Annotated in this window: 101 protein-coding genes and 1 tRNA gene (1 of these 102 running past the window's edge); 66 read left to right on the top strand and 36 right to left on the bottom strand. The window is 71.9% G+C overall.

Annotated elements, in window-relative coordinates:
• Positions 1-79: the 5' end (the start) of an MFS transporter gene (locus ABZ267_RS30420; RefSeq protein ID WP_356753084.1), read on the bottom strand. It extends 1,361 nt beyond the left edge of the window; only the first 79 of its 1,440 coding nucleotides appear in the window; it begins with the start codon at positions 77-79; its stop codon lies beyond the left edge, outside the window.
• A gap of 124 nt (positions 80-203) precedes the next feature.
• On the bottom strand, positions 204-965 hold the full coding sequence (locus ABZ267_RS30415; RefSeq protein ID WP_356753082.1) for a glucose 1-dehydrogenase: 762 nt from the start codon (positions 963-965) through the stop codon (positions 204-206).
• A gap of 133 nt (positions 966-1,098) precedes the next feature.
• Here ABZ267_RS30415 and ABZ267_RS30410 point away from each other — a divergent pair, with 133 nt between their 5' ends.
• The 9 genes from ABZ267_RS30410 to ABZ267_RS30370 all read left to right on the top strand — a co-directional run bounded on the left by ABZ267_RS30410 (position 1,099) and on the right by ABZ267_RS30370 (position 10,896).
• The gene (locus ABZ267_RS30410) at positions 1,099-1,716 is read left to right on the top strand and encodes a TetR/AcrR family transcriptional regulator (protein ID WP_356753080.1); all 618 of its coding nucleotides are present in this window, start codon (positions 1,099-1,101) and stop codon (positions 1,714-1,716) included.
• A 99-nt stretch (positions 1,717-1,815) separates the two neighbouring features.
• Positions 1,816-2,649 carry a M55 family metallopeptidase gene (locus ABZ267_RS30405; protein WP_356753078.1) on the top strand — a complete coding sequence of 278 codons (834 nt, stop codon included), beginning with the start codon at positions 1,816-1,818 and terminating at the stop codon, positions 2,647-2,649.
• Positions 2,642-3,985 carry a M20/M25/M40 family metallo-hydrolase gene (locus tag ABZ267_RS30400; RefSeq protein ID WP_356753076.1) on the top strand — a complete coding sequence of 448 codons (1,344 nt, stop codon included), beginning with the start codon at positions 2,642-2,644 and terminating at the stop codon, positions 3,983-3,985. Before ABZ267_RS30405 ends, ABZ267_RS30400 begins: the two co-directional genes overlap by 8 nt.
• 52 nt (positions 3,986-4,037) lie before the next feature.
• Positions 4,038-6,053 (top strand): prolyl oligopeptidase family serine peptidase, encoded by a 2,016-nt coding sequence (locus tag ABZ267_RS30395; protein WP_356753074.1) that lies wholly within the window; start codon positions 4,038-4,040, stop codon positions 6,051-6,053.
• Positions 6,050-7,024 carry an LD-carboxypeptidase gene (locus ABZ267_RS30390; RefSeq protein ID WP_356753072.1) on the top strand — a complete coding sequence of 325 codons (975 nt, stop codon included), beginning with the start codon at positions 6,050-6,052 and terminating at the stop codon, positions 7,022-7,024. The genes ABZ267_RS30395 and ABZ267_RS30390 overlap by 4 nt, the downstream gene beginning before the upstream one ends.
• Positions 7,025-7,151: 127 nt before the next feature.
• On the top strand, positions 7,152-8,942 hold the full coding sequence (locus tag ABZ267_RS30385) for a CocE/NonD family hydrolase (protein WP_356753070.1): 1,791 nt from the start codon (positions 7,152-7,154) through the stop codon (positions 8,940-8,942).
• Positions 8,943-9,050: 108 nt separating this feature from the next.
• Positions 9,051-9,290: a LapA family protein gene (locus ABZ267_RS30380; RefSeq protein ID WP_356753068.1), complete on the top strand. Its 240-nt coding sequence runs from the start codon at positions 9,051-9,053 to the stop codon at positions 9,288-9,290.
• Between the two features lie 95 nt (positions 9,291-9,385).
• Positions 9,386-9,967 carry a GNAT family protein gene (locus tag ABZ267_RS30375; RefSeq protein ID WP_356753066.1) on the top strand — a complete coding sequence of 194 codons (582 nt, stop codon included), beginning with the start codon at positions 9,386-9,388 and terminating at the stop codon, positions 9,965-9,967.
• A 32-nt stretch (positions 9,968-9,999) separates the two neighbouring features.
• Positions 10,000-10,896 carry an arginase family protein gene (locus ABZ267_RS30370; protein ID WP_356753064.1) on the top strand — a complete coding sequence of 299 codons (897 nt, stop codon included), beginning with the start codon at positions 10,000-10,002 and terminating at the stop codon, positions 10,894-10,896.
• A 23-nt stretch (positions 10,897-10,919) separates the two neighbouring features.
• Here the strand turns inward: ABZ267_RS30370 and ABZ267_RS30365 are convergent, their stop codons facing one another.
• Positions 10,920-11,273 carry a VOC family protein gene (locus ABZ267_RS30365; protein WP_356753062.1) on the bottom strand — a complete coding sequence of 118 codons (354 nt, stop codon included), beginning with the start codon at positions 11,271-11,273 and terminating at the stop codon, positions 10,920-10,922.
• Positions 11,274-11,558: 285 nt separating this feature from the next.
• Here ABZ267_RS30365 and ABZ267_RS30360 point away from each other — a divergent pair, with 285 nt between their 5' ends.
• Positions 11,559-11,876 (top strand): GNAT family N-acetyltransferase, encoded by a 318-nt coding sequence (locus ABZ267_RS30360; protein WP_356753171.1) that lies wholly within the window; start codon positions 11,559-11,561, stop codon positions 11,874-11,876.
• A 79-nt stretch (positions 11,877-11,955) separates the two neighbouring features.
• Here the strand turns inward: ABZ267_RS30360 and ABZ267_RS30355 are convergent, their stop codons facing one another.
• A complete protein-coding gene (locus ABZ267_RS30355; protein WP_356753169.1) occupies positions 11,956-12,765 on the bottom strand; it encodes a class I SAM-dependent methyltransferase in 810 nt (269 codons plus the stop codon).
• Positions 12,766-12,887: 122 nt separating this feature from the next.
• Positions 12,888-14,393, bottom strand: coding sequence for a phosphatase PAP2 family protein (locus ABZ267_RS30350; RefSeq protein WP_356753060.1), 1,506 nt, complete (start codon positions 14,391-14,393; stop codon positions 12,888-12,890).
• A 198-nt stretch (positions 14,394-14,591) separates the two neighbouring features.
• On the opposite strand from ABZ267_RS30350, the gene ABZ267_RS30345 reads away from it, so the two are divergent.
• Complete coding sequence (locus tag ABZ267_RS30345) at positions 14,592-15,797, top strand: aminotransferase class I/II-fold pyridoxal phosphate-dependent enzyme (RefSeq protein WP_356753058.1); 1,206 nt, start codon at positions 14,592-14,594, stop codon at positions 15,795-15,797.
• 66 nt (positions 15,798-15,863) lie between these two features.
• On the opposite strand, the gene ABZ267_RS30340 is transcribed toward ABZ267_RS30345, so the two are convergent.
• Complete coding sequence (locus ABZ267_RS30340; protein ID WP_356753056.1) at positions 15,864-16,514, bottom strand: DedA family protein; 651 nt, start codon at positions 16,512-16,514, stop codon at positions 15,864-15,866.
• Positions 16,511-17,293: an MBL fold metallo-hydrolase gene (locus tag ABZ267_RS30335; protein WP_356899735.1), complete on the bottom strand. Its 783-nt coding sequence runs from the start codon at positions 17,291-17,293 to the stop codon at positions 16,511-16,513. The genes ABZ267_RS30340 and ABZ267_RS30335 overlap by 4 nt, the downstream gene beginning before the upstream one ends.
• A 483-nt stretch (positions 17,294-17,776) precedes the next feature.
• Here ABZ267_RS30335 and ABZ267_RS30330 point away from each other — a divergent pair, with 483 nt between their 5' ends.
• Positions 17,777-19,954 carry a phage holin family protein gene (locus ABZ267_RS30330; RefSeq protein WP_356753167.1) on the top strand — a complete coding sequence of 726 codons (2,178 nt, stop codon included), beginning with the start codon at positions 17,777-17,779 and terminating at the stop codon, positions 19,952-19,954.
• A gap of 58 nt (positions 19,955-20,012) precedes the next feature.
• Here ABZ267_RS30330 and ABZ267_RS30325 read toward each other — a convergent pair whose 3' ends face one another.
• The 3 genes from ABZ267_RS30325 to ABZ267_RS30315 form a co-directional block, all read right to left on the bottom strand.
• The gene (locus ABZ267_RS30325; protein WP_356753052.1) at positions 20,013-21,062 is read right to left on the bottom strand and encodes a LacI family DNA-binding transcriptional regulator; all 1,050 of its coding nucleotides are present in this window, start codon (positions 21,060-21,062) and stop codon (positions 20,013-20,015) included.
• 33 nt (positions 21,063-21,095) lie between these two features.
• On the bottom strand, positions 21,096-21,701 hold the full coding sequence (locus ABZ267_RS30320) for a DUF305 domain-containing protein (protein WP_356753050.1): 606 nt from the start codon (positions 21,699-21,701) through the stop codon (positions 21,096-21,098).
• 100 nt (positions 21,702-21,801) lie between these two features.
• A complete protein-coding gene (locus ABZ267_RS30315; protein ID WP_356753048.1) occupies positions 21,802-22,740 on the bottom strand; it encodes a DUF1996 domain-containing protein in 939 nt (312 codons plus the stop codon).
• A gap of 318 nt (positions 22,741-23,058) precedes the next feature.
• Between ABZ267_RS30315 and ligA the strand changes: the two genes are divergently transcribed.
• The 4 genes from ligA to secD all read left to right on the top strand — a co-directional run bounded on the left by ligA (position 23,059) and on the right by secD (position 29,643).
• Positions 23,059-25,374, top strand: a complete 2,316-nt coding sequence (ligA, locus tag ABZ267_RS30310; protein WP_356753046.1) for an NAD-dependent DNA ligase LigA — start codon at positions 23,059-23,061, stop codon at positions 25,372-25,374.
• Between the two features lie 503 nt (positions 25,375-25,877).
• Positions 25,878-26,618: a rod shape-determining protein gene (locus ABZ267_RS30305; protein ID WP_356753165.1), complete on the top strand. Its 741-nt coding sequence runs from the start codon at positions 25,878-25,880 to the stop codon at positions 26,616-26,618.
• Between the two features lie 71 nt (positions 26,619-26,689).
• On the top strand, positions 26,690-27,298 hold the full coding sequence (locus ABZ267_RS30300) for a hypothetical protein (protein WP_356753044.1): 609 nt from the start codon (positions 26,690-26,692) through the stop codon (positions 27,296-27,298).
• 35 nt (positions 27,299-27,333) lie between these two features.
• Positions 27,334-29,643 (top strand): protein translocase subunit SecD, encoded by a 2,310-nt coding sequence (gene secD, locus ABZ267_RS30295; RefSeq protein ID WP_356753042.1) that lies wholly within the window; start codon positions 27,334-27,336, stop codon positions 29,641-29,643.
• Positions 29,644-29,706: 63 nt separating this feature from the next.
• On the opposite strand, the gene ABZ267_RS30290 is transcribed toward secD, so the two are convergent.
• Positions 29,707-30,510, bottom strand: coding sequence for a helix-turn-helix transcriptional regulator (locus ABZ267_RS30290; RefSeq protein ID WP_356753040.1), 804 nt, complete (start codon positions 30,508-30,510; stop codon positions 29,707-29,709).
• Positions 30,511-30,574: 64 nt separating this feature from the next.
• On the opposite strand from ABZ267_RS30290, the gene ABZ267_RS30285 reads away from it, so the two are divergent.
• Entirely contained in the window at positions 30,575-30,880 is a 306-nt protein-coding gene (locus ABZ267_RS30285; RefSeq protein WP_356753038.1) for a 4a-hydroxytetrahydrobiopterin dehydratase, read from the top strand.
• 51 nt (positions 30,881-30,931) lie between these two features.
• Here the strand turns inward: ABZ267_RS30285 and ABZ267_RS30280 are convergent, their stop codons facing one another.
• Positions 30,932-31,894 (bottom strand): LysR family transcriptional regulator, encoded by a 963-nt coding sequence (locus tag ABZ267_RS30280; protein ID WP_356753036.1) that lies wholly within the window; start codon positions 31,892-31,894, stop codon positions 30,932-30,934.
• Between the two features lie 214 nt (positions 31,895-32,108).
• Between ABZ267_RS30280 and ABZ267_RS30275 the strand changes: the two genes are divergently transcribed.
• The gene (locus tag ABZ267_RS30275; protein ID WP_356753034.1) at positions 32,109-33,041 is read left to right on the top strand and encodes a class I SAM-dependent methyltransferase; all 933 of its coding nucleotides are present in this window, start codon (positions 32,109-32,111) and stop codon (positions 33,039-33,041) included.
• A 19-nt stretch (positions 33,042-33,060) separates the two neighbouring features.
• Here the strand turns inward: ABZ267_RS30275 and ABZ267_RS30270 are convergent, their stop codons facing one another.
• The 4 genes from ABZ267_RS30270 to ABZ267_RS30255 all read right to left on the bottom strand — a co-directional run bounded on the left by ABZ267_RS30270 (position 33,061) and on the right by ABZ267_RS30255 (position 37,524).
• Positions 33,061-33,531 carry an RICIN domain-containing protein gene (locus ABZ267_RS30270; protein ID WP_356753032.1) on the bottom strand — a complete coding sequence of 157 codons (471 nt, stop codon included), beginning with the start codon at positions 33,529-33,531 and terminating at the stop codon, positions 33,061-33,063.
• Between the two features lie 90 nt (positions 33,532-33,621).
• On the bottom strand, positions 33,622-34,458 hold the full coding sequence (locus ABZ267_RS30265; protein ID WP_356753030.1) for an aldo/keto reductase: 837 nt from the start codon (positions 34,456-34,458) through the stop codon (positions 33,622-33,624).
• A 99-nt stretch (positions 34,459-34,557) separates the two neighbouring features.
• Positions 34,558-36,357: an AMP-dependent synthetase/ligase gene (locus ABZ267_RS30260; protein ID WP_356753028.1), complete on the bottom strand. Its 1,800-nt coding sequence runs from the start codon at positions 36,355-36,357 to the stop codon at positions 34,558-34,560.
• A gap of 285 nt (positions 36,358-36,642) precedes the next feature.
• Entirely contained in the window at positions 36,643-37,524 is an 882-nt protein-coding gene (locus tag ABZ267_RS30255) for a LysR substrate-binding domain-containing protein (protein WP_356753026.1), read from the bottom strand.
• Positions 37,525-37,672: 148 nt separating this feature from the next.
• Here ABZ267_RS30255 and ABZ267_RS30250 point away from each other — a divergent pair, with 148 nt between their 5' ends.
• Both ABZ267_RS30250 and ABZ267_RS30245 read left to right on the top strand, forming a co-directional pair.
• Positions 37,673-38,719, top strand: a complete 1,047-nt coding sequence (locus ABZ267_RS30250; protein ID WP_356753024.1) for a bile acid:sodium symporter family protein — start codon at positions 37,673-37,675, stop codon at positions 38,717-38,719.
• 31 nt (positions 38,720-38,750) lie between these two features.
• A complete protein-coding gene (locus ABZ267_RS30245; protein ID WP_356753022.1) occupies positions 38,751-38,966 on the top strand; it encodes a DNA-binding protein in 216 nt (71 codons plus the stop codon).
• A gap of 73 nt (positions 38,967-39,039) precedes the next feature.
• On the opposite strand, the gene fdhD is transcribed toward ABZ267_RS30245, so the two are convergent.
• Positions 39,040-39,882, bottom strand: coding sequence for a formate dehydrogenase accessory sulfurtransferase FdhD (fdhD, locus tag ABZ267_RS30240; protein WP_356753020.1), 843 nt, complete (start codon positions 39,880-39,882; stop codon positions 39,040-39,042).
• Between the two features lie 307 nt (positions 39,883-40,189).
• On the opposite strand from fdhD, the gene ABZ267_RS30235 reads away from it, so the two are divergent.
• The 16 genes from ABZ267_RS30235 to ABZ267_RS30160 all read left to right on the top strand — a co-directional run bounded on the left by ABZ267_RS30235 (position 40,190) and on the right by ABZ267_RS30160 (position 61,520).
• On the top strand, positions 40,190-41,149 hold the full coding sequence (locus tag ABZ267_RS30235) for a beta-ketoacyl-ACP synthase III (protein ID WP_356753018.1): 960 nt from the start codon (positions 40,190-40,192) through the stop codon (positions 41,147-41,149).
• A gap of 158 nt (positions 41,150-41,307) precedes the next feature.
• A complete protein-coding gene (locus tag ABZ267_RS30230; RefSeq protein ID WP_109162706.1) occupies positions 41,308-42,489 on the top strand; it encodes an ROK family transcriptional regulator in 1,182 nt (393 codons plus the stop codon).
• A 295-nt stretch (positions 42,490-42,784) separates the two neighbouring features.
• Entirely contained in the window at positions 42,785-44,308 is a 1,524-nt protein-coding gene (locus ABZ267_RS30225; protein WP_356753016.1) for a sugar ABC transporter ATP-binding protein, read from the top strand.
• On the top strand, positions 44,305-45,360 hold the full coding sequence (locus ABZ267_RS30220) for an ABC transporter permease (protein WP_356753014.1): 1,056 nt from the start codon (positions 44,305-44,307) through the stop codon (positions 45,358-45,360). Before ABZ267_RS30225 ends, ABZ267_RS30220 begins: the two co-directional genes overlap by 4 nt.
• Before the next feature lie 62 nt (positions 45,361-45,422).
• Positions 45,423-46,460, top strand: a complete 1,038-nt coding sequence (locus tag ABZ267_RS30215; RefSeq protein ID WP_356753012.1) for a substrate-binding domain-containing protein — start codon at positions 45,423-45,425, stop codon at positions 46,458-46,460.
• A gap of 167 nt (positions 46,461-46,627) precedes the next feature.
• Positions 46,628-47,785 (top strand): Gfo/Idh/MocA family oxidoreductase, encoded by a 1,158-nt coding sequence (locus tag ABZ267_RS30210; RefSeq protein ID WP_356753163.1) that lies wholly within the window; start codon positions 46,628-46,630, stop codon positions 47,783-47,785.
• A gap of 14 nt (positions 47,786-47,799) precedes the next feature.
• Complete coding sequence (locus ABZ267_RS30205; protein WP_356753011.1) at positions 47,800-48,804, top strand: sugar phosphate isomerase/epimerase family protein; 1,005 nt, start codon at positions 47,800-47,802, stop codon at positions 48,802-48,804.
• Between the two features lie 278 nt (positions 48,805-49,082).
• Positions 49,083-52,802: a ThuA domain-containing protein gene (locus ABZ267_RS30200; RefSeq protein ID WP_356753009.1), complete on the top strand. Its 3,720-nt coding sequence runs from the start codon at positions 49,083-49,085 to the stop codon at positions 52,800-52,802.
• A 92-nt stretch (positions 52,803-52,894) separates the two neighbouring features.
• A complete protein-coding gene (locus ABZ267_RS30195; RefSeq protein ID WP_356753007.1) occupies positions 52,895-54,067 on the top strand; it encodes an inositol-3-phosphate synthase in 1,173 nt (390 codons plus the stop codon).
• Positions 54,068-54,225: 158 nt separating this feature from the next.
• The gene (locus ABZ267_RS30190; RefSeq protein ID WP_356753005.1) at positions 54,226-55,344 is read left to right on the top strand and encodes an SCO3242 family prenyltransferase; all 1,119 of its coding nucleotides are present in this window, start codon (positions 54,226-54,228) and stop codon (positions 55,342-55,344) included.
• Positions 55,341-56,216, top strand: coding sequence for a sugar phosphate isomerase/epimerase family protein (locus tag ABZ267_RS30185; RefSeq protein WP_356753003.1), 876 nt, complete (start codon positions 55,341-55,343; stop codon positions 56,214-56,216). The genes ABZ267_RS30190 and ABZ267_RS30185 overlap by 4 nt, the downstream gene beginning before the upstream one ends.
• A complete protein-coding gene (locus ABZ267_RS30180; protein ID WP_356753001.1) occupies positions 56,210-56,908 on the top strand; it encodes an EboA domain-containing protein in 699 nt (232 codons plus the stop codon). The genes ABZ267_RS30185 and ABZ267_RS30180 overlap by 7 nt, the downstream gene beginning before the upstream one ends.
• On the top strand, positions 56,908-57,756 hold the full coding sequence (locus ABZ267_RS30175) for a TatD family hydrolase (RefSeq protein WP_128844916.1): 849 nt from the start codon (positions 56,908-56,910) through the stop codon (positions 57,754-57,756). The genes ABZ267_RS30180 and ABZ267_RS30175 overlap by 1 nt, the downstream gene beginning before the upstream one ends.
• 4 nt (positions 57,757-57,760) lie before the next feature.
• A complete protein-coding gene (gene eboE, locus ABZ267_RS30170) occupies positions 57,761-58,936 on the top strand; it encodes a metabolite traffic protein EboE (RefSeq protein WP_356752999.1) in 1,176 nt (391 codons plus the stop codon).
• Positions 58,933-60,348: a nucleotide pyrophosphatase/phosphodiesterase family protein gene (locus ABZ267_RS30165; protein WP_356752997.1), complete on the top strand. Its 1,416-nt coding sequence runs from the start codon at positions 58,933-58,935 to the stop codon at positions 60,346-60,348. The genes eboE and ABZ267_RS30165 overlap by 4 nt, the downstream gene beginning before the upstream one ends.
• A gap of 65 nt (positions 60,349-60,413) precedes the next feature.
• Positions 60,414-61,520 carry a sugar phosphate isomerase/epimerase gene (locus tag ABZ267_RS30160; RefSeq protein ID WP_356752995.1) on the top strand — a complete coding sequence of 369 codons (1,107 nt, stop codon included), beginning with the start codon at positions 60,414-60,416 and terminating at the stop codon, positions 61,518-61,520.
• 29 nt (positions 61,521-61,549) lie between these two features.
• On the opposite strand, the gene ABZ267_RS30155 is transcribed toward ABZ267_RS30160, so the two are convergent.
• The gene (locus ABZ267_RS30155; protein ID WP_356752993.1) at positions 61,550-62,848 is read right to left on the bottom strand and encodes a DUF2254 domain-containing protein; all 1,299 of its coding nucleotides are present in this window, start codon (positions 62,846-62,848) and stop codon (positions 61,550-61,552) included.
• A gap of 175 nt (positions 62,849-63,023) precedes the next feature.
• On the opposite strand from ABZ267_RS30155, the gene ABZ267_RS30150 reads away from it, so the two are divergent.
• From ABZ267_RS30150 to rbsD, 7 genes are all read left to right on the top strand, one after another.
• A tRNA-Leu gene (locus ABZ267_RS30150) sits at positions 63,024-63,108 on the top strand.
• 280 nt (positions 63,109-63,388) lie between these two features.
• On the top strand, positions 63,389-64,744 hold the full coding sequence (locus tag ABZ267_RS30145) for an HNH endonuclease (protein WP_356752991.1): 1,356 nt from the start codon (positions 63,389-63,391) through the stop codon (positions 64,742-64,744).
• Positions 64,745-64,959: 215 nt separating this feature from the next.
• On the top strand, positions 64,960-65,976 hold the full coding sequence (locus ABZ267_RS30140) for a LacI family DNA-binding transcriptional regulator (protein ID WP_356752989.1): 1,017 nt from the start codon (positions 64,960-64,962) through the stop codon (positions 65,974-65,976).
• Between the two features lie 56 nt (positions 65,977-66,032).
• Positions 66,033-67,610 carry a sugar ABC transporter ATP-binding protein gene (locus ABZ267_RS30135; protein ID WP_356753161.1) on the top strand — a complete coding sequence of 526 codons (1,578 nt, stop codon included), beginning with the start codon at positions 66,033-66,035 and terminating at the stop codon, positions 67,608-67,610.
• The gene (locus ABZ267_RS30130; protein ID WP_356752987.1) at positions 67,600-69,555 is read left to right on the top strand and encodes a substrate-binding domain-containing protein; all 1,956 of its coding nucleotides are present in this window, start codon (positions 67,600-67,602) and stop codon (positions 69,553-69,555) included. The genes ABZ267_RS30135 and ABZ267_RS30130 overlap by 11 nt, the downstream gene beginning before the upstream one ends.
• A 46-nt stretch (positions 69,556-69,601) precedes the next feature.
• Positions 69,602-70,531: a ribokinase gene (locus ABZ267_RS30125; protein WP_356752985.1), complete on the top strand. Its 930-nt coding sequence runs from the start codon at positions 69,602-69,604 to the stop codon at positions 70,529-70,531.
• Complete coding sequence (gene rbsD / locus ABZ267_RS30120; RefSeq protein ID WP_356363826.1) at positions 70,528-70,917, top strand: D-ribose pyranase; 390 nt, start codon at positions 70,528-70,530, stop codon at positions 70,915-70,917. Before ABZ267_RS30125 ends, rbsD begins: the two co-directional genes overlap by 4 nt.
• A gap of 40 nt (positions 70,918-70,957) precedes the next feature.
• Here the strand turns inward: rbsD and ABZ267_RS30115 are convergent, their stop codons facing one another.
• From ABZ267_RS30115 to ABZ267_RS30090, 6 genes are all read right to left on the bottom strand, one after another.
• On the bottom strand, positions 70,958-71,752 hold the full coding sequence (locus tag ABZ267_RS30115; RefSeq protein ID WP_356752983.1) for an N-formylglutamate amidohydrolase: 795 nt from the start codon (positions 71,750-71,752) through the stop codon (positions 70,958-70,960).
• Between the two features lie 53 nt (positions 71,753-71,805).
• Positions 71,806-72,795 carry a sphingomyelin phosphodiesterase gene (gene sph / locus ABZ267_RS30110; RefSeq protein ID WP_356752981.1) on the bottom strand — a complete coding sequence of 330 codons (990 nt, stop codon included), beginning with the start codon at positions 72,793-72,795 and terminating at the stop codon, positions 71,806-71,808.
• 142 nt (positions 72,796-72,937) lie between these two features.
• A complete protein-coding gene (locus tag ABZ267_RS30105; RefSeq protein WP_356752979.1) occupies positions 72,938-73,531 on the bottom strand; it encodes a class F sortase in 594 nt (197 codons plus the stop codon).
• A gap of 88 nt (positions 73,532-73,619) precedes the next feature.
• A complete protein-coding gene (locus tag ABZ267_RS30100; protein WP_356752977.1) occupies positions 73,620-74,057 on the bottom strand; it encodes a hypothetical protein in 438 nt (145 codons plus the stop codon).
• Between the two features lie 103 nt (positions 74,058-74,160).
• Positions 74,161-76,107, bottom strand: a complete 1,947-nt coding sequence (locus ABZ267_RS30095) for a HAMP domain-containing sensor histidine kinase (RefSeq protein WP_356752975.1) — start codon at positions 76,105-76,107, stop codon at positions 74,161-74,163.
• Positions 76,100-76,813 carry a response regulator transcription factor gene (locus ABZ267_RS30090; protein WP_356752973.1) on the bottom strand — a complete coding sequence of 238 codons (714 nt, stop codon included), beginning with the start codon at positions 76,811-76,813 and terminating at the stop codon, positions 76,100-76,102. The genes ABZ267_RS30095 and ABZ267_RS30090 overlap by 8 nt, the downstream gene beginning before the upstream one ends.
• A gap of 124 nt (positions 76,814-76,937) precedes the next feature.
• Between ABZ267_RS30090 and ABZ267_RS30085 the strand changes: the two genes are divergently transcribed.
• The 9 genes from ABZ267_RS30085 to ABZ267_RS30045 all read left to right on the top strand — a co-directional run bounded on the left by ABZ267_RS30085 (position 76,938) and on the right by ABZ267_RS30045 (position 90,184).
• Entirely contained in the window at positions 76,938-78,017 is a 1,080-nt protein-coding gene (locus ABZ267_RS30085; RefSeq protein WP_356752971.1) for a hypothetical protein, read from the top strand.
• 60 nt (positions 78,018-78,077) lie between these two features.
• Positions 78,078-79,823 (top strand): hypothetical protein, encoded by a 1,746-nt coding sequence (locus ABZ267_RS30080; RefSeq protein WP_356752969.1) that lies wholly within the window; start codon positions 78,078-78,080, stop codon positions 79,821-79,823.
• A 207-nt stretch (positions 79,824-80,030) separates the two neighbouring features.
• A complete protein-coding gene (locus tag ABZ267_RS30075; RefSeq protein WP_356752967.1) occupies positions 80,031-81,332 on the top strand; it encodes a cytochrome P450 in 1,302 nt (433 codons plus the stop codon).
• Positions 81,329-82,573 carry a cytochrome P450 gene (locus ABZ267_RS30070; protein ID WP_356752965.1) on the top strand — a complete coding sequence of 415 codons (1,245 nt, stop codon included), beginning with the start codon at positions 81,329-81,331 and terminating at the stop codon, positions 82,571-82,573. The genes ABZ267_RS30075 and ABZ267_RS30070 overlap by 4 nt, the downstream gene beginning before the upstream one ends.
• A 317-nt stretch (positions 82,574-82,890) precedes the next feature.
• On the top strand, positions 82,891-84,393 hold the full coding sequence (locus ABZ267_RS30065; RefSeq protein WP_356752963.1) for an aldehyde dehydrogenase family protein: 1,503 nt from the start codon (positions 82,891-82,893) through the stop codon (positions 84,391-84,393).
• A gap of 98 nt (positions 84,394-84,491) precedes the next feature.
• Positions 84,492-86,111, top strand: a complete 1,620-nt coding sequence (locus ABZ267_RS30060; RefSeq protein ID WP_356752961.1) for a GMC oxidoreductase — start codon at positions 84,492-84,494, stop codon at positions 86,109-86,111.
• Entirely contained in the window at positions 86,108-87,223 is a 1,116-nt protein-coding gene (locus ABZ267_RS30055) for a glycine betaine/L-proline ABC transporter ATP-binding protein (protein ID WP_356752959.1), read from the top strand. The genes ABZ267_RS30060 and ABZ267_RS30055 overlap by 4 nt, the downstream gene beginning before the upstream one ends.
• Positions 87,223-89,208 carry an ABC transporter permease subunit gene (locus tag ABZ267_RS30050; RefSeq protein ID WP_356752957.1) on the top strand — a complete coding sequence of 662 codons (1,986 nt, stop codon included), beginning with the start codon at positions 87,223-87,225 and terminating at the stop codon, positions 89,206-89,208. Before ABZ267_RS30055 ends, ABZ267_RS30050 begins: the two co-directional genes overlap by 1 nt.
• A 1-nt stretch (position 89,209) precedes the next feature.
• Positions 89,210-90,184 carry an ABC transporter substrate-binding protein gene (locus tag ABZ267_RS30045; RefSeq protein ID WP_356752955.1) on the top strand — a complete coding sequence of 325 codons (975 nt, stop codon included), beginning with the start codon at positions 89,210-89,212 and terminating at the stop codon, positions 90,182-90,184.
• Between the two features lie 122 nt (positions 90,185-90,306).
• Here ABZ267_RS30045 and ABZ267_RS30040 read toward each other — a convergent pair whose 3' ends face one another.
• The 3 genes from ABZ267_RS30040 to ABZ267_RS30030 all read right to left on the bottom strand — a co-directional run bounded on the left by ABZ267_RS30040 (position 90,307) and on the right by ABZ267_RS30030 (position 93,619).
• On the bottom strand, positions 90,307-91,074 hold the full coding sequence (locus tag ABZ267_RS30040; RefSeq protein ID WP_356752953.1) for a hypothetical protein: 768 nt from the start codon (positions 91,072-91,074) through the stop codon (positions 90,307-90,309).
• A 243-nt stretch (positions 91,075-91,317) separates the two neighbouring features.
• Positions 91,318-92,685, bottom strand: a complete 1,368-nt coding sequence (locus ABZ267_RS30035; RefSeq protein WP_356752951.1) for a cytochrome P450 — start codon at positions 92,683-92,685, stop codon at positions 91,318-91,320.
• Positions 92,686-92,800: 115 nt separating this feature from the next.
• Positions 92,801-93,619, bottom strand: coding sequence for a LuxR C-terminal-related transcriptional regulator (locus ABZ267_RS30030; RefSeq protein ID WP_356752949.1), 819 nt, complete (start codon positions 93,617-93,619; stop codon positions 92,801-92,803).
• 286 nt (positions 93,620-93,905) lie between these two features.
• Between ABZ267_RS30030 and ABZ267_RS30025 the strand changes: the two genes are divergently transcribed.
• The 5 genes from ABZ267_RS30025 to ABZ267_RS30005 all read left to right on the top strand — a co-directional run bounded on the left by ABZ267_RS30025 (position 93,906) and on the right by ABZ267_RS30005 (position 97,569).
• Positions 93,906-94,421 carry a hypothetical protein gene (locus ABZ267_RS30025; protein ID WP_356752947.1) on the top strand — a complete coding sequence of 172 codons (516 nt, stop codon included), beginning with the start codon at positions 93,906-93,908 and terminating at the stop codon, positions 94,419-94,421.
• Between the two features lie 60 nt (positions 94,422-94,481).
• Positions 94,482-95,735: a serine hydrolase domain-containing protein gene (locus ABZ267_RS30020; RefSeq protein WP_356752945.1), complete on the top strand. Its 1,254-nt coding sequence runs from the start codon at positions 94,482-94,484 to the stop codon at positions 95,733-95,735.
• A gap of 161 nt (positions 95,736-95,896) precedes the next feature.
• On the top strand, positions 95,897-96,130 hold the full coding sequence (locus tag ABZ267_RS30015) for a DUF2945 domain-containing protein (RefSeq protein WP_356752943.1): 234 nt from the start codon (positions 95,897-95,899) through the stop codon (positions 96,128-96,130).
• Between the two features lie 129 nt (positions 96,131-96,259).
• A complete protein-coding gene (locus ABZ267_RS30010) occupies positions 96,260-97,192 on the top strand; it encodes an SDR family oxidoreductase (RefSeq protein ID WP_356752941.1) in 933 nt (310 codons plus the stop codon).
• Between the two features lie 161 nt (positions 97,193-97,353).
• Positions 97,354-97,569 (top strand): DUF6243 family protein, encoded by a 216-nt coding sequence (locus ABZ267_RS30005; RefSeq protein ID WP_356752939.1) that lies wholly within the window; start codon positions 97,354-97,356, stop codon positions 97,567-97,569.
• A 108-nt stretch (positions 97,570-97,677) separates the two neighbouring features.
• Here the strand turns inward: ABZ267_RS30005 and ABZ267_RS30000 are convergent, their stop codons facing one another.
• The 4 genes from ABZ267_RS30000 to xylB form a co-directional block, all read right to left on the bottom strand.
• On the bottom strand, positions 97,678-99,231 hold the full coding sequence (locus ABZ267_RS30000) for a TrkA C-terminal domain-containing protein (RefSeq protein WP_356752937.1): 1,554 nt from the start codon (positions 99,229-99,231) through the stop codon (positions 97,678-97,680).
• A gap of 107 nt (positions 99,232-99,338) precedes the next feature.
• Positions 99,339-100,175: a hypothetical protein gene (locus ABZ267_RS29995; RefSeq protein WP_356752935.1), complete on the bottom strand. Its 837-nt coding sequence runs from the start codon at positions 100,173-100,175 to the stop codon at positions 99,339-99,341.
• On the bottom strand, positions 100,175-101,455 hold the full coding sequence (locus tag ABZ267_RS29990) for a VWA domain-containing protein (protein ID WP_356752933.1): 1,281 nt from the start codon (positions 101,453-101,455) through the stop codon (positions 100,175-100,177). Before ABZ267_RS29990 ends, ABZ267_RS29995 begins: the two co-directional genes overlap by 1 nt.
• Positions 101,456-101,525: 70 nt before the next feature.
• Complete coding sequence (xylB, locus tag ABZ267_RS29985; protein WP_356752931.1) at positions 101,526-103,007, bottom strand: xylulokinase; 1,482 nt, start codon at positions 103,005-103,007, stop codon at positions 101,526-101,528.
• 216 nt (positions 103,008-103,223) lie between these two features.
• Between xylB and xylA the strand changes: the two genes are divergently transcribed.
• Positions 103,224-104,390 carry a xylose isomerase gene (gene xylA, locus ABZ267_RS29980; protein ID WP_356752929.1) on the top strand — a complete coding sequence of 389 codons (1,167 nt, stop codon included), beginning with the start codon at positions 103,224-103,226 and terminating at the stop codon, positions 104,388-104,390.
• Between the two features lie 49 nt (positions 104,391-104,439).
• Here xylA and ABZ267_RS29975 read toward each other — a convergent pair whose 3' ends face one another.
• From ABZ267_RS29975 to ABZ267_RS29960, 4 genes are all read right to left on the bottom strand, one after another.
• Positions 104,440-105,687: an ROK family protein gene (locus tag ABZ267_RS29975; RefSeq protein ID WP_356752927.1), complete on the bottom strand. Its 1,248-nt coding sequence runs from the start codon at positions 105,685-105,687 to the stop codon at positions 104,440-104,442.
• Positions 105,688-105,781: 94 nt separating this feature from the next.
• Entirely contained in the window at positions 105,782-106,438 is a 657-nt protein-coding gene (locus tag ABZ267_RS29970; protein ID WP_356752925.1) for a DUF305 domain-containing protein, read from the bottom strand.
• Positions 106,435-107,073: a DUF3105 domain-containing protein gene (locus ABZ267_RS29965; RefSeq protein WP_356752923.1), complete on the bottom strand. Its 639-nt coding sequence runs from the start codon at positions 107,071-107,073 to the stop codon at positions 106,435-106,437. The genes ABZ267_RS29970 and ABZ267_RS29965 overlap by 4 nt, the downstream gene beginning before the upstream one ends.
• A 136-nt stretch (positions 107,074-107,209) precedes the next feature.
• Positions 107,210-107,644, bottom strand: a complete 435-nt coding sequence (locus tag ABZ267_RS29960) for a hypothetical protein (RefSeq protein ID WP_356752921.1) — start codon at positions 107,642-107,644, stop codon at positions 107,210-107,212.
• Positions 107,645-107,802: 158 nt separating this feature from the next.
• Between ABZ267_RS29960 and ABZ267_RS29955 the strand changes: the two genes are divergently transcribed.
• From ABZ267_RS29955 to ABZ267_RS29945, 3 genes are all read left to right on the top strand, one after another.
• Positions 107,803-108,081 carry a hypothetical protein gene (locus ABZ267_RS29955; protein WP_356752919.1) on the top strand — a complete coding sequence of 93 codons (279 nt, stop codon included), beginning with the start codon at positions 107,803-107,805 and terminating at the stop codon, positions 108,079-108,081.
• Positions 108,082-108,173: 92 nt separating this feature from the next.
• On the top strand, positions 108,174-108,479 hold the full coding sequence (locus ABZ267_RS29950) for a hypothetical protein (protein ID WP_356752917.1): 306 nt from the start codon (positions 108,174-108,176) through the stop codon (positions 108,477-108,479).
• The gene (locus ABZ267_RS29945) at positions 108,476-108,982 is read left to right on the top strand and encodes a MarR family transcriptional regulator (protein ID WP_356752915.1); all 507 of its coding nucleotides are present in this window, start codon (positions 108,476-108,478) and stop codon (positions 108,980-108,982) included. The genes ABZ267_RS29950 and ABZ267_RS29945 overlap by 4 nt, the downstream gene beginning before the upstream one ends.
• A gap of 72 nt (positions 108,983-109,054) precedes the next feature.
• On the opposite strand, the gene ABZ267_RS29940 is transcribed toward ABZ267_RS29945, so the two are convergent.
• Complete coding sequence (locus ABZ267_RS29940) at positions 109,055-109,822, bottom strand: IclR family transcriptional regulator (RefSeq protein ID WP_356752913.1); 768 nt, start codon at positions 109,820-109,822, stop codon at positions 109,055-109,057.
• Positions 109,823-110,388: 566 nt separating this feature from the next.
• On the opposite strand from ABZ267_RS29940, the gene ABZ267_RS29935 reads away from it, so the two are divergent.
• From ABZ267_RS29935 to ABZ267_RS29915, 5 genes are all read left to right on the top strand, one after another.
• A complete protein-coding gene (locus ABZ267_RS29935) occupies positions 110,389-112,062 on the top strand; it encodes an ATP-binding protein (protein WP_356752911.1) in 1,674 nt (557 codons plus the stop codon).
• Positions 112,059-112,466, top strand: coding sequence for a roadblock/LC7 domain-containing protein (locus ABZ267_RS29930; RefSeq protein ID WP_006128841.1), 408 nt, complete (start codon positions 112,059-112,061; stop codon positions 112,464-112,466). Before ABZ267_RS29935 ends, ABZ267_RS29930 begins: the two co-directional genes overlap by 4 nt.
• The gene (locus ABZ267_RS29925) at positions 112,463-112,834 is read left to right on the top strand and encodes a DUF742 domain-containing protein (RefSeq protein ID WP_356752910.1); all 372 of its coding nucleotides are present in this window, start codon (positions 112,463-112,465) and stop codon (positions 112,832-112,834) included. The genes ABZ267_RS29930 and ABZ267_RS29925 overlap by 4 nt, the downstream gene beginning before the upstream one ends.
• Complete coding sequence (locus ABZ267_RS29920) at positions 112,815-113,429, top strand: ATP/GTP-binding protein (protein ID WP_003964952.1); 615 nt, start codon at positions 112,815-112,817, stop codon at positions 113,427-113,429. The genes ABZ267_RS29925 and ABZ267_RS29920 overlap by 20 nt, the downstream gene beginning before the upstream one ends.
• Positions 113,430-113,672: 243 nt before the next feature.
• A complete protein-coding gene (locus tag ABZ267_RS29915; RefSeq protein ID WP_356899734.1) occupies positions 113,673-115,238 on the top strand; it encodes a cytochrome P450 in 1,566 nt (521 codons plus the stop codon).
• The last annotated feature ends 105 nt before the right edge of the window (positions 115,239-115,343 follow it).

Raw genomic sequence — 115,343 nt, 5'->3', positions numbered from 1 at the left:
ACGCCCCTGGCGAACGGCCCGGTGCGGGACCGGGCGGAACCGTGCCGGCGGCGGAGTGGGAATCGTCTGCGACGGACATCGAACGCCTTGCTCTGAGCGGGACGGCATGGTGACCGGCCCGGGGGCCGGATGGGCAAGGCCGTTTCCGGTCCGCCAGGAACGGCGGACCGGAAACGGCCTCACCCGCGGAGCAGCCGCACGGCTCAGGCGCTCGCTCCACCGTCGGTCACCAGGTCGTGGCCGACGACGAAGCTGGAGTCGTCCGAGGCCAGCCAGAGCACGGAGGCGACGATCTCGTCGGTCCTGGCGAGGCGACCGAGCGGGATGGTGCCGTTCAGCCTGGCCGCACGCTCGGCCTCGCTCTCGCCGGGCAGGAAGGTCATCGGGGTGTCGGAGGCGCCGGGACTGACCGCGTTGATACGGATGCCGTCCTTGATGTGGTCGAGCGCGGCGGCCCGGGTGAGGGCCGACACGGCGGCCTTGGAGGCCGCGTACGCACCGGTGCCGGGGTAGCGGAGGTGGTGGCCGATGTTGGAGGCGGCGTTCACGATGGCGCCGCCGCCGTGCTCGCGCATGTGCTGGATCTCGTACTTCATGGTCAGCATGACGCCGGTGAGGTTGACCGCGAGCTGGGTCTGCCACTGCTGCTCGTCGATGTCGCCGGCGGGGCCGAGCGCGGCGAAGATGCCGGCGTTGTTGTGAGCGATGTGCAGACCGCCGTGGCGGGCGACCGCCACGTCGACCATCGCGCGTACGGAGTCGGCTTCGGACACGTCGACCACGACAGCGCTCGCGGTGCCACCTTCCCGCTCGATCAGCTCGACGGTGTGCGCGGCGTTCTCGGCATGGAGATCGGCGACGACGACCGTGGCGCCGCGCTCGGCGAAGGCGCGGGCGCTGCGGCGGCCGATGCCGGAGCCGGCTCCGGTGACGAGCGCGACCTTGCCGTGGAACGTTGCGGACATGCGAAGTCTCCTGACGCTGAAGGGCGGACGGGGGCACGTATATTTTTGTGCCGCTCGATACATAAATCGTGCACGCCCGTTCGCGGCACGTCAAGAGATATATTTGTCGCACGACACAGAAAGGCGGCCGAGCATGGCAGGCAGAGGCAGACCACGCGCCTTCGACCGCGACGAAGCCCTGCGCAAGGCGCTCGGGGTGTTCTGGGAACGCGGCTACCAGGCCACCTCGATGAGCGATCTGACCGCCGCCATGGGCATCAACTCGCCCAGCGTCTACGCGGCCTACGGATCCAAGGAAGAGCTGTTCAAGGAGGCCGTCACCCTCTACACGGCGACCGAGGGCCGGTACACCCGCCGTGCTCTCGACGAGGAGCCCACCGCCCGCGCGGCCCTGGCCGCGATGCTTCAGGACAACGCCGCCGCCTACGCCGACCCGGCCACCCCGGCAGGCTGCCTCACGGTGCTGGCCGCGCCCATCCCGGTACGGGAGAACTCCTCGGTCGCCGCACACCTGGCCCGCATGCGCGCGGAGGTCCGGGAGCTGATCCGCCTGCGGGTGGAGAGGGGTGTCAAGGACGGTGACGTACGGTCCGACGCGGACGCGGCCGCCATCGCGCACTTCTACAGCGCCGTGCTCAACGGCCTGTCCATCCAGTCCCGCGACGGCGTGCCGCTCCCGGGACTCCAGCAGGCGGTGGCCGGTGCCATGGCCGCCTGGGACAGCCTGGCCGCCACCGACGACCGGCCATGAGCCGACTAGAGCCCACTGGAGGGACCTTCGACGGACCCGACCTCACGTGAGCGGCCCCTCCCTGGCCCCGGCCGCTCGCGGGGCGTACGGTGTGGCGGCATGAAGATCCTCATCAGCGCCGACATGGAGGGCGCCACCGGCGTGACCTGGCCGGCCGATGTGCTGCCGGGCACCCCGCAGTGGGAGCGCTGCCGGCCGATGTTCACCTCCGACGTGAACGCGGCCGTCCTCGGCTTCTACGACGGCGGCGCCGACGAGGTCCTCATCAACGAGGCCCACTGGTCGATGCGGAACCTGCTCCTGGAGCAGCTGGACGACCGGGTGCAGATGCTGACCGGCCGCCACAAGTCGCTCTCCATGGTGGAGGGCATCCAGCACGGTGACGTGGACGCGGTCGCCTTCGTCGGCTACCACACCGGAGCCGGTACGGAAGGCGTCCTCGCCCACACCTACCTCGCCAACTCCATCACCGGCGTCTGGCTCAACGACGTCCGCGCGAGCGAGGGTCTGCTCAACGCGCAGGTGGCCGCCGAGTACGGCGTGCCCGTCGTCCTCGTCACCGGCGACGACCTGACCTGCGTGGACGCCGAGGGATACGCGCCGGACGCCCGCAAGGTGGCCGTCAAGGACTACGTGTCGCGGTACGCGGCCGTCTGCCGCACCCCGGCCCGTACCGCCGCCGACATCCGCGCCGCCGCGCGGGAGGCCACCGCGCTCGCCGGGCGTAAGGCGCCCGTCACCGGTAAGGCGTACGCCGTGGAGCTGGAGTTCGACGCCGAGCATCTGGCCGCGGCCGCGACCGTGGTGCCCGGCGTGGCGCCGAACGGTGAGAGGCGCGTCGCCTACACCAGCGCGACGATGTACGAAGGTATTCGCACGTTCAAGGCGGTGACGACGATCGTGTCGGCCGCCGTGGAGGAACAATATGGCTGAGGCCACCGACCCGCTCGGACCCGTGGACCGGCAGGCGCTCGACGAGGTGGTGACCTTCACCTCCGAGCTGATCCGGATCGACACCACCAACCGGGGCGGCGGCGACTGCCAGGAGCGCCCGGCCGCCGAGTACGTCGCCGAGCGTCTCGCCGGGGCCGGGATCGAGCCGGTCCTCCTGGAACGCACGCCCGGCCGGACCAACGTCGTCGCCCGCATTCCCGGCACCGACCCGGCCGCCGACGCGCTGCTCGTCCACGGTCACCTGGACGTGGTGCCCGCCGAGCCCGCCGACTGGACCGTGCACCCGTTCTCCGGCGAGGTCCGGGACGGTGTGGTGTGGGGGCGCGGGGCCGTCGACATGAAGAACATGGACGCGATGATCCTCGCCACCGTACGCGGATGGGCCCGGGAAGGGTTCCGGCCGCCGCGCGACATCGTCATCGCCTACACCGCCGACGAGGAGGACAGCGCCGCCGACGGCTCCGGCTTCCTCGCCGATCAGCACCCGGAGCTCTTCGAGGGCTGCACGGAAGGCATCAGCGAGTCCGGCGCGTTCACCTTCCACGCCGACCAGGGGCTCTCCCTCTACCCGATCGCGGCGGGCGAGCGCGGCACCGGCTGGCTGAAGCTCAGCGCCGAAGGCCGGGCCGGACACGGCTCCAAGGTCAACCGGGAGAACGCGGTGACCGCCGTCGCCGCCGCCGTCGCCCGGATCGGTGAGCACGAGTGGCCCATCCGCCTCACCCCGACCGTCCGCGCCGCCATCACCGAGATCGCCGCGCTGCACGGCATCTCCGTCGACCTGGACGATCCCGGCTTCGACGTCCCGCAGCTCCTCGCCAAGCTCGGCCCGGCCGCCACGCTCGTGCAGAACACCATCCGCAACAGCACCAACCCGACGATGCTGGGCGCCGGTTACAAGGTCAACGTCATCCCGGGCCACGCCATCGCCTTCATCGACGGACGTTTCGTCCCCGGCGGCGAAGAGGAGTTCCACGAGACCCTGGACCACCTCACCGGCCCTCTCGTCTCCTGGGAGTTCTACCACCGCGAGCAGTCCCTCCAGGCCTCGGTCGACTCACCGACGTACGCCAAGCTCCGCGCCGCTGTCGAGAAGTTCGACCCGGGCGCGCACACCGTGCCGTACTGCATGTCGGGCGGAACCGACGCCAAGCAGTTCGCCAAGCTCGGCATCACCGGCTACGGCTTCTCACCGCTCAAGCTGCCGCCGGGGATCGACTACCAGGCGCTCTTCCACGGCGTCGACGAGCGCGTCCCCGTCGACGCCCTCCACTTCGGCGTCCGCGTCCTCGATCACTATCTGCGCACCGCCTGACCAGCACTGTCCGACCGGTATCGTTCGACCGGACCCTGGGGGGACCTTTACCGTGAACACCGTGCCCGAAGCGCCGTACGGCTCCTGGCCGTCACCGATCGACGCGGCGCTGGCCGCCTCGCACGACGGACGGCCCGACCACCTCTCCACCGTCGGCGACGAGGTGTGGTGGACCGAGCCGCGCCCGGCCGAAGGCGGCCGCCGCGCCTTGGTGCGGCGCCGCGCGGACGGCACCACCGAGCCCGTGCTGCCGGCCCCGTGGAACCCGCGCAGTCGGGTGATCGAGTACGGCGGACAGCCCTGGGCCGGCGTGGCGCGCGCGGAGGGCGGGCCGCTCGTCGTGTTCGTGCACTTCGCGGACCAGCGCCTGTACGCGTACGCTCCCGACGGCCCGGACGCGCCATGGCCGCTGACTCCGCTCTCGGACGTCGGCGGCGGACTGTGCTGGGTGGATCCGCAGGTGCGTCCGGACCAGGGTGAGCAGGGCGAAGTGTGGTGTGTGCTGGAGGAGTTCACCGGCCCCGGACCCACCGACGTACGCCGGGTGCTCGCCGCCGTACCGCTGGACGGCTCGGCCGCCGAGGACCGCGCAGCCGTACGCGAACTCTCCGACGGGCAGCACCGGTTCGTCACCGGACCCCGGGTCTCGCACGACGGACGGCGGGCCGCCTGGATCGCCTGGGACCATCCGCGGATGCCGTGGGACGGCACGGTGGTGATGCTCGCGGAGATCACGGAGAGCGGTGAATTCACCGGCGTACGGCCTCTGGTGGGCGATGTCGACGAGTCGGTCTGCCAGATCGAGTGGGACCGCGACGGGAGCCTCCTCTTCGTCTCCGACCTGGCCGACTGGTGGGAGCTCCAGCGCGTCCGGCCCGACGCCGTGGCCGGAGGCGCGGTCCCCAGCAGCCGTCTTCTGCCGCCCAGGGGCGAGGAGTTCGGCGGGCCGCTGTGGAAGATCGGGCTGCGCTGGTTCCATCCGCTGGAGAACGGGCTGATCGCCGTCCTGCACGGCCGGGGCTCGCAGCGGCTCGGCATCCTCGACCCGGAGACCGGCGAACTGGCCGACGTGCCGGGCCACTGGACCACCTGGGCCGACACGCTCGCCGTGCACGGCAGCCGGGTCGTCGGCGTCGCGGCGAGTCCGCGCACCGGCCATGAGGTCGTGGAGCTGGACACGGCGACCGGCCGCACCCGCGTCATCGGCTCCGCCCATCAGGACGCCGTCGACCCGGCCTACCTGCCCGAACCGCAGGACCGGACGTTCACCGGCTCCGACGGCCGCGAGATCCACGCCCACATCTACCCGCCGCACCACCCCGAACGCACCGCGCCCGAAGGCGAACTGCCTCCGTACCTCGTGGCGGCGCACGGCGGACCCACCGGCCACGCGCCGCTCGTCCTGGACCTGGAGATCGCCTACTTCACCTCGCGCGGCATCGGCGTCGCCGTCGTGAACTACGGCGGCTCCACCGGCTACGGCCGCCGCTACCGCGAACGGCTCCGCGAACAGTGGGGCGTCGTCGATGTGGCGGACTGCGCGGCCGTGGCCGACGCGCTGGTCGCCGAAGGCGCGGCCGACCCTCGCCGGCTGGCGGTCCGTGGCGGCAGCGCGGGCGGCTGGACGGCGACCGCCTCGCTCACCACGACCGACCGCTACGCCTGCGGCACCATCCTCTACCCGGTCCTGGACCTGGAGGGCTGGTCGACGGAGGGCACGCACGACTTCGAGTCGCAGTACCTGGAGTCGCTGATCGGCCCGGCCGCCGAGGTGCCCGAGCGCTACCGCGAACGCGCGCCGATCAACGGCACCGACCGGCTCACCGCACCGTTCCTGCTGCTCCAGGGGCTGGACGATCTGGTCTGCCCGCCCGCCCAGTGCGACCGGTTCCTGGCCGCCGTCGCGGGACGCGGTGTGCCGCACGCGTACATCGCGTTCGCGGGGGAGGGGCACGGGTTCCGGCGGGCGGAGACCCTGATCCGGGCGCTGGAGGCCGAACTCTCCCTCTACGTACAGACGTTCGGTTTCGACCGCGGCGACGTGGAGCCGCTGGAGCTGAAGACGTGACCAAGGGTCCTTCCCGGCCGGCCCCGCCGGCTCCTCTGGCCCGGCCGTCCCGGCTGCGCGCCGGGGCCCGGGTCGCCGTCGTCGCGCCCAGCGGTCCTGTCCCGGCCGACCGGCTGGAGGCGGGGCTCGGAGTGCTGCGTAACTGGGGGCTCGAACCTGTCGTGGCGCCTCATGTCCTCGACGTACACCCGGAGTTGGACTATCTGGCCGGGACGGACGCGGACCGGGCGGCGGACCTTCAGGCGGCCTGGTGCGATCCGTCGGTGGACGCGGTGTTCTGCGCGCGCGGCGGGTACGGCGCGCACCGGATGGTGGACCGGCTCGACTGGCCGGCGATCCGGGCGGCCGGGCCCAAGGTCTTCGTCGGCTACAGCGACATCACCGCGCTGCACGAGGCGTTCGCGGTGCGGGCGGGATGCGCCACGCTGCACGGCCCGATGGTGGCCACCGAGACGTTCCTCGACGACGCGCCGACCCGTGAGCACCTGCGCGCCACGCTCTTCGAGCCGGAGACGGTCCTGACCCTCGGCCTGGACACGGCCGCCGCCCTCGTCCCCGGACAGGCCCGGGGCATCCTGTACGGCGGCTGCCTCAGCCTCCTCGCCTCCGCCGCCGGCACCCCGCACGCCCGGACCGGCGCGCGAGGCGGACTCCTGGTCATCGAGGACACCGGCGAGGAGCCGTACCGGCTCGACGGCATCCTCACCCGGCTGCTGCGCACCGGCGCTCTGGAAGGCGTGGCCGGAGTGGTCTGCGGCTCCTGGCAGGAGTGCGGACCGTACGAGAAGGTCCGCGCGGTGCTGGCCGACCGGCTCGGTCCGCTGGAGATACCCGTGATCGAGGAGCTGGGGTTCGGCCACGGCCCGACCGCGCTGACGGTCCCGCTGGGAGTGCCGGCGGTGGTCAACGCCCCTGCGGACGGCAGCCGTTGCACGCTGACCGTCGAAGTCCCCGCGCTCCTCCCGGCCTGACCGCGCGCCGGTCCGTTTCTGCCTGAACATCCGTCAACAACCGCTGTCCTGAGCGTTGACACGGCTATGACACGTGTCACACCATGAGCGCGGCCCAGTACTTACCGGTCGGTAAGGTGTCCTCGGTGTGGAGGTCTTCGTGTCAGGTGCTGTTTCCAGCTCGCGCTACTCGCTCGTCGCGGTGGCGGCGGCTGCCCTCGCCGCCCCCCTCGTCCTCTCCGGCCCGGCCCACGCCGAGCCCGCCGCGTACACCGTCACTCCGCTGAAGTTCACCGTCCAGGCGGGCGGCCGCTCCTGCGTGGTCGACGCCGACCTCTACCGTCCCGCAGGCGTCGACGCGGACCGTCCGGCCCCTGCCGTCCTCGCCACCAACGGCTTCGGCGGCTCCAAGTCCGACGGGTCGACCGACGCCATCGGCAAGGCCGTCGCCGCCCGGGGCTATGTCGGCCTCGTCTACTCCGGCCTCGGCTTCGGCAGGTCCGGCTGCCTGATCACCCTGGACGACCCCGCCATCGACGGAAGGGCCGCGAGCGGCCTCCTCGACTTCCTCGGCGGCATCAGGGCCGCCGACGACGGCACCCGCGCGGACTACGTGGTCCGCGACGGCGAGGGCGACCCGCGCGTCGGCATGATCGGCGGTTCCTACGGCGGCGCCATCCAGCTGGCCACCGCCTCCACCGACCCCCGTGTCGACGCCCTCGTCCCGCTCATCACCTGGAACGACCTCGCCTACGCGCTCGCACCGAACAACACCGGAGCGCACACCGGCGTCACCTCCGACACGCCAGGCGTCTTCAAGTGGCAGTGGACCAACGGCTTCTACCTGATCGGCGAAGGCCAGCCGCTCCTCAACCCGAGCCTCGACCCCTCCCGCTTCAACCGGCTCGACTGCCTGCACTTCGCCGCCCAGGCCTGCGAGACCATCCGCCTCCTCAACTCCGGCCGCTTCCCGGCCGACCGGACCCGCGCGATGCTCGACTACGCCCGCAGCGTCTCGCCCGTCTCCTACCTCGACCGGGTCAAGGCCCCGACCCTGATCATCCAGGGCCAGGCCGACAGCCTCTTCAACCTGAACGAGGCCACCGCCACGTACAAGACGCTCAAGGCGCAAGGCACCACGGCCAAGATGATCTGGCAGTCGTGGGGCCACAGCGGCGGCCAGGTGCCGGGCGAACTCGACCTGAGCGAAGGCAATCTGGAGACCAGTTACGTGGGCCGACGGGTGCTCGCCTGGTTCGACCGATACCTCCAGAAGAAGACGGACACCGACACCGGACCCGAGTTCTCCTACTACCGCTCCTGGCAGGACGGTTACGGCACGGCGGCCCAACTGCCGGCCCTCTCCCAGCAGATGTACCTCTCCGGCGACGGCAAGCTCGTCGACAACCGCTCCAAGGTGGTCCGCGGCAGCCGCCAGTACACCAACTGGCCCGTGCCGACGAGTCATTCGGAGAGCTCGATCGCTCCGCTGATCGGACTGCCCGACCCGAAACCGTACGACACCAAGGGCACCTACCTCGGCTGGCGCAGCGCCCCGCTCACCGCACCGCTCGATGTGGTCGGCGCGCCGAAGGCCACGCTGAAGGTCGTCTCACCGAAGGCGGAGCGGGTCCAGAACAGCGGCGACGCCTCCGACAAGCTCGTCCTCTTCGCCAAGGTGTACGACGTCGCGCCCGACGGAACCCGGACCCTGGTGAACCGCCTCGTCTCGCCGGTCCGCGTCCCCGATGTCACCCGGCCGTTCACGGTGGAGCTGCCCGGCATCGTCCATCGGTACGAGAAGGGGCACCGGCTCGAGTTCGTGATCGCCGCCAGCGACACCGCGTACTTCGGCAACCGCGGCATCAAGCCCGTCACCGTGGTCAGCGCTCCGGAGGACACCGGCGTACTGGAGCTCCCGGTGGTCCCGGCCGGCTGACCGCCGCCCGTCCCGCTTTCACCCGAACGGCCGAACATCACCGCCCTCCGGGCCCGGCGACGCTCCATGCTGGGGAAATCCGGGGGGCGGCAGCGGAAGGACCGGACCATGAGTCCCAAGGATGTGACGAGCGACGGCAGGCGCGGATCCGGCCTGTGGACCCCGGGGCGCATCGCCGTCGCGGTGCTGGTCGTCCTGGTCATCGTGTTCATCTGCGTGAACACCCAGAAGGTCACCATCCGGGTGCTGATCCCCGAAGTGACCATGCCGCTCTGGCTCGCCCTGCTCGCGATGTTCCTCATCGGGCTGGTCTGCGGCGGCTACCTGTTCCGCCGGAAGGGCAAGTGAGGCCGAGGGCTCATGGGGCCGGGGCGTACGACGGGCACCGGGAGGCAGGCGGGCCCCTCCGTGCCCGGCGTCCGTACCCGTCGTACGCTGGGGCGATGCCCGATCCGAACGGTCACCGGAGCCCGACCGGCCCGTATCTCGCCGAAGGCCCGCGAACGGCGCTGCGCCGCTTCACCGAGGCCGACGCGGACGAGTTCACGGCCCGCGCCCGGGAGAGCCGCACCCTCCACCGGCCCTGGCTCTTCCCGCCGGAGCGGCCCGACACCTACGCCGCGTACACGGCGACCCTCGCCCGCGACCCGGCTCGCGAAGGCTTCCTGATCGTCGAGCGCGGCGGTGACAGGGGCGGCGCGGACGGGGCCATCGCCGGGTTCATCAACATCAACAACATCGTCCTCGGCGGCTTCCGCTGCGGCTCCCTCGGCTACGGGGCCTTCGCCCACGCGGCCGGGCGCGGCCTGATGGGCGAAGCGCTCGAGCTCGTCATGGAGCTGGCCTTCGGACCGCTCGGCCTGCACCGCCTGGAGGCCAACATCCAGCCCGGCAACGCGGCCTCCATCGCCCTGGTCCGGCGGGCCGGATTCCGGCTGGAGGGGTTCTCGCCGGACTTCCTTTACATCGACGGCGCCTGGCGCGACCACGAACGCTGGGCGATCACCGCGCCGGCCCCCGCTTGAGGCGGCCCGGAACGGCGGCGAGGATGGACCCTATGAGAACGATCGTGGTCCTCGACGCCCCCTCCAACCTGGGCCTCAGGCCCCCCGCACCCGGCACCGTCCCCGGCTGCTACAAGCTGGCGGGCGCGCTGCGGGAGCAGCGGATCGTGCAGCGGATCGGCGCGCTGGAAGGCGGAGTGGTGGTGCCGCCGCGCTACGACCGAGGCGACTGGCGGGCGGGCGACGGGGTCTTCAACGCCGCCGCCATCGCCCGCTACACCCGCACCCTCGCCGACCGCATCGAAGGACACGTACGGTCCGGAGAGTTCGCCCTGGTCCTCGGCGGCGACTGCTCCATCCAGCTCGGCGCCGCCCTCGCTCTGCGCCGCCTCGGCCGGTACGGGCTCGCCGCCGTCGACGGGTCCGCCGACTTCCGGCACGTGGGCAACAGCGACCATGTCGGCGCCGCGGGCGGGGAGGAGCTGGCCATCGCCACGGGTCGCGGCCAGGCGGACCTCAGCGACCTCGAAGGGCTCCGGCCCTACCTCAAGGACGAGGACGTCCGCCTCTTCGGCATGCGCGACGAGGACGAGGACCAGGCCGAGCTGGCCGCGCTGAAGATCCCCAACGCGACCGTCGGCCAGATCCGGGAGTGGGGCGCCGCCGAGCTCGCGCGGGCCACGGTGGAGAGCCTGGAGACGCCCGTACTGGACGGCTACTGGGTCCACCTGGATGCCGACGTCCTCGATCCGAGCGTCATGTCCGCCGTCGACAGCCCCGACGACGGCGGTTTGATGCCGGACGAACTCGCTTCGCTGCTGCGGACGTTGGTCTCCTCGCCGCGCTGCGTCGGGCTCAACGTCACCATCTACGACCCGGACCTCGACCCGGACGGCACCGCCGGCGCTCTGCTCGCCGACCTCGTCGTCGGGGCTCTCGCGCCGGTCTGACGCGGCTGCCCCGGCCGGACCGGTCAGACGGTGACGTTCCGGTCCACGTACTCGAAGATCGAGCCGTCCGGGTGCAGCGCGATCAGGTTGCGGCCCGCCGGGGTCGGCACCGGCCCCGCGACGATCCGCGCACCCGCCCGGGCCAGCGCCGCCTCGGCCTCGTCGACATCCTTCACGGCGATGGTCGCGCCCACCTTGCGCAGCACCTCCAGCTCCGACTCGGGCCCGCTCATCAGCAGGAAGCAGCCGATCGCGGCGACCGACACGCCACCACGCTCGAAGCGCTGGGCCGGAGTGCCCGTCAGCTCCTGGTAGAAGGCGACCGCGGCCTCCAGGTCGTCGACACAGATACGCAGCGTGGTTCCGAGGATCTCCATGCGTACGAGGGTAGTTGGCGTCCGCATCGCGCGTGATCGATTCCGCTCCGGTCCGGTCCGCCGGCATGCGGCTGCCGGTCTGCGGGCGCGGTGCGAGGGTCACGCCATGGAACGGCGTACGCCCGTTGACGTGACCGTCCGGCCCTACCGGCCCGAGGACCGGCACACCATCGCCCGGATCCACGACACCGCGCACCTGGACGAACTGCGCGGTACGGTCGGCGTGGAGGCCCTCCTCACGCCGGCGGAGACGCATGAGGAGGAGCGGCTCTTCGACGGCGGGCTCTGGGTGGCCGAGGCGCGGGACGGCACGGGCCCGGAGCCGGAGGTGGTCGGCTTCGCCGTTTCGCGGACGCCGAACCGACCTGGCTGTACGTCGATCCCGGCCGCTACCGTCAGGGTGTCGGCCGGGTCCTGCTGCGCCATGCGCTGGCGGCCGACGACTCCGCCGCGATCGAGTGCACGGTTCCGGCCGGGAACGACCACGCCCGCGCCCTGTACGACAGCGCGGGCTTCGTGGTCGTCGGGACGAAGACCGGGAAGCCCGCCGGGAACGAACGTTTCGCGGCGACCGGCCACGCCATGGAGTGGCACCGGCCCTGATGCCCTGTACGTGACCGGTCTCGGCCCGGTCGGCCCCGGCGGCCGGCCCCAGCCCCGAGGCCGCGACGAGCCTCGCACGTCACCCCCGGCAGAGCACCTCGCCGTGCGGGACCATGAACCAGCCGTCGGACTCCTCGCCCCAGCCGCGCCACGCCGCCGCGATGGCCGTCAGCTGTTCGGTGCTCGCCTGGCCGCCCCGTACCGCCAGTTCGGCGTAGACCGAGTCCGTCGTACGGTCCGCCCACAGCCCGCTCCACCAGGCTCGGGTCTCCGGCGTGGCGAAGCACCAGGCGGCGGCGGTCGGCGTGATGTCGGCGAAGCCGGCCTGCCGCGCCCAGGAGAGCAGCATCCGACCGGCGTCCGGTTCGCCGCCGTTGGCGCGGGCCACCCGTCGGTAGACCTCCTGCCACTCCGTCAGCCCCGGGGTCTTTGGGTACCAGGCCATCGCCGCGTAGTCGCTGTCGCGCGCCGCGACCACGCCGCCGGGACGGCAGACGCGCCGCATCTCGCGCAGGGCCTGGACCGGGTCGCCCACATGCTGGAGCACCTGGTGGGCGTGGACGACGTCGAAGGAGTCGTCCGGAAAGTCCAGTGCGTGGACATCGGCGACCGCGAACTCGACGTTCTCCAGGCCGCGTTCGGCCGCCAACGCTGCCGCCTGCTCCAGGATTCCGGTCCCGGTGTCGACCGCCGTCACCCGGCCTGGTGCGACCAGGGCCGCCAGATCGGCGGTGATGGTGCCGGGCCCGCAGCCGACGTCCAACACCGCCATGCCGGGCCGGAGTTCACCGATCAGATAGCCCGCCGAGTTGGCGGCGGTCCGCCAACGGTGCGAGCGCAGCACCGACTCGTGGTGGCCGTGGGTGTAGACGGCGGTCTCTTTCGGCACGACAGCGTCCGGCATGGCGGCGTCCTCTCTCGGTACGGCGGTTGCGCGCTGCGGCCACCGTACGTCGCCATGCCGGATGGTGAGATGGGCGTCTTGATATGTGGACCCGACGCTGGTGGTCGCTACACCGACATCGGGCAGTAGACCGTCAGCGCCTCCGGCAGCTTGTCGATCAGCAACTCGGTTCCGGAGTGGGCCACTTCACCGTCGTACGCGTACGGAGTCCCCGGGGCCAGCCCGGCCAGCCGCACGCGGCGCCGCCGCACCGCGGCGTGGGCGGGAGAGCGGGTCAGAGGGCCGGCCACCGCCGCCGCCAGCAGACGCAGCGCCGGGCCGCGGCCACCGTGCACCACCCGGACGTCCAGCAGTCCGTCCGCCAGGTTGTGGCGCCGGCCGGGCGCCGGGCCGACCCGCTGGAAGAGGCCGTTGCCGACGAACAGCAGCCACAACGGGCGCCTGCGGCCCTGGAGTTCGGCCTCCAAAGGGCCCCGGTCGCGCAGGACGTGGAAGGCGGCGAGCACTCCGGCGGGCCAGCCGCCGATCCGGGACGACCAGTGCTCCCGGGTCCGTACGAGCTCCGGATACACGCCCAGGCTGAAGGCGTTGAGGAAGTAGCCGTCGGCCCCGTCCGGTCCGTTCGGGCCGGGACGGAACCTGCCGAGGTCGACCCGTATGGCGTCGCCCGCCGTGAGCGCGGCCGCCGCCTCCTGGACCGTCTCGATGCCCAGGTCGTAGGCGAAGTGGTTGAGCGTCCCGCCGGGGAAGACGGCCAGCGGCAAGCCGTGCGTCGCCGCGACGGAGGCCGCCAGGTTCACCGTACCGTCGCCGCCGCAGACACCCAGCGCCTTGCCGCGGCCCGCCGCCTTCTCCATGGCGGTGGACAGGTCGGCGGGCGCGCACGCGACCACCTCGGCGAGCGGCAGCGCCTGGTGCACCAGCGACGCGGTCGCGGTGGCCGTGCCGGACGCCTCGTTCACCACCACCACGAGCCCTTTTCCGCGGGGCAGCGCGGGTGCCTCACCGGGCGGCCGGCCGGGCGCAGGCAGCTGACCCCGGGTCGGGACGACCCCGCGCAGGGCGAACGCGGCTCCTACGCCGAGCGCGGCCCCGGCCAGCACATCGCTCGGATAGTGGACGCCGGTGTAGACGCGGGAGGCGGCCACCGCCGCCGCGACAGGAGCGACGACCGCGCCCCAGCCCTTCGACTCCAGAGCGACACCGGTGGCGAAGGCCGCGGCCGAGGCCGCGTGGCCGGAAGGGAAGGAGGTGGTCACCGGCTGCCGCTTCAGCTGCCGCATGACCGGCACCTGATCGAGTATCGGCCGCTGCCGCCGGACCGCGCCCTTGCCGACGGTGTTGATCGCCGCCGAGGCCACGGCCAGCGACGCCACCCCCCGCAGCGCGGCCCGGCGGGACCGGGCGCTGGAGCCGAGGGCCGCGATACCGACGGCCGTCCCGAACCAGAGCAGCCCGTGGTTGGCGCTCCGGCTCAGCTGGGGCAGGAGAGGATCGGCGCCGGGCCAGTGGCGGTCCGCGACGCTGTGGAAGACGGCGAGATCCCGTCCTTGCAGCCAGCCACGCCACCGTTTGGTGACGGAGGAGGTGTTCGAGAGGCTCGATGACGACATGGGCGACATGGCTCAGCGAATACCCGGCCGCTCGCCGCTGAACCAGCAGGCGCGCTGAGAGCCTCACCACGCGACGTCCACGACCGGCACAACGGCCCAGGCTCGCCCGGCTGCGCAATCGAGCGGGCGGCCCGGCCCGAACCTCCGTATAAAGGGCCCAGAGAGCGCCCCGGAGCCGTAGAAGCGGAGGAGGCCAAAATGCACGAGGACCACGGGCCCGTCCGCTACGGCCCGCCCGCCCCCGACCCCGGCCTCCCCGTCCTCCCCGAGCTGGCCGCCGTCCTCACCGCTGCCGCGGACCGCACCCGTCCCGAGCCGCCCGGCGGCGGCCGCGCCCTGCGCGAGGCGGCCGGCGGCTACTGGGACCGGCGCGGGCTCCATGGCGGCCCGGAGAACATCGTGGCCGCCCCCGGCGACCAGCCGCTCCTCCTCGCGCTGATCGCCGCGCACGGCGGCGACGTCCTCATGCCGCGCCCCTGTCCGGCCACCTGGATGCCGCAGGCCCGGCTGCTCGGCCGGCCCGCCTACCAGGTGCCGACGCCCGCCGAGTGCGGCGGCATCCCGGACCCGTACGCCCTGCTGGAGACCGTGCGCCGGGTACGGGCCGAGGGCGGCCGGCCGAAGCTGCTGGTGCTCTCCGTCGCCGACGACCCCACCGCCACCGTCGCCCCGCCCGAGCTGGTGCGGGAGGCCTGCGAGGCGGCGGTCGGCGAGGGCATGCACATCATCAGCGACGAGACCTGGCGCGACACCGTGCACCGGCCCCGCGACACCGTCCTGCTCAGCCCCGCCGAGATGTGCCCCGACGACGTCACCGTCATCAGCGACCTCTGCGGCGCCCTCACTCCGGCCGCCTGGCCGGTCGCCGTCGCCCGCTTCCCGGCGACCGGGCGCGGAGCCGTGCGCCGCGCCCGTACGCTCGACGTCCTGACCGCGCTCGGCGCTCTGGTGGCCGGTCCGCTCGCGCCCGCCGCCGCCCACGCCCTCGCCGAGCCGGAGGCCGTACGGGAGCGGATCCGGCAGGCTGCGGGGCTCCAGGCGCAGGTGGCCGCCGCCGCCCACCGCGTGGTCCTCGCCTCCGGCGCCCTGGCCCGGCCTCCACAGGCGGGCCGCCACCTCTACGCGGACCTCGGCCCGCTCCGGCCCCGGCTGGCGGGCCTCGGCGTCACGGACTCCATGGAGCTGGAGGAATACCTCACCGACCGGCTCGGCGCTCCGACCCCGGGCGGCCACCGCTTCGGCGACGAACTGGGCGCGCTGCGGGTACGCCTCGGGACCGGGGCGCTGCTGGGTGCGACGGCGGAGGAGCAGCGGGAGTCGCTGACGGCGGCGGATCCGCTGGAGCTGCCGCATGTGGAGCAAGCGCTGAGCCGGTTCGCCACGGCCTTCGGCGAGCTGCGGTGAGGCGGATCACCCAGACCGAACGCCGGCGAGCTGCGGTGAGACGCGCCTGACGAGGAGACGGCGACCTCACCCCGTCGCGTCCTGCGTCCCGTGGCCGAACCGTGCGCGCAGCCTCCGCCACACGGCCGGAGCGCCGCTGATCACCACGGTCAGCGCCACCGCCGCCACCACGCCCTGCCACGGCTCCGGGAAGAGCGAACCGCCCAGGATCCCGATCAGCTGGTAGGTCGCCGCCCACGCCAGACACGCCGGCACATCGCCGCGCGCGAACGTCTTGAGCGGCATCTTGCCCAGCAGGCAGGCCAGCATCACCGGGATCCGGCCCGCCGGCACCAGCCGGGACAGGACCAGTACCGTCCCGCCGTGCTCCTCCAGCTTCTCCTGCGCCTGCGCCAGCCGCTCCGGCGCGGCCCGGCGCGTCAGTGCCGCCAGCCACTTCGAACCGTGCTCCGAGCGCACGCCCCGCTGCCCGAGCCAGTACAGACAGACATCGCCCAGGAACGCCGCCGCCGACGCCACCCCGAAGACCAGGAGCAGCGAGAACGGCGACGACTGGTGGAACGCCACCACCGCTGCCGAACTCACCAGCGCCCCGGTCGGAATCACCGGCACCAGCGACCCCAGCGCCACCAGAAGGAACAGCGTCGGATAGCCCACGGCCTGCTGGGTCGACTCGGTGGGCAGCGCACCCACCACCGACTGGACCTCCGGGATCACCGGCGGGCCTCCGGCCGGACGCGCTCGCCGTGGGACAGCAGGTGCACCGCCACCTCGGGCGCCCGGATGCCGGCCTGCCGGACGAACTCGTCACCCGGCCCGTGGAACTCGTGCGGCCGCACGCCGTCGAGCCCGATCGGCCAGTACGTGCCGAAGTGCACCGGCACCGCTGAGCGCGGCTCCAGCAGCCTCAGCGCCTCGGCGGCGCGGGACGGGTCCAGATGGCCGTGCCCGAGGTACGGGCCCCAGCCGCCGACCGGCAGCAGCGCCACATCCACCGCGCCCACCGCCTCCGCCATCTCGTCGTAGAGCCCGGTGTCGCCGGCGAAGTACGTACGGGCCTCGCCCTCGACCACGTAACCGAGCGCCGGCACCTTGTGCGGCCCGACCGGCAGCCGTCGTCCGTCGTGGAGCGCCGGCACCGCCCGCACCCGCACCTCGCGGATCCGTACCTCGTCGCCCGCCCGCACCTCGGTGACCACCAGCCGCCGCCTCCGAAGCAGCATCCGCAGACCGGGCACGGCCGCGACCGCGCCGCTCGGCACGATCAGCCGGGTGCCGGGGACCAGCCGGGACAGCGACGGCAGGTGCAGATGGTCGGAGTGCAGATGCGAGACCAGCACCGCCTCGGCCAGCGCGGCCTGCGGCGGCGGCACCTCGCCACGGCGGCGGCGCAGATGCGCGAAGCGCCGTACGAAGAGGGGGTCGGTCAGCACCCGTACCCCGGAGTCCTCGATCGTGCAGGTGGCATGACCCCACCAGGTGATCTCCACCGGCACGTCCCGCCTCCTCGCTCGGCCGTCGCTCGGCCTTCCGTGACCCGCTGCCCCGGAGCGGCCCGCCCACACCCGTACGAAGAGCGCCGCCACCACGAGCCTAGGGGGTGTCTGGCCGATAAGGCCGGGCTCGCGGGGCCTGGCACCGCACCTCGCGGCGTTGTCGTCGGTCACCAACGCTCCTTCCCCGAGCTCTCAGCTCCGTTCGAGCAGGGGAGACCCCATCCGACTCCCTCCTCCGCCTTGCGATGCACGGCACCGGACCCCGCTCCCTGATCCGGCCTGATCGGCCAGACACCCCCAGCGCCCCCGGCGCCTTCCCACGACCACCCCCTGACCGGGCCCGACGCTGTGAAAAGCTGGGAGCGGGCTCCTGACCGACGGGTCCGCAGCGGAGAAGGCGTGAGGTGGACCGGCGTGGACGAGCGAAGACGGCGTACGCCGGAGCGGCGGACGGCGCGATGGCGTACGACCGGCGGCGCGCTGATGCGGGTCGTCGCGGTCTGGGCGGTCTCCACCCTCACCATGCTCGCGCTCGCCGGCCTCCTGCCCGACTTCCAGCTCCAGTCCGACGACGGCGACACCATCACCCGTACCGCCTTCACGGCGGCCTGGGGTGCCGGAGCGTTCGGACTGCTCTCCGCGCTGGTGTGGCCCGTCCTGGTCAGGGCCCTGCTCATCGTGCCCGCGCTCGTCATGGGCGCGCTGGTCTTCTTCCTCAACGGCTCGCTGCTGCTGATCGCGGTGCGGCTGATCCCGGACGGGCGCGGTGAGGCCGCACCGGAGACCGCTGTCCTCGTCGCCGCCGTGATGTCCGCCGTCGCCTCCGCCACCTCCACCGCACTGGCCGTCCGCGACGACGAGGCCTACCGCCGCAGGCTCTCCCGCCTCGCCGACCGGCGCCGCCGGCGCGGCTCACCGAACACCGTCGGACCCGACCGCGACGGACCGCCCGGCACCGTCTTCCTCCAGCTCGACGGCGTCGGCCACGACGTCCTGGTGCAGGCCGCCGCCGGCGGACTCATGCCGACCGTCGCCGGCTGGCTCGCCGACTCCTCCGGCCACCGCCTCACCCCGTGGCGTACCGACTGGTCCAGCCAGACCGGCGCCAGCCAACTCGCCATCCTGCACGGCTCCAACCACGACATCCCCGCCTTCCGCTGGTACGAGAAGGAGACCGGCACCGTCATGGTCTCCAGCCGCCCCGCCAGCGCCTTGGAGATGCAGCGCCGCGCCATCGCCCGCACCCGGGACGGCGGCCTGCTCACCATCGACGGCGCGAGCCGCGGCAACCTCTTCAGCGGCGGCGCCGGACAGCTCGCCCTGGTCCTCTCCATGGCCGCCCGGCGTGGCAAGGGCCGGCGCTCCCGCTCCGGGTACTTCGCCTACTTCTCCGACCCGGCCAACGCCGTCCGTACCGCCCTCTCCTTCGCCGCCGAGGTCGGCCGCGAGATCGGCCAGTCGACCCGGGCCCGCGCCCGCAAGGACACTCCACGGGTCAAGCGCGGCGGCCTCTACCCTTTCATCCGGGCCTTCGCCACCGTCGTCGAACGCGATGTCGTCGTCTCCGCCGTCCTCGGCGACATGTTCGCCGGCCGCACCGCCGTCTATGCCGACCTGGTCGCCTACGACGAGGTGGCCCACCACTCCGGACCGCACAGCCGGGACGCCGAGAAGGTCCTGCAGCGCCTCGACCGCTCGCTCGCGCTGATCGCCAAGATCGCCGACCACACTCCGCGTACGTACCGGATCGTGCTCCTCTCCGACCACGGCCAGAGCCCCGGCGAGACGTTCGCCGGACGGTACGGGCTGACGCTCAAGGACCTCGTACGGGCCGGCTGCGGCCTCCCGGTACCGCGCCGGGCCCGCGGCACGCACAGCGCCTCCGAGGCGCGCGACGCGGTCCGGATCGCTCTGCACCGCCCGCCCGTCGAGGTCGAACCGGAGGCGGAGCACGCCGCCAAGCACTCCGAACCGATCGTGCTGGCCTCCGGCAACCTCGGCCTGATCTCCTTCCCCGACATCGAGGGCCGCGCATCCCGCGAACAGATCGACCGCCGCAACCCGGCGCTGCTCTCCACGCTCGCCAACCATCCGGGGATCGGCTTCCTCCTCGTACACAGCGAGGAACACGGCTCCGTGGTGCTCGGGCCGGGCGGAACCGAGGTCCCGGTCGCCGAACTGGCCGACGGCGAGGGCCCGCTCGCGGTCTTCTCCACCGGCGCGGCGGCCGCCGTACGGCGCACCGACACCTTCCCGCACGTCGCCGACATCATGGTCAACTCGATGTACGACCCCGAGACCGGCACCGTGCACGCCTTCGAGGAGCAGATCGGCTCGCACGGCGGCCTCGGCGGCGAGCAGTCCCGGCCGTTCCTGCTGTGGCCGCGCGGGATGACGGACCCGCTCGACATCGTGGCCGCCGAGGCGGCGGACGGCGCGCCGGCACCACCGGGCGGCGGGCTGGTGGGCGCGGAGGCGGTGCACCGGGTGCTGAACCGCTGGCTGGTGGAGTTCTCCGGCCCGCAGGTGCCGGTGCGGACGGAGGGCTTCACGGGAGCGGCGCGGGTGGACGAGCCGTTGTCAGGCGAGGGAGCGCTCGTGAGGCCGGAGGCGCGGACTCCGGTGCTCCGTGAGATCCCGCTGCCGGAGACACCGGGCTGAGCGCCTCTCTGCTGAGCGATTCGCGGCTCAGCACTCCCGGCTACGCAGCGTTCCCGGCTCAGGCCGACTGCCGTCGTACGAGCGTCGGCGGGAAGACGACGGAGGGCGACGGGCCGCCGGGGCCGCCGATCTGCTTCAGCAGCAGCCGGGCCATCTCCGCCGCCATCTCCTCCACCGGCTGCCGCACGGTGGTCAGCGGCGGATCGCACGCGGCCGCCGCGCTGCTGTCGTCGAAACCGACCACGGCCACATCGGACGGCACATCGCGGCCGGCCCGCTGCAGCACCGGCAGCGCGCCGAGCGCCATCAGGTCCGAGGCGATGAACACCCCGTCCAGACCGGGCTGTTCCGCCAGCAGCCGGCGCATCGCCGCCGCGCCGCCCAGGTGCGTGAAGTCACCTTCGGCGCAGGCCACGTCCTCGATGCCGTGCGCGGCGAGCGCCTCCAGGAAGCCGGCCAGCCGGACCTGGCCCGCGGGCCGGTCCTGCGGCCCGGAGATGGTCCCGATACGGCGCCGCCCCAGCGCGGCCAGATGGTCGGCCGCGAGCCGCGCCCCGGCCTGCTGGTCGACCTCCACATAGGCCAGCGACGACGGCTGCGGCGGGCGGCCCGCGAGCACGGCCGGCAGCCTGGTCTCCTGGAGCAGACCGGGCAGCGGGTCGTCCGCGTGCGAGGTGACCAGGACGACGCCGTCGACGTGTCCGTGGCGCAGATAGGAGAGCAACTGGGTACGGGAGGTCTCGTCGTCGGCCAGCATCAGCACCATCTGGATGCCCGCCGGACGCAGCACCTCCAGGAGCCCGCTGACGACCCGGCCGAAGTAGGGGTCGGAGAACATCCGGCCGGCGAACGGCTCGGAGACCGGCCGCCGTTCACGCTCCGAGATCACCAGCGCCACCGAGTCGGTACGCCGGGTCACCAGCGAGCGCGCGGCCCGGTTGGGCACGTACCCGGTCGTCGCCACCGCCTCCTCGACCACGGTGCGCAGGGCGGGGTCCACCGTGGTGGCTCCGTTGATCACCCGTGACACGGTGGCCCGTGAGACACCGGCCACGGCCGCCACGTCCTCCAAGGTCGGGCGTACGGGCGGCTCCACTTCGGCTGTCATGCAGCCCTTTATACCCGCAGCCCAGGACACCGGTCAGCCGAGGGCCCGTCCTGCTCCCGGGAGCCCTTCCAGCTCGGCGAGCGCCGCCTCGCGTGCCGTGACCAGGACGGCGGCCAGCCGCTTGGCATCCGCTCGGGCGCCCGCGGTGATCTCGGACCGCGACACCTGTGCGGAGTGGCGCAGGTGGTCGCGGATCCGGGCCAGGAAGAGCCGGTCGAACGCGGCTCCCTCGGCCGCCTTCGCCGCTGCGAGGTCCTGTTCGGTCACCATGCCGGGCATGGCGTGGCCCGCGTGCACATCGGTGTCGGGAAGGCCCATCCGGGCCAGCAGGGGCCGCAGCCGGCCGAGTTCGGCTTCCTGGCCGCCGCGCAGCCGGCTCGCGAAGGCGCGGACCCGGGGCTCGGTGGCCCGGTCGGCGGCGAGGGTGAGGAGGGCCACGGCCTTCTCGTTCATCGGGGTCATGAGCTGGACCCAGGCGGCGTCGGTGGGGGTGGCTTTCTGTACGACGGAGGCGGAGGGAGAGGGAGCGGGAGCGGCTGTGGGCTCCGTCGTGGAGGAGCAGCCGGTCGCGGCGGTCAGCGCCAGCAGGGCCGGGAGGGTCAGTGCGACGAGCGACCTGGCCGGGGTGGAGCGGCTCATGAGGTGTCCTGGACCGGGTGGGGGTGCCGCCCCGGAGCCTGGGCCCCGGGGCGGACACCGGTGGACGGGTGGGTGGGTGGATGGGTGAGGTCGGGTCGGGTCAGGGAGTGCCGTCGAAGCCGCACTTCACGATGGCGTTGATGCAGTCACGTACGCGCTGCGCCAGCTCCTCCTCCGGCCATACGTTGAAGAAGTCGCCGTGCATCGTGTATCCGGGGCCCGACGCCAGCCGGAAGCGGGCCGGGTCGCCGCTGACCGGATAGCGCAGCACCTGCCGGAGCTTGGGCACCGGAACCGGGTGGGTCGAGGGGCAGCCGCCGGCCACGGGGTAGGCCATGTGGCTCTTGTGGTCGGCCGAGTCGAGGTCCGTGCCGTTCCAGCACTGCGGGAAGTCCAGGTAGGACTCCAGCATCGTGCCGGCCGGACAGTTCACGAAGTTCTGCGAAGGGTTGACGTGACCGGCGTGCAGGCAGGACCAGCGGGCGATGGTGTTGTCCTGCGGCCCGGCCGCCTTCGCGTTGCCCGCCACGATGCGCAGGCCCTTGGGGAAGGGCTGGATCTGTCGGATGACGTCGTCGCGGACGCCTTCGCCGAGGTAGTAGAAGGTGGTCCCGGTCGGCTCCACCTCCCGGTCGCCGTCGTACAGGGTGGGCACCCAGTACGAGGAGAGGTCGGTGTCGGGGGAGCAGGTGGTGCGGCCCTTCTCCAGCGACGCCAGGTCCGAGTTCCCGTTGGTGGTGTCGTTGCCGAAGAAGCTGTGCATGTGGGAGGCGCCCGGCAGACCCGGGAAGACGATCGGGTCGTCGGGGGCCCGGTGGGTGTACGGGCACTCCGCCAGGAACTCGGCCACCCGCACCACGTCGGCGGCGGCCTCGGGCGCGAACTCGGCGGCGGCGCGGTCGCCCGCGGCGTTGCCGATGTTGGCCTGGACGAGGGAGAGGGTGAGGGCCGCGGCGGCGAGCCCGGCGACTCTGTAGCGCCAGGACCGAGGGGAGCGTTGGCGGCGGTGTTCGCTTCTGGGTCGGTTTCGGAAGAGCACGGCACTCCTGTTCGGAAGTGGGGGGAGATTCCTTGGCTGTGCGAGAGAGCGCTCTCTGCTTGGAACGTAAGAGTGCCGCCTGTACATGTCAAGAGAATGCGCCATTACTGCAACAAGCGTGTGTGCGACGGAATTTGAAGGATGGAGAGATGGAGGTGTGATGGGAGAGCGCTCTCCTTTGTGACCTTTGGAGTCTCCGGTTCCGCGCCGTGCCGGGGAGACCGGCCACGGTGAGCGAGTGACGGGTGGGGCGTCGGTGGCGGGGTCCGGGTGGTGCTGTCGAGGGCGTTGTCAGTGGTGGGCGGCAGGATGGTGGTCATGACGAACTCAGCCGCTGTGCTCGCCGATGCCGCCGCCTATGCCGCCGCGGTCGAAGAGGCCTCCCAGGCCGCCGCCGCGTACTACGCCACGGGCGAGAGCACTCTTGACGACGACGCGTACGACCGGCTGGCGCGCGGGATCGCCGCGTATGAGGCGGACCATCCCGACGAGATACACGAGTCATCACCGACCGGGAAGGTGGCGGGCGGTGCCGCCGTCGGCGATGTTCCGCACACGGTGCCGATGCTCTCGCTGGACAACGTGTTCTCGGCCGAGCAGTTCGCGGCGTGGACCGCGTCGCTGGAACGGCGGATCGGCAGACCGGTCGCGGCGTGGAGCGTGGAGCCTAAGCTCGACGGCCTCGCGGTCGCCGCCCGTTATCGCGACGGTCGCCTGGAGAGGCTGATCACGCGGGGTGACGGTACGGCGGGCGAGGACGTCTCGCACGCGGCGGCCGCGGTCGTCGGACTGCCCGAGCGGCTGGACGCACCGGTCACGCTGGAGGTGCGCGGCGAAATACTCATGACGAACGAGCAGTTCGAGCTGGGCAACGCGACCCGCACGGAGCACGGCGGCGCCCCCTTCGCCAACCCGCGCAACGGAGCGGCGGGCACTCTGCGCGCCAAGGACCGGGCGTACCGGGTGGAGACCACGTTCTTCGCTTACGGCGCCCTGCCGCTCGCCGAGTCGGGAGAGCTCGCCGCGACCCTCAGCGAGCTGCCGCACAGTGAACTCCTCGCGTACGTCGCCGGGCTCGGCGTGCATACGGCCGCGGCCACGGAGGTGGCCCCGCTCCGGGTGACCACCGTGGAGGAGGTGCAGACGCGGGTGGCGGAGATAGGCGCCCTGCGGGCCGCGCTGCCGTTCGGCATCGACGGGATCGTGATCAAGGCGGACCTCGCCGCCGACCGGCGCGAGGCCGGTTCCGGCACCCGGGCGCCGCGCTGGGCCATCGCCTACAAGCTCCCGGCCGTGGAGAAGATCACCCGCCTGCTCTCCGTCGAGTGGAACGTGGGCCGTACCGGCATCATCGCGCCGCGCGCCGTCCTGGAGCCGGTCGAGATCGACGGTTCCACCGTCGGGTACGCCACGCTCCACAACCCGGCCGACATCACCCGCCGCGATCTGCGCCTGGGCGACCACGTGATGGTCTACAAGGCGGGCGACATCATCCCGCGCATCGAGGCCCCGGTGGCCCATCTGCGGACCGGCGACGAGACGCCGATCGTGTTCCCGGCGAGCTGCCCGCAGTGCGGTTCCGAGATCGACATGAGCGAGCAGCGCTGGCGCTGCACCCGCGGCCGCGACTGCCGCCTGGTCGCCTCCGTCTCGTACGCCGCCGGCCGCGACCAGCTCGACATCGAGGGCCTCGGCGACACCCGGGTCGTCCAGCTCGTCGACGCGGGCCTCGTCACGGACTTCGCCGACCTGTTCACGCTGGAGCGCGAGCAGTTGCTGGCCCTGGACCGGATGGGCGAGACCTCCACCGACAATCTCCTCGCCGCCATCGAGACCGCCCGCGCGCGCCCGCTGTCCCGGGTCTTCTGCGCCTTGGGCGTACGGGGGACGGGGCGCTCGATGTCCCGCAGGATCGCGCGGTACTTCGCGACCATGGACCACATCCTCGCCGCCGACGCCGAGTCGCTCCAGCGGGTCGACGGCATCGGCAAGGAGAAGGCCACGGCGGTGGTCGAGGAACTGGTGGAGCTGGCCCCGCTGATCGAGAAGCTGGTCCGGGCCGGCGTGACGATGACGGAGCCGGGTGCCACTCCGCCGCCGGAGCCCGGCACGGAGGCGCAGGGCGGCGGCGCGGCCGGTGCGGAGCTGCCGCTGGCGGGGATGAAGGTAGTGGTCACGGGGGCCATGACCGGAGCGCTGGAGAAGCTGTCGCGCAATCAGATGAACGAGCTGATCGAGCGGGCGGGCGGCAAGTCGTCCTCCAGCGTCTCCGCGCGCACGAGCCTGCTGGTCGCCGGGGAGAAGGCCGGGTCGAAGCGGACCAAGGCGGAGGGGCTCGGCATCAGGATCGCGGCACCGGAGGAGTTCGCGGAGCTGATCGCGGACTTCCTTGCGGAGGGATCGGGGCCGGAGTCGGATGGCGCAGCCGGTGAGGTCGTGGTGGTGGCCGCTGGAGAGGTCGCGGTGGCCGAGGACGTCGTGGTGGTGGCTGCCGGAGAGGCGGTTGAGGCGGCGGTGACCGCGGCTGTTCTGGCGTCGGCGGAGAAGCCGGCGGCGGCCATATGCGCCGAAGAGGCGGCGAGCAGCACGGAGACCGGCAAGCCCGCACAGTCGGCGGAGGTCGTCGAGGTCTGAGACGGCCCGGGGTCCGGAGGCGGGCAGTGCGGCCCAGGGCACCTTGGAATCCGCGAGGAAGTGGCTTTCCCTCACCCGGTATTGCATAGTGAGGGCTTGGTCATGCCTCGCTATCAGCGGGCCGATGGGTGCGTGGACGGCTGCGGATGGCCGGCCGGGGGTGAGGGGCGATGCGTTCTCCGTACGACGGACAGCGACGCGGTCGCGCCGTCCCCCAGCCGGGTCGGCCCGGCGGTGAGCACCCGGGACCGGCGCACCACGACTCTTCGGCCACGCGCGGGACCCTCCGGTCCGGCGAAGAGCGCGGGCCGCTCGGCGAGGGATCCCGCCCGTCCGGCGAGGGTCCCGGACCGCTTCGTGACGGAGGCGGCGTCGGGTGGTCCGGGACCGGGCGCGAGCCCGGGGCGCTCCGGGTGCGCCACGGACACCGTCGGCTCGGCGGCAGGACCGTGGCCGCCCGGGGACTCGCCCTGGACCTCGGCAGCTCCGGCACCCGCGCCTGGGTGCCCGGCCACGGCCTCGTCACCGACCCGCTCCTCGGCGGCGGCAGCGGAAGCCTCCTCGACGGCCCCGACCTCGCCTTCGACGCAGACGGCGAGCGGCCCGTCCGGCGCGGGCGCATCGCCGACCCCGAGTCCTGCGCGCGGCTCCTCGGCCGCATCGTCGACGCGGCCCTCGGGCCGGACCGTACGGACAGCGTGATCGTCCTCAGCCACCCCGTCCTCGCCGGTGCCGTCCACCGCAACGCCGCGCGGGAGCTCCTCGCCGGGCTGGGTCCGACGCGTGTCCTCGTCCTCAGCAGCGCCCGGGCCGCCGCCGCGTACGCCGGTCCGCGCGACGCCGGCCCGCTGCTCGTCGTCGACATGGGCGCCGAGCTGACCGAGGTCACGCTCCTCGTCGGCGGCCGGATCGCCGACGCCCGGCAGGCCGAGAGCGGGCTCAGCGACCTGGACCCGGCGACGCTGCCCGCCACCTTGGTCGGTACGGTCCTCGACATGGTGAAGTCCATGTGGCGCCAGGACCGGCACGGCGCGATCCGCGGCGCCCTGCGCAAGGGCCCGGTGCTCGCCGGCGGCGGCGCGCTCCGCCCCGACGTCACCGACCGCCTCGCGCGGTGCCTCGGCACGCCCGTGCGGCTGGCGGAGGACCCGTCGACCACCGTCGTGCGCGGTGCCGGACGGATCCTCAGCTCCGTGCTCCGCCACGGAGCGACCACCTCCGTCCTGCCGGGCCGACCGAGGTGAACCCGGACCCGGGGCGGGCCCGGGAGAACGCGCTCCCGGTGCGGCCGGGTCCGGCGCGACGGACGCGGAGCGTGCTGGCCGCGCTGGTGCTCGCCGTCCTCACCGTGCTCGGTGGCGCGCCCGCAGCGGGCGCCGCGCTGCCCACCGGCACCTTGGCCGGCCTCGCGTCCACCGTCGCGAACCCGCCGAACACCCGGGCGCCAGCCCCCCAGACCGACCGCACCCCCCAGCCCGGCAACGGCCCCCACCACGACCTCCGCCGCACCCGCACGGCCCCGACCGCCGCCGGCCCCGGCGGCCGTCACGCCCGCGACCAGCAGCCCAACCCGCACCGGTCCACCGTCCGGACCAGCTCCACCGGCCCGCACGTCCACACCCTCCTCCACGAGCGGTCGCCGTCCGCCGACCCGACCTCCCAGACACCTCGGGCCGGCATCAGCCGGGCCCACCTCACCGGCCACGCGCCGCCACCTTCGTACGAAGGTCTGCTGCCGCGCCCGCCCGGCCCGCTCCTGCCGCGCGGCCGTATCGAACAGCCCACCGCGGCCCACCACTCCACGCCCTCCGGCCGCCGCGGCGGCCGGCCCGGTGTGCGCGGTCCTCCGCACGGCACGACCGCCGGTCCCTCGACCGGCCACCGGTCCCGCCGTTCTGCCGATCCGGCGTCGCGTCCTCGCTGAGGTGAGGGCGGCCGACGCCCCACCGGAGGATTTCCATGACTCGCGCCACCACGGTGCGAGCGGTTCTGGCTGCCGCCGTGCTGCTCGTCTCCGTCTTCATCACGCTGACCATGTCACCCAGACTCGGCCTCGACCTCCAGGGCGGCACCCGGATGGTGCTCCAGGCCGAGGACTCCGCCACCGTCGAGGCGGACCGGGAGACCACCGACCGCACGCTGGAGGTCCTGCGCCAGCGCATCGACTCCCTCGGCGTCGCCGAACCCGTCCTCACCCGTTCCGGCGAGGACCGCATCATCGTCGAACTGCCCGACGTCCAGGACCCGCGCCAGGCCGCCGCCGTCATCGGCCGCACCGCCCAGCTCAGCTTCCACGCCGTCCAGGGCGCCGCGCCTCCGGGCGCCGACCCCGAGGCCAGGCCCGGGACCGGTCCCGACCGGCTGATCCTTCCCGACGAACAGGGCACGCGACTCGACCTCGGACCCACCCGCCTCTCCGGAGCCGGTGTCAAGGACGCCACCGCCTCCTTCGAGGCGCAGCAGGCGGCCGGCTGGACGGTGAAGCTCGACTTCCACAAGGACGCCGGCAAGGACTGGACCAAGCTCACCGGTGAGGCCGCCTGCCATCCGGCCGGGGACGAGCGCCGACGCGTCGCGATCGTCCTGGACGAGAAGGTGATCTCCTCGCCCCAGGTCGATCCTTCGGTCGGCTGCCAGGCCGGACTGCCGTCCGGCGGCACGCAGATCACCGGCTCCTTCACCGCGAAGGAGGCCCGCGACCTGGCCCTGCTGATCAAGGGCGGCGCCCTGCCCGTCCCCGTCGAGATCGTCGAACAGCGGACCGTCGGCCCGACGCTCGGCGCCGACGCCATCGACGCCAGCGCTCAGGCCGCGCTCATCGGCGCCACCGCCACCGCCCTCTTCATCACCATCGTCTACCGCCTCTTCGGCGCGCTGGCCGCCGTCGCTCTCGCCGCGTACGGAGTCATCTCGTACGCCGCGCTCGTCGGCCTCGGTGTCACGCTCACGCTGCCCGGACTCGCCGGGTTCGTCCTGGCGATCGGGATGGCGGTCGACGCGAACGTCCTGGTCTTCGAACGGGCCAGAGAGGAGTGCCAGGCCCAGCCGAAACGTTCTCTGCGCTCGGCGCTGACCACCGGCTTCCAGAAGGCGTTCAGCGCCGTCGCCGACTCCAACATCACCACGCTCCTCGCCGCCGGCCTGCTGTTCTTCCTCGGCTCGGGCCCGGTGAAGGGCTTCGGTGTCACGCTCGCCATCGGGGTCCTCGCCTCGATGTTCTCCGCGCTGGTCATCGCCCGCGCGCTCACCGAGATCGCGGCGGGCTCCCGCTTCGTCAGCGACTACCGGGGCATCAACGGCATCGCGCGCCCCGGCAGCGTACGGACCTGGCTGACCCGCAAGGACCCGCAGCTCTTCCGGAAGCCGGTCCAGTGGCTCGTCATCTCCACGGTCCTGGTCGCCGTCGCGGTCGCCGGGATCGTGGTGCGCGGGATCGACCTGGGCGTCGAGTTCACCGGCGGCCGGCTCGTGGAGTACTCCACCAGCCGGCCCGTCGACGTCGAGACCGCCCGCTCCACGCTCGCCGCCGCCGGCTTCGAGGACGCCGAGGTCACCACGGCGGGCGACGGCGACATCTCCGTACGCACCGGAGCGCTCGACAACGACGGCGAGCATGCCCTGCGTACGGCCCTGGCCACCGAGGGCGGTGAGACCACGAAGGTACGGGACGAGCTGATCGGCCCGAGTCTCGGCGACGAGCTGCGGCGCAACGCGCTGATCGCCCTCGGCGTCGCCGTGCTCGTGCAGCTCGCCTATCTGGCGGTCCGGTTCCGCTGGACGTTCGCCGTGGGCTCCGTGGTGGCGATGGTCCACGACGTGATCATCGTCGTGGGCGCCTTCGCCTGGCTGGGACGGCCGGTGGACGGGATCTTCCTGGCCGCGCTGCTCACCGTCATCGGCTACTCGGTCAACGACTCGGTGGTGGTGTTCGACCGGGTACGGGAACTGTGGGGCCGGAACCGTAAGACACCGCTGGCCACCGTCTCCCGCCGGGCGGTCCTCCAGACCGTTCCCCGTACGGTCAACACCGGCATGGGCGCGCTCTTCATCCTGGTCGCCCTCGCGGTGCTCGGCGGCGACTCGCTGACCGACTTCGCGCTCGCCCTGCTCATCGGCATCGTCGTCGGCACCTGGTCCTCGGTCTTCACCGCCGTACCGGCCGCGCTCGTCCTGGAACGCACCACCAGCGCTCCGCCACCGGTACCGGGCAGCACCCGCCGCGCCCGCACACCCCGGCGCGAGCCGCTCGACAACGGAGCGCGCGTCTGACGGTCCCGTACGCCGAACGCGCCCTCTGCTCCGGCCGGTCGAGCCGGGGCAGAGGGCGTACGGCTAGGTGAGGCGCTCGCGGAGATAGGCGGCGGTCGCGTGGTCGGCGGGCAGGAACGTCTCGATGGCCAGCTCCGCCACGGTGACGTCCATCGGAGTGTTGAACGTCGCGATGGAGGCGATGAACGACAGCACCTGGCCCTTGTGCTCGATCACCAGAGGCAGCGCGAACGACGGCGTACGCTCACGGGCGCGGCTCCCGCCGGAACCCTGGTCCGCGACGGGGTAGGCGGCCACCTCCTCGTACAGCGTCCGCAGATCCGGTGACCGTACGAGCGCGATCTGACGTTCCATCTGCGCCAGCAGATCCGCCCGCCACTCCGCCAGGTTCAGGATGCGCGGCGCGAGCCCGGCCGGGTGGAGCGTGATCCGCATGGCGTTGAGCGGCGGCGCGAGCAGCTCCTCGGAGACGCCCTCCATGAGCAGCGCGATGCCCCGGTTGGCCGCCACCACGGTGTACGTGCCGTCGACGACGAGCGCCGGATACGGCTCGTACCCCGCCAGCAGCCGCTCCAGCCCGTCGCGCACCGACGCCATCGCCGGGTCGTCGAGCGGTGTCTGCGCGTAGCGAGGCGCGTAACCGGCGACCACCAGCAGGGCGTTGCGTTCCCGGACGGGGATGTCCAGCTGCTCGGCCAGGCGCAGGACCATCTCTTCGCTGGGCCGCGAGCGGCCCGTCTCGATGAAGGAGATGTGGCGGGCGGAGGAGTCCGCGAGCAGCGCCAGATCCAGCTGGCTGAGCCGCCGCCGCTCACGCCAGCCGCGGAGCAGCGCACCGACCCCCGTGTCGGGGGAGACAGTCGTCATGGGAAGACCGTAACGTCACGGGTCCGGTCGCACGCCGACATCCGAGACCCACGGGAGCCGCTGCATGTCCGCCGAACCGCTGTCGAAGACCGAGACCGAACACCGGCTGGAGTCGCTGCCCGGCTGGGCGCTGGAAGACGACCGGATCACCCGGACCTACCGCCTGCCGTCGCACTTCGCCGCCGCCGCGCTGACCGTCCACATCGCGCGGATCCAGGACGAGCTGAACCACCACTCCTATCTGACGCTCGGCTACAACACCGTGGCGCTGTCCGTCCATACGCACGACGCCGGTGGCAAGGTCACGGAGAAGGACCTGGAGCTGGCCACCCGGGTCGCGGCCGCCGCACCGGCCCACGGCGCGGAGTAGCGGGCCCTTCCAGCTGAGGGGCCCTCCAGCTCAGGACCCGGGCGTGGCCCCTCAGCTCAGCAGCCCGAACCGCGGATTCCCGGCGAGCCACCGCGCGTAACCGGGGCTGCGGGACACGGCCTCCGCGTACGCCGCCCGGGTCTGACCGGCCACCGTCACCGCCGCCGCGTCCGCGGCGGGGGAGTGCGGGTGCCAGCCCAGCAGGTGCCGCCAGCTGAGCGGCGCACCGGCGAGCGGCCGGGTCACCAGGCCCGGGACCGGCGGGAACGTGGCCCGGCACAGTCCGATCGCGCGTCCGACCTGCACCAGATGGACGACGGATGAGGTGTCCGTCTCGTACACGGAGACCGGAGTGAAACCGGCCCGTGCGCAGGCCGTGGCGAAACAGTCCGCGAAACAGCCGTCCCCCGGCACATCGGCCCAGCACTGGTCCGCCAGCGCCGCCAGCTCCAGCTCCTCCTCACCGGCCAGCCGATGGTCCTCCGGAAGCATCACGAAGACCGGGTCCACGCCCACCACCTCCCAGACCAGCCGCTCAGCCAGCGGCGGCGGGCTCTCGCCGCACGTGCCGATCAGCGCGAAGTCCAGGCGCCCGTCGATCGTCAGCGCGGCGATCTCGTCCACCGACCACGAGGTGTACGTGGACACCGGCGCCGCCGGGTGCGCCGTGGCGATCCGGTCGACCAGACCGCCGAGCAGCGGGCCGTGCGTACCGCCGAGCCGGAACCGCTCCAGCGGCCCGGTGGCGTTGGCGAACCGCACCGCCTCCGCCTGGAGCTCGCTCACCGCGGGCAGCACCACCCGGGCCCGCTCCAGCACCAGCTCACCGAGCGGAGTGGCCCGGGCGCCCGTGTGGTCGCGCTCGAAGAGCGTGCCGCCCAAGGCCTTCTCGATCCGCCGCAACTGGGCGCTGAGAGCGGGCTGGGCGAGGCCCAGCGTGGCGGCGGCCTTGGTGAGGCTGCCGGTGTCGGCGATGGCACGGACGGTTCTCAGATGGCGCAACTCCAGCTCCATAAGGGCAAGTTATGGCCACCGGCCCGCCCGGGCAATATGCCGGTCACTCTTGTGTTCGGGCAATGTTTTCGCACGGTACCTCCGGCGTACGGCGCGGCGGAGGCTTTCGCTCCAGTTCAGCCGTGCCGGGCGCCTCCCGTGGCCCGCCGCTCGGAGACTTGCCGGAGCGGCAACAGAACTTGCCCGGACGGCGGCCTCCGGTGAGGGTGGCGTCATGAGCAGCCACCACGCCGGACACGGCCACCCCGACACCCACCGCCACGCGCACCCGCACGCTCATGGGCCGGGCGCCGCGGGCGCCGGTACGGAGTTCGACTGGGACGTGATGGGCCCGATGCTGGAGCAGGAGGCCGAGCTCAACAGCGGCACCTACGAGGAGGCGGCCCGCTGGATCGCCGCGCTGCCGACCGCGCCGACGGTACGCCGGGTGCTGGACATCGGCAGCGGTCCCGGGGTCGTCACCTGTCTGCTGGCCGAGGTCTTTCCCGACGCCGAGGTCGTCGCCGTGGACCCCACGCCCGCTCTGCTGGAGCGGACGGCCGAGCGCGCCCGGCGCCTCGGCGTGAGCGACCAGGTCCGGACGGTGGAGGCGGAACTCCCGCGGGACGCCGGCCGGCTGGACGAGGCCGACCTCATCTGGGCCGGCAACTCGCTGCACCACATGGGCGACCAGCGCGCCGCCCTCGCCGGTTTCGCCGGACTCCTGCGTCCCGGCGGGACCGTGGCGCTCCTGGAAGGCGGCCTGCCCACCCGGCGGCTGCCCCGGGACCTCGGCATCGGGCGGCCCGGTCTGGAGGCCCGGATGGACGCGGCCTTCGCCGTCCGGTTCGACCGGATGCGGGCCGAACTGCCGGACGCCAAGCGGGAGGCCGAGGACTGGAGCGCGCTGATCGCGGCGGTCGGGCTGATGCCGCAGGGCACGCGCAGCTTCCTGCTCGACCTGCCGGCCCCGCTCTCCGCGCCCGCCCGCGCACACGTGATCACCAAGCTGACCCGGGAGCACGAGGTCCTCGGCGAACTGCTCGACGCCGAGGACCGCGCCGTACTGGAACGGCTGCTGGACCCCGAGGACCCGGCAAGCCTCCACCACCGGCCCGACGTCTATCTGCTCACCGCCCGCACGGTCCACCTCGGCCGCCGCGACTGACCTCCTGGAGGAGGCGCGGTCAGGACGGCACCGGCTCCAGCTGCCACCACTGGAACGGGGAGTCGGTGTCCTCCCACTGCTGGACCGTCCCGCCCTCCTCCGTCGAACGGTCGGCGACCTCCATGACGAGCCCGCTGATGAAGCTCACCAGCGTCACCGTGCCCGGCGCCTCCAGGTGCTGCTCGATCAGCCACTCCTGGGCGCCGAAGTTGTTGGCCTTCCACTGCTGGATGCGGACACCGTTCTCCGTGTCGGCGTTCGCGACGTCCAGCCGCTTCCCGCTGTGCGCGTTGACCAGGTGGTACAGGGCCGCGCCCTCGTGCACCGGGGCCAGCTGCCACCGCTGGGCCGCCGTCCCGTCGTCCTTGCCCTGCTGGACCCGGGCACCGCTGCCCTTGGCCGCGCCGTACACCTCCAGCACCAGGCCGCTGCCGACATTGCGCAGACGGTACGTGCCCGCCTCGACGACCGGCGCCGGATCGCTGCTCATCGTGCTCTCTCCCCCGAAAACGTTGGGCTGTTGACCGACCGACGGCGCCCCCACCGCCGTGACGGTGAGGGCGCCGGAAGAACCCGGCGCTCAGGCGCCGAGGTTGAACTCCGCCGGGTCCGGGCCGAGCCGCTTGCCCTCGTCCAGCGCCGCGAAGGCGGCGAGGTCGTCGGCGTCCAGCTCGAAGTCGAACACGTCGAAGTTCTCCTCGATCCGCGACGGGGTCACGGACTTCGGGATCACGATGTTGCCGGTCTGCAGATGCCAGCGCAGGACGGCCTGAGCAGGCGTACGGCCGTGCTTCTGGGCGATGGCCACGACCGTCGGCACCTCCAGCAGGCCCTTGCCCTGGCCCAGCGGCGACCAGGCCTCGGTGGCGATCCCGTGCTCGGTGTGGAAGGCGCGGGCCCCGGCCTGCTGGAGCTGCGGGTGCAGCTCGATCTGGTTGAGGACGGGGACCACGGAGGTCTCGGCCAGCAGCCGCTTCAGGTGCTCGGGGTGGAAGTTCGACACGCCGATGGCCTTGGCGCGGCCGTCGGCGTAGATCTTCTCGAACGCCCGGTAGGTGTCGGTGTACGCGTCCTTGGCCGGGACCGGCCAGTGGATCAGATACAGGTCCACGTGGTCCAGGCCGAGCTTGCCGAGCGAGGCGTCGAAGGCGCGCAGCGTGCTGTCGTAACCCTGCTCGCTGTTCCACAGCTTCGTGGTGACGAAGAGCTCGTCACGGGCGACTCCGGAGGCGGCGATGGCCTGGCCGGTGCCCTTCTCGTTCTCGTAGATCGCGGCGGTGTCGATGGACCGGTACCCGGACTCGATGGCCTTCGCGACCGCCTTCGCCGCCTCGTCGTCCGGCACCTGCCAGACACCGAAACCGAGCTGCGGCATTTCGAGGCCGTTGTTGAGGGTGATGGAGGGGACCTGGCTCACGAGCGGTCGATCCTTACGTCGTCGGTTGATACTCCGCCACGACAACGAGCGGGCCGGCCCAGGCATTCCCGCTCCATGATCCAGAATTCGTCCGAGCGGTCAGTGGTAGAGGGCGTCGACCTCGACCGCGTACGCCGTCTCGATCGCCTTGCGCTTCAGCTTCAGCGAGGGCGTGAGCAGCCCGTGCTCCTCGGTGAACGGATGGGCCAGTATCCGGAACGTACGGATCGACTCGGCCTGCGAGACCGCCGTGTTGGCGGCCACCACCGCCCGGCGGACCTCCATCTCCAGGTCCGGATCGCGCACCAGCTCGGCCGGTGCGAGCGGTGTGCGGCCCTGCATGATGAGCCAGTGGTCGACGGACTCCTGGTCGACGGTGACCAGGGCCGCGATGTACGGACGGTCATTGCCGACCACGATGCACTGCGCGACCAGCGGATGGGCCCGGACCCGCTCCTCCAGGCCGCCCGGCGACACGCTCTTGCCGCCGGAGGTCACCAGGATCTCCTTCTTCCGCCCGGTGATCGTGAGGTAGCCGTCCTCGTCCAGCGAGCCCAGGTCTCCGGTGGCCAGCCAGCCGTCCTCCAGCGCGGTCCGGGTCGCGGCCGGATTGTTCAGGTAGCCGGAGAAGACGTTCGGGCCGTGCAGCCACACCTCGCCGTCGTCCGCGATGTGCACCGACGTGCCAGGGATGGGCTGCCCGACCGTGCCGTACCGGGTGCGCTCGGGCGGGTTGGCGGTGGCCGCCGCGGTCGACTCGGTCAGCCCGTATCCCTCGAAGACGGCCACTCCGGCGCCCGCGAAGAACAGGCCGAGCCGCCGGTTCATCCCGGAACCGCCCGACATGGCGTGCCGCACCCGCCCGCCCATCGCGTCGCGGACCTTCTTGTAGACGACCTTGTCGAAGAACTGGTGCTGCACCCGCAGCCCGGCGGACGGCCCCGGACCGAGGCCGAACGCCTTCTGCTCCAGCGCCTCCGCGTACTTCACCGCGATGTCCACGGCCTTGTCGAACGGCCCGGCCCGGCCCTCCGCCTCGGCCTTGCGCCGGGCGCCGTTGAACACCTTCTCGAAGATGTGCGGCACCGCCAGGATGAAGGTGGGCCGAAACGACGTCAGGTCCGGCATCAGCGCGTTCGCCGACAGCTCCGGCTGGTGGCCGAGTTTGACCCGTCCTCGTACCGCCGCGATCTCCACCATCCGGCCGAAGACGTGCGCCAGCGGCAGGAAGAGGAGCGTGGCCGCCTCGTCGCCGGGCCTGGAGTGGAACACCGGCTCCCAGCGGGCGACCATCGTGTCGCTCTCGAACATGAAGCTCGCATGCGTGATCACGCACCCCTTGGGCCGGCCCGTCGTGCCCGAGGTGTAGATCACCGTCGCCACGGACTCGGGCGTCACGGCCCGCCGGTGACGGTGCACCACCTCGTCGTCGACCGCCGCGCCCGCGCCGACCAGCTCGTCCACCGCACCGGCGTCCAACTGCCAGAGCCGCTTGAGGTGGGGCAGCCGGTCGATCACCGAGCCGACGGTCATCGCGTGGTCCTCGTGCTCCACCAGCACCGCCACCACCTCGGCGTCGTGCAGCATCCAGAGGACCTGCTCGGCGGAGGAGGTCGGATAGACCGGCACCGACTGCGCGCCCACCGACCAGAGCGCGAAGTCGAAGAGCGTCCACTCGTACCGTGTACGGGACATGAGAGCGACCCGGTCGCCGAACCGGACGCCGTGCGCGATCAGCCCTCTGGCCAGCGCCAGCACCTCGTCGCGGAACGCCTCCGAGGTCACGTCCCGCCACTGCCCGCCCGCGTCCTTGCGGCCGAGCGCGACCCGCTGCGGATCGGTCTCCGCGTAGTCGAAGACGGCATCGGCCAGACCGCCGACTTGAGGCGGCGCGGCCATGGGTGGGACCGTGAATTCACGCAATGACCTGCTCCTCGTGGCGCTCCGCACAGCGCCGCGACGCTACCCCAACCCGGGGGCCCGGCGGGAGGGTCCGAACCCCGGGTAAAACGTGGCATTCGCAGAGGTCAACCGTCGAAATCCGGCCAGATGGGCCAGGCTCGGGCGCACTTCTGCCGGAGGCGTAAGCGGCTCGCGGGCAAATCTCCACCGAATCCGACCGAGGTGATCACTCCCGGTCTCTGACGGTACGAGAGGTTATGCGCCGCTACCGGCCGCTGCGGGTCATCCTCCGCGGCCCCGGTGCAGCCGGTCCCCGCCCGCCAGGATCGCCGCCGCCAGCGCGTCCGCCGCCTCCCGCACCGCGCCTCGCCGCTCTCCGTGCAGCAGGACGAAGTCGACGCCGCCCGGTTCCGGCAGCCCGGCCCTGGCCGGAACCGGTACGAGCCCCGGCGGGATCAGCCTCCGCGAGTGCACCATCACGCCGAGACCCGCCCGCGCCGCCGCGACCAGGGCGCTCAGGCTCGTACTCGTACAGGCGATCCGCCAGGCCCGCCCGTCCTCCTCCAGCACCTCCAGCGCGCGGGCCCGGGTGATGCCCGGCGGCGGGAAGACGATGAGCGGCACCGGGCGTTCCGGGTCGATCCGCAGCCGCGGCGCGCCGATCCAGTCCAGCGCGTCCTGCCACACCAGCTCGCCGTGCGTGTCGCCCGTCCTCCGCTTGGCCAGCACCAGATCCAGCCGACCCGCCTCCAGCTGCCGGTGCAGGGTCCCGGAGAGCTCCACGGTGAGTTCCAGTTCGACCTCCGGATGGTCGCGGCGGAAGGCCTCCAGGATCTCCGGCAGCCGGGTCAGCACGAAGTCCTCGGAGGCCCCGAAGCGGAGCCGGCCGCGCAGCCGGGTCCCGGCGAAGAACGCCGCGGCCCGCTCGTGCGCCGCGAGGATCGTCCGGGCGAAGCCGAGCATCGCCTTGCCGTCCTCGGTCAGGTCGACCCGGTGGGTGTCCCGGGCGAACAGCTGCCGCCCGGCCGCCTCCTCCAGCCGCCGGACGTGCTGGCTGACGGTGGACTGCCGGAGCCCGAGGCGGCGGGCGGCCTGGGTGAAGCTCAGGGTCTGGGCGACGGCGAGGAAGGTACGGAGCTGGGCGGGGTCGTAGGAGGTGTCCACGCTCACCACGCTAGCCGCTCCTATCGCGTTACGTGATGACAGTCAGAGCGGTATGAGGGATTCCTGATCGCCGGGCGCCGGGCAGGATGGTGGGGCGTGACCGGAAGCCCGAAACGAGCCGACGAGCCCAGAGAAGCCACAGGAGCACATGAGCCGCCGCCGCACCCCCTCCCTGTCGTCCTGGCTGCCGGTCGACGCGTACATCCTGGCGCTGCTCGGCACCGTCGTCCTCGCCGCGCTGCTGCCCGCACGTGGCACGGCCGCCGACGTGGCGGGCGGCGCCTCCACCGGTGCGGTGGCCCTGCTCTTCTTCCTGTACGGGGCCCGGCTCTCCACCGCCGAGGCGCTCGACGGGCTGATCCACTGGCGGCTCCACCTCACCGTCCTGGCCTGCACGTTTCTCGTCTTCCCGCTGCTGGGTCTGGCGAGCAAGGGGCTGGTGCCGTTCGTCCTGACGCCGGAGCTCCAGGCGGGCTTCCTCTTCCTGTGTCTGGTGCCGTCGACGATCCAGTCCTCGATCGCGTTCACCTCGATCGCTCGCGGCAACGTGCCCGCCGCGATCTGCGCCGGCTCGTTCTCCAGCCTCACCGGGATCTTCCTCACGCCGCTGCTCGCCGCGCTGCTGCTCGGCTCCGCCGGTGGCGGGTTCTCGGCGGACTCGCTGCTGAAGATCGTGCTCCAGCTGCTCGTACCGTTCCTCGCCGGACAGCTCCTGCGCCGCTGGGTCGGAGGTTTCCTGACCCGGCACAAGAAGGTGCTCGGCCTTCTGGACCGTGGCTCGATCCTGCTGGTCGTCTACACCGCGTTCAGCGAGGGCATGGTCGCCGGTGTCTGGAGCCAGGTCACTCCGGCCCGGCTCGCCGCGCTGCTCGCCGCCGAGGCGGTCCTGCTGGCCGTGATGCTCGCGCTGACCTGGTACGGAGCACGGAGGCTCGGCTTCGACCGGCAGGACCGGATCGCCATCCAGTTCGCCGGTTCGAAGAAGAGCCTGGCGGCCGGGCTGCCGATGGCGAGCGTGCTGTTCGGGGCGCACGCGAGCCTGGCCGTGCTGCCGCTGATGCTCTTCCACCAGATGCAGCTGATGGTCTGCGCGGTCATCGCCAAGCGCCGCTCGCGGGACCCGGAGCCGGTGCGGGACCCGGCCGGGACCGATGCCGGGCCGTTGTCACACCCGGCGGCTACGGTGACGTCATAGCCGCCGACCGCCGCCGACACGGAGGACCACGATGGCCGACCGGCCCGCCGAACCCGAGGACGACTTCCCGCACGGCGCCGGCAACCCGGCCCGCAGCGCTCTGCGGCACGCGGGCTACAGCCGGCTCGCGCAGCTCACCGAGGTGACGGCGGCGGAGGTGCTGGCACTGCACGGCGTCGGCCCGAAGGCGATCGGAGTGCTGCGCGAGGCGCTGGCGGCCGAAGGCCGGTCGTTCGCCGGGGAGTGAGCCGCGGGACGGCCCCGGCGAGCGCGATCCCGTTCAGGCTCGCCCGCTCCGACGTCCCGGCAAGCCCCGCGCGTCAGTGAACCTCAGCCTCCAGCGCGATCCGGTGCTCACCCGCGTACACATTCATCGAAGGCCCGCGCAGGAACCCCACCAGGGTCAGCCCGCTCTCCGCCGCCAGGTCGACCGCCAGCGAGGACGGCGCCGAGACCGACGCGAGCACCGGGATCCCGGCCATCACCGCCTTCTGCGCCAGCTCGAACGAGGCCCGCCCCGAGACCAGCAGCACCGCCCGCGACAACGGCAGCCGCCCGTCCGTCAGCGCCCGGCCCACCAGCTTGTCCACCGCGTTGTGCCGGCCCACGTCCTCCCGTACGTCCCAAAGCTCGCCGTCCTCGGAGAAGAGCGCCGCCGCGTGCAGCCCGCCGGTCCGGTCGAACACCTTCTGCGCGGCCCGCAGCCGGTCCGGAAGGGCGGCGAGCAGCTCCGGCGTGACGCGGACCGGGGGAGTGTCGGCGACGGGGTGGCGGGTGGTGGTGCGTACGGCGTCCAGGCTGGCCTTGCCGCACAGGCCGCACGAGGAGGTGGTGTAGACGTTCCGCTCCAGCGTGATGTCGGGCACCGCGACACCGGGCGCGAGCTTCACGTCCACCACGTTGTACGTGTTCACACCGTCGGCCGTCGCACCGGCGCAGTAGACGATGGACTGCACCTCCTCGCCCTCGGCGATCACGCCTTCGCTGACCAGGAACCCGGCGGCCAGCGCGAAGTCGTCGCCGGGTGTGCGCATCGTGATGGCCAGCGGCTTCCCGTTCAGCCGGATCTCCAGCGGCTCCTCCGCGACGAGTGTGTCGGCGCGGGAGGAGACCGCACCGTCCCGGATGCGGAGAGTGCGGCGGCGCTCGGTGACCCGTCCCATGTGGCTGAACCCGATTCTGTCGGTGTGCGGAGCTTCCGGCCGTGGGTCGGGCCGGAGCCTGGCCCTGTCATTGTCCTGCACACGCGCTCCCGCACACGCGGTACGCCGTCACACACGGTAAACCGTCCGCCGCCTCGGACCGCCCTCCGCCGGCCACCCGAACGTACGGTCGGGGTGAGCATGCAGGTGAGGCTGTTGTCAATGCTCCAACGTGTGGGCCGGTTTCCTGTGGGATCACGTGCCCTCGTACCGGACGGTAGCCACCAAGACTGGATGTTTCCTGCCCTACGTAACGATGGGAACCCGTATGACCGGCTCACGTGTCGTGGCGCTCGGCCACTATCAGCCCGCCAAGGTGCTCACCAACGACGATCTGGCGGCCATGGTCGACACGAGCGACGAGTGGATCACGAGCCGGGTCGGCATCAAGACCCGGCACGTGGGCGGCCCTGACGAGCCGGTCGACGAGCTGGCCGCGCACGCCGGTGCCAAGGCGCTGGCCGCCGCCGGTCTCCAGCCCTCCGACATCGATCTGGTCCTGGTGGCCACCTCCACCGCGATCGACCGCTCGCCGAGCATGGCGGCCCGGGTCGCGGCGCGGCTCGGCATGGGTTCGCCGGCCGTGATGGACATCAACGTGGTCTGCTCGGGCTTCACCCACGCCTTGGCCGTCGCCGACCACACGATCCGGGCCGGCGCGGCGACCCGGGCGCTGGTCATCGGCGCCGACAAGATGGCCGACATCGCCGACTGGACCGACCGCACCACCTGCGTCCTGCTCGGCGACGGCGCGGGCGCCGCCGTCGTCACCGCCGACCCGTCCGCCCCGGACACGCCGGACGGTCCCGGGATCGGGCCGGTGCTGTGGGGATCGGTGCCGGAGATGGGCAACGCCGTACGGATCGAGGGGACGCCGCCGCGCTTCGCGCAGGAGGGCCAGTCCGTCTACCGCTGGGCCACCACCCAGCTGCCGCCGATCGCCCGCAAGGTCTGCGAGAAGGCCGGTATCGCTCCGGAGGACCTGGCCGCCGTCGTCCTGCACCAGGCCAACCTGCGGATCATCGAGCCGGTCGCCCGGAAGATCGGCGCGGTCAACGCGATCATCGCGCGGGACGTGGTCGACTCCGGCAACACCTCCGCCGCCTCCATCCCGATGGCCCTCTCCAAGCTGGTGGAGCGCGGCGAGGTCGCCTCCGGAGCGCCCGTCCTGCTCTTCGGGTTCGGCGGAAACCTCTCGTACGCCGGACAGGTCATCCGCTGCCCCTGAGCGCTTTCGAGCCTTCCCGTCGAGGCTTTGTCCTGAGTGTGGAGAAAGTTGGGGCCGATTCCTGCGCAACTTCTTCCCACTCCGGGAAAGCGCTGCTACGTTCCCCTCGAAAGCCCGACGGACTGGCCGGATGTGGCGGGGAGGGACGCGTGAGACGTATGACGGCACGACCCGCGAACGCGCATCAGGCGCGGCTGCTCCGGCTGCTGCGCGACGGGGGTCCCAACTCCCGTGCGCAGCTGGGTGATCAGGTCGATCTCTCGCGCTCCAAGCTCGCCGTCGAGGTGGACCGGCTGCTGGAGACCGGCCTGGTCGTGGCCGACGGGCTCGCCGCATCCCGTGGCGGGCGCCGGTCGCACAACATCCGGCTCGCTCCCGAACTGCGGTTCCTCGGCGTCGACATCGGCGCCACCTCCATCGATGTGGCCGTCACCAACGCGGAGTTGGAGGTCCTGGGTCACCTCAACCAGCCGATGGACGTGCGCGAGGGCCCGGTCGCGGTCTTCGAGCAGGTCCTGGCGATGGCGGCCAAGCTCCGGGCCTCCGGCCTCGCCGAAGGCTTCGACGGCGCGGGCATCGGGGTTCCCGGACCCGTCCGCTTTCCCGAAGGTGTGCCGGTCGCGCCGCCGATCATGCCCGGTTGGGACGGGTTCCCGGTCCGTGAGGCGCTCAGTCAGGATCTGGGCTGCCCGGTCATGGTCGACAACGACGTGAACCTCATGGCGATGGGGGAGCAGCACGCGGGCGTCGCCCGCTCCGTGGGCGACTTCCTGTGCGTCAAGATCGGTACGGGTATCGGCTGCGGGATCGTCGTCGGCGGTGAGGTCTACCGCGGTACGACGGGCAGCGCCGGCGACATCGGGCACATCCAGGTGGAGCCGGACGGCCGGGCCTGCGCCTGCGGCAACAAGGGCTGCCTGGAAGCCCACTTCAGCGGTGCCGCCCTGGCCCGTGACGCGGAGGACGCCGCCCGTGAGGGCCGCTCACCCGAGCTCGCGGTCCGGCTGGAGGCGGCCGGACGTCTCACCGCCGCCGATGTGGCCGCCGCGGCGGCGGCCGGCGACGCGGCGGCGCTCGACCTGATCCGCGAAGGCGGCAACCGGGTCGGGCAGGTCATCGCCGGTCTCGTCAGCTTCTTCAATCCCGGTCTGGTGGTGATCGGCGGCGGGGTCACCGGCCTCGGTCACAACCTCCTCGCCAGTGTCCGCACCCAGGTCTACCGGCAGTCCCTGCCGCTGGCCACCGGCAACCTCCCTATCGTGCTGGGCGAGTTGGGCCCCACCGCCGGAGTGATCGGCGCGGCCCGCCTCATCAGCGACCACCTCTTCTCACCGGCCTGACCACAAGGCCGGTGAGCAGCGCCCCGCGCCGCCGCCGACCCCGTACGCACCACCGCTCGCCGACCGTTCCGTACGCACCACCGCTTCCCGTTCCGTACGCACGACCTCTCCCGTTCCGTACGCACCACCGCACTGGTCACAGGTACTCCTCACGTACCTCCCGCGTCAGCAGCAGCTCGTGATGCCGCCGGCTCCACGGCACCTCCAGCCCTGCGCCCTGCCCGCTCACCGGCCCTCCCCGCACGCCCGGCACCAAGCAAGGGCAGGGGACCCCATTCGCCGAGGGGATCTCGTCATGGCACCAGAACCACCCCTGCTCACCATGTCCGGCATCACCAAGTCCTTCCCCGGCGTACGCGCCCTGGACGGCGTCGACCTGGAGGTCCAGGCAGGCGAGGTCCACTGCCTCCTCGGCCAGAACGGCGCGGGCAAGTCCACCCTCATCAAGGTGCTCGCCGGGGCCCACCAGCCCGACGACGGCGAGATCACCTGGCGCGGCGAAGCCGTACGCCTCAAGTCCCCGATCGCCGCGATGCGCCTCGGAATTGCCACCATCTACCAGGAACTCGACCTGGTGGAAGGGCTGTCGGTCGCCGAGAACGTCTTCCTCGGCCACGAACCGACCAGCGCGGGCTTCATCGTCCGTACCGGAGAAGGCCGTCTCGCCGCGAAGGCGCTGCTGGCCCGCCTCGGCCACCCGGAGATCGACCCGGCCCGGCCGGTCGGCTCGCTCTCCGCCGCCCAGCAGCAGATCGTCTCCATGGCGCGGGCGCTCTCCCACGACGTCCGGCTCATCGTGATGGACGAGCCCTCCGCCGCGCTCGACCCCGACGAGGTCGACAACCTCTTCCGGATCGTCGACAGCCTGACCGCCGACGGGGTCGCCGTCGTCTACATCTCGCACCGGCTGGAGGAGATCCGCCGCATCGGCGACCGGGTCACCGTGCTGAAGGACGGCCGGGCGGTCGCGGTCGGCCTTCCCGCCGCCGACACGCCGACACGCGACATCGTTGCCATGATGACCGGCCGCGATGTCGAGTACGTCTTCCCGCCGCGCCCGGACGAGGCCTCCGAGAATTCAGCCGAACCTGTCCTGAGGGTCCAAGGCCTGTCCCGCAAAGGCGAGTTCGCTCCTGTCGACCTCGAACTGCGGCCCGGCGAGATCGTCGGCCTCGCCGGTCTCGTCGGCTCCGGCCGCTCCGAGATCCTGGAGACGATCTACGGCGCCCGCAAGGCGAGCACCGGGACCGTCACCGTAGGCGGCAAGCAGCTCAGGCCGGGCAGCGTCCGCGCCGCCGTCGCCGCCGGGATCGGTCTCGCTCCCGAGGAGCGCAAGGCCCAGGCCCTGCTGATGACCGAGTCCGTGACCCGTAACGTCTCCGTCTCCTCGCTCTCCCGGTTCGCCCGGGTCGGCTGGATCGACCGGGGCGGCGAGCGGCGGTCCGCGCAGAAGGCCACCCGCGAGCTGTCCCTGCGGCCGGACAACCCGGACACACCGATCCGCACTCTCTCCGGCGGCAACCAGCAGAAGGCCGTCCTCGCCCGCTGGCTGCTGCGCGGCTGCCGGGTCCTGCTGCTCGACGAACCCACCCGCGGCGTCGACGTCGGCGCCCGCGCCGAGCTCTACGCCGTGATCCGCCGGCTGGCCGACGAAGGCCTCGCCGTCCTGCTCGTCTCCAGCGAAGTGCCCGAAGTCCTGGGCCTCGCCGACCGGGTGCTGGTGCTCCGGGAGGGACAGGTCGTCCACACGGCCCCCGCCCAGGAGCTCGACGAGCACCGCGTACTCGACCTCGTGATGGAAGGGAGCCCGACGCCATGACACAGCCCGCCCCGTCGGCGCAGCACAACGGGCCGGACAAGGGGACCCTCGCCGGTCCCGCCGACACGCCGCCCTCGAAGACAGGCGGCGGCGGCCGGCCCGGACTCGGACTGCGGCTCGACGTCCGGATCCTGTCCCTGCTCGGTGTCCTCGCCGCACTCGTCCTGGTCGGCGGCATCACCGAACCGGACGCGTTCCTGGACACCGGGAACCTCCAGCTGATCCTGACGCAGGCCTCCGTCATCGGAGTCGTCACCGTCGGCATGACCTTCGTCATCACCAGCGGCGGCATCGACCTCTCCGTCGGCGCGATGGTCGCCCTCGCCTCCGTCTGGGCCACCACTCTGGCCACCCAGGAGTACGGCTTCGCGGGCATCGCGTTCACCGCCGTGGTCGTCGGCCTCGTCGCCGGACTGGTGAACGGCGTGCTCATCGCGTACGGCGGGATGGTCCCGTTCATCGCGACGCTCGCCATGCTCGCCTCGGCGCGCGGCCTCGCCCTCATGATCACCGACGGCAAGACGCAGATCGTCACGGTCGACTCGGTCCTCAGCCTCGGCCTGCCGGACTCCTACTTCCTCGGCATCCCGCCGCTGGTCATGATGTTCGCCGCCGTCACCGTCATCGGCTGGCTGATCCTCAACCGCACCACCTTCGGCCGCCGCACGGTCGCCGTCGGTGGCAACGCGGAGGCGGCCCGGCTCGCCGGGATCGACGTCCGCCGCCAGCGCCTCTACCTCTACCTGCTCTCCGGGCTCTGCTGCGGCATCGCCGCCTTCATGCTGATCGTGCTCTCCGGCTCCGGCCAGAACACCAACGGCAACCTGTACGAACTCGACGCCATCGCCGCCGCGATCATCGGCGGCACCCTGCTCAGCGGCGGCCGCGGCACCATCGTCGGCTCCGTCCTCGGTGTCCTGATCTTCACCACCATCACCAACATCTTCGCGCTCAACAACCTGCAGAGCGACGTCCAGCAGATCGCCAAGGGCGCCATCATCGTCGCCGCCGTCCTCGTCCAGCGCCGCACCCTGCGCGGCGGCGAGACGTGACCAACCGCCTTACCGAGAGCCGCACTTCGTACGTCACCCACCGGATGAAGGGTTCCACCGCCATGCCAGAGACCAGCCGCAGAGGGCTGCTGTTCGGAGCCACCGCCCTCTCCGCGGGCGCGCTCCTCACCGCCTGCACCAGCAACGAACCGAAGAACGCGGAGCCGGCCGGAAACAGCCAGCCCGCCGCCGACGACAAGCCCGGCAAGCCCGTCACCATCGGCTTCGCCGGACCGCAGGCCGACCACGGCTGGCTCAACGCCATCAACGTGAACGCCAAGTCGCGCGCGGAGAAGTACTCCGAGGTGACGCTGGAGATCACCGAGGGCTCCAACGACACCGCCGCCCAGATCGGCCAGGTCAAGACCCTCATCAACAAGAAGGTCGATGTCCTCGTCATCCTTCCCGCCGACGGCAAGGCGCTCACCCAGGTCGGCCTGGAGGCGATGAAGGCCGGCATCCCGGTCGTCAACCTGGACCGCATCTTCGCCTCTCCGCAGGCCTACCGCTGCTGGGTCGGCGGCGACAACTACGGCATGGGCCTCAACGCCGGCCACTACATCGGCGAACAGCTCAAGGGCAAGGCCGACGCCAAGGTCGTCGAACTCGCCGGCATCGACAACCTGGAGCTGACCAAGCAGCGCAGCCAGGGCTTCGCCGACGCGCTCAAGAACTACTCCAACATCAAGCTGGTGGCCCGTCAGGCCGCCGACTTCACCGTCGAGTCGGGCCAGGCGAAGATGGCCCAGCTCCTCCAGGCGCAGAAGCAGTTCGACGCACTCTGGAACCACGACGACGACCAGGGCGTCGGCGCGCTCCGCGCCATCCAGCAGGCGGGCCGCGACGAGTTCGTCATGGTCGGCGGCGCCGGCGCCAAGTCCGCGATGGACGCCATCAAGGCCGACAACTCGGTCATCAAGGCGACCGTCCTCTATCCGCCGACGATGGCCGCCTCCGCGATCGACCTGGCGCGCGCGCTCGGCCAGAGCAAGGGCATCAGCGGCCTCTCCGAGATGGAGATCCCGACCTCGCTGACCCTGTACTCCGCGGTCGTCACCAAGGACAACATCGACCAGTACCTGCCGACGGGCTTCAACTGACCGGGACTCCGGGGGACGCGGCGAGCGCGTCCCCCGGCCCGTTACCGCACACCGACGAGGAGGAAGCCCGCATGGCCCGTAGTCAAGAGCAGGACACGGAACCGCAGACCGCGACCGTGACCGCGACACCGCCCCCGCACCAGGCGCGAGGAACGCTCGGGGTCGGCATGGTCGGATACGCGTTCATGGGCGCCGCCCACTCCCAGGGGTGGCGCACCGCCGGACACGTCTTCGACCTGCCGGTGCGGCCCGCTCTCGCCGCGATCTGCGGACGCGACCGTGCGGCGGTCGACGCCGCCGCCGCACGGCACGGCTGGGCCGCCGCCGAGACCGACTGGCGGGCGCTGATCGCCCGGGACGACGTGCAGCTCATCGACATCTGCACGCCCGGCGACAGCCATGCGGAGATCGCCATCGCCGCGCTGGAGGCGGGCAAACACGTGCTGTGCGAGAAGCCGCTCGCCAACACGGTCGCGGAGGCGGAGGCGATGGTCCGTGCCGCCGAAGCCGCGGCGGCCCGAGGACAGGTGGCGATGGTGGGCTTCAACTACCGCAAGGTGCCCGCCATCACCTACGCCCGGCAGCTCATCGCGGACGGCCGCCTCGGCACCCTGCGCCACGTACGCGCCAGCTACCTCCAGGACTGGCTGGTCGACCCGGCCTCGCCGCTCACCTGGCGCCTCAAGCGCGAACACGCCGGCTCGGGCGCGCTGGGCGACCTGGGAGCGCACATCGTGGACCTCGCGCAGTACCTGGCCGACGAGCTGCTGACCGGTGTGTCCGCCGTCGCCGAAACCTTCGTACGGGAGCGGCCCCTGCTCTCCGGCGCCTCGGCCGGGCTCTCCGGCGGCGCCGACGCGGTGGAGCGAGGCGAGGTGACCGTGGACGACGCGGCGATCTTCACCGGCCGCCTCGCCTCCGGCGCGCTCGCCTCCTTCGAGGCGACCCGGATGGCGGCGGGCCGCAAGAACGCGCTGCGGCTGGAGATCAACGGAGAGCTGGGCTCGCTCGCCTTCGACCTGGAGCGGCTCAACGAGCTCTCCTTCCACGACCACACCGAGCCCGCCGCCACCGCCGGCTTCCGCCGCATCCTGGTCACCGAGCCCGAGCACCCGTACCTGGAGGCCTGGTGGCCGCCGGGCCACGGTCTCGGCTACGAGCACACCTTCGTCCACCAGGCCCGTGACGTGATCCGCACGATCACCGAAGGCCTCCCGCCCAGGCCCTCGTTCGCGGACGGCCTCCAGGTGCAGCGGGTGCTCGCCGCCGTCGAGGAGAGCGCCGCCAAGAACTCCGTACTCACCCCGGTCCCGTCCTCGTCCTAGGAGGTAGCCCGCACATGCCCCGCCCCTTCACCCTGTTCACCGGCCAGTGGGCCGACCTCCCCCTGGAGGAGGTCTGCAGGCATGCCCGGGACTTCGGCTACGACGGTCTCGAACTCGCCTGCTGGGGAGACCACTTCGAGGTCGACAAGGCGCTCGCCGACCCCGGCTACCTGGACAGCAGGCACCAACTGCTCGACAAATACGGGCTCAAGTGCTTCGCGATCTCCAACCACTTGGTGGGCCAGGCCGTCTGCGACCACCCGATCGACGAACGCCACCAGGGCATCCTGCCCGCCCGCATCTGGGGCGACGGCGAGGCCGAAGGCGTACGGCAGCGGGCCGCCGCCGAGATCGCGGACACCGCACGGGCGGCCGCCGCCTTCGGCGTGGACACGGTCATCGGCTTCACCGGCTCCTCGATCTGGCACCTGGTCGCGATGTTCCCGCCGGTCCCGCCGCACATGATCGAGCGCGGCTACGAGGACTTCGCCGAGCGCTGGAACCCGATCCTGGACGTCTTCGACGCCGAGGGCGTGCGCTTCGCCCACGAGGTGCACCCGAGCGAGATCGCGTACGACTACTGGACCACCAAGCGCGCGCTCGAAGCGGTCGACCACCGGCCCGCGTTCGGACTGAACTTCGACCCGAGCCACTTCGTCTGGCAGGACCTCGACCCGGTGGGCTTCCTCTACGACTTCCGGGACCGGATCTACCACGTGGACTGCAAGGAGGCCCGCAAACGCCTCGACGGCCGCAACGGCCGCCTCGGCTCGCACCTGCCGTGGGGCGACCCGCGGCGCGGCTGGGACTTCGTCTCCGCCGGTCACGGTGATGTGCCGTGGGAGGACGTGTTCCGGATGCTCCGGTCCATCGGCTACGAGGGCCCGGTCTCGGTGGAGTGGGAGGACGCGGGCATGGACCGGCTGACCGGCGCTCCGGAAGCGCTTGCCAGCCTCAAGCGGTTCGACTTCGAGCCTCCGTCGGCCTCCTTCGACGCGGCCTTCGGCGGCGGCGAGTAGGACCTGCGGCCGAGCGGTCCCGGGTGCTCCCTGCGGTGCCCGGGGCTGCCTCGCCCTGCCCGGAATCTTCTTTGTCCTGACGGAAGCAGAAGTTCGATCCAACCCTTGCACAAGGGCTTTCCGTCACGGACGAACAGGTCTACCGTCCACCACGTGTACACGACATGACTCGCGTCACCGGGGCCGCTCCCGTCTCCGGTGACCCACGCGCGGCAGTCCCCGCGCGGCACGGCACGGCTACACCCGCCCGTACAACCGGCACTCTCCGGAGGACCTACGTGCACCGAACCAGAAAGCGGCTCCTGGCCCGGACCCGCGTCCGTAAAACGCTCGCGCTGTTCACCGGCGGCCTCCTCGCCGCCGCCACCCTGACCCTCGGCTCCGCCCCAGGCGCCACCGCCCACCCCGGTCATCCGGGCCACGAGGAGCCCGTGGCGGAGGACTTCCAGCAGGTCACTCTCGCCAAGGGCGCGGAGGAGACCGGCGAGCCGATGTCGCTCGCCGTCCTTCCGGACCGCAGCGTGCTGCACACCTCGCGCGGCGGCGAGCTGCGGATCACCGACAGCGCCGGCAACACCCGCGTCTCCGGCACCCTTCCCGTGTACACGCACGACGAGGAAGGCCTCCAAGGCGTCGGCGTCGACCCGGACTTCGCCGAGAACCGGGCCATCTACCTCTTCTACGCACCGCCGTTGGACACACCGGCGGGCGACGCACCCGAGACCGGAACCGCCGCCGACTTCGAGAGGTTCGAGGGCGTCAACCGGCTCTCGCGCTTCGTGCTCAACGAAGACGGCACGCTCGACACCGCCAGTGAGAAGAAGGTCCTGGACGTCCCGACCTCGCGCGGCATCTGCTGCCACGTCGGCGGTGACATCGACTTCGACAAGGACGGCAACCTCTACCTCTCCACCGGCGACGACACCAACCCGTTCGCCTCCGACGGCTACACGCCGATCGACGAACGCGCCGACCGCAACCCGGCGTTCGACGCCCAGCGGACCTCCGGCAACACCAACGACCTCCGCGGCAAGATCCTGCGCATCAAGGTCGCCGAGGACGGCTCGTACACCGTCCCCGAAGGCAACCTCTTCGAGCCCGGCACCGACAAGACGCGCCCCGAGATCTACGCGATGGGCTTCCGCAACCCGTTCCGCTTCTCCGTCGACCAGGCCACCGGCATCGTGTACGTCGGTGACTACGGCCCCGACGCCGGTGCGGCCGACCCGAAGCGCGGGCCGTCCGGCAAGGTGGAGTTCGCGCGGGTGACGAAGGCCGGCAACTTCGGCTGGCCGTACTGCGTCGGCGAGAACGAGCCGTACGTCGACTACGACTTCGCCACCAAGACCTCCGGCGCCGCCTTCGACTGCGCCAACCTGAAGAACGAGTCGCCGCACAACACCGGCCTGGTCGACCTGCCGCCGACCGAGGCCGCCTGGATCCCGTACGACGGCGGCTCGCTGCCCGAGTTCGGCACCGGCTCCGAGTCCCCGATGGGCGGACCGGTCTACCGCTACGACGCGGACCTCGACTCGCCGGTCAAGTTCCCGGAGGCTTACGACGGCGACTTCTTCGCCGGTGAGTTCGGCCGCCGGTGGATCAAGCGCATCGAGCAGGACGCCGACGGCGCCGTCCAGTCCATCAACGACGTGCCGTGGTCAGGTACGCAGATCATGGACATGGCCTTCGGCCCGGACGGGGCGCTCTACGTCCTGGACTACGGCCTCGCCTGGTTCGGCGGCGACGAGAACTCCGCTCTCTACCGCATCGAGAACGCCACCGGAGGCCGCTCACCGATCGCGGAAGCCTCGGCGGACAAGACCTCCGGCACCGCACCGCTGAAGGTGAAGTTCTCCTCGGCCGGTACGGCGGACGGCGACGGCGACCCGCTCACGTACGCCTGGGACTTCGGTGACGGCGGAACCTCGACGGCCGCCAACCCGACGTACACGTACAAGAAGAACGGTACGTACGTCGCGACGCTCACCGCCGAGGACCCGACCGGCCGCACCGGCTCGGCCAGCGTCCACGTGACCGTCGGCAACACCGCTCCGACCGTGGAGCTGGTGCTCCCCGAGGACGGCCAGCTCTTCGAGTTCGGTGACTCCGTGCCGTTCAAGGTGAACGTCAGCGACCCGGAGGACGGCGCCATCGACTGCACGAAGGTCGAGGTCAAGTTCACGTTGGGCCACGACAGTCACGGCCACGACATCACCACCGAGCACGGCTGCGAAGGCACCATCAAGACCGCCATGGAAGGCGGCCACGACCCCAACGCCAATATCTACGGCGGCATTTCAGCCTCCTACACCGACAACGGCGGTGGCGGCCAGGCCAAGCTGACCGGCAAGGACACCTCGCGCCTCCAGCCCAGGCACCGCCAGGCCGAGCACTTCGACGACTCCTCCGGCGTCACCACGCCGAGCAAGTCCAGCGCGCACGGCGGAAAGACCGTCGGTGACATCCACAACGACGACTGGATCTCCTTCAAGACCTACGTCCTCGGTGGCACCACCAAGCTCACCGCCCGTATCTCGTCAGCCGGTTCGGGCGGCTTCCTCGAAGTGCGCACCGGATCACCCACCGGCAAGATCCTCGGCTCCGGCCCGGTCCCGGTGACCGGCAGCTGGGACACCTTCCAGGACATCGACATCCCGCTGCGCGGAGCGCCCAAGAGGCAGACCGAACTCTTCCTCGTCTTCAAGGGCGGCGACGGCGCGCTCTACGACATCGACGACTTCGAACTGTCCGACAGCCCGGTCGACAAGACCGCCAAGCGCGTCCTCGTCTTCTCCAAGACCGCCGGCTTCCGCCACGACTCCATCCCGGCCGGCATCGCCGCGCTGAAGGAGATCGGCAAGGACACCAACATCACGGTCGACTCCACCGAGTCCGCCGCCCAGTTCACCACCAGCAACCTCGCCCGCTACGACGCCGTCGCCTTCCTCTCCACCACCGGTGACGTCCTCAACGCCGAACAGCAGAAGGTCTTCGAGAACTACGTGGCCACCGGCGGCGGTTACGTCGGCATCCACGCGGCCGCCGACACCGAGTACGACTGGGAGTTCTACGGCGGCCTCGTCGGCGCCTACTTCGACTCGCACCCGCAGATCCAGCCCGCCACCGTCCGCGTCGAGGACCACGACCATCCGGCCACCGCGCACCTGGACGAGGAGTGGGAGCGCACCGACGAGTGGTACAACTACGGCACCAACCCCCGTGACAACGCAAAGGTGTTGGCCACTCTTGACGAGACCACCTACACCGGCGGCAACATGAAGGGTGACCACCCGATCTCCTGGTGCCAGACCTACCAGGGCGGCCGCTCCTTCTACACCGGCCTCGGCCACACCAAGGAGTCCTACGCCGAGACCGCCTTCCGCCAGCACCTGTCGGGCGGTCTGCGCTACGCCACCGGCCAGGTCAAGGCCGACTGCAAGCCGAACAAGGACTACCGGCCCATCTTCAACGGCAAGACGCTGGAAGGCTGGAAGCAGGCCGGTCCGGGCACGTTCTCCGTCGGTGACGGCGCTCTGCACTCCGAGGGCGGCATGGGCCTGCTCACCTACCAGGCCAAGGAGCTGAAGGCGTACTCGCTCAAGCTCGACTGGAAGATGACCGGCGACGACAACTCCGGTGTCTTCGTAGGCTTCCCGGAGTCGCAGGACCCGTGGTCGGCCGTGAACAACGGCTACGAGATCCAGATCGACGCCACCGACGCCGCCGACCGCACCACCGGTGCCGTCTACGGCTTCAAGTCGGCGAACATCAAGGCCCGTGACCGCGTCCTGCGGCCGCCGGGCCAGTGGAACAGCTACGAGATCAAGGTTCAGGGCGAACGTCTGCAGCTCTTCCTCAACGGAGCGAAGATCAACGACTTCACCAACACGGACCCGGCCCGCAGCCTGAAGGACGGCTACATCGGCCTCCAGAACCACGGAGCCGACGACCAGGTGTCCTTCCGCAACATCCAGCTGAAGGAGCTGCCCTCGACGTAGGGCGGCCACCTCTGCCGACGGCGGGCGGGGAAGGCACCGACCCCTTCCCCGCCCGCCGTCCTCCACCTCTTCATCCCCCAGGGAGGCAGCCCGTGACCGCACATGCCGAACGTGAAGGCCGTGACGAGAGTGCACGCCGTGGAGCCGACGGCCCAGGCCGCCGTACCGGCGTCTGGTTCATCGGAGCGCGCGGCTCCGTCGCCACCACCGCCACGGCGGGATGCGCGGCGATAGCGGCGGGTCTCCACCCGCCGACCGGCATGGTCACCGAGACGCCTCCGTTCGCCGACAGCGGCCTGCCGCCCTTGACCTCGCTGGTCTTCGGCGGCCACGACACCCTGGACTGCCCGCTCGCCAAACGGGCCGAGGCACTGGCCGAAGGCGGCGTCCTGCCGTACCGCCTCCCGACCGCCGTACGCGGCGAACTCGACGCCGCCGACGCTGAGATACGTCCCGGCGGACCGCTTCCCGGCGACACCCGCACCGACCAGGAGCTCATTGCCGCGTTCGCCGCCGACCTCACCGACTTCGCCCACCGCAACGAGCTGGCCCGCACGGTCGTCATCAACGTCTCCTCCACCGAACCGGCCCCCGGCCCCGACGACCCGCGCCTTCCCGCCAGCTCCCTCTACGCGGCCGCCGCTCTCCGCGCCGGCTGCTCCTACGCCAACTTCACCCCTTCGACCGGCCTGCGTGCTCCGGCCCTGGCCGACACCGTCGCCGACAGCGGACTTCCCCACGCCGGACGCGACGGCAAGACCGGCCAGACGCTGCTCCGCTCGGTGCTCGCCCCGATGTTCCTCCAGCGCGCCCTGCCCGTACGGGCCTGGTCCGGGTCGAACCTGCTGGGCGGCGGGGACGGGGCGGCGCTGGCCGACCCGGCAGCGGCGGCCGCGAAGAACGCGGGCAAGGAACGCGTCCTGGCCGACACGTTCGGCACCGCTCCCGAAGGCGAGGTCCACATCGACGACGTACCGGCGATGGGGGACTGGAAGACGGCCTGGGACCACATCGCCTTCGACGGCTTCCTCGGCTCCCGCATGGTTTTGCAGACCATCTGGCAGGGCTGCGACTCGGCCCTCGCGGCCCCGCTCGTCCTGGACCTGGCCCGGCTGCTGGCCCGCTCGCACGAGCTGGGACTGAGCGGCCCGCGGCCGGAGCTGGGCTTCTACTTCAAGGACCCGGACGGCGGCACCTCGGCCGCGCTCGCCGAGCAGTACGCCTCGCTGCTGGCCTTCGCCGAGCGGCTGCGGGGCCAGGCATGAGGTGGCGGCTGCGGGCCCTGTCGGCGCTCGGTGCGGGCCTGCGAGCACCAGCCACGGCCCCGGGTCGCGCCTCCGAAGACGGCCTGTCCGGTACGGGTGGGACTGCGCCCGCACCGGACAGGCACCGCCCGTCCCCCGGTCGCGGGAGAGGGGACACGGTGCGGGCCTGGACCGAACTGTTCCGGGTCTCCGCGCTGTTCTCCGTGCCGGGTGACGCACTGGCCGGGGCCGCGGCGGTGGGCCGCAGCCCCGGCCGGGGCACGGCGCTGGCGATCGGCGCCTCGCTCTGCCTGTACGAGGCGGGGATGGCGCTCAACGACTGGGCGGACCGCGAGGAGGACGCGGTGGACCGCCCGCACCGGCCGATCCCGTCGGGCCGCGTCAGCCCAGCGGCGGCCCTGGGCGCGGCCGGCCTCCTGACGGCGGCGGGCCTGGCCCTCGCGGCGCGGGCCGGCCGCCCGGCGCTGGCGGTGGCGACGGGCCTGGCGGCGACGGTCTGGGCCTACGACCTGCACCTGAAGCACACGAAGGCGGGCCCGGCGGCGATGGCTGCGGCGCGGTCTCTGGATGTGTTGCTGGGCGCGACGGCGTCCGTGGGGGCGGGGGAGGGGCCGGGCACGGCAGCGGCTGCCGGTACGGTGCCGGGCCCGGGGCGCCGCGCCACGCCTGCGGCGCGGACCGGGGTCGCACCGCGCACCGGTCTCGACAACGTTGCCCGAGCGGCTCGTCCTGCGCGCGGCCCCTTGGCCGGTGTCCCCGCAGCCCTGGTCCTCGGGGCGCACACGTACGGCGTCACCGCCGTGTCCCGCCACGAGGCGCAGGGCGGGTCCACCGCCGTACCGCTGGCGGTCCTGGCCACGACGACGGCGCTGGGCGCGGCGGTGCTCACGGCGGACCGACCAGCTCGGACCAGGTCGCCGGGGCCCGGCACAGGCGGCCCTGGCGTGACCGTGGCGGGGCCCGCCGCGAGCGGCCTCGGCGCGTGGAGTCCGGGAGAGCACCGAGCGATCGACAGCCACCACGCTCCCGCCCTCACCTCCCTCCTCCTCACCGCCGTCACCGGCGCCTACCTCCGCACCGCCGGCCCACCTCTCCTGCACGCCGCACTCAACCCGTCGCCGCCCCTGACCCAACGGGCGGTCGGCGGCGGGATCCGGGCCATGATCCCGCTCCAGGCGGCGCTCGCCACCCGCGCCGGAGCACCCGGCTCCGGTCTCGCCGTCATGGCACTCGTCCCCCTGGCCCGCGCCCTCGCCCGGAAGGTGAGCCCCACATGACCCTCCACCTCGGTTACGGCACCAACGGGCTCACCGACCTCCGTCTCGACGACGCGCTCGGGCTCCTCGCCGACCTCGGCTACGACGGCGTCGGGCTGACGCTCGACCACATGCACCTGGACCCCTTGGCTCCGGACCTCGCCGAACGCACCCGTGAGGTCGCCCGCCGGCTCACCTCCCTCGGGCTCCGGGTCACCGTCGAGACCGGCGCCCGCTATGTCCTGGACCCGCGCCGTAAGCACGGCCCGTCCCTCCTCGACCCGGATCCCGACGCCCGTGCCGCGCGCACCGCGCTGCTCGTCCGTGCCGTGGACGTGGCCGGCGAGCTCGGCGCGCACGCCGTCCACTGCTTCAGCGGCATCACCCCGCCGGACACATCCACGGACACCGCCTGGAAGCGCCTGACCGAGGCGATCACGCCCGTACTCGACGCCGCCGACCGCTCGGGCATCCCGCTCGCCATCGAGCCCGAACCCGGTCACCTCCTCGCTACCCTCGCCGACTTCCACCACCTCCGCGCCCTCCTCGGAGACCCGCCGCTCCTCGGCCTCACGCTCGACATCGGCCACTGCCAGTGCCTGGAGGAGGCCTCACCTGTGCAGTGCGTCGTCGACTCCGCGCCCTGGCTCCGGCACGTCCAGATCGAGGACATGCGGCGCGGCGTCCACGAGCACCTGCCGTTCGGCGACGGCGAGATCGACTTCCCGCCCGTGCTCGCCGCCCTGGACGCCACCGGCTACCAGGGCCTCACCGTCGTCGAACTGCCACGCCACTCCCACGCGGGCCCCGAACTCGCCCGCACCTCCATCGCCTTCCTGCGCGACGCCATGACCAAGGGCGCGATCAACAAGAAGGGCGGCGCACCGTGCTGAAGTCCCGCAAGGAACTCGACGCCGAACTCGACACCACCGCCCGCGCCTGGCTCGACGCGGCCCTGGCCGAGGCAGCGCACGACGCCGCAGCCCGTGCCGAGACCACCCGTACCGAGACCGCACCGGCCGGGCCCGCCCGCGAGCCCGCACAAGCCGGCGGCACCGGCACCTCCCCGTACGCCTCGCCACCCTGGGAACTCCGCTACGCCACCGCCGGCCGCCACTGCGGACCGGCCCACGCCGACTCCGTACGCTTCCTCCTGCTCATCGCGGCCCGCGCCCCGCTCTCCTCCGTCACCCGGCTCTACGAACAGGGCACCGCCGCCGAACGCCACGCCGTCCTCCTCACCCTGCACCGCCTCGATCTCGACGCCACCGCTCTCCCGCTAGTCGAGGACGCCCTGCGCACCAACGACACCCGGCTGGTGGCCGCCGCCGTCGGCCCGTACGCCGCGGCGCACCTCGATCCGCACGCCTGGCGCCACGCCGTGCTGAAGTGCCTCTTCACCGGCGTACCGCTGGACGCCGTCGACCGGCTCGGTGAGCGGGCCCGAGGAGACGCCGAACTCGCCCGTATGCTCCGCGACTTCGCCGCCGAGCGGACCGCCGCCGGCCGTGACGTCCCGGCCGACCTGCGCACCGCTCTCACGCTCGCCGAGACCAGCCCTGCCGCCCCCACGGAGGAGTCCTGATGCGCATCTTCGACCCCCACATCCACATGACGTCCCGGACCACGGACGACTATCAGGCGATGTACGACGCGGGCGTCCGCGCCCTTGTCGAACCCTCCTTCTGGCTCGGCCAGCCGCGCACCTCGCCCGCCAGCTTCTTCGACTACTTCGACGCGCTCCTCGGCTGGGAGCCCTTCCGCGCCTCCCAATACGGCATCGCGCACCACTGCACGCTCGCCCTCAACCCCAAAGAGGCCAACGACCCTCGCTGCACCCCCGTCCTGGACGCCCTGCCGCGCTATCTGGTCAAGGACTCCGTCGTCGCCGTCGGTGAGATCGGCTACGACTCCATGACCCCGGCCGAGGACCACGCGCTGGCCGCTCAGCTCCAGCTCGCCGCCGACCACGGGCTCCCGGCCCTCGTCCACACCCCGCACCGCGACAAGCTCGCCGGTCTCCACCGCACCATCGACGTCATCCGCGAATCGCACCTCCCCCCGGAGCACGTCCTGCTCGACCACCTCAATGAGACAACCGTAAAGGCCGCCACTGACAGCGGATGCTGGGCCGGGTTCTCCATCTATCCGGACACCAAGATGGACGAGGACCGCATGGTCACGATCCTCCGGAACCACGGCACCGAGAAGATCCTCGTCAACTCGGCCGCCGACTGGGGCAAGAGCGATCCGCTCAAGACCCGCAAGGTCGCCGACGCCATGCTGAAGGCCGGGTTCACCGAGGACGACGTCGACCAGGTCCTGTGGCGCAACCCCGTCGCGTTCTACGGCCAGAGCGGCCGGCTCCACCTGGACACCCCCGCCCCCGACGCACTCCACGAGGGAAACTCCATCCTGCGCGGCGGGGAGTGAAGCCATGCGCTTCCGCCACCCGGACGGCTCGATCGTCCACCTCTCCTACTGCACCAACGTCCACCCCGCCGAAACGCTGGACGGCGTCCGCGCCCAGCTCCGCGACCACTGCGAACCCGTACGCCGCCGCCTCGGCCGGGACCGGCTCGGCATCGGCCTCTGGCTCGCCAGGGACGCCGCCCGCGCCCTGATCAACGACCCCGCCGAACTCCGCGCGCTCCGCGCCGAACTCGACGGCCGGGGCCTCGAAGTGGTCACCCTCAACGGCTTCCCGTACGAGGGTTTCGGCGCCGACGAGGTCAAGTACCGGGTCTACCGGCCGGACTGGACCGAGCCCGACCGCCTCGCCCACACCACCGACCTTGCCCGCCTCCTCGCAGCCCTGCTCCCCGACGACGTCACCGAAGGCACCATCTCCACGCTCCCGCTGGCCTGGCGCACGCCGTACGCCACCGACCCCGCCGCCGCCCGCACCGCGCGCGCCGCTCTCACCACGCTCGCCCAGCGCCTGGACGCCCTCGCCGAACTCACCGGCAAGTCGATCCGGATCGGCCTCGAACCGGAGCCGGGCTGCACGGTGGAGACCACCGCCGACGCCATCGCGCCGCTCTCCGACGTCGGCCACCGGCGCATCGGCATCTGCGTCGACACCTGCCACCTCGCCACCTCCTTCGAGGACCCGGACACCGCACTCGCCGCACTGACCGCCGCCGGCATCCCGGTCGTCAAGTCCCAGCTCTCCGCCGCCCTGCACGCCGAGCACCCCCACCTCCCCGAGGTCCGCACCGCGCTCGCCGCCTTCGCCGAGCCACGCTTCCTGCACCAGACCCGTACGCGCACGGCCGCCGGGCTGCGCGGCACCGACGACCTGGACGAGGCCGTAGCCGGCGGCGCGCTCCCGGACTCCACTCCCTGGCGCGCCCACTTCCACGTACCGCTGCACGCCCCGCCGGCGCCGCCGCTCACCTCCACCCTCCCCGTGCTCCGCACCACGCTGGCCCGGCTCGTCGGGGGAGCGGTGCCGCTGACCCGGCACCTGGAGGTGGAGACGTACACCTGGCAGGCCCTGCCCGCCGAACTGCGGCCCCGCACCCGTACGCAACTCGCCGACGGCATCGCCGCCGAACTCACCCTCGCCCGCGACCTCCTGGTCGACCTCGGCCTCAAGGAGCTGCCATGACCACGGACACCACGGACAGCTCACACCAGGCGGGAACGGCCCCCACGCCTCTCCTCGTCCTCGACGTCGTCGGCCTCACCCCGCAGCTCCTCGCCCACATGCCGAACCTCACGGCGCTCGGCAAGCAGGGCGCGCGGGCCCCTCTCTCCACCGTCCTGCCCGCCGTCACCTGCGCCGCCCAGTCCACCTTCCTCACCGGCACCATGCCCGCCGAACACGGCATCGTCGCCAACGGCTGGTACTTCCGCGAGCTCGGCGACGTCCTGCTCTGGCGCCAGCACAACGGGCTCGTCGAAGGCGACAAGCTCTGGGACGCGGCCCGCCGCGCCCATCCCGGCTACACCGTCGCCAACATCTGCTGGTGGTACGCGATGGGCGCCGACACCGACTGGACCGTCACCCCGCGCCCCGTCTACTACGCCGACGGCCGCAAGGAACCCGACTGCTACACCCGGCCTCCCGCCCTGCACGACGAACTGACCGACAAACTCGGCACGTTCCCCCTCTTCCACTTCTGGGGCCCCGGCGCCGACCTGGTCTCCTCCCAGTGGATCATCGACGCCACCCGCCACATCATCGCCACCCGCACCCCCGACCTCGCCCTGTGCTACCTGCCGCACCTCGACTACGACCTCCAGCGCTACGGCCCCGACGACCCGCGCTCCCACCAGGCCGCCGCCGACCTTGACCGGGCCATCGCCCCGCTGCTGGCCGACGCGCGCGACGAAGGCCGTACGGTCGTGGCGCTCTCCGAATACGGCATCACCCGCGTGAGCCGGCCCGTGGACATCAACCGGGCGCTGCGCCGGGCGGGCCTGCTGGAGGTGCACACGCAGGACGGCATGGAATACCTCGACACCATGGCCTCACGCGCCTTCGCCGTCGCCGACCACCAGCTCGCCCACATCTACGTACGCCGTCCCGAGGACCTGGAGGCGACCCGGGCCGCACTGGCCGACCTGCCCGGCATCGACCAGCTCCTGGACGACGAGGGCAAGAAGGCGCACCACCTGGACCACCCACGCTCCGGCGAGCTGGTCGCCGTGGCGGAGAAGGACGCCTGGTTCACGTACTACTACTGGCTCGACGACGCACACGCGCCCGACTTCGCCCAGCTCGTCGAGATCCACCGCAAACCCGGCTACGACCCCGTCGAGCTCTTCATGGACCCCGAGGACCCCTACGTACGGCTCAAGGCCGCCTCGGCGGTCGCGCGCAAGAAGCTCGGCATGCGCTACCGCATGGCGGTCGTTCCGCTGGACCCCTCACCTATTCGCGGCAGCCACGGCCGCCTTCCGTCGAGCGACGACGAAGGTCCGCTCATCCTCTGCTCCACCCCCCACGCGTTCACCGACCGGGTCAGGGCCACCGAGGTGAAGTCCCTGCTCCTCAAGCTTGCCGGACTGCACTGACATTCCCTGTCACGCACCCGGCACCGCACCGCTCACCCCACGTCACCCAAGGGAGTCACGCGAACATGAGCCGCACCTCCAAGGACACCGGACTCGCCCGCAGACTGAGCCGCCGCAACATCCTCGGTGTCGCCGCCGGAGCCACCGCCGCCACGATCATCGGCACGGCGACCGCCCAGGCCGCCGGCCGGGACCACGCCCAGGCACTCGGCAAGGGCCACGGTCACGGCCCCGGACACGGACACGGACACGGACACGGACACGGACACGGCAAGGGCAAGCCCGTCCTGCCTCCCGGCCGTCTCGGCATCCAGCTCTACAGCCTCCGCGACAAGATCTCCACGCTCGGCTTCGCCCCTGTCTTCGCCGAACTGGAGAAGTACGGCTACGACGAGATCGAGCTCGCCGGCTACACCCAGGGCTCCGCCGGCCCCATCACGCTGGCCCAGCTCAAGCGGCTCGCCAAGGACCACGGACTCAACCCGATCGGCAGCCACGTCGGCTACTACGACGACAACAACCCCGGCGCCTACACCTTCGCCCAGAACCTGGAGAAGGTCCTCGACGACGCCCAGGCGCTCGGCCTCAAGCACATCGGTACGGCCTCCGGCCCGTTCCGCTACGGCTCCACGGTGGACGGCTGGAAGCGGGCGGCCGACGACTTCAACACGTACGGGGCCGCCGCCCGTAAGCGCGGGATGAAGTTCTACCAGCACAACCACGCCGAGGAGTTCTCCTTCGCGACCGACAAGCCGAAGGTGCGCCTCTACGACGTCCTGCTCGCCGAGACCGATCCCGACCTGGTCTACCTGGAGATGGACATCTACTGGGCGTACTGCGCGCAGTTCCGCTTCAGCAAGCGCGCGGACGGCACCAACGCCCCGCTCGACCCGCTGAAGTACGTCCTCAAGCACCCGAACCGCTACCCGCTCTTCCACGTCAAGGACGGCGTCCGCGACGACACGACCCGCGACGGCTACCGCATGTCGGACGTGGGCGACGGGGACATCGACTACAAGGCGTTCCTCTCCAAGGTGACCGACCGGACCCACCACGGCCGGACGTACCACCACTGGCAGGCGGAGCACGACAACCCGGTCGACTCGCTCGCCTTCGCCCGGAAGTCGAGCGAGCACCTGCACTCGCTGCGCGCGGGCCGCTGCGGCGACTGACGCACGCCGCATCTGCCGGACCGGCGGGGCTACCCGATGCCCTGCCGGTCCGGCAGCAGCGCGAACTCCCGGTCGGCAGCCACCGGAACGGCCCGCTCCACGGCCTGGAGGAGCAGCGCCCGATGCCGTACCAGCGGCTGCTTCCGCTCCTCCGGCGCGAGCGGCAACAGATCGTCCAACCCCGCCAGCAGCCGCCGCGACACCTGCGGACTTCCGGCCACACACCACCGGATCTCCTCGAAGGCGAGATCCACCAGATCTTCCCAGTCCGGCCCCTCCTGCACCAGGCGCACCCGCCCGGACCGGTCCCGGTGGTGGACGGTACCGAGCGGCAGGTCCACCACGGCGGCGAGGAACTGCGCGATCCGGTCCAGGCACTGGACGGCGGTGGTCGGATCGTTCACGGACGTCGACAGGGCCCGCAGTGCGATGTCGACAAGCTGACGCAACCCGAAGGCCAGATCCTGGTGCAGGGTGCGCTCCACTCCGACGGAGACGGTGTACCGCAGCCGCGACGGTACGGCCCCGCCGTGGACGGCGAGCACCGGCGTGCCCGGCACCACGAAGTCGCCGATGCGCGGAATGACCCGCAGGACGACGTCCTGCCGCCGCGCGGCCCGCACGAGCCGCGCCGTGTTCACGTCCCGCAACACCCCGGCCCGCCCCTCGTACACCACCCGCCCGGTCTCCGGCCCGAGCCCCTCGGCCCCGCCCGGCCCTCTCGGCATCCGGCCGAGCACCTGGAACGAGTCGCGCGCGATCTTGTCCACCACCGGCCCGACCTGCATGAGCCGCAGCGTCGAGCTGACGTAGGCGATGAACAGCAGCAGGCTCAGCCCGACGAGCACCAGCGTGAGCATGCTCTGCAACAGTGGCACGGAGACCACCAGGCGCGGGTCCGCCTCGCTCTCGTACGAGGTCAGGACCAGCAGCGAGAACAGGAACGTCGCGAGGAACACCGTCAGCGTGACCTTGCTGATCCTGCTGCGGACGAAGATCCGCACGACCCGCGGTGTGAGCTGCCCGCTCGCCATCTGCACCGCGACCAGCGAGATGCTGAAGACCACACCGATGAACGTCATCATCGCCGAGCTGATCGTGGTGACGATCGTCTTCGCGTCCTGCACGAAGGAGATGAGACTGCCGAGCTCGTCGTACGCCTCCGCCCGCTGGAGCAGCGCGACGATCTCCTCGTCCACCGCGGAGGCGGCCAGCCACAGCACGAACACACAGACGAACCCCATGGTCGGCGCGAACCAGAGCGTGTCGCGCAGATGCTCGCGCAGGGGAGACAGCGGACGGGGCCGGCGGAAGCCGCGATCACTCATGGACGCGAAGGTAGCCCCGCGACCTCCGCGGACGGTGGAGGCCGCGGCCACACCGGCCCGCCGCACCGCACTGACCTCCGAGTATGCGCCGGATACGCAGGTGAAAGGCGCGTCGAACCCCTGGTATTGTTTTCCATGTCGCCGCGGGGAACACACCGCGAACGACAGACACCTTGTCCGGGTGGCGGAATGGCAGACGCGCTAGCTTGAGGTGCTAGTGCCCTTTATCGGGCGTGGGGGTTCAAGTCCCCCCTCGGACACTTTCTTACGCGGGTGCTGACCTCTTCGGTCAGCACCCGCAGTGCTTTGCGCCCGCTCCTCCGGCCCTACGAAAGTCCAGGTGTGGGCGCCTCCCGGTCCGGATCGGACGCCGCGAGCAGTGATGGTCAGAGGCTCCTCCTACTGTGCGTACATGAAGCGCAGCACAGGGAAGCCCGTGGCGGGCCGGCGGACAGTCCGCCCCGAGGCCACGCAGAACGCGGTACCTCCGAGGATTCGGAAGCCGACGCGAAACCGAAGGTCATCGCGCTCTACCACGACATGCGGGTCGAAGAGGACTTCGCCAAGTGCGCCACCCGCATCTTCTCGATCCTCAAAAAGGCCGCTGCGACGAGCCCCGGAGCCCCGCGATACCTGTACCTCGACGTTCAGGGACACCGCAACGCCGCCGGCGGTTATGACGCCGACGCCTTGGAGATCATCAAGGAGTTCCTGACGGGATTCCTGAGCCCGTATCTCACGGAGATCAGCACACCGCTCTACCAGGCGCGGAACCCGAAGCCGCAACGCGAGGACATCCCTGACGTCCTGAACATCCGGGATCCCGACCGTGACCATGCTTTCGACCACCGTGAGCTGCGCGTACGCAACCGGGACAGCCATCCTGACGAGCGCCGGTCCAGACCTCCGGTCCGGGCCATCGCCGAGTACCTCGGTCTCGATGAGCCGATCTGCCTGATCTGCTGGCAGGCGCCGGTGGAAAGGGCCCACGTGGTCCCGGAGTCGCTGGGCGGTTCCAACGATGTGCGCAACTTCGCTCTCCTCTGTCCGCGCCACCACCGTGAGGCACCCGATGTTGTGGACGCCGAGGCGTTCTGGTCCTGGGTCGACTACGCATGTGAGCGCGACGGACACATGAAGTGGCAGGGCGTGGAGCCGGAGATGGTGACTCGTGCGGAAAGCGTCGGCATCCACATCGACACCCGCGGACCGGTGCGGAAGAGCCTGCACCACTTCGGACGGGTCCGTGACGAACTCGTGCGCCACTACGGCTGGTGCCCGGAGGACTTCACCGGTGGCGACCACTGGGGAGCGCTGAGGGAAGAGTTCCACACGGTGATGGACGCGGCGACCAGCACACACTTCAACGTCGCCAAGAAGGCATCCACCGAGGCATGGGCCTTCGAGGTCGCCCGCAGGCGCCTGAGAGACGGGGCCCCGGAAGGCGGGACGGACGATGACCGGTCGGCGCTGTCCGGCACTCCGTCGGTCGAACTGGCGGAACGGATGATCCGCAAGTCGCCCGGCAGCGGCGGTGCGCGGAGCTTGGTCGACGCCGCGCGGCGAGTCGACATCGAGGTCGAGGCGGTGGCGCTCGTTCACGACCTCATCGGTTCGGCAGGGGTCTCCAGCGCCGAGGAGGTGCTGCGGGGTCTCAAGGAGGAGGCGGCGGACCGCACCGCGCAGTTCGAGCGGCTGAACGCCGAGTTGATGGGGCACGCGGTCTGTCGGCACTGCGGCCACGCCATCCTCCGGATCGGGGACGCCGCCTGGCGTCATTCCGCTGCGGCGCCCATGTCCCGTGGCTGCCGAGCCGCGAGTTTCGACCGGCACGGCACCTGGGACGACTCCCTCGACCGAGCGTGGAAGGCGAGCCCGCCGAAGACACCTCGCTGAGCCGCCCGCCTTCCGCTCCTCCATCTCCCGACCTCCCGCCACCCCTCCATTCCTCCGCCCCCTCCTGTCACGATCCGGTCTCGGACACGGAGGAGGGTCTTGTTTTCAGCCATGTAATCGATTCCAATCGTCCTTGTAATCGATTCCACGGCGTCGTGCGAGCGGTCCGCCCCTGGTTTCGAGGTGTACGGAAACCACAAGGAGGTGGTCCGGACATGGCGAGCATCAAAGATGTCGCGGCCCAGGCGGGGGTCTCCGTCGCCACGGTGTCGCGGGTGCTGAACAGCCATCCGTCCGTCAGCGCGGAGGCGCGCACCCGTGTCCTCGCCGCCGTCGACGCCCTCGGCTACCGGCCCAACGCCGTGGCCCGCTCACTGCGTACCGCGCAGACCCGCACCCTCGGCCTGGTCATCAGTGACGTACTCAATCCGTACTTCACCGAGCTGGCCCGCTTCGTCGAGGAGGAGGCCCGCGCGCTCGGCTACAGCGTCATCATCGGCAACGCCGACGAGCGGCCCGAGCTCCAGGACCACCACATCCGTACGCTCATCGACCGCAGGATCGACGGGCTGCTCGTCTCGCCCGCCGACGGTGGCTCGCCGCTGATGCGGGAGGTGGCGCTGAGCGGTACGCCGATGGTCTTCGTGGACCGCTGGATCCCGGGCATCGACGTGCCGGTCGTCCGGGCCGACGGTACGGGTGCGGTCAAGGATCTGGTCGCGCACCTGCACGGCCTCGGCCACCGCAGGCTCGCGATCATCGCCGGGCCCGCGGCGACCACCACCGGCAACGAGCGCGTCGAGGCGTTCCGGGAGGCGATGCGCGGGCTGGGGCTCGCGCTGCCCGACACCTATATCGGGCAGGGCGACTTCCAGGCCGCCAGTGGACGGCGGGCCACCGAAGGGTTCCTCGCGCTGGCCGAGCCGCCCGAGGTCGTCTTCGCCGCCGACAACCTCATGGCGCTCGGCGCGCTGGACGCGATCCGGGCCCGGGGGTTGCGGGTTCCCGACGACATCGCGCTCGCCGCCTTCGACGACATCCCGTGGTTCGTCCACACGGACCCGCCGATCACCGCCATCGCCCAGCCGACCGCGGACCTGGCCCGTGCAGCCGTACGGGCGCTGGCCGACCTGATCGAAGGACGGACCCCGCAGTCCGTCACCCTGCCCGCCCGTCTCGTCGTGCGCCGCTCGTGCGGCCAGGACGCGACCGACCAGAGGAGCGAACGGTGACCGCACCGGAGGAGCGACCGGAGCGATCGGTGCCGGAGGAGCGACCGGAGCCGACGGTGACCGCGTCGGACGAGCAACTGCTTTCGCACCCCGACGAGTTGCTGCGCATCGAGGGCCTGCGCAAGACCTTCCCCGGCGTCGTGGCGCTCGACAACGTCGACTTCGACCTGAGCCGAGGCGAGGTCCACGTCCTGCTCGGCGAGAACGGAGCCGGCAAGAGCACCCTCATCAAAATGCTCTCCGGCGCCTACCGCCCCGACCGCGGCCGGATCCTCGCCGAGGGCCGTGAGGTGCGCATCAACAACGCGCAGGACGCCGAACGGCTCGGTATCGCCACCATCTACCAGGAGTTCAACCTGGTGCCCGACCTGACGGTGGCCGAGAACATCTTCCTCGGCCGCCAGCCACGCCGCTTCGGTCTCGTCGACGACCGGCGCATGCGGGCGGACGCGGAGAAGCTGCTGCGCCGGGTCGGGGTGGAGGTGCGTCCCGACGCCAAGGTCCGCGAACTGGGCATCGCCCGGCTCCAGATGGTCGAGATCGCCAAGGCGCTGAGCCTGGACGCACGCGTTCTCATCATGGACGAGCCGACCGCCGTGCTCACCTCGGAAGAGGTCGACAAACTCTTCGCGATCGTCCGGCAGTTGCGTGCGGACGGCGTCGGAATCGTTTTCATCACCCACCACTTGGAGGAGATCGCCGCGCTCGGTGACCGCGTCACCGTCCTGCGCGACGGCCGCACCATCGACCAGGTGCCCGCCTCCACACCCGAGGACCGGCTCGTCCAGCTCATGGTCGGCCGCAGCATCGAGCAGCAGTACCCGCGCGAACGGCCCGATACCGGTGAGGTGTTGCTGTCCGTACGCGGCCTGACCCGGGACGGCGTCTTCCACGACGTCGGCTTCGACGTGCACGCCGGTGAGGTCGTCGGCCTCGCCGGACTCGTCGGCGCCGGTCGTACGGAGGTGGCGCGCGCGGTCTTCGGCGCGGACCCGTACGACACCGGCACCGTCGACGTACGCGGAGAACGCCTCGCCCGGCACGACGTGCCCGCCGCGATGGGCGCCGGGATAGGCCTCGTACCGGAGGACCGCAAGGGTCAGGGCCTGGTCCTCGACGCTTCCGTACAGGAGAACCTCGGCCTGGTCACCCTGCGTTCCGCGTCCCGCTCCGGGCTCGTGGACCTGAAGGGGCAGCGTACGGCGGCCGCGCGCATCGCGAAGCAGCTCGGCGTCCGCATGTCCGGGCTCGGCCAGCACGTCCGTACGCTCTCCGGCGGCAACCAGCAGAAGGTCGTCATCGGTAAGTGGCTGCTGGCCGACACCCGGGTGCTCATCCTGGACGAGCCCACCCGGGGCATCGACGTCGGCGCCAAGGTCGAGATCTACCAGCTCATCAACGAGCTCACCGCATCAGGCCACGCCGTCCTGATGATCTCCAGCGATCTGCCCGAGGTCCTCGGCATGAGCGACCGGGTGCTGGTCATGGCCCAGGGCCGGATCGCCGGCGAACTCGCGGCCGAACAGGCGACCCAGGACGCCGTCATGGCTCTAGCGGTCGGTACCGCCGCGACGCACGAACACGAACTCCCCGCACCGAAGAAGGAAGAAGAGGAGGGCCCCCGTGGCCACTGAGACACTCAAGAGTGACACGGGCGCGGGTGGCACCTCCGTGATACGCCGCGTCCTGCTCGACAACGGCGCGCTCAGCGCCCTGGTCGTCCTCGTGGTGGCGATGTCGCTGCTCTCCGGCGACTTCCTCACCACACAGAACCTGCTGAACGTCGGCGTGCAGGCGGCCGTCACCGCGATCCTCGCGTTCGGCGTCACCTTCGTCATCGTCTCGGCGGGCATCGACCTGTCCGTCGGCTCGGTGGCGGCCCTCTCCGCGACGGTCCTGGCCTGGTCGGCGACGTCCGCAGGCGTCCCGGTGGTCCTTGCGGTCGTGCTCGCGATTCTCACGGGCATCGCCTGCGGCTTCGTGAACGGCGCTCTCATCTCGTACGGCAAACTCCCGCCGTTCATCGCGACGTTGGCCATGCTCTCGATCGCCCGAGGTCTCTCCCTCGTCATCTCACAGGGCAGCCCGATCGCGTTCCCCGACTCCGTCTCGCGGCTCGGCGACACGCTCGGCGGCTGGCTCCCGGTCCCGGTCCTCGTGATGATCGCGATGGGACTGATCACCGCGCTCATCCTCGGCCGCACCTTCATCGGCCGCTCGATGTACGCGATCGGCGGCAACGAGGAGGCGGCCCGGCTCTCCGGTCTCCGTGTCAAGCGCCAGAAGATCGTCATCTACGCGCTCTCCGGTCTCTTCGCCGCCGTCGCGGGCATCGTCCTGGCCTCGCGCCTCGTCTCCGCGCAGCCGCAGGCCGCCCAGGGGTACGAACTCGACGCCATCGCGGCCGTCGTCATCGGCGGCGCCAGCCTGGCGGGCGGCGTCGGCAAGGCGTCCGGCACGCTGATCGGCGCGCTCATCCTCGCCGTGCTCCGCAACGGCCTCAACCTCCTCTCGGTCTCCGCGTTCTGGCAGCAGGTCGTCATCGGCGTCGTCATCGCGCTCGCCGTCCTCCTCGACACGCTGCGCCGCAAGGCCGGTTCGGGGGCGGCCTCTTCGGCCGGGACCGCGCCGGGCGCTCCGGGATCGGGTCGCAAGGGAGCGTTCAAGTTCGCCGGAGCGGCGCTCGCCGTGGTGGTCGTCGTCGGCGGGGTGTCCTACTTCAACTCCGGTTCCTCCGGAGGCACGAAGAAGGTCGGCATGTCCCTCTCGACGCTCAACAACCCCTTCTTCGTCCAGATGAAGGACGGCGCACAGGCCGAGGCCAAGAAGGCGGGCATCGACCTCACCGTCACCGACGCCCAGAACGACGCCTCGCAGCAGGCCAACCAGCTGCAGAACTTCACCAGTTCGGGTGTCTCGTCGATCATCGTCAACCCGGTGGACTCCGACGCCGTCGGACCGGGCGTCCGCGGCGCCAACAAGGCCGACATCCCGGTGATCGCCGCCGACCGCGGTGTGAACAAGGCCGACACCGCGACGCTCGTCGCCTCCGACAACGTGGCGGGCGGAAAGCTGGCCGCCGACGCGCTGGCCGACAAGCTCGGCGGCAAGGGCAGCATCGTCATCCTCCAGGGCACGGCGGGTACGTCCGCCAGCCGTGAGCGCGGAGCGGGCTTCGCCGAAGGGCTCAAGGCGTACCCGGACATCAAGGTGGTCGCCAAGCAGCCCGCGGACTTCGACCGCACCAAGGGCCTGGACGTCATGACCAACCTGGTCCAGTCCCACCCGGGCATCACCGGCGTCTTCGCCGAGAACGACGAGATGGCGCTCGGCGCGGCCAAGGCGCTCGGCAGCAAGGCCGGCACGTCCGTCGCGGTCGTCGGCTTCGACGGCACCCCGGACGGTCTGAAGGCGGTCGAGGCCGGGACGCTGTACGCGTCGGTGGCCCAACAGCCCAGCGAACTGGGCCGGATCGCGGTGCAGAACGCCGTGAAGGCGGCCAAGGGCGACACGGTGGAGAGCACGGTGAAGGTGCCGGTCAAGGTGGTCACGCGGGAGAACGTGGCCGACTTCTCCTGACCCGGCGCCGCACCGGCCCGACCGACGAAAGCAGGAAGCAGGAAGCATGCACGACAAAGCCCCCGACGACCGGTACCGGTACGACCTCCTGGTCGTCGGCTCGGCCAACGCCGACCTGGTGATCGGCGTCGAACGCCGCCCGGCCCCCGGCGAGACGGTGCTCGGCTCCGACCTCGCCGTCCACCCGGGCGGCAAGGGCGCCAACCAGGCAGTCGCGGCAGGGAGATTGGGAGCCCGTACGGCGTTGCTCGCCCGGGTCGGCGACGACGACCACGGCCGGATGCTGCTGGAGAGCCAGCACGCGGCCGGCGTGACAACGGACGGCGTCCTGGTCGGCGGGGCCCCGACCGGCGTCGCGCTGATCACCGTGGACCCCTCGGGCGACAACAGCATCGTGGTGTCCCCGGGCGCCAACGGCCGGCTCACCTCCAAGGACGTACGCGAGGCGGCCCCGCTGTTCGCCGCAGCGCGGGTGGTCTCCGTACAGCTGGAGATCCCCCTGGACACGGTCGCGGAGACGGCGCGCGGCCTGGCCGCCGACTCCCGCCTCGTCCTCAACCCGTCCCCGCCCGCCCCGCTGCCCGACGAGGTGCTGGCGGCTTGCGACCCGCTCGTGGTCAACGAGCACGAGGCGCGCTACATCCTCGGCGAGGCCGCCGGCGATGCGCCGCACGACTGGGCCCCGGCCCTGCTCGCGCTGGGCCCGCGCTCGGTCGTGATCACGCTGGGCGCGGAGGGCGCGCTGGTGGCCGACAGCCGGACGGACTCCCTGGACCACCTGGTCAGCCCGAAGGTGGAGGCCGTCGATACTACGGGGGCCGGGGACGCGTTCACCGCAGCGCTGGCCTGGCGGCTGGGCCGGGGCGACGACCTGCGTGAGGCCGCGGCCTTCGCGGTACGGGTGGGGGCGGCGGCGGTCACGTCGAAGGGTGCGCAGGCGTCCTTCCCGACGCTGGAGGAGGTCGACGCGCTGTGAAGAAGTCGGGCATCCTCAACCGCCACTTGGCCGGTGCCATCGCCGAACTCGGCCACGGCGACGGTGTGTTGGTCTGCGACGCCGGCATGCCGATCCCGCCCGGCCCGCGCGTGGTCGACCTCGCCTTCCGCGCCGGTGTCCCGTCGTTCGCGGAGGTGCTGGACGGCCTGCTCGACGAGTTGGCGGTCGAGGGCGCTACGGCCGCCGAGGAGATCCGCGCGGCCAATCCGGAGGCCGCGTCGCTCCTGGACGGCCACTTCCCCGGCCTGGAGCTGATCCCGCACGACGACCTGAAGGCGCGCACGGCTGCGGCCCGCCTGGTGGTACGGACGGGGGAGGCGCGGCCGTACGCGAACGTGCTGCTGCGGTGCGGGGTGTTCTTCTGAGGGGGTGAGGCGGAGGCGGTACGGGGTCGGGGCGCGCCGCTCACACCCGGCCCACCAGCTCCGCCAGCGCCACCGCCAGCGCATCGAGCCCCGGCCCCGCCGGCCCGCCCGGTTCCGTCATGTACGTGTCGCGGCGGATCTCGATCATCAGGGCCGTGACCCGGCGGTCCGTGCCGTAGTGCTTCAGCGGGACGTACGTACCGGCGAACGGGCTGTCCACGCCCGTCCCGCCGAAACCGGCGAACGCCTCCTCCGCCGGCGAGCGCAGCCGCGGCGGTGTGTGGAACGGGTCGGTGCCCAGGCAGATCGGCGGACGAGGGCCCGTGCCGTGGAATTCGTACGGGAGCGGCGCCGTCGGATACGAGTGGACGTCGACGATCACCGCGCGGCCCGTGGCGGCGATGCGGGCGTCCACCGCCTCCGTCATGGCTTGGGCGTACGGGTGGAAGTAGCGGGCCAGCAGCGGGCGTTGGTCGGAGTCCGGTGCGCGCAGGCGTTCGCGGTGGGTGGTGTGCGTGTAGACCGCGCCCATGCCGACCGCGCGCATCTCCTCGCGGTCGTCCGGGAAGCGTTCGGGGTCGACGACCAGGCGGGAGAGGGCGTTGACGTAGCGCCAGGGCCGGACGGAGCAGGACTCGGCCGCGCGGGCCGCCAGTTCGGCCGTGTGGGCGTCGGTGATGTGGTCGAGTTCCCGCTCCAGAGCGCCGTCGTCCAGCAGGATTCCGTCGCGTACCTCCTCGGGAATCGTCCGGGATCCGTGCGGTACGTTCAGCAGTACCGGGGATTCGGGGCTTCCGGGGAGGAGGTGGAACGACGGCTGGGGGACGGTGCTCATGGAGCGGGTCCTTCACAGGCGGGGCCGGGGCCCTGATTGTTTCACCTGTGGCGTCAGTGGGCGGAGCCGATCACCGGGTAGTGGTCGGAGAGGTTCGTGTACGTGTAATTCGTGCCCCAGCTGGAGACCGTCCAGGGCGCGCTCTGCTCCTTGATCACGTCGTTGTTCCAACCCGACGGCTTCGCATGGCCGGCGCGGTGCAGGACGTGGTCCAGGTCCTCGCGGGGGTCGTTCGGGTAGCGCTCGGAGGCTATGGAGTTGTCGCGGGTGTCGAAGGAGTACGGGTGGCCCGTCTTCGTGTCCGGCGCGGTCAGGTCCGCGTCCTTGAGGAAGGAGGCGTACTCGGCGGAGTGGCCGTCCACGTTGAAGTCGCCTGCCACGATCACCTGTTCGGAGGCCGGGATCTTCTTGGCGTCCAGGAAGGCGTCCAGCGCCTTGAACTGGCGGCTGCGCATCTGGGCGGCCTCGCCCGCCGAACAGCCGGGGTCGGTCGACTGGGCGTGGGTGCCGACGACGTGGACGCGTGCGCCGTCGACGTTCAACACCGCATAGGCGAAGCCCTTGTTGGACCACCAGTCGGAGCCGCAGGCGTCCTTGTAGACGTACTGCTCCTTGCGGACGATCGGCCACTTGCTCAGGATCGTGACGCCGCCGTCCTCCGGGGCCGTCGCCGAGTACGAGCCGCCGGTGGCGTCCCAGCCGCTCTTGCTCCGGCCGACCACCGGCGTCTGGTACGGATACTGGGCGGCGGAGTTCCGCAGCAGGGCGTCGGAGGCGCCGTTGTCGAAGGCCTCCTGGATCACGACCACGTCGTTGCCCCGGAAGAACGAGGTCTTCGGGATCTCCGCCGCCCGGTGGTCCTGGCCCCAGTTGGGATACAGGCTCTTGCTGAAGATGAACGCGTTGTACGAGAGCACCCGCAGCGACGGCGTCTCGGCGGCGGAGGCCGCCGCGGCCTGCGGGGTGTGCACGGCCAGCGGGACGGCGGCGAGCGCGGCGGAGAGGGCCACGCCGGAAAGGCGGCGGAACGTGGAGTGCGGCACGAGGTCTCCTGCTGAATGAGTGGGGGCGTACCGGGTGGCACCCATCAAAGCAGCGGGAGTTACCCACGGGTAGACATCGGATGCCGTCAGTCTGTCCGGGTGAATGCCATCAGGCATCGGCCACAGACCCGCGTAGCTCGGGTCAGCTCAGGTTCGCGTAGACGATGAGGTTGTCGACCGGGTGGCCCTCCGCGTCGAACGCCCCGTCGCAGGTGACCAGCCGCAGCGTGCTGCCCTTGGTCGCGCCGTAGACCCGCTCGGTCGGGAACGCCTTCTTGCTGACCGTCTCCTTGCCCGTGACGGTGAAACTCAGCGACCTCCCGTCGCCCGCGCGGACCACGACCTCCGCTCCCTTGCGGATGTCCTTCAGGTCGTGGAAGACGGCCCGGCCGAAGCGGGTGTCGTTGTGGCCGATCAGGACGGCCGCTCCCGGGCGGCCCGGTACGGCTCCGCCGGTGTACCAGCCCGCCGTCATGCCCTGCTCGGCCGGCGGCACCTCGACCGTGCCGTCCGCGTTGAGGCCGAGGCGCATGAGCGAGCTGCGGATCTTGAGGGAAGGAATGGTGACCTGGGCGGGGTCGGCCGAGGTGTTCTTGGACGTCGGCGGCGAGGAGGAAGGAGTGGACGTCGCCGCCGGTGGTGCGGCGGCCGACGGTGGCGGTTCCGCGCAAGCCGTCAGCGCGGCGGCGCAGGTGACAAGTACGGTGAGCAGGACGGTCGTTCGGCGGGCTTGCATGAGACTCCAAAGGCGGGCACCGGGCGTGGCGCCGCCCCGGTGCGGGACGGCGCCACGATCGGTCTCAGTGGTGATGGGTGGCGAGACGTCAGCCGTTGCGGCGGCGCAGCACGAGAGTGCCCGCGCCCGCGAGCAGCGCCGTTCCGGCCACCGAGCCGGCGAGGGCCGTGGTGGTGTCGCTGTCGGTGGCGGCTGCGCGCTCACCGGCCGCCACACCACCGCGCGGCGCGACCGCCGGAGCGGGAGTGGCCTCCTGGGGCGCCGCGGGTGCCGGGCGGTCGCCCGCCGCGACGCCGCCACGCGGTGCGACGGAGGGACGGGCTTCCTTCGGCGCGGGCTCGGCGGTCCTGGCGTCCTCGGCGGCCTTCGCCCGCTCCGGCGATGCCGAAGGCGCGCTGTCGGCGGGCGCCGACGGCTTCGGGGTCGCGTCGGCGAAGGCGGCGGTGGCCGGGACCAGCACCGCGCCGGCCGCCACGGCGGCTAGCACGGCGGTGCGCAGAGAGAAGCGAGCGGTCGAAGCGGTCATACGGATGGCTCCATTCCATACGTCGCCCCGTGACGTCCCGGGTGCCGATGCGCACCGGGTTCGGGGCAGGGAGCCAGGCTGGCCGGAAGTTATGAGGAACCTGTCAGGGCGCTGTGGTCATCCCATCAGGGCCCACGGGACCAGCGGCCGGGAGCCGGAGAGTGAAGGCCGAGCCCTCACCTTCCGTACTGGTCGCGCTCGCCGTCCCGCCATGCGCCTCGGTCAGCTTCCGGACGATGGCGAGGCCCAGGCCACTGCCTCCCGTGCGGCGGCTGCGGGACTTCTCCGCACGCCAGAAGCGGTCGAAGACGTACGGGAGGTCGTCGGCCGGAATGCCGGTCCCGGTGTCCTCCACCTCGATCACCACCACGCCCTTCGACCCGTCCCCGTACGCGCGCAGCGTCACCGTCCCGCCCGCCGGAGTGTGCCGTACGGCGTTGGAGACCAGGTTCCCCACCGCCTGCCGCAGCCGCACCGGATCCGCGTGCAGTTCCGGGGCCGGAGCGGCGCCCTCCACCTTCAGCCTCACGCCCGCCGTCTCCGCGCGGGCCTGATGGGCGGCGGCGACCTGGCTCAACAGCTCGCCGGTCCGGACCGGTTCGGGGTGCAGTCGCAGCGCGCCCGCGTCGGCGGCGGCCAGGTCCTGGAGGTCGTCGATGATGTGCTGGAGCTGCACCGCCTCCTCCAGCAGCGAGGAGACGAACGCCGGATCCGGGTCGGCCAGGCCGTCCTGAGCCGCCTCCAGCCAGCCGCGGATGTTGCTCAGCGGCGTCCGCAGCTCATGGGCCACATCGCTGACCATGGCCTTGCGCTGCTCCTCCAGACGGGCCCGGTGCGCGGACATGTCGTTGAACGCGGAGGCCAGCCGGCCGATCTCGTCGTCGCCCGACACCGGCACGGAGGCGTGCTCCTCACCGTCCCGCAGCCGCTGCGCCGCACCGGTCAGCGCGTGCAGCGGGCGGACCAGCCTCGCGCCCGCGAGTACCGAGGCGCCCACGGTCAGCGCCAGGACCAGCGCCGCCGCACCGGCGATCTTCGCGGTGTTGGCGGGCGAGAGGTCGAAGCCGGGCACCGTGGCGCCGCCCTCGTCGCCGATGAACAGGAGCGCCGGAGAGGCCACGTACGAGCTGAGCTGTTCGCTGCGCGCCGTCCCGACGCAGGAGGCGATCGCCCGGTCGTCCTCACCGGTGGCCTCGCGAGGCGGTTCGACGGCCGGGGCCGGACCCGCCTCGCGTGCGTCGCCCGGCGGCGGGCTCGGCATGGGCACGGCGGCGGCCACCTCGCCGCGGCCGCGCCAGGAGAGGTCCTGGTTCAGCCGGACACCGTCTCGTCCCTGGCGCTTCAGGCAGGCGTCGGCCAGTCCGTTGAGCGCGTCGAGCGCCTTCTTCTCCGTACGGGTCGGGCTCTCCAGCTCCGAGACGTCGCACCGGGTGCCCAGCGCGCGCTCGGGGTCGTTGCCCACCATCTGGATCCGGGGCCGGCCGCTCGGCCCGACGACCACATCGGCGGCGATCCCCGCACCGTTCAGGCACACCGTGTTCCGGTCGGCCATCCGCCGCAGCGCCGTACGCTCGGCCGCCGGCAGCAGGAACGGCCCCACCGCCCGCGGATCGATCCGGTCCGCCGCCGTGCCCGCGCCGTCGGTGCTCCGCGCGGCCAGCACGGTGTCCACGGACAGCGGGTCGACCACGGCCGAGGCCTCCGGCGGCAGCGCGGGCGGAGTGGCCGAGGTGGCGGAGTCGGCGAGCGGCCGTCTGCTCTGCGTGGTCAGCGCGACGCGCCGGCCCGACTGCTCGGCCAGCTCCCGTACGGTCGCGTCCACGCCGTCCCAGGTCGGGTTGCGGGCCGCGTAGCCGAGCAGGGTGTCGTAGATCCGGGCGTCGGCGGTGAGGTTCTGGCCCTGCTCCTGCAGGATCGCGCCCGAGGTCGTCTGGACGGCGAGCCAGGCGGTGGCCGCCACCGAACACGCGGCGACCAGCGCCGACACACCGAGCAGCCGTCCCAGCAGACTCCGCCGCAACGGCACCCGCGACGACCGGTCCCTACGCACGCCGCGCGGCCTTCGCCGGATCGGTCAGCTTGTAGCCGACGCCGAAGACCGTGAGCAGGCGCACCGGCCGGCGAGGCGCGGGCTCGATCTTCTTGCGCAGGTTCATCACGTGCACGTCGACCGTCCGGTCGCTGATGTAGCGGTCGAAGCCGTGCAGTTCCTCCAGCAGCCGCTGACGGCTGAACACCCGGTCGGGACCGGCCGCCAGCGCGGCCAGGATCCGGAACTCGCCGCGCGTGCACTCCACCGGCTCACCGTCCACCGTCACCTCGTGCCGCTCCGGATCGACCACGAGCCCGCCCACCCGCAGCACGCGGTCCTCCACCGCACCACCCGGCCGCCGCGCGCGGCGCAGCAGCGTACGGACCCGGGCCATCAGCTCGCGCGGGCTGTACGGCTTGGTCATGTAGTCGTCCGCGCCGAGGTCGAGCCCGAGCAGCAGATCGTCCTCGGTGGACCGCGCGGTCAGCATCAGCACCGGCAGCTCCCGCGCCTCGGCCCGCAGCACCCGCACCACGTCGAGACCGTCCGCCCGAGGCATCATCACATCGAGAACCAGCAGGTCGGGTTCCCGGTTCCGGACGGCGTCGAGCGCGGCGAGGCCGTCGCCGACGATCCGTACGGCATGTCCTTCCCGCTCCAGATAGCGGCGTACGAGTTCGGCCTGCTTCTCGTCGTCCTCGGCAACTATGACGTCTGCGCACACGCCTCTGATCGTAGAGCGGGGCTACAGTGCGAGGCCGGGGCGGGTTCCGGAACACGGAAGCCGGGAAGGAAGAACCGGCGCGTTCACCTCGGCGGGGTGGCCGCACCGGGCGGAAGGAGACGGGTTGAGCAGCCTCGGTACCGATGGCGGCGGATCGACGCACAACACGGTGTCCGGGGACGCCGTCATCGTCGGGCCCCTCCTGATGGCGCAGCGGATCGAGGGCATCCACCTGCCGCCGGCGCCGCCGGACGCCCCGCCGAGTCAGGGTCCGCCGCCGAGCCGGGTGTTCGTCAACCGGACGAAGGAGCTCGCCGATCTGCGGGACGGAGCGCTGGCCCTGGCCGCCGAGGAGGAGCCGGGGACGCTCCTCGTGGTCGGCGTCGGCGGCGTAGGCAAGACGCAGCTCGTCGCCCAGTGCGTCGGCCGCGACCTGAAGCAGCTCTTTCCGGACGGTCAGCTCTACGTCGACCTGGAGGACCACCGCCGGGACGGAGCGGTCGACCTCGCCGCCGTCCTCGGCGGATTCCTCCGCGCGCTCGGGGTCCACAAGGACTACGTGCCCGGCCCGCTCGCCGAACGTACCGCTCTCTTCCGCAGCGTCGCCGCCCCGCTCCGCCTCCTCGTCAAGGTGGACAACGTCCAGCACGCGCCGGAGGCCAGAACGCTCGTGCCGCCACGCGGGCTGCTCGTGGTGACCGGACGCCGGGTCCTGCCGTCGCTGCTGATGGACGGGGCCGTGCTGATCGATGTGGCGCCGCTCGACGAGGCGGCCGGGTTCGAGCGCGCGCTGGCGGCCAACCGTGCCGTGCCCGACCAGCACGGTGTCGTCGTGCAGAGCTACAACGTGGCCCAGGCGCTGGTGGCCGGAGAGCGGTGGACCGACGCGCTCGACGTGCTGGACGAGGCGGCCGAGACCGCCCGGACCACCGGTGACGAACCCATGCTGCCTCGCATCGACCTCGTACGGGCCCACGCCTTCGCCGGGCTCGGCGCGCTGGACCGGGCGGTCACCGCGGCGGGTTCGGCGGCCGACCGGGCGGCCGCGCTCAAGCAGTTCGCCAAGCTCGACCAGGCGCTCGAACTGCTGACCGCACTGGCCGACCGGGCCGAGGACCGGCCGCTGAGGGCCGCCTGCGAGGAGAAGCTGCGCGCGTTGCGGCGGACCATGGGAATGAAGCCACCGGCCGCACCCACGGCCTGAACCTCCGCCCGCTCTCCTCACCTGTCCGCCCAGTCCGCCTTCGTCCCCCGGAGCCCCGCGTTGTCCTCGGTGCCGTCGCTGCTCAGCCGTTCCTCCGCCCGGTTCCGCCGTGCCGTCCGGCCCGGCCACGACCGGTGGAACACCTGGGACCCGCCGAAGGCGCAGGTGCTCGGAGTGGCGCGCACGCTCACCTCCGCCACCCGGCTGGTGGACGTCATGCACCTGCTGCGCACCGAGGACGGGATCGACAAGTACTTCACGGTCAACCCAGGATCCGCGTTCGCGGACGGGCTCGACGCCTATCTCGCCGGGCTCGGCGTCCAGGTGCTGAGCTGGAAGGAGGCGACCCGGCGCTCCTTCGACCTGGCCGTCAGCTGCTCGGTCCACCCGACGATGCGCCGGCTGGACGCGCCGCTGATGGTGCTGCCGCACGGCGCCGGCTACAACCGGCTCGTCACCGAGTCGACGGGCGACACACTCGCTCCCGCCGGACTCTCCCGGCGGGAGCTGATGTGGCGGGGCAAGGTCGTCCCGGAGGCGATCGGCGTCTCGCACCAGAGCCAGATCGACCGGCTCGCCGAGACGTGTCCCGAGGCCGCGCCGTACGCCTTGGCCGTCGGTGACTGGTGCTTCCAGCGCATCACCGCGAGCATGGCGCACCGCGACCGCTACCGCTCGCGGCTCGGCGCGGTCGACGGGCGGCGGCTGGTGGTCGTCCACTCCACCTGGAGCCGCCACTCGCTCCTCGGCCGCCACCCGGAGCTGCCGCTGCGCCTGGTCACCTCGCTCCCGGCGGACGAGTTCGCCGTCGCGGCCGTCTTCCATCCCAACGTCTGGGCCCGCCACACCCGGCTCGGTGTGCTGGAGCGGCTCGGCGCCGCGATGGACGCCGGTCTCATGATCATCCCGCCGCAGGAGGGGTGGCGCGCGGCGGTGGTGGCCAGTGACTGGGTGGTCGGCGACCATGGCAGTACGACGTTCTACTCGGCCGCCGCCGACCGCGTCACGCTGCTCGCCGCCACCGGCCTGGACGAGCTGGACCCGGCGTCGCCGGCCGCCGCGTTCGGGCACGGTGCGCCGCGGCTGGATCCGGACGGTGATGTGTACGCGCAGCTGCTGGCGGCGGCCGGCTGCCACGACCCGGCGGAGCTGCGGCCGGTCGTGGACCGCCAGCTCGCCTCGGTGGACACCTCGGGCGAGGTGACGCGGGCCCGGATGTACGGGTTCCTGGCCGGGCGCGGGGTCGGGGTGCCGGCGACGGCTCCGCAGCCGCTGCCCGTACCGGCGCCCGAACCCGTACGCCGTACGGCCGCCACGGCGTACGACGTCACCGGCGCGCACGACGCCCGGGGCACGGTCGACCTCCAGCGCCGGCCGCTGGTGGCCGGACACCACACGGAGGCCCTCGGCTTCTACGCGGTCACGACGGAGGAGAACCATCCTCACTGGCCGCACGCGGCGGAGGTGCTGGCCCGCACCGCCGCGGACGCCGAGGTGGCGGCCCTGGACTGGGTGGCGGACGCCGCCGTGCGGTACGAGAACCTCAACGTCCTGGTGGCACGGCTGGACGAGAGCCGCTGCCTGGTCCGGCTGCGCGGCGGACGCCGGCTGGAGGCCCGTACGGAGCGGTCCTGGGGCGCGCGGCGGCCTCCGCTCGATCCGGTGCTGCTGGGATCGGCCGTCAACCTCTGGATGACCGACGCGGACCGTGCGAAGGACCTCACGGACGGCCTTGCGCTGTGCACGGGCGAGTGGCGGATCGAGGTGGTGTTCACCGAGCAGGACACGCCGGGTCCCGGTCTCTGAACCGGAGGCAGAGCGTCCGGTGTCGATCTTGTGATCAAACCTGCACAGATGTCGTACGAGAGTGATCGGCGCAGCGGTCGCGCTTGACCGGGACCGTGCGGAAAAGGGCGCGATTCGGCCCCGCCGGTTCACCGAACCTCCTTATAGTGGTGCCGCGTTGATCGTATGGTCGCAACGCGCGAAGCCGTCGCCACTGGAGTCCGTACGATGACGAACCCCTCGTCCGCCACGCCCGCGTCCTCGGCCGGTGGAGGCGGTGGCTGCCCCATGGGCTTCGGCACGGGAGCCGTTCCGCTCAGCGGGCCCGGCTTCCACACCGAACCGCAGGCGCTCTACCGCACCATGCGGCGCGACCACGGCCCCGTCGTCCCGGTCGAGCTGCCCGGCGGATTCCCCGCCTGGCTGGTGATCGGCTACCGCGAGCTCCACCAGGTCACCAGCGACGGTGAGTTGTATCCACGGGACGTCTCGCTGTGGAACCAGTGGGAGCACATCCCCGCAGACTGGCCGCTGCTGCCCATGGTCGGCACACCCATGCCGTCCATCTACTTCACCGCAGGAGCCGAGCACCGGCGCCATGCGGAGATGGTCGTCCCCGCGCTCGAAGCGGCCGACCCCTTCGAAATCCGGCAGCACTGCGAGCAGTTGGCGGACCGGCTGATCGACGCCGTGTGCAGCCGCGGCACCGCCGACCTGGTCGCCGAGTTCGCCGAGCCGCTGCCCGTCCTCGTCCTCGCCCGCCTCGTCGGCTTCCCCGACGACGAGGGCGCCGACATCGCGCAGGTGCTCAAGGACCTGGCCGACGGCGGGCCCGGCGCCCAGAAGGCCCACCTCCGCTTCGGCGAACACATGCACCGGCTCGTCGCGGCCAGGCGGGCACGCCCCGGCGACGACGTGACCTCGCGGATGCTGGCCCATCCCGAACCGTTCACCGACGAGGAGTACGCGCTCGACCTCATGGCCATCACGGCCGCCGGCCACCTCACCACCGCCGACTGGATCAGCAACTCCACCCGGCTGATGCTCACCGAGGACCAGTTCGCCGACGCCCTCTCCGGCGGCCGGCACAGCGTCGCCGAGGCCATGAACGAGGTGCTCTGGGAGGACGCGCCGACCCAGATCCTGGCCGGCCGGTGGGCCTCGCGCGACGCCCGGCTCGGCGGGCAGAACATCGCCCGCGGCGACATGCTCCTCCTCGGTCTCGGCGCCGCCAACGGCGACCCGCACATCCGCCAGCAGGTCACGGACCTGGTGGTCCGCTCCGGACGCGGCGGCAACAACGCCCACATGGCGTTCAGCCACGGCGAGTACCGCTGCCCCTTCCCGGCCCAGGAGATCGCCGAGATCATCGCCCGTACCGGCATCGAAGTCCTCCTCGACCGGCTGCCCGACCTCGAACTGGCCGTCCCAGCAACCGAATTGGTGCGCAGGCCCTCCGCCTTCCTGCGCGGCATGACCTCCCTGCCCGTCCGCTTCACCCCCGTACGCACGACAGGAGACGCGTTGTGACATGCCCGCACGCCGGAGCCGACCGGGGCGCCGGAGCCATCACCATCGACCCCATGGTCCAGGACCTCGACGGAGAGACCGCGCGGCTGCGTGACGCCGGTGTGTTCACGCGGATCGAGCTGCTCGGCGTGCCCGCCTGGACGGTCACCCGCCACGCCGAGGCGCGCCAACTGCTCGTCGATCCACGGCTGGTGAAGGACATCGACGCCTGGGGCCTGTGGCGGAGCGGAGTGGTGACACGTGCCTGGCCGCTCATCGGCATGATCGACGCCGGACGGTCGATGTTCACCGTGGACGGGGCCGAGCACCGGCGGCTGCGTACCAAGACCTCGCAGGCGCTCACGCCGCGGCGGCTCGAAGCGATCCGTCCCGCCATCGAGAAGTTCACCGAGGAGCTGCTGGACCACCTCGACGCGGCGCGCGGCGAGGACGGGGTCGTCGACCTGAAGGCGGTCTTCGCCCAGCCGCTGCCGATGAAGGTCGTCGGCATGCTGATGGGCGTCGACGAGTCGCAGCACGCCATGCTGACCCGGCAGTACAAGGCGTTCTTCTCCATGCTCACTCCGCAGGACGAACGCCTCGCGCTGCTGGCCGAGTTGGACGTCTTCTACACCGACCTCGTACGCGAGAAGACCGCGCACCCGACCGACGACCTCACCAGTGCGCTGATCCTGGCCGAGGAGGGCGGCGAGCCGCTCACCGAGGAGGAGGTGGTGGGCAATCTGAAGGCGATGGTCGCCGCCGGGCACGAGACGACGATCGGCCTCATCCTCAACGCCGTACGCGCGCTGCTCTCACACCCCGACCAGCTGGCGGCGGTGCTGGCCGGCGAGGTGGGCTGGGACGCGGTGATCGAGGAGACGCTGCGCTGGGACACGCCCACCACCCACCTGCTGATGCGGTTCGCCACCGAGGACATCACCGTCGGTGACACCGTGATCAGGGAAGGCGAAGGCGTCGTCATCTCCTACCGCGCCATCGGCCGCGACACCGGCCAGCACGGCGACGACGCCGACGCCTTCGACATCACCCGCGCCACCCGCAACCGCCACATGACCTTCGGCCACGGCCCGCACATCTGCCCCGGCGCCGCGCTCTCCCGCGTCGAGGCGGCCGTCGCCCTGCCCGCACTCTTCGCGCGCTTTCCCGGACTGCGGCTCGCGATCCCGGACGCGGAGATCACCAAGCTGCCGGTGATGACGCAGAACGACATGGCGGCCTTCCCGGTGCTGCTGGGCTGAGGGCCGCGCCTGTACGGGCTCCCTGTCGTAAGCCGTCCCGACCCGATTGCCTCGCCGGACCTCCGGCGCGCCGGTGAGTGAACCATGCTCTCCGGCGCGCCGCCTCGCGCTGCCCAAAGTGACCGGCGTTGCGCCCGCCCGCGCCCCAGCAAGCTCCTCCAAGTGAGCTGCATCACGCAGAGTGAGATTCTTGGCATACATTCCGGCGGACGGGGGAGGGGCCCGGACCGCTGGTGCGGCCGTACCCCGGTCCACCGCGCAGGACGCCCTCGGCCGAACCGGCGGGGGCATTTCGGGTACGGAAGGCGAAAAGAGACATGTCGGCGCTCAGTACCATCCACATAGACGGCACCTGGCGGGCCGCCGGATCAGGCGCCACGCGCGAGATCCTCGACCCCGCCGACGCCACCGTCCTGGCCACCATCGCCGAGGGCGGCGTCGCGGACACCGATGCGGCGATCGCGGCGGCGCGGCGCGCCTTCGACGACGGCCCCTGGCCGCACAAGCCCGTCGCCGAACGTGCCGGGCTGCTGCGCCGGGTCGCCGGCCTCCTCCAGCGGGACCGCGAGGAGATCGCGATCACCGAGAGCCGCGACACCGGCAAGACCCTCGAAGAGGGCCGGGTCGACGTGGACGACGTGACGAACGCCTTCCGCTACTTCGCCGACCTCGTGATGAACGAGAGCGGCGGCCGGGTCGTCGACGCGGGCGACCCCGACGTCCACAGCATCGTCGTGCACGAGCCCGTCGGCGTCTGCGCCCTCATCGCGCCCTGGAACTACCCGCTCCTCCAGGCCAGTTGGAAAATCGCCCCGGCCCTCGCCGCCGGCAACACCTTCGTGCTGAAGCCCAGCGAGGTCACCCCGCTCTCCACCGTCCACCTGATCAAGCTCCTCGCCGAGGCCGGCCTGCCCGACGGCACCGCCAACCTCGTCACCGGCGCCGGCGACCCGGTCGGCGCCCGCCTCTCCGAGCACCCGGACGTCGACCTGGTCTCCTTCACCGGCGGCCTCGCCAGCGGTACGAAGGTGGCCCAGGCCGCCGCGCCGACCGTGAAGAAGGTGGCCCTGGAGCTCGGTGGCAAGAACCCGAACGTGGTCTTCGCCGACGCCTGCGCCACCGACGAGGGTTTCGACACCGCCGTCGACCAGGCCCTGAACGCCGCCTTCTTCCACAGCGGCCAGGTCTGCTCCGCCGGCGCCCGTCTGATCATCCAGGACAGCGTCAGCGAGCGGTTCGTCACCGAGCTGGCCCGCCGCGCCGACGCCATCCGCCTCGGCCGCGGCACCATCGACGGCGTGGAGTGCGGCCCGCTCGTCTCCGCCCAGCAGCTCGCCAAGGTCGAGGCGTACGTCGCCTCCGCCCGCGAGGAAGGCGCGATCGTCCGGGCCGGCGGCGAGCGCCCGAAGCCCAGCGACGTACGCCCCGAAGGCGGCTACTTCTACCGGCCGACCGTCCTGGACGGCTGCCACCGCGAGATGAAGGTGGTCCGCGAGGAGACCTTCGGCCCGATTCTCACCGTCGAGACCTTCCGTACCGAGGAAGAGGCCATCACGCTGGCCAACGACACCGACTACGGCCTCGCCGGCGCCGTCTGGACCACGGACGCGGGCCGGGCCCGCCGGGTCGCCGGACGGCTGCGCCACGGCACCGTCTGGATCAACGACTACCACCCGTACCTCCCGCAGGCCGAGTGGGGCGGCTTCGGCAAGTCCGGTACGGGACGTGAGCTCGGCCCCACCGGCCTCGCCGAGTACCGCGAGTCCAAGCACATCTACCAGAACCTCAACCCGCGCCCCCAGCGCTGGTTCGCCGGCTGACGCCTGCGCGGGTCCGGAACGACCTGACTCCTGGGCCCCACCCGGCTGTTTCGCAGGACCACGCACACGCACGAACCTTGCAGAAGGAGCAGTGACCGATGCCTCCCACCCCTCGCAGCACCGCGGTCCCCGACCCCGAAGGCCCCGTGGCCGACTACGTGATCGTCGGCGGCGGCACCGCCGGATCGGTCATCGCCTCCCGGCTCACCGAGGACCCGGACGTCGCCGTCACGGTCATCGAGGGCGGCCCCACCGACATCGGCCGCGACGACGTGCTGACCCTGCGGCGCTGGCTCAGCCTCCTCGGCGGCGACCTCGACTACGACTACCCCACCACCGAGCAGCCGCGCGGCAATTCGCACATCCGCCACAGCCGCGCCCGGGTCCTCGGCGGCTGCTCCTCGCACAACACGCTCATCAGCTTCAAGCCGCTGCCCGGCGACTGGGACGAGTGGGCCGAGGCGGGCGCCGAGGGCTGGGACGCGGCCGCGATGGATCCGTACTTCGCCAAGCTGCGCAACAACATCGTCCCGGTCGACGAGAAGGACCGCAACGCCATCGCCCGCGACTTCGTCGACGCCGCGCAGGCGGCGGCCGGGGTCCCGCGCGTGGACAGCTTCAACAGCAAGCCGTTCCACGAGGGCGCCGGCTTCTTCGACCTGGCCTACCACCCGGAGAACAACAAGCGCTCCTCCGCGTCGGTCGCCTACCTCCACCCGCACATCGAGGCCGGTGACCGGCCAGGCCTCCGTATTCTGCTGGAGACTTGGGCCTACCGGCTGGAGTTCGACGGCAGCCGCGCCACCGGCGTGCACGTCCGTACGAAGGACGGCGAGGAGATCCTGCTGCGCGCCGCCCGCGAAGTCATCGTCTGCGCGGGCGCGGTGGACACGCCCCGGCTGCTGCTGCACTCCGGCATCGGTCCGCGCGCGGAGCTCGAAGCGCTGGGCATCGAGGTGCGCCACGACCTTCCGGGCGTCGGCGAGAACCTGCTCGACCACCCGGAGTCCGTCATCGTCTGGGAGACCGACGGGCCCATTCCGGAGAACTCCGCGATGGACTCCGACGCGGGACTCTTCGTCCGCCGCGATCCCGAATCGAGGGGCCCGGACCTGATGTTCCACTTCTACCAGATCCCGTTCACCGACAACCCGGAGCGGCTCGGCTACGAGAAGCCCGAGCACGGTGTGTCGATGACGCCGAACATCCCGAAGCCGCGCAGCCGTGGCCGCCTCCGCCTCACGAGCGCCGACCCCGAGGTCAAGCCGGCCCTGGATTTCCGGTACTTCACCGACGAGGACGACTACGACGGCCGCACCCTGGTCGACGGCATCAAGCTCGCCCGCGAGATCGCCGCCACCGAACCGCTGGCCCGCTGGCTGAAGCGCGAGGTCTGTCCCGGACCCGAGGTCACCTCGGACGAGGAGATCAGCGAGTACGCCCGCAAGGTCGCCCACACCGTCTACCACCCGGCGGGCACCTGCAAGATGGGCGCCACCGACGACCAAGCGGCGGTCGTGGACCCGCAGTTGCGCATCCGTGGCCTGGACGGCATCCGGATCGCCGACGCGTCCGTCTTCCCGACCATGCCCGCCGTCAACCCGATGATCGGCGTCCTCATGGTCGGCGAGAAGTGCGCCGAACTCCTCGCCGGGCAGGCGCACACCGCCGCGCCGGGCACCAGCACCAGTACCAGCACCGGAGGCGATGTCCGATGACCGGAACCGAGAAGCAGAGCGTGCGGCACACGGACGACCCGGTCTTCTCCGTACGCAACCTCTGGAAGGTCTTCGGCCCCAAGGCCGACCGCATCCCCGGCAGCGAGCACGCCGCGCTCCCGCCCGCCGAACTGCGCGAGGCCACCGGCTGCACCGCCGCCGTCCGCGATGTCTCCTTCGACGTCCGCAAGGGTGAGGTCTTCGTCGTCATGGGCCTGTCCGGCTCCGGCAAGTCGACCCTCGTACGCTGCCTGACCCGGCTGATCGAGCCCACCAGCGGCACGCTCTCCATCGACGGCGAGGACGTCCTCGCGATGGACCGCGCCCGGCTGCGCGAACTGCGCCGCCACCGCGCCGCGATGGTCTTCCAGCACTTCGGACTGCTGCCGCACCGCACGGTGTTGGACAACGTCGCCTACGGCCTGGAGATCCAGGGCCTGAGCAAGACCGAACGCCGTTCCAAGGCGGCCGAGTTGGTGGAGAAGGTCGGCCTCGCCGGCCTGGAGGACCGCCGACCGTCCCAGCTCTCCGGCGGCCAGCAGCAGCGCGTCGGCCTCGCCCGCGCGCTCGCTGTCGACCCGTCCGTCCTCCTCTTCGACGAGCCGTTCAGCGCGCTGGACCCGCTGATCCGCCGCGAGATGCAGGACGAGGTGGTCCGGCTGCACCGCGAGGAGGGCCGCACCATGGTCTTCATCACCCACGACCTCAGCGAGGCGCTGCGCCTGGGCACCCGGATCGCGCTCATGCGCGACGGCGGGATCGTCCAGCTCGGCACGCCCGAGGAGATCGTGGGCTCGCCCGCCGACGATTACGTACGCGAGTTCGTCCGGGACGTGCCGCGCGAGCAGGTCCTCACCGTCGCCACCGCGATGCGTCCCGCGCTCGCCGGAGAGAGCGAACGCGGCCCGGCCGTGCGTCCCGACGCCACCGTGTACGAGGCCATCGAGGCGGTCTCCCGCTCCGGCGACCCCGCCGCCCGCGTGATGGACGGCGGCCGGCTCGTCGGCGTCGTCGACCAGGCGTGCCTGCTGGACGTGGTGGCCGGAACAGCCGCGGCCGACGGCCCCACCGCTCCGGACGCACCGGACGGCACCCGCGAGGTGACCGTCTGATGGCCACCGCTCAGGCCACCCCCGTCCGCCCCGCGCAAGCGGGCGCACGCCGGGGACCGCTGGCCGCTCTCCGCGCACGACCGGTGGCCGGAAAGCTCCTGCTGCTCGTGCTCGCCGCCGTCATCCTCGTCCCGCTCGCGCACAGCCGCTGGGGCGGCGGCATCTGGCCGGACGCGCTCACCGCCGACCTGTCCGGGCCGCTCGGCAACGTCACCGACTGGATCGTCTCCAACCGGGACAACCACCCGCTCTTCCTCTACTTCTTCGGCCACATCAGCAACGCCGTCGTGCTCTCCGTACGCGGTGTCTATGTGGTCCTCCTGGCCCTCGGCTGGGCCGGAGTCACCGTGCTCGCCGCAGCCGTAGCCTGGCGGGTCGCGGGCATCCGGCTCGCGCTCACGGCGACCGTGTCGTTCCTGGCGTGCGGGCTGCTCGGCATGTGGGTGCCGACCATGCAGACGCTCGCGCTGATGGTGGTGGCCGTCCTCGCCTCCGTCGTGCTCGGCCTCCTCCTCGGCCTGGCCGCCGGCCTCTCCGACCGCGTCTTCCGCATCCTGCGCCCGGTGCTCGACACCATGCAGGTGCTGCCCGCCTTCGCGTATCTGCTGCCCGTGGTGCTGATCTTCGGCATCGGCGTGCCGGGAGCGGTGCTCGCCACCGTCGTGTACGCGGCTCCGCCGATGGCCCGGCTCACCGCGCTCGGCCTGCGCGGCGCGGACGGCGGCGTCATGGAGGCCGTGGCCTCGCTCGGCGCGACCGGACGGCAGCGGCTGCTGAGCGCCCGCCTCCCGCTGGCCCGCAAGGAGCTGCTCCTCGGCCTGAACCAGACCATCATGATGGCGCTCTCCATGGCCGTCATCGCCTCGGTGATCGGCGCCGGCGGCCTCGGCGACCGCGTGTACCAGGCGCTCTCCTCCGTCGATGTCGGTGCCGCCCTCGCGGCCGGCATCCCGATCGTGCTGCTGGCCGTCGTCCTGGACCGTACGACGGAGGCGGCCGGCCGCCGCATCGGTACCGAGCCCACCGGCCCGGCCCTCCTGCGTGGCCGGCGCGGCTGGACCCTGGTCGCCCTGGTCACCGCCGTCGTGGCTCTTGTCGGACGCCTCACCGACGGCCGCGTCTGGCCCGAAGACGTCACCGTGGCCATCGCCGGACCGGTGAACACCGCCAAGGACTGGATGGTCGACCACCTCTACACCGGCGTGCCCGTCGTCGGCGGCACCGCCGACCTGGCATCGCACTTCACCCGCGGCATCCTCAACCCGCTGCGCAGCGGACTCACCGGCCTGCCCTGGTGGTCGGTGCTGCTCATCGTCGCCGCGCTCGCCTGGACCATCGGCACCTGGCGCACCGCCGCCACCGCCGTCCTCGCGATGGCCGCGATCGGTGTCCTCGGCGTCTGGGAGCCGTCGATGGACACGCTCAGCCAAGTGCTCGCCGCCGTGGCGGTCACCTTGGTCATCGGCTTCGCCATCGCGATCGGCGCGGCCCGCAGCGAGCGCCTGGAACGGCTGCTGCGACCGGTCCTGGACGTCTTCCAGACCATGCCGCAGTTCGTGTACCTGATCCCGGTCGTCGCCCTCTTCGGCGTCGGCCGCGCACCCGCCGCCGCCGCGGCCATCGTCTACGCGCTGCCCGCCGTCGTCCGCATCACCACCCAGGGCCTGCGAGGCGTCGACCCGGCCGCGATGGAGTGCGCCCGCTCGCTCGGCGCCACGCCGGGCCAGCAACTGCGCCAGGTCCAGATCCCGCTGGCCCGGCCCTCCTTGCTGCTCGCCGTCAACCAGGCGGTGGTTTTGGTCCTCGCGGTCGTCATCATCGGCGGACTCGTCGGCTCCGGCGCACTCGGTTACGAGGTCGTCCTCGGCCTCGCGCAAGGCGACCTGGCCACCGGGCTCGTCGCCGGAGCCGCGATCGTCTGCCTCGGCCTGATGCTCGACCGGGTCACCCAGCCCACCACCCGCCGCCAGCGACAGGAGAGCTGAGATGAACCGCTCCCGAACCCGCCTGCTCGTGGCGCTCGCCTCGGCCACCGCCCTGCTCACCACGGCGGGCTGCGGCGCCACCGACATGACCAAGCAGGCCTCCCCGTTCGCGGCCCCCGCCGGGGTCAAGACGGTGACGCTGTCCGTCCAGTCCTGGGTCGGTGCCCAGGCGAACGTCGCCGTGGCGGAACAGCTCCTCAAGGACAAGCTCGGCTACCGCGTCGACCTCGTCCAGACCGACGAGGTCCCCGCCTGGGACGCCCTCAGCCAGGGCCGCGTCGACGCGATCCTGGAGGACTGGGGCCACCCGGACCAGGAGAAGCTGTACGTCGACGAGAAGAAGACCATCGTCCGCGGCGGCGACCTCGGGGTCACCGGCCACATCGGCTGGTACGTACCGAAGTACTGGGCCGACAAGAACCCGGACGTCACGGACTGGAAGAACCTCGACAAGTACGCGAAGGAACTGCGGACCGCCGAGAGCGGCGGCAAGGGCCAGCTCATGGACGGCTCGCCGTCCTACGTCACCAACGACGTGGCCCTGGTGAAGAACCTGGACCTGGACTACAAGGTGGTCTTCGCCGGCTCCGAGGCGGCCCAGATCACCCAGATCCAGCAGTTCGCCAAGGAGAAGAAGCCCTTCCTGAGCTACTGGTACCAGCCGCAGTGGCTCTTCAACGAGGTGCCGATGGTCGAGGTGAAGCTGCCGGAGTACACCGAGGAGTGCGCGGCCAAGGACCCGAAGGACATCGACTGCGCCTATCCGACGACGCCGCTGCAGAAGTTCCTCAACGCCGACTTCGTGGAGCGCGGCGGAGACGCGGCCTCGTTCCTGAAGAAGTTCCACTGGTCGGAGAAGGACCAGAACGAGGTCTCCGAGATGATCGCGTCCCAGCGGCTCACCCCGGAGGAGGCGGCGAAGCGCTGGATCGACCGCCACCCGGACGTCTGGAAGAAGTGGCTGGGGAAGGACTAGCGGCCATGTCGACCGAAGGGGGAGCGGCGGCCCTCGTTTCGGCGGCCGCTCCCTCGGCCCTGACACGGGATCAATTTCTTTGTGCTGAAGCCCACCTAAGGGACTTTTCTCGCTTCGGAGCCCTACCCGAGCAGGTCAGTGCCCGCAGAAATCAGAGTGCCCACGGCCGCCAGAGCGGCAACGAGCACCCCGACGGCGGCGATCTTCTCCATCGCGCCGAGACGGTTCCATAGGCCGCCGGTGGGCAGCGCTCGAGTCGGTTCCAACACCCCGCGGCTGACCCACGCGAGAGCCGCGGTGTAGAGCGACGTACCCAAGCCCAAAAGTATGTATCCGACGATGATGAAGGGGCCGCAGGCGTCGAGGACGTTCTTCACAGACGCTCCCGACCGGCCTCCGTCGGCCACCACCGAGAAGGCCATGGCCAGCACGCAGATGATCAACACGCCGACGGCAACGGTCCAGTTCAGCGGACGTGGCGTCCGAGCCTTCGGAGATGCTCGACCGCCGATCGCGTCGTCCTGCAGGAACAGCCTGATCTGTGTGTCCGTGCCGTACACGAGTGTGGCGTCGCTGCCGGTGACGCTCGTCGTCACCTTCTTCGCGGACAGCGATATGGTCACCGTCCGCCGGCCTGCCGGATCGGTGGCCGTGAAAGTGAGGTTGTCCCAGGCGTCCGGGTCGCCAGGCAGGGGAGCGGCGCGGACAGTTGCCAGGAGGCCTGCCAGTGTGGGCTCGGTGAATGTGCGACTGTGCCGCTCGTGAGAGAACTCGATCTCGCCGGGCTGGAATCCTTGCCCAGCGACCGTGAACAGCGCGTCGAGCTCACGGCGACCGAGTCGGCATCGGTACAGGTGAGTCGACAGGTTGATGGCAGGCGGGGTGCTCATGAGTGGGATCCTTGCACCTACTCCAGCCGGCCCGCGTCCGGTTGCCCACCCTTGCGACACACCTGGAGGGCAAGGGTGATGGCTTTCGTCCGGGCTTCCGCTTCGAGGATCGGATCGACCCGGTGCGGTCACGGTTCGGTGGTGGGTGGTGCGCCTACCACCGAACCGTAGGCGACCCCGGTCGTGGCCAGAGTACGGTCGGCCGCAGAGCTTGCGGCCACGACCAGGGGCCAAAGGCTGAGGTCATCGCGCCCGCACGGTCGCCAGCACATCCCGGTCCGGCTGAAGCGTCAGGCTCGGTACGGGCCCGACGGTGCCCGGGTCGACGTCCAGGTCGAAGCGGCGGGCCAGCACGGCCAGGATGAGGACGGCCTCCACCATCGCGAAGCGCGTACCGATGCAGACGCGCGGTCCGCCGCCGAACGGGAACCACGCGTACTCCGCGATCTCGTCGCCGCCCGTAGCGTCCCAGCGCTCCGGCCGGAACTCCTCCGGCTCCGGGAACCACCGCTCGTCCCGGTGCGTGGCCCACTGGCTCGTCCACACCCGGGTGCCCTCCGCCATCGGCAGGCCTCCGATCGTGGCCCCTTCCTTCGCGACGCCCGTGATCAGCCAGATCGTCGGGTAGAGCCGCAAGGTCTCCTTCACCACGGCCTGGGCGTAGGTCAGTCGGGCGTAGTCGTCGAAGCCGGGCTCCCGGTCGCCGAGCACCCGGTCCAGCTCCTCGGTGAGCGCGTCGCGGACGCGCGGGTTGCGGGAGAGCAGGTACCACGCCCACACCAGCGTCGAACTCGTCGTCTCATGGCCGCCGATGTACAAGGTGACCGTCTCGTCGCGGATCTCCTCGTCGCTGAGCCGCGTTCCGCTCTCGTCGACGGCGGTGAGCAACCGGCTGAGCAGATCCGGCCGTTCGGTCTCGCCGTCCCGGTGCCGGGCCACGACCCGGCCCACCTCGGCGTCGATCACGGCGGCCGCCTTCCGGATCCGCGCCCGCCCCGGCGTCGGCACCCAGTCCGGCAGCAGCGCCCCGATCCCGGCGAACTCCTTGCCGATCTCCAACTGGGCCACATCCATGGCCCGGCCCATCGCCTCCGAGTCCGCCGGCGTGTCCACACCGAAGATGGTGCGCACCGCGATCTTCTGCGTCAGGGCCGCCATCTCCCGCTTGATGTCGACGCGTTGACCGTCCGACCAGGTGTCGGCCAGATCCACCGCGGAGGACGCCATGGTGGCCGCGTACGACTTGACCTGCTTGGGCCGCACCGACGGCTGCACCAGCGTGCGTTTACGCCGCCACTCCCGGCCGCGCGCCACGATGATCCCGTTGCCCATCACGGCCCGGAACGCGACGCCGAGCGAGGGCTGGTCGAACGTGCCCTCCGTCTCGGTCAGCAACTCGCCTACGCACTCCGGGTCGGCGATGAACACACACCGCTTGCGTCCGAACCGCCACCGCACCATGTCCCCGTGTCCCCGCAGGAGTTCGAAGAAGGCGAGAGGGTTCTTCCCGAACTGCGGCAGATTCCCGAGCAGTGGCACCCCCTTGGGGCCCGCGACGATCTCATGGCCGCGGGACGGGGTGTCGAGCGCCGGGCCGGTCTGCGTGGACATCGAAAGGACTCCGCTCCCTGGAATGCGCCACGGGTGGCGCGCCATCGTTCGAACCTCATCGAACGCGATGAGGGCGGTACTCCGCCAGAGCGCAGGACGGCCTGATGGCGATCCGTCAGCAGCCGTGCGGAGTAGGCGAGTTGTCGAGCGTAGCCGCATCCGCCAGCAGGCCCGCGTCCTGGGCGCGCAGCACCGCGCTGAGCCGGTCCACGGCCCCGAGCTTCCGGTACAGCGCGCTCAGGTGCTTGTGGACCGTGCGCGGTGAAATGCCCAGACGGCGTCCGATCACCTCGGCGGTCAGTCCCGTCGCCAGCAGATGCAGCACGTTCGTCTCGCGTGGTGTCAGCGGGGCAGCCAGAGCGTGGTTGGCCTGCCGTACGCGCTCGCTGCCGGCGGACGCACGCAGCGCCATCAGGAGGGACCGGTGGGCCGTCGCGGCCTTGAGCAGTGGCTGGACGCGTGCGGCGTAGCGCTCGTCGTGCCGGGAGAAGTCGCCGCCGGAACGGTGCACCAGGAACCCGCTGACGTGCGGCCCTCTTCCCGGCATCGGCAGGCCGAACACGTGCCGTGTCCCGAACGCCTGGCGGAGAGCGTCGGCGGTCGGACTGTTCTGCCACGTCCGCGCCCCCACCACACGTGCGGCGCTCTGCGGCGTCCAGTCGGCGTCGGCCCCGTAGCGGTCGACGAAGGGGTATCCCGAACGGATGTGAGCCTGCACCGAGTCGTCACCGACGCCGACGGCCGGCACAGGCCGTGGGGACCGGATCACCACGCTGCCCCGCTCACGTGTCCAGGGCACCTCCTTGACCACGATCAGCTCCCCGTCGAGCGCCGTGAGCAGTTCCTCGGTGAGCAACGGCCAGACGGACTCGGGGGCCTCGGTGCTCATCACCTCCACCGCCAGGTCCAGCATGCGTGCGTACCGATCCGGCATGACGACTTCCCCCGACGTCCCCGTGCGTGCGTCTCTTCACCGTAACCCGCCGCTGTCCATACGCACTTCTCCCCATGGTGCGGCAGGGAGCGCTCCTGCCACGATCGGGCTCCTTACGGGTGATGGGCGGCCGCGACACGTCGTACGTGAGTGGCCGGCGCGGCACTGGCTCGTTCACCTGGGCAGGTCCCGTACGCCGGCGCCGCGCTCGACGACGCGGTCACGTACGGGAAGGTCTGGCGCGGCTGACGCCGCGACCGTCAACCACCGAAAGGACATCGGCGACATGCGTTCACCGCGTTCCGTGCTCACCTCGCTCACCACGGTCTGCGCCCTGGCGGCCGGTCTGGCCGTCACGGGGCCCGTCGCTCCGGCGCAGGCCGCCGCGTCGGACTGTACGGGCGGCGCCCGGGGCTTCCGCGACCACCCGGACAACGCCTCCGGCGACACCGACAAGCCCCGGCGCCTGGACCTAGGCGGCGGCGTCGTCATCACCCTGGAGAAAGGGGTGTACGTGGGCCAGCAGATCAGCTTCGGGAAGATCAGCGGCCCCACCCGTCCGGGTGACAAGGTGTGGATGGACTGGCGGGCCGCCGGGTGGGACGACGGAGGAAGGCCCGAATGGCCGGTCCGCCCCTGGCTCCAGTGCGGACCTTTCACCGTTCAGAGCCACGGCCAGAGCCTGACGACTCCTTTCAAGCGCACCAGCACCGACCCCGAGTACCAGTTCCGGGTCTGCGGTTCGCTCGCCACCGACGGCGTCGTCCGCTGCGCCACCAAGAACGGCGTCGACTGGTGGTGACCTGCCGGCCCGCTGTCGCCGTGGTGCTGCCGTAACCGTCCGATCAAGGAAGAACCGAGGATGACCGTGCCCTTCTTGTCACACCGACGCCTGACCGTGAGCGCAGCCCTGATCGCCGCTCTCGCCGGTGTCGTCGCTCCCGTCACCACCGCCTCCGCGGCCCCCGCCGCCACCCGGACACCCGCGCCCGACATGGCCGGCGTCGTCGCCGCTCTCGAGTCCGCGATGGCCAACGGGGCACCGGGCGCGATGGCCCGCTACTCCGGCCCGGACGGGGTCGAGGAGGAGGCCGTCGGCGTCCGTGACCGGGTGTCGGGCGCGGCCATGGACACCCGGGCGCGGTTTCGGATCGGCAGCGTCAGCAAGACGTTCTCCGGCGTCGTGCTGCTCCAACTGGTCCAGGAGGGCCGACTGAAGCTGGACGCGCCCGTCAACACGTACCTCGAAGGGCTGCTGCCCGACGACCGGATCACGGTCCGTCATCTGCTCACCCATCGCAGCGGGCTGGCCGACTACACCGACGCCATGTTCAACCGGACCGTGCCGGGCTTCGAGGCGGTACGCAACCGGGTGTTCAGCTACCAGGAGCTGGTCGACCTCTCCCTCGCCGAACCCCGGACCACCGAGCCCGGTGCCGCGTACAAGTACTCGAACGCCAACTTCGTCGTCGTCGGCATGCTCATCGAGAAGCTGACGGGACGCCCGGTGGCCGACGCCTACCAGCGCCGCGTCATCAAGCCGCTGGGGCTGCGTAGCACCGCGTACGTCCACCCCGACACGCGCATCGAGGGCACCCACGTGCGCGGCTATCTGCACCCCGACGAGGCCGGTGCGCCGCTCGTCGACTCCACCGAGCAGACCGTGTCCTGGGCGCAGTCCGCGGGCGCCGTCATCTCCAGCCCCGGCGACCTCAACACCTTCACCAGCGCCCTGATGCGCGGCCGGCTGCTGTCCCCGGAGATGCTGGAGGCCATGACCACGGTCACGCCCACGGATGCCACCGGCACCCGGTTCTACGGCCTCGGTCTGCGCCGCTACGACCTGTCCTGCGGCACCCGGGTGTACGGACACACCGGCACCGTCCAGGGTTTCTACACCTACGCCTTCTCCACCCGCGACGGCCGCCGCAGCCTTTCGGCGTTGGCCAACACCTCCAACCACGGCGCCGCGAACACCGCGCTGGGCGGCACCTTGGAGGCCGCCTTCTGCGGCAAGAAGCCGACACCTGCCCCGACCGCACGCTCCACGGCGCCCACCGGCGACCCTGACCACACACCGCTGCCCGCCGAGCGGGACCTGCCCGAGCGCCACTGAGGTCCGACAGGCCGGCCCACTCCTCACCGGACCGGACCGGACCTGACCACGGCCTCCGCCGCCCTGCGCCGAGGACGGACAGGCACGATGCTGGAGGAACCGGGCCCGCACACGGCGGGCCCGGAGGCCATCACCGGCCGACCGGCGAAAGGAGTTCCACCGTGGCGAAAGGAAGGAAGCCCTCCAAGGGCGACGAGGTCACCTGGAAGAGTCACGGCCAGGAGGTGGAGGGCTCGGTGACGCGGAAGATCGAGAAGCGGACCGAGGCGGCCGGCCGGACGGTCGACGCCTCCAAGGAGGAACCGCAGTACGAGGTACGGAGTGACAAGACGGGCAACAAGGCCGTTCACCGCCCGGAATCGCTGAAAAGGAAAAGCAGCGGCGGCGGATCGTGAAACGCGACGGGGGCGGGCACCTGCCGCATCACCGGCCGGGCGCGGGTTGCGCGAGGCAGGTGGCGGCCTCAGGCTGTGGGGTGACCCGGCCGGTACCCACCGGCGCTCGGCACAAGGCGGGGAGAGACGATGCGTGACGGCTTCGGCGAGCTTCGCGCCGACGGAGTACACGGCGGCCCGCTGCGCGGGAAGGTCGCGGTCGTCACCGGCGCCGCGCGCGGTATCGGTGAAGCCCTCGCACGGCGACTCTCCGATGCCGGGATGCGGGTGGTTCTGCTCGGACGGGAGAGGGAGACCCTGGAAAAGGCCGCGGCGTCCTTGCGCCCGAGCCTGTGCATCGAGGCGGACATCACCGACCGTGCGGCGCTCGCGGACGCCGCACGTCGCGTGGAAGCCGAGCTCGGTCCCGCCAGCGTCGTCGTGGCCAATGCCGGCATCGCCGTGAGCGGCGCGTTCGACCACACCGCCCCCGAACTCTGGCAACGGGTCATCGACGTCAATCTCACCGGCTCCGCCAACACCGCACGGGCGTTCCTGCCCCAGCTCACAGCCACCCGGGGCTACTTCCTCCAGATCGCCTCCACGGCCGCGTTCGGCGCGGCGCCCATGATGAGCGCCTACTGCGCCTCCAAGGCGGGGTCCGAGTCCTTCGCCCTCGCGCTGCGCGGAGAAGTCGAGCCGGACGGGATCCAGGTCGGTATCGCCTATCTGCACTGGACCGGCACCGACATGCTCACCGGTATCGACGACCACCCCGTCCTGGCAGCCCTGCGACGCAACCAGCCCCGCCCGGCCCGCCGCGTCCACACCCCCGACCAGGTCGCCCAGTGGCTCACCCGGGGCATCACCCACCGCGCCCCGCACATCTACGCCCCGCCATGGCTCCGCTGGTGCCAGCCCCTGCGTCCGCTGTTCCCCGCACTCGTCGCCCGCATCACCCGGCGCGAGCTGCGGAGCCACCCCAGTGACACGATGTCCTCGCCCGTCGAGGTCCTCGGCGCGGGTGGCCGTGCCGATTGGCATGCCTACAACGGTCTCTCGTCGCGGCCGAACGACCGATAGGCCGCGCCATCCGCTGACCAGGTAACGTCTTGTCCGTGTTCTTCCGGGCGCCGATGGACGAGTGAGAGCGTGATGGGCCCCTGCTGACGCCCTTCGGCGTCGCCGCGCGTCCCTCACCGACGCATCCGTAGATCACTTCACACCATCAACCGGGAGAACCCGTGACCGATAGCAAGAACATCAACAACCCCATCGGCCAGGGCGGCGGCCAGCGCAAGAGGCAGTCCCGCGCCGAACGGCAGAACAACGGCCCGCACCGCAACTCCGACCGCCAGAGCGCGGCCGACCGCAAGGCGGAGCTGGTCCGCAAGATGCGCGAGAAGGCAGGCACGGCCGAGAACGCCGGGCAGACGGGCGACGACACCGCGCAGCGCTGAGACCGGCGGGCGCGGTGATCGCCGGCTCGCGCAGCGCTGAGACCGTCTGGCGCGGTGATCGCCGGCTCGCACAGAGCTGACCGCCCGACCCGGTGATCGCCGACCGGCTCAGAGACCCACGATCAGCTGGATGCAGACGATCTTGACCAGGATGGCCAGCGCGAACAGCGTCGAGTAGCCGTTGTTGATCCGGCTGTCGCTTGCGCGGCTGTTGGCGTACGCCACGAGCGCCGGGTTGCCCACATAGCCCGACAGCAGCCCCATCGTCCGCTCCCGGCTCTGGCCCAGGCCCTTCGCGATCAGCACCATCAGCGAGTAGCTCACCACCGCGCCGATCACCAGCACGGCCGCCAGCTTCAGGCCGAAGAGCGAGAAGGCGTTCTCGCGGAACGAGTAGCCCGAGGTCAGCCCCACCACCGCGAGGAAGAGCAGCAGGCCGATCTGGCGCAGGGTGAGGTTGGCGCGGGTCGGCAGGGTCCAGACGAACGGGCCCGTGCGGCGGCGCCAGCCCAGGATCATGCCCATCACCAGCGGCCCGGCGCCTGTGCCGAGGGCCAGCGTGGTGGAGCCGAGCGTGAGGGACGGGATGCCGATCAGGAATCCCAGCGTGAGGCCCAGACCCAGGCTGACCGCGCTCACCTCGCTGACCTTCGCCTCCGTGTCGCCCAGGTACGTGGTGACCTCGCCCGTCCGCTCGCGCGGCATCACCACCCGGACCCGGTCGTCGAGCTGGAGCAGCAGATCGTCGTGCGCGAGCATGTCGAAGTCGCCGCGCCGCACCCGGCTGACCACGGCCCCGTACTTCTCGCCCAGGCCCAGTTCGGCGACCGTGTGCCCGGCCAGCTCCGGGTTGGTGAGCAGCACCCGCCGGTAGTCCACCGTGGAGCGGTCGTCCAGCAGATGGCGCGGGGCGAGAGATCCGAGCGCCTCCGTCGCCGTCGTAACGTCCTCCTCGCCGCCCACCAGGACGACCTGGTCGCCCGGAGAGAGGCGGTCCAGGTCGCGGGCGACCCGGGTGACGGCTCCGGCGGGCCGGTACTCGCTGGCCAGGACCCGGTGCGCGGCCACTCCGGGGACGTCGGACCAGAGGCTTTCGCGGGCCACCTGGACCGTACGGGTGATGAGCGTCGACGGGAGGCCAGAGTCCGGGTCCCGGCGCGCGGCCCAGTGGCGGCGGGCCGCGACGGCCGCGAGGAACAGGATCGTGATCACCACGGCCAGCGGATAGCCGATGGCGTACCCGACGGCGGGCTGGGCCGGGTCCGCCGAGGCGTCCTGGGCCGCCGCCAGGCCCGGAGTGGTCGTCCCGATGCCCGCGTACCCGCCCGCCAGGAACGGACCGCTGATCCCGAACCAGCCGTGCCCGACGAGGCCGACCACCACCGCCGTGACCGCCAGAGCCACCACCGCTCCGGCCATCACCGCCAGCTGGCCGCGCAGTTCACGGAAGAACGCGGGCCCCGACTCCAGGCCGACCGTGTACACGTACAGGGCCAGACCCAGCGCCGAGACCCCGGCCGGTACGGCGGCGGCGATGTCCTCGTCCAGCGCGCCCACGAAGAGGCCGACGAAGAGGACCCCGGCCGCTCCCAGCCGTACGGGCCGAAGCGCACCATGCCGAGCAGCGCGCCGAGCGTGATCACCGCGAACACGGCCACCCACGGGTTGTCCGCGAAGAACTGCCACACCGGCCGTGCCTCCCCGTCTCGAAGCGAACCCGTTCAGGATCTTCGAGGAGCGAGGAGGCCGCCACCTGACCTCAGAGGCTGTCAGACGCCGTGCGACACGTGCGCCGGGCGGCCGCGGCCCCGCGTCAGCGAGTAGCCGAACACGGCCGCGAGCGCGGCGAGCACGCCGCCGCCGACCGTCCACAGCCAGCGGGTCGTCCACCAGCCCGAGGCCCAGCCGTCCTCCGGCTCACCGGCGGTCCGGGCCTGAGCGGCTCCCGAAGCGTCCGTCACCGAGATGCCCGGCACCAGCGGCTCGGCGAGCGCGCCGTCCACGTGGTGGGCGCCGCCCGCGTCCACCACGTCGGCCCGGACCTCGGCCTCGAACGGCAGGCCCAGGTCGTTGGCCGGCAGGTTCACCACCGTCAGCCGGACGTAGTAGCTGCCCGGCAGCGGGTCGTTCGCCCACGGCTCGGACCAGGACCGTACGGTGCGCAGCACACAGGACAGCTCGACCGCCGGCGCGTCGGCCGCCGCCTTGCGGGTCTGGTGGCCGTACTGGCACGCCTGGCGGCGGCGCAGCCCGTCGTACACGTCGATCTGCCAGGTGGAGCCCGAGCGCTGCGCCTCGCTTTCCGGCAGCTTCACCGTCGCCTTCACGGTGGCGCGCTGTCCGGCGTCGGCCGGGAACACCCAGTACAGGTAGTCGCCGGAGGAGGCCTGCGCGGTGCCGGTCTGGCCCTGCTGGAGCGCCGTCGCCGTCCGGAACGTGGTGCCGGCCTCGGTGGGCCCGTGGCTTTCGTCACTGGGGCTCGCGCTCGCCGACGGGTCGTCGGCCACCGCCGTACCCGCCGAGGTCAGCAGGGTCAGCCCGGCCAGCAGCGCACCGGCGAACGCGCGCCGCACGCCACGGGCGCGGCGGGAAGTCGTCGTCACCATCAGTTGGTCCTCCATACGGCGATGCGCCGGCGCGAGATCCAGCCGACCAGCAGCCCCGCGACCAGACCGGTCAGGACGAGGACGCCGAGCAGCCACCAGCCGCGGCCGAGCCCGAAGGCCGCCACGTCGGACGCCTGGTCCACTCCGTCCACCACATCCACGGTCAGCTCGACCGGCAGACCGGGCGTCCGCTTCACCGAGGCGGGCGCGGAGAAGGCGTTGGAGAGCTGGAGGCAGACGGTCTCGGCGGCGGGCTTGCCGCTGCCGTTGTCGCCGTCCTCGATCTCGGCCTTCGGGTAGCGCAGGCCGGACGAGATCACATCCGTACGTCCGGTGCCGGACTCGGAGCCCCGGACGATCTCGCGTCCGGCGTCCGTGACCGCGCGCAGCAGCACGCCGTAGTCGTTGTCGACGGCACGGTCGGCCGCCACGCTCACCGAGGCGCGCAGCTCCTGGCCGGGCAGCACGTCGACCCGGTACCAGCGGTGCTCGCCGATCACCTGGCGGTCGGTGTAGAGGCCCGGCTTCAGCACGGGCGCGGCGGAGCAGCCGGCCGCGCCTTCGGTGGCGACCGGGTTCACGACCGGCTCGGCCGCCCGGTCCACCAACTGCTTCACGCGGCGCGAGAGGTCGTCCTTGTGCTGGACGGCGGTGTACGTGCCGCCGGTGGCCTCGGCGATGCAGGTGAGCTGCTGACGGATCTTGGCGTTCGGCACCAGGCCGAGCGTGTCGATGACCAGGTGCGTGCCGCGCGCGGCGATCTCGCGGGCCACCTCGCACGGGTCGAGCGGGCCGCAGGTGTCCTCGCCGTCCGTGATGAGGACGATCCGACGGGTCGCCTCGCCGCCTTCGAGGTCGTCGGCGGCGCCGAGCAGCGCGGGACCGATCGGGGTCCAGCCGGTGGGCGCGAGGGTGGCGACGGCGGTCTTGGCCTCGGTGCGGTCCAGCGGGCCGACCGGGTAGAGCTGCCTGGTGTCCTCGCAGCCGACCTTGCGGTCGTCGCCCGGATAGTCGGCGCCGAGCGTGCGGATGCCGAGGTGGACCTCTTCGGGCACCGCGTCCAGGACGTCGTTGAACGCCTGCTTGGCGGCGTTCATCCGGGACTGGCCGTCGATGTCGCGGGTGCGCATGGAGCCGCTGACATCGAGGACGAGTTCGACCTTGGGAGCGGAGGCGGCCGGTGGTTCGTCGGCGGCCGCGGGGAGCACGGAGCCGAGCCCGACGGCCAGGGTGGCCAGCGCTGTGCACACCCCGGTCGTCAGCCGATTTCTTGTGATCATCGCCGGATCTTATGGAAAATCAGTTCGTATTCCCAACCGGGCTCTTGAGCGGCCGGACCCGGCTCGTCGCTCAGCCGCCGAGCAGTGGCTCCGCGGCCCGGTCCAGCACCGAGGTGACCCGGTGCCAGGTCTCCATGTCCCGCTCCTGTGCGTCGAGTTGACTGCCCGTGTCACCCGCGCCCCAGGAGGTCGCCAGCGCCACCGGGTCGCCGCCGCCCGCGGCCGACGCGGCGAGCGCGGCCGCGCCGAGAGCGACCAGTTCGCCGCCCGCCGGGATGACGACCGGACGGCCGGAGAGCCGCCGTACCGTCTCCACCCAGCTCCGCCCCTGCGCGCCGCCGCCGATCAGCCGCAGCGGACGGGCGGCGACCTCGGGAGCGTCCGGGTCCAGGCCGCAGGCCCGTAGCAAGGTGTCCAGCGCCCGCAGCACAGTGACGGCCGCCCCTTCGTAGGCGGCGCCGAGGAGCTGCTGCGGGGTCGTGTCGTGGCGCAGTCCGGTGAGGAGCCCGGAGGCGGTCGGCAGGTCGGGCGTGCGTTCGCCGTCGAGGTACGGCAGGAGTACGGCTTCGCCGCCGGGCGCGGTGTCCTCGCGGTGCAGGCCGAGCAAGGAGGCGACCTTGTCCACGGCGAGCGTGCAGTTGAGCGTGCAGGCCAGCGGAAGGTACGTACCGTCGGCGGCGGCGAACCCGGAGAGTGCCGGAGCGGTGGAGCGGGTGCGGGAGGCGGCGAAGACCACACCGGAGGTGCCGAGCGAGAGGACCGGGTGGTCCAGCAGACCGGCGCCGCCGAGGCCGAGGCCCACGGCCGCGCTCATGTTGTCGCCGGTCCCGGCCGCGACCGCGATCCCGGCGTGCAGCCCGAGCGCCTCGGCCGCCGCGTCGGTGAGCGAGCCGACCCGGGCGGCTCCGGTCGGTACGACCTCGGGGAGGAGGGCCGGGTCCAGGCCGAGGAGGTCCAGCAGTTCGGGGTCGTACGCGCCGGTGGCGGTGGCGTACCAGCCGGTGCCGGAGGCGTCGCCGGGATCGGTCGCCGCGACGCCCGCGAGGCGCTCGGTGAGGAAGTCGTGCGGCAGCCGTACGCCGGCCGCCGCCTTCGCCGCCTCCGGGTCCATCTCGCGCAGCCACTGCCACTTGGAGGCGGTGATCGAGGCGACCGGCACGGAACCGGTCCGCTCGGTCCAGGCCTCAGGACCGCCGAGCGAGGCGGTGAGAGCGGCGGCCTGCGGCGCGGAGCGGGTGTCATTCCAGAGCAGCGCCGGCCGCAGCGGACGGCCCGACCGGTCCACCACGACGAGCCCGTGCTGCTGTCCGGCCACCGCGATCCCGGTGACCGAACGCGCGGGCAGGCCCGACTCCTTGAGCCCGGCCGCCACCGCGTCGCCGAGCGCCCGCCACCAGACCTCCGGATCGCTCTCCCGGGCGCCGGCCTCGCCGGTGACCACGTGCGGTGCGCGGCCCACCGCGAGCTGCTCACCGGTCACCGCGTCGATCACGGCGGCCTTGGTGGACTGGGTGGAGCTGTCCACGCCGATGACGACGGTACGGGACGACATGGGCGGCCTCTTTCGCAGGGATCGGCTCATTCGGCTGTACCGCGAACAAATTACGTGATGCGCGGCCCCGGGAACAGGCCTCGCAGCCACTCGCCGCCGACCGAGGGGTTACGCGGAACGGTGGCCGTGTGCATGATTAGTCATGACACTGAACAAATAGGGGTGCCGAGCTTCTGACCTCGGCCCCCGACGGCAGGCGAAGGCGGTCGGACGACAATGACGGAACGCTTCACCCCCACCCCCGAGGACAAGTTCAGCTTCGGCCTGTGGACCGTGGGCTGGCAGGGCCGGGACCCCTTCGGCGACGCCACCCGCGCCGCCATCGACCCGGTCGAGTCCGTCCAGCGGCTCGCCGAGCTCGGCGCCTGGGGCGTGACCTTCCACGACGACGACCTGATCCCCTTCGGCGCGCCGGAGACCGAGCGCGAGGCGACCGTCAAGCGGTTCCGCCAGGCCGTGGACGCGAGCGGCCTCGTCGTGCCCATGGTGACGACCAACCTCTTCACCCACCCGGTCTTCAAGGACGGCGGGTTCACCGCCAACGACCGTGACGTACGCCGTTACGCACTCCGCAAGACCCTGCGCAACATCGACCTCGCCGTCGAGCTCGGCGCCACCACCTTCGTCGCCTGGGGCGGCCGCGAGGGCGCGGAGTCCGGCGGAGCGAAGGACGTACGGCTCGCACTGCACCGGATGAAGGAGGCCTTCGACCTGCTCGGCGCGTACGTCACCGAGCAGGGGTACGACCTCCGCTTCGCCATCGAGCCCAAGCCGAACGAGCCGCGCGGCGACATCCTGCTGCCCACCATCGGCCACGCCCTCGCCTTCATCGAGCGCCTGGAGCGGCCCGAACTGGTCGGCGTCAACCCCGAGACCGGCCACGAGCAGATGGCCGGTCTCAACTTCCCGCACGGCATCGCCCAGGCCATGTGGTCCGGCAAGCTCTTCCACATCGACCTCAACGGCCAGTCCGGCATCAAGTACGACCAGGACCTCCGCTTCGGCGCCGGCGACCTGCGCCAGGCGTTCTGGCTCGTCGACCTGCTGGAGAGCGGCTACGAAGGCCCGCGCCACTTCGACTTCAAGCCGCCGCGCACCGAGGACTACGACGGCGTCTGGGCCTCGGCGGCCGGCTGCATGCGCAACTACCTGATCCTCAAGGAGCGTGCGGCGGCCTTCCGCGCCGACCCCGAGGTCCGGGCCGCGCTGCGCGCCTCCCGCCTGGACGAGCTGGCACGCCCGACCGCCGGGGACGGCCTCGCGGAGCTGCTCGCCGACCGCACGGCGTACGAGGAGTTCGACGTGGACGCGGCGGCGGAACGCGGCATGGCCTTCGAGGCGCTGGACCAGCTGGCCATGGACCACCTGCTCGCGGTGCGCTGACGGTACGGAGGTGGCCCGGCGGCCTGCGAAGCGCGCCGGGCCACCCTCTTCACGCCTCCGACGGCTCCGCGTACGCCACCGGGTCGTCCAGCACGTCCTGCACCACCAGCGCCGCCGCGCCCCGCGCCGCGTCCCCCGCCACCGACGACGCGCGGAGCCGGCCGCTGCCCGGTGACCAGAGGCCCGACACCACCCGGCCGGTCAGCTCCTCGTCGGCCGGCGGCGCCAGCCACGGCATCAGGCCCCGGTAGATCCCGCCGAGCACCACCGCGTCCGGGTCGACCAGGTTCACCGCACCCGACACCACCCGGCCCAGCATCCGTCCCGCCTCGGAGAGCGCCGCCACCGCCCGCGTGTCCCCGGCCCGCGCGCGCCGCTCCAGCTCCAGCACACCGGAACCGCCTCCGGCCCCGTCGACCCCGGCCGCCCGCAGGAGCGCGCTCTGACCGGCGTACTGCTCCAGGCAGCCCCGCGACCCGCACCGGCACTCCGGCCCGTCCGGGTCCACCACCACATGCCCGATCTCGCCGGCGAACCCGTGCGCCCCGCGCAGCAGTTCGCCGCCCAGCACCAGCGCGCCGCCGACGCCGATCTCACCGGTCAGATACAGGAAGCTGCGTACGTCACCGAGGCCGCCGAACCACAGCTCGGCCAGCGCCGCGAGATTGGCCTCGTTCTCCGAGGCGACCGGCAGCACGGGACGGCCGGGACGCAGCGCGGCGAGCGCGTCGCCGAAGAGATCCTGCGCCGGGACCTCGTTCCAGCCGAGGTTCGGAGCCTGGCGTACCGCGCCGCCGGAGACCAGGCCCGGCAGCGCCAGCGCGGCGCCGACCGGGCGCAGCTCCTGCTCGCGCGCCGAGTCCAGTGTCCGTGCGGCGATCGCGGCGGCGCGGGCCAGGACCTCCTCGGCGGGTGCGCCCCGGTTGTCGAGGTGTTCGGTCTGCCGGACGCGGCCGGTGCCCGCGAGGTCCACGACGCAGACCGAGACGTAATCGATGTTGATCTCCACACCGAGCCCGGCGGGACCGGTGCGGGCCACCTTGAGCGCGGTGCCGGGACGGCCGGCCTGGCCGCTGAACGTCTTGCCGGACTCGGTGAGGAACCCGCTCTCCATGAGCTGCTCCACGAGCGAGGAGACCGCGGCCCGGGTCAGTCCGACCCGCCCGGCCACTCCGGCACGGGTCGCCTCACCGCTCTCGCCCTCGTCCCGCACGGCGCGCAGTACCAGGCTCAGATTGTGCCGTCGCACGGTGTCCTTGTCGGCCTTGGGCCCCAGCGGAGTGAGGATGCTCTTCATATCGTCGCCGAGCCTATGCGATGGCGGGCACGGCGGGCAGCACGGCGGAGGCGGCCCCCTCCACGAAGTACGGGAGGGGGCCGGCCCGCGGTGGTCAGGGCTTCGCGCCCCGGGCCTTCAGCATGTCCGCCATCAGCCCGATCTCGGACTGCTGGCCGTGCACCATGCCCTGCGCCAGATTCCGGATGACGTCCGTCCCGGCCGCTTCGGCCCCGGCCCGCGCCATGTCGACTCCGGCGCGGTGGTGCACGGTCATCAGCCGCAGGAAGAGCACCTCGGCCGCCTTGCCGTCGGCCGTCTTCAGCGCCTGCAGCTCGGCGTCGGTGGCCATGCCCGGCATCAGCGAACCGTCGCCGGTCGGCTTCACGGTGTGACCCATCCACGCCATCGGCGGCTTCGCCGAACTCTTCGGCAGAGCCCACTGGTCCAGCCAGCCCAGCATCATGCCGCGCTGGTTGGCCTGCGTGTTGATGATGTCGTACGCCAGGCGCCGCACGTCCTCGTCCTTCGTGCGGTCACGCACGATGAACGACATCTCCACCGCCTGCTGATGGTGGATCGCCATGTCCCGGGCGAACCCCGCGTCCGCCGACTCCTCCGCCGGAGCGGAGAGCGACGCCTTCGCGGACGGGGACGCCGCGGACGGCCGTCCCACCATCAGCGCCACCAGGCCCACCGCCAGCAGCAGCACGGCGGCGCCGGCGAGCGCCATGCGGCGGGTGGAGGAGAACGGGCCGGTCACGGAGGTCACTTGTCGAGCCCACCGGTGCAGGCGGCACCCGGCTCAGGGGTCTGCGGGCCCTGCACGTACTGGGTGAAGAACTTGCCGACGCGGTCGTCGGTGGCGCTGTCGACGGCGACCTGCTTGCCCCACGCGCTGAGCATCAGCGGTTCCTTCTGGTCCTTGACCGGGCTCATCAGGGAGTACGGAGTGGACTTGACCTTCTCCGTGAGCGCCTTGACGTCGGCCTCCGAGGCCTTGTCGTTGTACGTGACCCAGACCGCGCCGTGCTCCAGCGAGTGGACCGCGTTCTCCTTCGCTATCTCGGCGGTGTAGACGTCCGCGTTGCAGTTCATCCAGACCTGGCTGTGGTCGCCGCCGACGGGCGGGTTCATCGGGTAGTCGACCTTCGTCTCCACGTGGTTCCGCTTCAGGTCCTTCCACGTGCGCTCACCGGAGATCGGAGCCTTCGAGGCCTCCTCCTTCTCGTTCGCCTGGTACACCAGGTAGCCGCCTCCGGCGACCAGCGCGACGACCACGGCGACCGACGCGCCGATGGTGATGAGACGGCCCCGGCGCTCACGGGCGCGCTCCTGGCGGCGGGCCTCCTCGAGCTTGGCGCGGCGCGCGTTGGCGGGGGAGTTCTGGTTCTTGGCGGAAGCCATGGAAGGTCCTCGTCGTTCAGCGGATGCGGAGATGCATGCGGGGATGCGGAGATGTGAAGGTGCGGACGGTCGTGCGGGAAAGCGGCAAGCTGACCCGGCCCCAGGGAGTGTCCGGCGGATCAGGGCCGGACAGCCCCTAGATCCGTTGGACCTGTAGACGCAGCTGATCGACGGAGTGGACACCGTCGTGGGAGGGCCCGCGGATGGCGGCCGCACCGCTCAGCGGAGCGGCGGGCACGACGGCCACGGGCGAGGGGAGCGCGACCGGGGCCGAGGACACCGGCAGCACGATGGCCGCCGAGTGGGTCGAACCGCCGTGGCACGAGGTCCCGAGACCCCGCTCGGCCGGGGCGGCCAGGACGACCGGCTCGACGGCGAGATGAGGCACCGGTGTCAGCGTCCGTACGGGAGCCGGGCCCGGAGCCTCCATCGCCACCGGCACGGCTGCGGCGGCCGAGGTGGTGACGGAGCAGCAGAAGAGCAGCGCCAGCAGAGCGAAGAGCGGCCCCAGCGAGGCGGGCAGGCGTGAGCGGTACCGCTGCCGGTCGGTCCGAGCGCTCACCCTGGTCATGGCCCGTCATCGTAGTAGGTGCATGAAGATTCAAAGAATATGGGTCACCGATTCCGCGGGCCAGTGTGCCGGACGGTCGCGAAGTGCGACAGAGGGCAGATCCACGGGCAGGCCCTCCGTGTGTGTTTTACAGGTGTAATACCTGTTAACGTATATGGTTGAGTGATACATCCACCCGGTCCCGGCAACCTTTCGCCCGCAGCCTCCCTCTCGCCGCCGCGCTCCGGCTCGGCCGCCCCTCGGACACCTGGTTCAAACCCGCGCTGAGCGTGGTCGTCGCCTCCGCCGTACCGCATCTGACGCTCCTGGCGCTCGGCCGGCTCGACCTCGTGATGTACGCGATGGCCGGTTCGCTCTGCGCGCTGTACGGGCACGGTCTGCCGTACGCCCGGCGGGCCAGGACCGTGGCGGGCGTCGTGCTCTCCATGGCCGGCTGATCGGCGACCGGGTCCTCGACACCGTCCTCGGTGCGCTCGCCGGATTCCTCGCGGCGGCACTCGTCACCAACCGGCGGGCGGCCGGTCGCGTCGTGCGCGCCATCGAAGCCGCCGCGAGGGCCCGTACGGAAGCGGAGCGGGCCCTGGAGCGTCCGCACGCCGAGCGGGCGCGGGCGCGCCGCGCGCTGACCGCGAGCCTCGTCGAACTCCGCGAGGCCGCCGACATCGCGGCGGGGGAGTGGTGGCAGCGCGCCCTGCCCGAGCAGGAGCTTCTCGCGGCCGAGCGGGCCGGACACCGTACGCTCGCTGCGACAGCACAACGGCTCGGCCCGCCGGCCCGCGCCCCGCGGACGCGGCGCGGTGAGGTGGCCCGAGCCCCTTCGATCGGAGCGGCGTGACCGACGACATCGTGGCCTCGGTGGTGCGGCAGTGGCACGCCGTCAACCCCGAGCTCGACACCGGCCCGATGGAGATCATCGGCCGGATCAACCGCTGCGCCGCGCTCCTCCAGCAGGCGGAGGACGCCCCGCTGCGGTCCGCCGGACTGACCCGCGCCGAGTTCGACCTCCTCGGCGCGGTACGCCGTACCGACCGCGAACTCACACCGGGCGAGCTCGCCCGGGAGACCTTCTCCTCCGGCGCCGCCGTCACCAAGCGGCTGCGGGCCCTCCAGGAACGCGGCCTGGTGGACCGCCGTGGCGACGAGCGCGACCGGCGCGTCGCCCACGTCCGCCTCACCGAGGAGGGCCGTGCCCTGGTCGACCGGCTGCTGCCGGAACAACTCGCGTACGAGCGGGCCGTGTTGTCGGGTCTCGGTGAGGAGAGCCGGGGTGAACTTGGCTCGGCGCTCAGTGAGTTGCTGGTGCAGTTGGAAGGGCGGATCGGCGGGGCGCGGCGCTGACGGTCCGTACCGACGGAGTCAGGACGGCAGGGCGCGGCGGTGAGTGGACCGTACGGCCATGGCCGGCCCCGGTCAGGACGGTGACGGCGCCGCCGCCAGCAGCGCCGCCGACTCCCGTAGCCGCTCCGCCCGTTCGGCCACCTCCGCCTCACCCGACCGGTCCGCCGGAGCCGCGGCCACCAAGGCGAGCCGGTCCCGCCAGCTGGATCCGGCCAGTGAGACGGCGACCGTGGTCATGCCCAAGACCGCCGCGCCGCGGCTGACCGCGTGGCCTGTCCGACGGATCAGCGCCAGCTCGTCCAGCAGGGCCGTCCGCGAGGTGAGCGTTGCCGGAGTGACCGGCTCCAGCTCCTCGTACGGGTACAGCGCGCACACCTGGTCCGCCGTCATCCGCGAGAGCAGCAGCAGGCCGCCCGAGCCCGCGTGGGCCGGTCCGGTCCGCCCCAACTCCAGTGCCACGCGCACCGGATGGCGCGATTCGCGCCCGTCGGTGACGATGACCTGGTCACCGATGAGCGCCACGCTCCACACCGTCTCACCGGTCCGCCCGGCCGCGTCTGCCAGCACCGGCCCCAGCCGGTCGCGAGCCGCGCGGCCGAAACCGGCGGGCCGGCCGAGCCGCACCAGCTCCGGTCCCGCCGCGTAACCTCGTCCCGAAGCGTCCCGGATAGCGAAACCCCGGCTCTCCAGCGTGCTCAGCACCCGGTGCGCGGTGGACCGTCCGACGTGGAGGCGCTCGGCGGCCTCGGTGACGGTGAGCGTGTCATGGGTGAGGAAGAGCCGCATGGCGCGGAGCCCCGTATCCAGCGAAGCGATCGTGTAGTCACCTGTCGCCGTCATGCGTCCGCCCGCTTCCTCTCGTCACTCCGGGTACCCGCCGACGCCATCACCGGGTGGCGCCGACCGTCATGATCTCCGCTTCGGCACCGTCCACGCGCGGCGCTCGGCGGGTCCGTGGAATCTGCGGTCGTATACGCGTCAGCACAGCGATTTTCCGGGTCACCCCTGGAGTGTTCAGGAATCTGTGCCTTTCGATCCGGTTCGATCATCTGTGCCTCTGTCCTGTTCTGCGGTACGAAATCGGCTGCGAGGAGGGTGAATTGAGCGGTTATAGCCGTTTGCCAGGTCACCCTCGTCCCGGTCAAGGGAACGCGAACGTCGAACCGTAGACCATTTCCCGGCTTCGTCACTCCTCGCGCACGCTCCACAGCGGTGCGTGCGAAAACTGGCGAGTGTATTCCTCTTCGCGGCCTCCCGCAGGGGGTTGGGTGAATATGCCGATCCCCTGTTCTGATCTGGCTAAGCTCACGCGCAGTGAAGTCGAGTTGATGCGAATTCGAGCACTTGTTCCTGAGTCTCCGCTCACGTGCGTATACATCCCGGAATCAACCGCCAGAGGGTTTTAGATGGTCCGTGTTGAATCACCGCCGACCGACAGAGCAGTCCCCGTCGTCCGCGTAGTCCTGCCGCCCGTGGTCCTGCTGGCCGGCGCCACCGCCGCCGGCGCGGCCCTGGTGGTCCCGGCCGCGCGGATACCAGTCGCCGTGTGCGGCGCGATCACCACGCTGGTGGTCGCCGTGCTCACCGTGGCGCTGCACCGCCGCAGGCGCGCCATGGCCGCCCAGCGCGCGGAGTACGAACAGCGCATCGCCTACCTGGAACACCGCATCCTCAGCCATGACTCCGAGACGGTGCGGCTCACCAAGGAGGTCATGCCGGCCGCCATCCGGCGTCTGCGGGTGGGCAATTCGCCGGAGGAGGTCATGCGCGACATCGTCGACGCGGACGTGGCCAACCGGCATCTGCCCAAGGCGCTGCGCGAGCAGATCTACCAGGTCCTCGAAGTCATCGACAACGAGGAAGCGCGGCGTGACTCCGCCCAGCGCGCCTTCGTCAGCGTGGCCCGCCGCGTCCAGGCGATCGTGCACCGCCAGGCCAGTGAGCTGCGGGAGATGGAGGACCACTACGGGCGCAACCCCGAGGTCTTCGACGACCTGCTGCGCATCGACCACGGCACCGCGCTGATCGGCCGGCTCGCCGACTCCATCGCGGTCCTCGGCGGTGCCAGGCCCAGCCGCCAGTGGCCCAAGCCCGTACCGCTGTTCAGCGTCCTGCGCGGCGCGATGTCCCGCATCCTGGAGTACCAGCGCGTCGATCTGCACTCGATCGCCAAGGTCGCCATCGTCGGCACCTCGGTCGAGCCGCTCATCCACGCCTGCGCCGAACTCCTCGACAACGCGACCCGCTACTCGCCGCCGCAGACCCGGGTGCACGTCACCGCGGTCGAGGTGCAGACCGGCATCGCCATCGAGATCGAGGACGGCGGCGTCAGCCTCAGCGAGGAGGCCCGCGCCCGGGCCGAGAACATGCTCGCCCAGGCCCAGGCCGGCATCAACATGAACGACCTCGGCGAGTCCCCGCGGCTGGGCATGGCCGTCGTCGGACGGCTCTCGCGGATGTACCAACTCCAGGTGTCGCTGCGCCAGTCGGCGTACGGCGGTGTCCGCGCGGTCCTCATCGTGCCGCGCGACATGATCACCACCGGCCCCGCGCCCGGCATCGCCCACGGCATCGGCGCCACCTCGCGGCCCACCAGCTCGCTGGACATGTCGCAGCTCCAGCACGTGGTGCCGCCGCCCGGCAAGCGCAAGCCCAAGCCCGCCGCCACCGGCCCGGTGCCCTCCGTGGTCGCACCGGCCCCCGTCGGCGCTCCCGCGGCCGCCGCCCGTCCGGCCGCGCCCGCACCGGCCGTGGAGGACGACGTCCCGGTGGTCACCGAGTGGACCGAGAACGGACTGCCGCAGCGCCGCAGCCGGGGCCGCGCCCCGCTCGGCTCGCACAACCTGCCGCAGCAGCCCCCGCCGCCCCCCGCCGCCGTCAACGGCGGACTGCCGGGCCGAGGCGGACACCCGGACGACGGGTACGGCGGACCCGTCGGGCACGGCGGCTCCGGCGCTTCCGGCGAGAAGCCGCCCGGCCTCTGGCTGGAGGCCTTCACCAAGGCCGTCAACGGCGTACCGCAGGAACCGAAGCACGGCGAAGACTCCGATGACGCGTGGGACAAGGGAGACCTGAAGTGATCCAGCAGCGGGGAAACATGGACTGGATGCTCAAGGAGCTGGCCGACGACGTGCCGAGCATCCACCAGATCGTGGTGCTCTCCTCGGACGGGCTGCGCATCGCCATGCACGGCGGCGACCCGGATGTCGCCGACCGGCTGGCGGCCGCCTGTGCCGGGCTGCAGAGCCTGGCCGCCGCGGTGGCCACCGAAATCCCGTACAGCGACGGTCTGATGAAGCTCGTCGTCATCGAGGTCACGGGCGGGTTCTTCTACCTGATGGCCGCCGGGACCGGCGCGTATCTCGCCGTGCTGGCCGGTGAGACCGTGGACGCCGGTCTGGTCGGAGCGCGTATGCGGGACATGGTCGTGCGGATCGGCGCCCACCTGACCAGTCCGCCCCGCCACGGCGGGCAGTCCGGATGAGCGGACCCCGACGAGAACGCCGCACCACCGATCCGGCGCTCAGCGATCCGGAACGGCTGTACGTGATCACCGGCGATCTCGACGACAGCGAGCGCGCCGCGCTCGACCTGGTCACGATGGTCGTCGCGCAGGCCGAGCCCTCGCCGACGTTCCAGCCGGAGCAGGCCGCGATCCTGCGGCTCTGCCAGGCCCCGTTGTCGGTCGCCGAGATCTCCGCCTACCTCAGCCTGCCGTTCAGCGTGGTCACCTCGCTCCTGAGCGATCTCCTCGCGACCGAACTCATCGAGTCGCGTGCGCCGATCGTCCGCGCCACACTCCCCGACAGGTCCCTTCTCGAAGCGGTGATGCATGGACTTCAGAAGCTCTGACACGATCACCGGACCCCGCAGCGAGGACGTCCTTCCGACCACGGCCACCGCCGCGGTGAAGGTCGTGATCGTCGGCGGGTTCGGGGTCGGCAAGACGACCATGGTCGGCTCGGTCAGCGAGATCCGGCCGCTGACGACCGAAGAGACCATGACCCAGGCCGGCGTCGGCGTGGACGACAACGCCGGGGTCGAGACGAAGACCGCCACCACCGTGGCCATGGACTTCGGCCGGATCAGCCTCAGCGAGGAGCTGATCCTCTACCTGTTCGGCACCCCCGGCCAGGAGCGGTTCTGGTTCCTGTGGAACGGCCTCTTCGAAGGAGCCCTCGGCGCGGTCGTCCTCATCGACACGAGACGGCTCGAAGTCAGCTTCGACGTCATCGGCCGGCTGGAGGAGCGCGGAGTGCCGTTCGTGGTGGCCGTCAACACCTTCCCCGACGCACCGCACCACCCGGTGGAGGCCCTGCGCAGAGCGCTCGACCTGCCGGACGAGGTCCCGATGATCGACTGCGACGCGCGGCTGCGGGCCTCCAGCCGCGATGTGCTGATGACCCTGATGCGCTATCTGCACAGCCTGGCGGTCCCGCTGGCCTGACGGCGTGGACCGATCCTCCTGCCTGCCGGCGCCGGACCGGTCCCGCTCGCCCGATGCCCGACGGCTGCGAACGGTTCGGCTCCGGCCTTCCGCTCGCCCGACGTCCCGTCGGCGCCGGGACGGTTTCCAGGCCGTCCCGGCGCCGGGGCCGCGCGCCGTTCCCCCGGCGCGCTGCCCGCACACCCCGTACAGCTCTTGCCCACCCCTGTCCGATCCATGGCCGTCCTGATCCCTGGAGCCACTGTGACCACCCCCTTCCACCACGAACCCGGCGCCGCCCCGCCGCCCCAGTGCCCGGCCCACAACCTCGGCACCGGCCCCGGCGGCCTGCGCCGGCTGTACGGCCCCGAGGCGGAGAACGACCCCGCCGGCCTCTACGACAAGCTCCGTGCCGAACACGGCACCGTCGCCCCGGTCCTCCTCCACGGCGACGTACCCGCCTGGCTCGTCCTCGGCCACAGCGAGAACCTCCACCTCACCCGTACGCCGTCCCAGTTCTCCCGGGACTCCCGGCGCTGGCGGGCCCTGCAGGACGGCAGCGTCGCGCCGGACCACCCGCTCGCCCCGATCTTCACCTGGCAGCCCGTCTGCGTCTTCGCCGACGGCGCCAAGCACGAGCGGCAGCGCGGCGCGGTCACCGACAGCATGGAGCGCATCGACACCCGTGGCGTCCGCCGCCACATCAACCGCTTCAGCAACCGCCTGGTCAACGACTTCTCCGAGAAGGGCAGCGCCGACCTGGTCGGCCAGTTCGCGGAGCACCTGCCGATGATGGTGATGTGCGCGATCTTCGGCATGCCCGAGGAGTACGACGAGCGCCTCGTCCAGGCCGCCCGCGACATGACCCGTGGCACCGAGACCGCCGTGGCCAGCAACGCCCACATCGTCGGCGTGCTGACCCGCCTGGTGGAGCGCCGCCGCGCCGAACCGGCCCCCGACTTCGCCTCCTGGCTGGTCGAGCACCCGGCGACGATGACCGACATCGAGGTCGTCGAGCACCTGCGCCTCATCCTCATCGCCGCGTACGAGTCCACCGCCAACCTCATCGCCAACGTGCTGCGGATGGTCCTCACCGACCCGCGCTTCCGCGCCCGGCTCAGCGGCGGCCACATGACCGTGCCCGAGGCGGTGGAGCAGACCCTCTGGGACGAACCGCCGTTCACCGCCGTCTTCGGCCGCTGGGCGGTCGGCGACACCGAACTCGGCGGCCAGCAGATCAAGGCGGGCGACGCGCTGCTCGTCGGCATCGCACCGGCCAACACCGACCCGACCGTCCGCCCGGACCTCACCGCCAACATGGAGGGCAACCGCGCCCACCTGGCGTTCAGCGGCGGCCCGCACGAGTGCCCCGGCCAGGACATCGGCCGAGCCATCGCGGACGTGGGCGTCGACGCGCTGCTGATGCGTCTGCCGGACCTGGAGCTGGGAGTGCAGGAGAGCGAGCTGCGCTGGGTCGGCAACATCATGTCCCGCCACCTGGTCGAGCTGCCGGTGAAGTTCGCGCCCAGCCCGCAGCAGAAGCTGGACTCCGACCCGCTCTCGGTGATGGCCCGCGCGACCCGCCCGGCCGGCGACTGGGAGATCTCCTCGCCGGCCCGCCCGGTCCCCGAGCCCGCGCACTCCCTCGCCGGAATGCAGCCCGCCCACGCCCCGGGCGCGACCCCGCAGCCCCGCCAGGTCCCTTCGGAGGCGCCCGCACCGGCGCCCGCCGAGCCGGCGTCGGGAACCGCCGTGGTCCCGCAGCAGCGCCGTCCGGCCGCGCCTGCCCGGCTCTGGCAGGCCGTCTCCCGCTGGTGGAACGGCTACTGACCCGCTCCGGCGGCGGGGCCCGCCCCCCGACCGGGCGGGGGCGGCCCCCCCCCGGCGCGGGGGCCGGCCCCCCCCCACCCCCACCCAGAGACAGTAAAAAAATTT

Origin of the sequence: Streptomyces sp. NPDC006174 (genome assembly GCF_040614075.1) — a bacterium.
Classification (GTDB): Bacteria; Actinomycetota; Actinomycetes; order Streptomycetales; family Streptomycetaceae; genus Streptomyces.
Note: the sequence above shows the minus strand (reverse complement) of the source record. Positions and strands in the feature narration are given on the sequence as shown.

Excerpts from the sequence above, each read along its gene's own strand:
- ABZ267_RS30035 (WP_356752951.1), bottom strand. The coding sequence starts at position 92,685 with ATGTCCACGCAGACCGGCCCGGCGCTCGACACCCCGTCCCGCGGCCAT.
- ABZ267_RS30260 (WP_356753028.1), bottom strand. The coding sequence starts at position 36,357 with ATGGCCGCGCCGCCTCAAGTCGGCGGTCTGGCCGATGCCGTCTTCGAC.
- ABZ267_RS30160 (WP_356752995.1), top strand. The coding sequence starts at position 60,414 with ATGAGCCGCACCTCCAAGGACACCGGACTCGCCCGCAGACTGAGCCGC.
- ABZ267_RS30410 (WP_356753080.1), top strand. The coding sequence starts at position 1,099 with ATGGCAGGCAGAGGCAGACCACGCGCCTTCGACCGCGACGAAGCCCTG.
- ABZ267_RS30270 (WP_356753032.1), bottom strand. The coding sequence starts at position 33,531 with ATGAGCAGCGATCCGGCGCCGGTCGTCGAGGCGGGCACGTACCGTCTG.
- ABZ267_RS30125 (WP_356752985.1), top strand. The coding sequence starts at position 69,602 with ATGCACGACAAAGCCCCCGACGACCGGTACCGGTACGACCTCCTGGTC.
- ABZ267_RS29920 (WP_003964952.1), top strand. The coding sequence starts at position 112,815 with ATGGACTTCAGAAGCTCTGACACGATCACCGGACCCCGCAGCGAGGAC.
- ABZ267_RS30220 (WP_356753014.1), top strand. The coding sequence starts at position 44,305 with ATGACACAGCCCGCCCCGTCGGCGCAGCACAACGGGCCGGACAAGGGG.
- ABZ267_RS30375 (WP_356753066.1), top strand. The coding sequence starts at position 9,386 with ATGCCCGATCCGAACGGTCACCGGAGCCCGACCGGCCCGTATCTCGCC.
- ABZ267_RS30215 (WP_356753012.1), top strand. The coding sequence starts at position 45,423 with ATGCCAGAGACCAGCCGCAGAGGGCTGCTGTTCGGAGCCACCGCCCTC.
- ABZ267_RS30290 (WP_356753040.1), bottom strand. The coding sequence starts at position 30,510 with ATGACGACTGTCTCCCCCGACACGGGGGTCGGTGCGCTGCTCCGCGGC.
- ABZ267_RS30330 (WP_356753167.1), top strand. The coding sequence starts at position 17,777 with ATGCGGGTCGTCGCGGTCTGGGCGGTCTCCACCCTCACCATGCTCGCG.
- ABZ267_RS29975 (WP_356752927.1), bottom strand. The coding sequence starts at position 105,687 with ATGAAGAGCATCCTCACTCCGCTGGGGCCCAAGGCCGACAAGGACACC.
- ABZ267_RS30185 (WP_356753003.1), top strand. The coding sequence starts at position 55,341 with ATGACCCTCCACCTCGGTTACGGCACCAACGGGCTCACCGACCTCCGT.
- ABZ267_RS29925 (WP_356752910.1), top strand. The coding sequence starts at position 112,463 with ATGAGCGGACCCCGACGAGAACGCCGCACCACCGATCCGGCGCTCAGC.
- ABZ267_RS30055 (WP_356752959.1), top strand. The coding sequence starts at position 86,108 with ATGACCGGAACCGAGAAGCAGAGCGTGCGGCACACGGACGACCCGGTC.
- ABZ267_RS30045 (WP_356752955.1), top strand. The coding sequence starts at position 89,210 with ATGAACCGCTCCCGAACCCGCCTGCTCGTGGCGCTCGCCTCGGCCACC.
- ABZ267_RS30100 (WP_356752977.1), bottom strand. The coding sequence starts at position 74,057 with ATGACCGCTTCGACCGCTCGCTTCTCTCTGCGCACCGCCGTGCTAGCC.
- ABZ267_RS30365 (WP_356753062.1), bottom strand. The coding sequence starts at position 11,273 with ATGGAGATCCTCGGAACCACGCTGCGTATCTGTGTCGACGACCTGGAG.
- ABZ267_RS30075 (WP_356752967.1), top strand. The coding sequence starts at position 80,031 with ATGACGAACCCCTCGTCCGCCACGCCCGCGTCCTCGGCCGGTGGAGGC.
- ABZ267_RS30280 (WP_356753036.1), bottom strand. The coding sequence starts at position 31,894 with ATGGAGCTGGAGTTGCGCCATCTGAGAACCGTCCGTGCCATCGCCGAC.
- ABZ267_RS30405 (WP_356753078.1), top strand. The coding sequence starts at position 1,816 with ATGAAGATCCTCATCAGCGCCGACATGGAGGGCGCCACCGGCGTGACC.
- ABZ267_RS30155 (WP_356752993.1), bottom strand. The coding sequence starts at position 62,848 with ATGAGTGATCGCGGCTTCCGCCGGCCCCGTCCGCTGTCTCCCCTGCGC.
- ABZ267_RS30020 (WP_356752945.1), top strand. The coding sequence starts at position 94,482 with ATGACCGTGCCCTTCTTGTCACACCGACGCCTGACCGTGAGCGCAGCC.
- ABZ267_RS30115 (WP_356752983.1), bottom strand. The coding sequence starts at position 71,752 with ATGAGCACCGTCCCCCAGCCGTCGTTCCACCTCCTCCCCGGAAGCCCC.
- xylB (WP_356752931.1), bottom strand. The coding sequence starts at position 103,007 with ATGTCGTCCCGTACCGTCGTCATCGGCGTGGACAGCTCCACCCAGTCC.
- fdhD (WP_356753020.1), bottom strand. The coding sequence starts at position 39,882 with ATGGGACGGGTCACCGAGCGCCGCCGCACTCTCCGCATCCGGGACGGT.
- ABZ267_RS30380 (WP_356753068.1), top strand. The coding sequence starts at position 9,051 with ATGAGTCCCAAGGATGTGACGAGCGACGGCAGGCGCGGATCCGGCCTG.
- ABZ267_RS30235 (WP_356753018.1), top strand. The coding sequence starts at position 40,190 with ATGACCGGCTCACGTGTCGTGGCGCTCGGCCACTATCAGCCCGCCAAG.
- ABZ267_RS30010 (WP_356752941.1), top strand. The coding sequence starts at position 96,260 with ATGCGTGACGGCTTCGGCGAGCTTCGCGCCGACGGAGTACACGGCGGC.
- ABZ267_RS30205 (WP_356753011.1), top strand. The coding sequence starts at position 47,800 with ATGCCCCGCCCCTTCACCCTGTTCACCGGCCAGTGGGCCGACCTCCCC.
- ligA (WP_356753046.1), top strand. The coding sequence starts at position 23,059 with ATGACGAACTCAGCCGCTGTGCTCGCCGATGCCGCCGCCTATGCCGCC.
- ABZ267_RS29965 (WP_356752923.1), bottom strand. The coding sequence starts at position 107,073 with ATGGCTTCCGCCAAGAACCAGAACTCCCCCGCCAACGCGCGCCGCGCC.
- ABZ267_RS30025 (WP_356752947.1), top strand. The coding sequence starts at position 93,906 with ATGCGTTCACCGCGTTCCGTGCTCACCTCGCTCACCACGGTCTGCGCC.
- ABZ267_RS29995 (WP_356752935.1), bottom strand. The coding sequence starts at position 100,175 with ATGGTGACGACGACTTCCCGCCGCGCCCGTGGCGTGCGGCGCGCGTTC.
- ABZ267_RS29940 (WP_356752913.1), bottom strand. The coding sequence starts at position 109,822 with ATGACGGCGACAGGTGACTACACGATCGCTTCGCTGGATACGGGGCTC.
- ABZ267_RS30325 (WP_356753052.1), bottom strand. The coding sequence starts at position 21,062 with ATGACAGCCGAAGTGGAGCCGCCCGTACGCCCGACCTTGGAGGACGTG.
- ABZ267_RS30285 (WP_356753038.1), top strand. The coding sequence starts at position 30,575 with ATGTCCGCCGAACCGCTGTCGAAGACCGAGACCGAACACCGGCTGGAG.
- ABZ267_RS30060 (WP_356752961.1), top strand. The coding sequence starts at position 84,492 with ATGCCTCCCACCCCTCGCAGCACCGCGGTCCCCGACCCCGAAGGCCCC.
- ABZ267_RS30210 (WP_356753163.1), top strand. The coding sequence starts at position 46,628 with ATGGTCGGATACGCGTTCATGGGCGCCGCCCACTCCCAGGGGTGGCGC.
- ABZ267_RS29935 (WP_356752911.1), top strand. The coding sequence starts at position 110,389 with ATGGTCCGTGTTGAATCACCGCCGACCGACAGAGCAGTCCCCGTCGTC.
- ABZ267_RS30400 (WP_356753076.1), top strand. The coding sequence starts at position 2,642 with ATGGCTGAGGCCACCGACCCGCTCGGACCCGTGGACCGGCAGGCGCTC.
- ABZ267_RS30225 (WP_356753016.1), top strand. The coding sequence starts at position 42,785 with ATGGCACCAGAACCACCCCTGCTCACCATGTCCGGCATCACCAAGTCC.
- ABZ267_RS30175 (WP_128844916.1), top strand. The coding sequence starts at position 56,908 with ATGCGCATCTTCGACCCCCACATCCACATGACGTCCCGGACCACGGAC.
- ABZ267_RS29960 (WP_356752921.1), bottom strand. The coding sequence starts at position 107,644 with ATGACCAGGGTGAGCGCTCGGACCGACCGGCAGCGGTACCGCTCACGC.
- ABZ267_RS30165 (WP_356752997.1), top strand. The coding sequence starts at position 58,933 with ATGACCACGGACACCACGGACAGCTCACACCAGGCGGGAACGGCCCCC.
- ABZ267_RS30245 (WP_356753022.1), top strand. The coding sequence starts at position 38,751 with ATGGCCGACCGGCCCGCCGAACCCGAGGACGACTTCCCGCACGGCGCC.
- ABZ267_RS30050 (WP_356752957.1), top strand. The coding sequence starts at position 87,223 with ATGGCCACCGCTCAGGCCACCCCCGTCCGCCCCGCGCAAGCGGGCGCA.
- eboE (WP_356752999.1), top strand. The coding sequence starts at position 57,761 with ATGCGCTTCCGCCACCCGGACGGCTCGATCGTCCACCTCTCCTACTGC.
- ABZ267_RS30370 (WP_356753064.1), top strand. The coding sequence starts at position 10,000 with ATGAGAACGATCGTGGTCCTCGACGCCCCCTCCAACCTGGGCCTCAGG.
- ABZ267_RS30040 (WP_356752953.1), bottom strand. The coding sequence starts at position 91,074 with ATGAGCACCCCGCCTGCCATCAACCTGTCGACTCACCTGTACCGATGC.
- xylA (WP_356752929.1), top strand. The coding sequence starts at position 103,224 with ATGACGGAACGCTTCACCCCCACCCCCGAGGACAAGTTCAGCTTCGGC.
- ABZ267_RS30250 (WP_356753024.1), top strand. The coding sequence starts at position 37,673 with ATGAGCCGCCGCCGCACCCCCTCCCTGTCGTCCTGGCTGCCGGTCGAC.
- ABZ267_RS30030 (WP_356752949.1), bottom strand. The coding sequence starts at position 93,619 with ATGCCGGATCGGTACGCACGCATGCTGGACCTGGCGGTGGAGGTGATG.
- ABZ267_RS30140 (WP_356752989.1), top strand. The coding sequence starts at position 64,960 with ATGGCGAGCATCAAAGATGTCGCGGCCCAGGCGGGGGTCTCCGTCGCC.
- secD (WP_356753042.1), top strand. The coding sequence starts at position 27,334 with ATGACTCGCGCCACCACGGTGCGAGCGGTTCTGGCTGCCGCCGTGCTG.
- ABZ267_RS30145 (WP_356752991.1), top strand. The coding sequence starts at position 63,389 with ATGCGGGTCGAAGAGGACTTCGCCAAGTGCGCCACCCGCATCTTCTCG.
- ABZ267_RS30320 (WP_356753050.1), bottom strand. The coding sequence starts at position 21,701 with ATGAGCCGCTCCACCCCGGCCAGGTCGCTCGTCGCACTGACCCTCCCG.
- ABZ267_RS29990 (WP_356752933.1), bottom strand. The coding sequence starts at position 101,455 with ATGATCACAAGAAATCGGCTGACGACCGGGGTGTGCACAGCGCTGGCC.
- ABZ267_RS30350 (WP_356753060.1), bottom strand. The coding sequence starts at position 14,393 with ATGTCGTCATCGAGCCTCTCGAACACCTCCTCCGTCACCAAACGGTGG.
- ABZ267_RS30415 (WP_356753082.1), bottom strand. The coding sequence starts at position 965 with ATGTCCGCAACGTTCCACGGCAAGGTCGCGCTCGTCACCGGAGCCGGC.
- ABZ267_RS30345 (WP_356753058.1), top strand. The coding sequence starts at position 14,592 with ATGCACGAGGACCACGGGCCCGTCCGCTACGGCCCGCCCGCCCCCGAC.
- ABZ267_RS30065 (WP_356752963.1), top strand. The coding sequence starts at position 82,891 with ATGTCGGCGCTCAGTACCATCCACATAGACGGCACCTGGCGGGCCGCC.
- ABZ267_RS30275 (WP_356753034.1), top strand. The coding sequence starts at position 32,109 with ATGAGCAGCCACCACGCCGGACACGGCCACCCCGACACCCACCGCCAC.
- ABZ267_RS30105 (WP_356752979.1), bottom strand. The coding sequence starts at position 73,531 with ATGCAAGCCCGCCGAACGACCGTCCTGCTCACCGTACTTGTCACCTGC.
- ABZ267_RS30230 (WP_109162706.1), top strand. The coding sequence starts at position 41,308 with ATGACGGCACGACCCGCGAACGCGCATCAGGCGCGGCTGCTCCGGCTG.